Annotated in this window: 106 protein-coding genes, 4 pseudogenes and 2 riboswitches; of the genes and pseudogenes, 26 read left to right on the top strand and 84 right to left on the bottom strand. The window is 57.6% G+C overall.

All coding sequences use genetic code 11. From position 1 onward, the window contains the following. Window positions 1–166 precede the first annotated feature (166 nt). The 4 genes from MNODULE_RS23110 to MNODULE_RS23095 are packed head-to-tail and all read right to left on the bottom strand — an operon-like array spanning window position 167 to window position 2,184. Window positions 167–490: a YnfA family protein gene (locus tag MNODULE_RS23110; protein ID WP_168063567.1), complete on the bottom strand. Its 324-nt coding sequence runs from the start codon at window positions 488–490 to the stop codon at window positions 167–169. 35 nt (window positions 491–525) lie between these two features. After that, window positions 526–1,134: a cation diffusion facilitator family transporter gene (locus MNODULE_RS23105; RefSeq protein ID WP_168063560.1), complete on the bottom strand. Its 609-nt coding sequence runs from the start codon at window positions 1,132–1,134 to the stop codon at window positions 526–528. A gap of 4 nt (window positions 1,135–1,138) precedes the next feature. Continuing rightward, window positions 1,139–1,420, bottom strand: coding sequence for a YkvA family protein (locus MNODULE_RS23100; protein ID WP_168063559.1), 282 nt, complete (start codon window positions 1,418–1,420; stop codon window positions 1,139–1,141). Window positions 1,421–1,455: 35 nt separating this feature from the next. Then, entirely contained in the window at window positions 1,456–2,184 is a 729-nt protein-coding gene (locus tag MNODULE_RS23095; protein ID WP_168063558.1) for a ZIP family metal transporter, read from the bottom strand. Between the two features lie 389 nt (window positions 2,185–2,573). On the opposite strand from MNODULE_RS23095, the gene MNODULE_RS23090 reads away from it, so the two are divergent. Beyond that, on the top strand, window positions 2,574–3,191 hold the full coding sequence (locus MNODULE_RS23090; protein WP_202882329.1) for a hypothetical protein: 618 nt from the start codon (window positions 2,574–2,576) through the stop codon (window positions 3,189–3,191). A gap of 171 nt (window positions 3,192–3,362) precedes the next feature. On the opposite strand, the gene MNODULE_RS23085 is transcribed toward MNODULE_RS23090, so the two are convergent. From MNODULE_RS23085 to MNODULE_RS23050, 8 genes are all read right to left on the bottom strand, one after another. Then, on the bottom strand, window positions 3,363–4,259 hold the full coding sequence (locus MNODULE_RS23085) for a cation diffusion facilitator family transporter (protein ID WP_202882328.1): 897 nt from the start codon (window positions 4,257–4,259) through the stop codon (window positions 3,363–3,365). After that, on the bottom strand, window positions 4,231–4,764 hold the full coding sequence (locus tag MNODULE_RS23080) for a DUF2231 domain-containing protein (RefSeq protein ID WP_168063556.1): 534 nt from the start codon (window positions 4,762–4,764) through the stop codon (window positions 4,231–4,233). The genes MNODULE_RS23085 and MNODULE_RS23080 overlap by 29 nt, the downstream gene beginning before the upstream one ends. Window positions 4,765–4,834: 70 nt before the next feature. Continuing rightward, entirely contained in the window at window positions 4,835–5,056 is a 222-nt protein-coding gene (locus MNODULE_RS23075; protein WP_168063555.1) for a hypothetical protein, read from the bottom strand. Between the two features lie 49 nt (window positions 5,057–5,105). Next, the gene (locus MNODULE_RS23070; RefSeq protein ID WP_168063554.1) at window positions 5,106–8,321 is read right to left on the bottom strand and encodes an efflux RND transporter permease subunit; all 3,216 of its coding nucleotides are present in this window, start codon (window positions 8,319–8,321) and stop codon (window positions 5,106–5,108) included. Between the two features lie 11 nt (window positions 8,322–8,332). Further along, window positions 8,333–8,674 (bottom strand): P-II family nitrogen regulator, encoded by a 342-nt coding sequence (locus MNODULE_RS23065; protein WP_168063553.1) that lies wholly within the window; start codon window positions 8,672–8,674, stop codon window positions 8,333–8,335. Between the two features lie 59 nt (window positions 8,675–8,733). Further along, on the bottom strand, window positions 8,734–10,281 hold the full coding sequence (locus MNODULE_RS23060) for an efflux RND transporter periplasmic adaptor subunit (RefSeq protein WP_168063552.1): 1,548 nt from the start codon (window positions 10,279–10,281) through the stop codon (window positions 8,734–8,736). Window positions 10,282–10,370: 89 nt separating this feature from the next. Then, complete coding sequence (locus MNODULE_RS23055) at window positions 10,371–11,753, bottom strand: TolC family protein (RefSeq protein WP_168063551.1); 1,383 nt, start codon at window positions 11,751–11,753, stop codon at window positions 10,371–10,373. A gap of 77 nt (window positions 11,754–11,830) precedes the next feature. Further along, the gene (locus MNODULE_RS23050) at window positions 11,831–12,331 is read right to left on the bottom strand and encodes a hypothetical protein (RefSeq protein ID WP_168063550.1); all 501 of its coding nucleotides are present in this window, start codon (window positions 12,329–12,331) and stop codon (window positions 11,831–11,833) included. A gap of 481 nt (window positions 12,332–12,812) precedes the next feature. Between MNODULE_RS23050 and nikR the strand changes: the two genes are divergently transcribed. Beyond that, window positions 12,813–13,229, top strand: a complete 417-nt coding sequence (gene nikR, locus MNODULE_RS23045; RefSeq protein WP_168063549.1) for a nickel-responsive transcriptional regulator NikR — start codon at window positions 12,813–12,815, stop codon at window positions 13,227–13,229. An 86-nt stretch (window positions 13,230–13,315) separates the two neighbouring features. Here nikR and MNODULE_RS23040 read toward each other — a convergent pair whose 3' ends face one another. Next, on the bottom strand, window positions 13,316–13,567 hold the full coding sequence (locus tag MNODULE_RS23040) for a response regulator transcription factor (protein WP_181071185.1): 252 nt from the start codon (window positions 13,565–13,567) through the stop codon (window positions 13,316–13,318). 1 nt (window position 13,568) lies between these two features. Beyond that, window positions 13,569–13,868, bottom strand: coding sequence for an HU family DNA-binding protein (locus MNODULE_RS23035; RefSeq protein ID WP_168063548.1), 300 nt, complete (start codon window positions 13,866–13,868; stop codon window positions 13,569–13,571). A 442-nt stretch (window positions 13,869–14,310) separates the two neighbouring features. On the opposite strand from MNODULE_RS23035, the gene MNODULE_RS23030 reads away from it, so the two are divergent. Then, the gene (locus MNODULE_RS23030) at window positions 14,311–16,914 is read left to right on the top strand and encodes a bifunctional diguanylate cyclase/phosphodiesterase (protein WP_168063547.1); all 2,604 of its coding nucleotides are present in this window, start codon (window positions 14,311–14,313) and stop codon (window positions 16,912–16,914) included. A 132-nt stretch (window positions 16,915–17,046) separates the two neighbouring features. Here MNODULE_RS23030 and MNODULE_RS23025 read toward each other — a convergent pair whose 3' ends face one another. From MNODULE_RS23025 to MNODULE_RS22905, 24 genes and pseudogenes are all read right to left on the bottom strand, one after another. Next, window positions 17,047–18,621 carry a hybrid sensor histidine kinase/response regulator gene (locus tag MNODULE_RS23025; RefSeq protein ID WP_168063546.1) on the bottom strand — a complete coding sequence of 525 codons (1,575 nt, stop codon included), beginning with the start codon at window positions 18,619–18,621 and terminating at the stop codon, window positions 17,047–17,049. Between the two features lie 26 nt (window positions 18,622–18,647). Then, on the bottom strand, window positions 18,648–19,778 hold the full coding sequence (locus MNODULE_RS23020; protein WP_168063545.1) for a hybrid sensor histidine kinase/response regulator: 1,131 nt from the start codon (window positions 19,776–19,778) through the stop codon (window positions 18,648–18,650). Further along, window positions 19,775–20,222, bottom strand: a pseudogene (locus MNODULE_RS23015) (response regulator). The gene MNODULE_RS23020 and the pseudogene MNODULE_RS23015 overlap by 4 nt, the downstream one beginning before the upstream one ends. 124 nt (window positions 20,223–20,346) lie before the next feature. After that, window positions 20,347–20,625 (bottom strand): sensor histidine kinase, encoded by a 279-nt coding sequence (locus MNODULE_RS25345; RefSeq protein ID WP_323804948.1) that lies wholly within the window; start codon window positions 20,623–20,625, stop codon window positions 20,347–20,349. 236 nt (window positions 20,626–20,861) lie between these two features. Continuing rightward, window positions 20,862–23,033, bottom strand: a pseudogene (locus MNODULE_RS24395) (PAS domain S-box protein); the annotation flags it as partial. Window positions 23,034–24,220: 1,187 nt separating this feature from the next. Beyond that, entirely contained in the window at window positions 24,221–25,435 is a 1,215-nt protein-coding gene (locus MNODULE_RS22995) for a YVTN family beta-propeller repeat protein (protein ID WP_168063544.1), read from the bottom strand. A gap of 32 nt (window positions 25,436–25,467) precedes the next feature. Then, the gene (locus MNODULE_RS22990; protein WP_168063543.1) at window positions 25,468–26,799 is read right to left on the bottom strand and encodes a carbohydrate porin; all 1,332 of its coding nucleotides are present in this window, start codon (window positions 26,797–26,799) and stop codon (window positions 25,468–25,470) included. Window positions 26,800–26,833: 34 nt separating this feature from the next. Beyond that, a riboswitch (cobalamin riboswitch) is annotated at window positions 26,834–27,010 on the bottom strand. A 51-nt stretch (window positions 27,011–27,061) separates the two neighbouring features. Continuing rightward, entirely contained in the window at window positions 27,062–27,403 is a 342-nt protein-coding gene (locus MNODULE_RS22985; protein ID WP_168063542.1) for a (2Fe-2S) ferredoxin domain-containing protein, read from the bottom strand. A gap of 21 nt (window positions 27,404–27,424) precedes the next feature. Then, complete coding sequence (locus MNODULE_RS22980) at window positions 27,425–28,843, bottom strand: cobyrinic acid a,c-diamide synthase CobB (RefSeq protein WP_168063541.1); 1,419 nt, start codon at window positions 28,841–28,843, stop codon at window positions 27,425–27,427. 20 nt (window positions 28,844–28,863) lie between these two features. Then, entirely contained in the window at window positions 28,864–29,388 is a 525-nt protein-coding gene (gene cobO / locus MNODULE_RS22975; protein WP_168063540.1) for a cob(I)yrinic acid a,c-diamide adenosyltransferase, read from the bottom strand. A gap of 90 nt (window positions 29,389–29,478) precedes the next feature. Continuing rightward, on the bottom strand, window positions 29,479–30,243 hold the full coding sequence (cobM, locus tag MNODULE_RS22970) for a precorrin-4 C(11)-methyltransferase (RefSeq protein WP_168063539.1): 765 nt from the start codon (window positions 30,241–30,243) through the stop codon (window positions 29,479–29,481). A 13-nt stretch (window positions 30,244–30,256) separates the two neighbouring features. Next, window positions 30,257–31,096: a precorrin-3B C(17)-methyltransferase gene (gene cobJ / locus MNODULE_RS22965; RefSeq protein WP_168063538.1), complete on the bottom strand. Its 840-nt coding sequence runs from the start codon at window positions 31,094–31,096 to the stop codon at window positions 30,257–30,259. Between the two features lie 108 nt (window positions 31,097–31,204). Continuing rightward, on the bottom strand, window positions 31,205–32,335 hold the full coding sequence (locus MNODULE_RS22960) for a cobalt-precorrin 5A hydrolase (RefSeq protein WP_168063537.1): 1,131 nt from the start codon (window positions 32,333–32,335) through the stop codon (window positions 31,205–31,207). After that, window positions 32,326–33,042, bottom strand: a complete 717-nt coding sequence (gene cobI / locus MNODULE_RS22955) for a precorrin-2 C(20)-methyltransferase (RefSeq protein WP_168063536.1) — start codon at window positions 33,040–33,042, stop codon at window positions 32,326–32,328. Before cobI ends, MNODULE_RS22960 begins: the two co-directional genes overlap by 10 nt. After that, window positions 33,039–34,313, bottom strand: coding sequence for a precorrin-6y C5,15-methyltransferase (decarboxylating) subunit CbiE (gene cbiE, locus MNODULE_RS22950; RefSeq protein WP_202882327.1), 1,275 nt, complete (start codon window positions 34,311–34,313; stop codon window positions 33,039–33,041). Before cbiE ends, cobI begins: the two co-directional genes overlap by 4 nt. Continuing rightward, window positions 34,288–35,379, bottom strand: a complete 1,092-nt coding sequence (locus MNODULE_RS22945) for a cobalt-precorrin-5B (C(1))-methyltransferase (RefSeq protein WP_320412507.1) — start codon at window positions 35,377–35,379, stop codon at window positions 34,288–34,290. The genes cbiE and MNODULE_RS22945 overlap by 26 nt, the downstream gene beginning before the upstream one ends. Beyond that, on the bottom strand, window positions 35,376–35,996 hold the full coding sequence (locus MNODULE_RS22940; protein ID WP_168063534.1) for a precorrin-8X methylmutase: 621 nt from the start codon (window positions 35,994–35,996) through the stop codon (window positions 35,376–35,378). Before MNODULE_RS22940 ends, MNODULE_RS22945 begins: the two co-directional genes overlap by 4 nt. A 14-nt stretch (window positions 35,997–36,010) precedes the next feature. After that, window positions 36,011–36,865: a sirohydrochlorin chelatase gene (locus MNODULE_RS22935; RefSeq protein ID WP_168063533.1), complete on the bottom strand. Its 855-nt coding sequence runs from the start codon at window positions 36,863–36,865 to the stop codon at window positions 36,011–36,013. Further along, window positions 36,862–37,572, bottom strand: coding sequence for a 5,6-dimethylbenzimidazole synthase (gene bluB / locus MNODULE_RS22930; protein WP_202882326.1), 711 nt, complete (start codon window positions 37,570–37,572; stop codon window positions 36,862–36,864). Before bluB ends, MNODULE_RS22935 begins: the two co-directional genes overlap by 4 nt. After that, window positions 37,562–38,512, bottom strand: a complete 951-nt coding sequence (gene cbiB, locus MNODULE_RS22925) for an adenosylcobinamide-phosphate synthase CbiB (protein WP_168063532.1) — start codon at window positions 38,510–38,512, stop codon at window positions 37,562–37,564. Before cbiB ends, bluB begins: the two co-directional genes overlap by 11 nt. A gap of 2 nt (window positions 38,513–38,514) precedes the next feature. After that, complete coding sequence (locus MNODULE_RS22920) at window positions 38,515–40,095, bottom strand: cobyric acid synthase (RefSeq protein ID WP_168063531.1); 1,581 nt, start codon at window positions 40,093–40,095, stop codon at window positions 38,515–38,517. Then, window positions 40,092–40,964 carry a GHMP family kinase ATP-binding protein gene (locus MNODULE_RS22915; protein WP_168063530.1) on the bottom strand — a complete coding sequence of 291 codons (873 nt, stop codon included), beginning with the start codon at window positions 40,962–40,964 and terminating at the stop codon, window positions 40,092–40,094. Before MNODULE_RS22915 ends, MNODULE_RS22920 begins: the two co-directional genes overlap by 4 nt. Continuing rightward, complete coding sequence (gene cobD / locus MNODULE_RS22910) at window positions 40,961–42,025, bottom strand: threonine-phosphate decarboxylase CobD (RefSeq protein WP_168063529.1); 1,065 nt, start codon at window positions 42,023–42,025, stop codon at window positions 40,961–40,963. The genes MNODULE_RS22915 and cobD overlap by 4 nt, the downstream gene beginning before the upstream one ends. 201 nt (window positions 42,026–42,226) lie before the next feature. Next, a riboswitch (cobalamin riboswitch) is annotated at window positions 42,227–42,425 on the bottom strand. 323 nt (window positions 42,426–42,748) lie between these two features. Beyond that, window positions 42,749–43,093 (bottom strand): ArsR/SmtB family transcription factor, encoded by a 345-nt coding sequence (locus MNODULE_RS22905; RefSeq protein WP_168063528.1) that lies wholly within the window; start codon window positions 43,091–43,093, stop codon window positions 42,749–42,751. Between the two features lie 100 nt (window positions 43,094–43,193). On the opposite strand from MNODULE_RS22905, the gene MNODULE_RS22900 reads away from it, so the two are divergent. The 4 genes from MNODULE_RS22900 to MNODULE_RS22885 are packed head-to-tail and all read left to right on the top strand — an operon-like array spanning window position 43,194 to window position 46,393. Then, a complete protein-coding gene (locus MNODULE_RS22900) occupies window positions 43,194–43,757 on the top strand; it encodes a rhodanese-like domain-containing protein (protein ID WP_168063527.1) in 564 nt (187 codons plus the stop codon). Window positions 43,758–43,781: 24 nt separating this feature from the next. After that, complete coding sequence (locus tag MNODULE_RS22895; protein WP_168063526.1) at window positions 43,782–44,546, top strand: sulfite exporter TauE/SafE family protein; 765 nt, start codon at window positions 43,782–43,784, stop codon at window positions 44,544–44,546. An 18-nt stretch (window positions 44,547–44,564) separates the two neighbouring features. Continuing rightward, a complete protein-coding gene (locus MNODULE_RS22890) occupies window positions 44,565–45,947 on the top strand; it encodes an MBL fold metallo-hydrolase (RefSeq protein WP_168063525.1) in 1,383 nt (460 codons plus the stop codon). Window positions 45,948–45,994: 47 nt separating this feature from the next. Then, window positions 45,995–46,393 carry a DUF302 domain-containing protein gene (locus MNODULE_RS22885; protein WP_168063524.1) on the top strand — a complete coding sequence of 133 codons (399 nt, stop codon included), beginning with the start codon at window positions 45,995–45,997 and terminating at the stop codon, window positions 46,391–46,393. Between the two features lie 617 nt (window positions 46,394–47,010). Here MNODULE_RS22885 and MNODULE_RS22880 read toward each other — a convergent pair. Both MNODULE_RS22880 and MNODULE_RS25585 read right to left on the bottom strand, forming a co-directional pair. After that, window positions 47,011–47,151, bottom strand: coding sequence for a hypothetical protein (locus MNODULE_RS22880; RefSeq protein WP_168063523.1), 141 nt, complete (start codon window positions 47,149–47,151; stop codon window positions 47,011–47,013). 79 nt (window positions 47,152–47,230) lie between these two features. Next, window positions 47,231–47,407, bottom strand: coding sequence for a ferritin-like domain-containing protein (locus MNODULE_RS25585; protein ID WP_202882325.1), 177 nt, complete (start codon window positions 47,405–47,407; stop codon window positions 47,231–47,233). A gap of 72 nt (window positions 47,408–47,479) precedes the next feature. Here MNODULE_RS25585 and MNODULE_RS22870 point away from each other — a divergent pair. Further along, a pseudogene (locus tag MNODULE_RS22870) lies at window positions 47,480–47,792 on the top strand (transposase); the annotation flags it as partial. A 73-nt stretch (window positions 47,793–47,865) separates the two neighbouring features. Here the strand turns inward: MNODULE_RS22870 and MNODULE_RS22865 are convergent. The 12 genes from MNODULE_RS22865 to MNODULE_RS22810 form a co-directional block, all read right to left on the bottom strand. Further along, window positions 47,866–48,873 (bottom strand): PepSY-associated TM helix domain-containing protein, encoded by a 1,008-nt coding sequence (locus MNODULE_RS22865; protein WP_168063521.1) that lies wholly within the window; start codon window positions 48,871–48,873, stop codon window positions 47,866–47,868. Then, window positions 48,873–49,664, bottom strand: coding sequence for an aldolase/citrate lyase family protein (locus tag MNODULE_RS22860; RefSeq protein ID WP_168063520.1), 792 nt, complete (start codon window positions 49,662–49,664; stop codon window positions 48,873–48,875). Before MNODULE_RS22860 ends, MNODULE_RS22865 begins: the two co-directional genes overlap by 1 nt. Window positions 49,665–49,666: 2 nt before the next feature. Next, window positions 49,667–51,526 carry an IucA/IucC family protein gene (locus MNODULE_RS22855; protein ID WP_168063519.1) on the bottom strand — a complete coding sequence of 620 codons (1,860 nt, stop codon included), beginning with the start codon at window positions 51,524–51,526 and terminating at the stop codon, window positions 49,667–49,669. Next, the gene (locus tag MNODULE_RS22850; protein WP_168063518.1) at window positions 51,523–53,433 is read right to left on the bottom strand and encodes an IucA/IucC family protein; all 1,911 of its coding nucleotides are present in this window, start codon (window positions 53,431–53,433) and stop codon (window positions 51,523–51,525) included. Before MNODULE_RS22850 ends, MNODULE_RS22855 begins: the two co-directional genes overlap by 4 nt. A 14-nt stretch (window positions 53,434–53,447) precedes the next feature. Then, entirely contained in the window at window positions 53,448–54,701 is a 1,254-nt protein-coding gene (locus MNODULE_RS22845) for a type III PLP-dependent enzyme (protein ID WP_168063517.1), read from the bottom strand. Then, complete coding sequence (locus MNODULE_RS22840) at window positions 54,685–56,595, bottom strand: IucA/IucC family protein (RefSeq protein ID WP_168063516.1); 1,911 nt, start codon at window positions 56,593–56,595, stop codon at window positions 54,685–54,687. Before MNODULE_RS22840 ends, MNODULE_RS22845 begins: the two co-directional genes overlap by 17 nt. A gap of 5 nt (window positions 56,596–56,600) precedes the next feature. After that, window positions 56,601–57,833, bottom strand: coding sequence for an MFS transporter (locus MNODULE_RS22835; protein WP_168063515.1), 1,233 nt, complete (start codon window positions 57,831–57,833; stop codon window positions 56,601–56,603). A gap of 71 nt (window positions 57,834–57,904) precedes the next feature. Next, window positions 57,905–60,169: a TonB-dependent receptor gene (locus tag MNODULE_RS22830; RefSeq protein WP_168063514.1), complete on the bottom strand. Its 2,265-nt coding sequence runs from the start codon at window positions 60,167–60,169 to the stop codon at window positions 57,905–57,907. Further along, entirely contained in the window at window positions 60,166–61,275 is a 1,110-nt protein-coding gene (gene sbnB, locus MNODULE_RS22825; RefSeq protein WP_168063513.1) for a 2,3-diaminopropionate biosynthesis protein SbnB, read from the bottom strand. Before sbnB ends, MNODULE_RS22830 begins: the two co-directional genes overlap by 4 nt. Window positions 61,276–61,288: 13 nt before the next feature. Then, complete coding sequence (sbnA, locus tag MNODULE_RS22820; RefSeq protein ID WP_168063512.1) at window positions 61,289–62,329, bottom strand: 2,3-diaminopropionate biosynthesis protein SbnA; 1,041 nt, start codon at window positions 62,327–62,329, stop codon at window positions 61,289–61,291. Between the two features lie 805 nt (window positions 62,330–63,134). Next, window positions 63,135–64,289 carry a PepSY-associated TM helix domain-containing protein gene (locus tag MNODULE_RS22815; RefSeq protein ID WP_168063511.1) on the bottom strand — a complete coding sequence of 385 codons (1,155 nt, stop codon included), beginning with the start codon at window positions 64,287–64,289 and terminating at the stop codon, window positions 63,135–63,137. Between the two features lie 56 nt (window positions 64,290–64,345). After that, the gene (locus tag MNODULE_RS22810) at window positions 64,346–66,463 is read right to left on the bottom strand and encodes a TonB-dependent receptor (RefSeq protein ID WP_168063510.1); all 2,118 of its coding nucleotides are present in this window, start codon (window positions 66,461–66,463) and stop codon (window positions 64,346–64,348) included. Window positions 66,464–66,882: 419 nt separating this feature from the next. Between MNODULE_RS22810 and MNODULE_RS22805 the strand changes: the two genes are divergently transcribed. Beyond that, window positions 66,883–67,386 (top strand): hypothetical protein, encoded by a 504-nt coding sequence (locus tag MNODULE_RS22805; protein WP_168063509.1) that lies wholly within the window; start codon window positions 66,883–66,885, stop codon window positions 67,384–67,386. Between the two features lie 21 nt (window positions 67,387–67,407). Here the strand turns inward: MNODULE_RS22805 and MNODULE_RS22800 are convergent, their stop codons facing one another. The 7 genes from MNODULE_RS22800 to MNODULE_RS22770 all read right to left on the bottom strand — a co-directional run bounded on the left by MNODULE_RS22800 (window position 67,408) and on the right by MNODULE_RS22770 (window position 71,409). Then, window positions 67,408–67,605, bottom strand: coding sequence for a hypothetical protein (locus tag MNODULE_RS22800; protein ID WP_168063508.1), 198 nt, complete (start codon window positions 67,603–67,605; stop codon window positions 67,408–67,410). Window positions 67,606–67,865: 260 nt separating this feature from the next. Continuing rightward, window positions 67,866–68,060 carry a hypothetical protein gene (locus MNODULE_RS22795; protein ID WP_168063507.1) on the bottom strand — a complete coding sequence of 65 codons (195 nt, stop codon included), beginning with the start codon at window positions 68,058–68,060 and terminating at the stop codon, window positions 67,866–67,868. A gap of 29 nt (window positions 68,061–68,089) precedes the next feature. Beyond that, the gene (locus tag MNODULE_RS25325; RefSeq protein WP_168063506.1) at window positions 68,090–69,004 is read right to left on the bottom strand and encodes a TonB family protein; all 915 of its coding nucleotides are present in this window, start codon (window positions 69,002–69,004) and stop codon (window positions 68,090–68,092) included. Beyond that, window positions 69,001–69,426, bottom strand: a complete 426-nt coding sequence (locus MNODULE_RS22785) for an ExbD/TolR family protein (RefSeq protein WP_168063505.1) — start codon at window positions 69,424–69,426, stop codon at window positions 69,001–69,003. Before MNODULE_RS22785 ends, MNODULE_RS25325 begins: the two co-directional genes overlap by 4 nt. After that, a complete protein-coding gene (locus MNODULE_RS22780) occupies window positions 69,414–70,073 on the bottom strand; it encodes a MotA/TolQ/ExbB proton channel family protein (protein ID WP_168063504.1) in 660 nt (219 codons plus the stop codon). The genes MNODULE_RS22785 and MNODULE_RS22780 overlap by 13 nt, the downstream gene beginning before the upstream one ends. 206 nt (window positions 70,074–70,279) lie before the next feature. Beyond that, window positions 70,280–71,062: a sigma factor-like helix-turn-helix DNA-binding protein gene (locus tag MNODULE_RS22775; RefSeq protein WP_168063503.1), complete on the bottom strand. Its 783-nt coding sequence runs from the start codon at window positions 71,060–71,062 to the stop codon at window positions 70,280–70,282. Window positions 71,063–71,103: 41 nt separating this feature from the next. After that, the gene (locus MNODULE_RS22770) at window positions 71,104–71,409 is read right to left on the bottom strand and encodes an ABC transporter permease (RefSeq protein ID WP_168063502.1); all 306 of its coding nucleotides are present in this window, start codon (window positions 71,407–71,409) and stop codon (window positions 71,104–71,106) included. On the opposite strand from MNODULE_RS22770, the gene MNODULE_RS22765 reads away from it, so the two are divergent. After that, the gene (locus MNODULE_RS22765; RefSeq protein WP_168063501.1) at window positions 71,399–71,671 is read left to right on the top strand and encodes a hypothetical protein; all 273 of its coding nucleotides are present in this window, start codon (window positions 71,399–71,401) and stop codon (window positions 71,669–71,671) included. The two genes, MNODULE_RS22770 and MNODULE_RS22765, sit on opposite strands and share 11 nt — an antisense overlap. 13 nt (window positions 71,672–71,684) lie before the next feature. Here MNODULE_RS22765 and MNODULE_RS22760 read toward each other — a convergent pair whose 3' ends face one another. From MNODULE_RS22760 to MNODULE_RS22710, 12 genes are all read right to left on the bottom strand, one after another. After that, window positions 71,685–72,074, bottom strand: coding sequence for an ABC transporter permease (locus MNODULE_RS22760; protein ID WP_181071186.1), 390 nt, complete (start codon window positions 72,072–72,074; stop codon window positions 71,685–71,687). A gap of 129 nt (window positions 72,075–72,203) precedes the next feature. Continuing rightward, on the bottom strand, window positions 72,204–72,332 hold the full coding sequence (locus tag MNODULE_RS25175) for a hypothetical protein (protein WP_272953323.1): 129 nt from the start codon (window positions 72,330–72,332) through the stop codon (window positions 72,204–72,206). Next, complete coding sequence (locus MNODULE_RS22755; protein WP_168063500.1) at window positions 72,329–72,685, bottom strand: efflux RND transporter periplasmic adaptor subunit; 357 nt, start codon at window positions 72,683–72,685, stop codon at window positions 72,329–72,331. The genes MNODULE_RS25175 and MNODULE_RS22755 overlap by 4 nt, the downstream gene beginning before the upstream one ends. A 537-nt stretch (window positions 72,686–73,222) precedes the next feature. Beyond that, window positions 73,223–73,726 (bottom strand): hypothetical protein, encoded by a 504-nt coding sequence (locus MNODULE_RS22750; protein ID WP_168063499.1) that lies wholly within the window; start codon window positions 73,724–73,726, stop codon window positions 73,223–73,225. 86 nt (window positions 73,727–73,812) lie between these two features. After that, entirely contained in the window at window positions 73,813–73,983 is a 171-nt protein-coding gene (locus MNODULE_RS22745) for a hypothetical protein (RefSeq protein ID WP_168063498.1), read from the bottom strand. A gap of 23 nt (window positions 73,984–74,006) precedes the next feature. After that, the gene (locus MNODULE_RS22740; RefSeq protein ID WP_168063497.1) at window positions 74,007–74,453 is read right to left on the bottom strand and encodes a hypothetical protein; all 447 of its coding nucleotides are present in this window, start codon (window positions 74,451–74,453) and stop codon (window positions 74,007–74,009) included. 553 nt (window positions 74,454–75,006) lie between these two features. Further along, the gene (locus MNODULE_RS22735; protein WP_168063496.1) at window positions 75,007–75,510 is read right to left on the bottom strand and encodes a cupredoxin domain-containing protein; all 504 of its coding nucleotides are present in this window, start codon (window positions 75,508–75,510) and stop codon (window positions 75,007–75,009) included. Between the two features lie 89 nt (window positions 75,511–75,599). Further along, entirely contained in the window at window positions 75,600–75,797 is a 198-nt protein-coding gene (locus MNODULE_RS22730; RefSeq protein WP_168063495.1) for a hypothetical protein, read from the bottom strand. Further along, window positions 75,794–77,056, bottom strand: a complete 1,263-nt coding sequence (locus MNODULE_RS22725) for a TonB-dependent receptor plug domain-containing protein (protein WP_168063494.1) — start codon at window positions 77,054–77,056, stop codon at window positions 75,794–75,796. The genes MNODULE_RS22730 and MNODULE_RS22725 overlap by 4 nt, the downstream gene beginning before the upstream one ends. Continuing rightward, entirely contained in the window at window positions 77,044–77,097 is a 54-nt protein-coding gene (locus MNODULE_RS25580) for a hypothetical protein (RefSeq protein WP_422666772.1), read from the bottom strand. The genes MNODULE_RS22725 and MNODULE_RS25580 overlap by 13 nt, the downstream gene beginning before the upstream one ends. Before the next feature lie 10 nt (window positions 77,098–77,107). Further along, window positions 77,108–77,713: a TonB-dependent receptor plug domain-containing protein gene (locus MNODULE_RS22715; protein ID WP_168063493.1), complete on the bottom strand. Its 606-nt coding sequence runs from the start codon at window positions 77,711–77,713 to the stop codon at window positions 77,108–77,110. Next, on the bottom strand, window positions 77,710–77,979 hold the full coding sequence (locus tag MNODULE_RS22710) for a hypothetical protein (RefSeq protein WP_168063492.1): 270 nt from the start codon (window positions 77,977–77,979) through the stop codon (window positions 77,710–77,712). Before MNODULE_RS22710 ends, MNODULE_RS22715 begins: the two co-directional genes overlap by 4 nt. Before the next feature lie 118 nt (window positions 77,980–78,097). On the opposite strand from MNODULE_RS22710, the gene MNODULE_RS22705 reads away from it, so the two are divergent. After that, window positions 78,098–78,562 (top strand): ferritin-like domain-containing protein, encoded by a 465-nt coding sequence (locus MNODULE_RS22705; RefSeq protein WP_168063491.1) that lies wholly within the window; start codon window positions 78,098–78,100, stop codon window positions 78,560–78,562. Here the strand turns inward: MNODULE_RS22705 and MNODULE_RS22700 are convergent. The 5 genes from MNODULE_RS22700 to MNODULE_RS22680 all read right to left on the bottom strand — a co-directional run bounded on the left by MNODULE_RS22700 (window position 78,540) and on the right by MNODULE_RS22680 (window position 80,918). Continuing rightward, window positions 78,540–78,875: a hypothetical protein gene (locus MNODULE_RS22700; RefSeq protein ID WP_168063490.1), complete on the bottom strand. Its 336-nt coding sequence runs from the start codon at window positions 78,873–78,875 to the stop codon at window positions 78,540–78,542. The two genes, MNODULE_RS22705 and MNODULE_RS22700, sit on opposite strands and share 23 nt — an antisense overlap. Then, a complete protein-coding gene (locus tag MNODULE_RS22695; RefSeq protein WP_168063489.1) occupies window positions 78,832–79,188 on the bottom strand; it encodes a helix-turn-helix domain-containing protein in 357 nt (118 codons plus the stop codon). The genes MNODULE_RS22700 and MNODULE_RS22695 overlap by 44 nt, the downstream gene beginning before the upstream one ends. A gap of 53 nt (window positions 79,189–79,241) precedes the next feature. Next, window positions 79,242–79,718 carry a hypothetical protein gene (locus tag MNODULE_RS22690; RefSeq protein ID WP_168063488.1) on the bottom strand — a complete coding sequence of 159 codons (477 nt, stop codon included), beginning with the start codon at window positions 79,716–79,718 and terminating at the stop codon, window positions 79,242–79,244. Next, window positions 79,648–79,986 (bottom strand): hypothetical protein, encoded by a 339-nt coding sequence (locus MNODULE_RS22685; protein ID WP_168063487.1) that lies wholly within the window; start codon window positions 79,984–79,986, stop codon window positions 79,648–79,650. The genes MNODULE_RS22690 and MNODULE_RS22685 overlap by 71 nt, the downstream gene beginning before the upstream one ends. Before the next feature lie 386 nt (window positions 79,987–80,372). After that, window positions 80,373–80,918: a sirohydrochlorin chelatase family protein gene (locus MNODULE_RS22680; protein WP_168063486.1), complete on the bottom strand. Its 546-nt coding sequence runs from the start codon at window positions 80,916–80,918 to the stop codon at window positions 80,373–80,375. A gap of 1,000 nt (window positions 80,919–81,918) precedes the next feature. Here MNODULE_RS22680 and MNODULE_RS22675 point away from each other — a divergent pair. The 13 genes and pseudogenes from MNODULE_RS22675 to MNODULE_RS22620 all read left to right on the top strand — a co-directional run bounded on the left by MNODULE_RS22675 (window position 81,919) and on the right by MNODULE_RS22620 (window position 94,505). Then, window positions 81,919–82,260, top strand: coding sequence for a hypothetical protein (locus MNODULE_RS22675; RefSeq protein ID WP_168063485.1), 342 nt, complete (start codon window positions 81,919–81,921; stop codon window positions 82,258–82,260). Window positions 82,261–82,384: 124 nt separating this feature from the next. Further along, window positions 82,385–83,002 (top strand): methyltransferase family protein, encoded by a 618-nt coding sequence (locus MNODULE_RS22670; protein WP_168063484.1) that lies wholly within the window; start codon window positions 82,385–82,387, stop codon window positions 83,000–83,002. Between the two features lie 103 nt (window positions 83,003–83,105). Continuing rightward, on the top strand, window positions 83,106–84,344 hold the full coding sequence (locus MNODULE_RS22665; RefSeq protein WP_168063483.1) for a TolC family protein: 1,239 nt from the start codon (window positions 83,106–83,108) through the stop codon (window positions 84,342–84,344). Between the two features lie 125 nt (window positions 84,345–84,469). Next, window positions 84,470–85,540 carry an efflux RND transporter periplasmic adaptor subunit gene (locus tag MNODULE_RS22660; RefSeq protein ID WP_238339717.1) on the top strand — a complete coding sequence of 357 codons (1,071 nt, stop codon included), beginning with the start codon at window positions 84,470–84,472 and terminating at the stop codon, window positions 85,538–85,540. A 1-nt stretch (window position 85,541) separates the two neighbouring features. Continuing rightward, window positions 85,542–88,679: an efflux RND transporter permease subunit gene (locus MNODULE_RS22655; protein WP_168063481.1), complete on the top strand. Its 3,138-nt coding sequence runs from the start codon at window positions 85,542–85,544 to the stop codon at window positions 88,677–88,679. Window positions 88,680–88,772: 93 nt separating this feature from the next. After that, the gene (locus MNODULE_RS22650; RefSeq protein WP_168063480.1) at window positions 88,773–89,861 is read left to right on the top strand and encodes an HAD-IC family P-type ATPase; all 1,089 of its coding nucleotides are present in this window, start codon (window positions 88,773–88,775) and stop codon (window positions 89,859–89,861) included. Continuing rightward, on the top strand, window positions 89,812–91,368 hold the full coding sequence (locus MNODULE_RS22645) for a cation-translocating P-type ATPase (protein ID WP_168063479.1): 1,557 nt from the start codon (window positions 89,812–89,814) through the stop codon (window positions 91,366–91,368). Before MNODULE_RS22650 ends, MNODULE_RS22645 begins: the two co-directional genes overlap by 50 nt. Further along, window positions 91,349–91,777 (top strand): annotated as a pseudogene (locus MNODULE_RS25575) (DedA family protein); the annotation flags it as partial. The gene MNODULE_RS22645 and the pseudogene MNODULE_RS25575, both read left to right, overlap by 20 nt. A gap of 198 nt (window positions 91,778–91,975) precedes the next feature. After that, complete coding sequence (locus MNODULE_RS24905; RefSeq protein ID WP_238339715.1) at window positions 91,976–92,680, top strand: phosphatase PAP2 family protein; 705 nt, start codon at window positions 91,976–91,978, stop codon at window positions 92,678–92,680. 235 nt (window positions 92,681–92,915) lie between these two features. Beyond that, window positions 92,916–93,194: a type II toxin-antitoxin system Phd/YefM family antitoxin gene (locus MNODULE_RS22635; protein WP_168063477.1), complete on the top strand. Its 279-nt coding sequence runs from the start codon at window positions 92,916–92,918 to the stop codon at window positions 93,192–93,194. Further along, the gene (locus MNODULE_RS25570) at window positions 93,187–93,534 is read left to right on the top strand and encodes a type II toxin-antitoxin system RelE/ParE family toxin (protein ID WP_168063476.1); all 348 of its coding nucleotides are present in this window, start codon (window positions 93,187–93,189) and stop codon (window positions 93,532–93,534) included. Before MNODULE_RS22635 ends, MNODULE_RS25570 begins: the two co-directional genes overlap by 8 nt. Window positions 93,535–93,875: 341 nt before the next feature. Then, window positions 93,876–94,208 carry a hypothetical protein gene (locus tag MNODULE_RS22625; protein WP_168063475.1) on the top strand — a complete coding sequence of 111 codons (333 nt, stop codon included), beginning with the start codon at window positions 93,876–93,878 and terminating at the stop codon, window positions 94,206–94,208. A gap of 18 nt (window positions 94,209–94,226) precedes the next feature. Next, window positions 94,227–94,505 carry a hypothetical protein gene (locus tag MNODULE_RS22620; protein WP_168063474.1) on the top strand — a complete coding sequence of 93 codons (279 nt, stop codon included), beginning with the start codon at window positions 94,227–94,229 and terminating at the stop codon, window positions 94,503–94,505. Between the two features lie 578 nt (window positions 94,506–95,083). Here the strand turns inward: MNODULE_RS22620 and MNODULE_RS22615 are convergent. From MNODULE_RS22615 to MNODULE_RS22585, 7 genes are all read right to left on the bottom strand, one after another. Continuing rightward, on the bottom strand, window positions 95,084–95,773 hold the full coding sequence (locus MNODULE_RS22615; protein WP_202882324.1) for a cation diffusion facilitator family transporter: 690 nt from the start codon (window positions 95,771–95,773) through the stop codon (window positions 95,084–95,086). A gap of 193 nt (window positions 95,774–95,966) precedes the next feature. Then, entirely contained in the window at window positions 95,967–96,500 is a 534-nt protein-coding gene (locus MNODULE_RS22610) for a hypothetical protein (RefSeq protein ID WP_168063473.1), read from the bottom strand. Window positions 96,501–96,517: 17 nt separating this feature from the next. Then, window positions 96,518–97,204 (bottom strand): hypothetical protein, encoded by a 687-nt coding sequence (locus tag MNODULE_RS22605; RefSeq protein WP_168063472.1) that lies wholly within the window; start codon window positions 97,202–97,204, stop codon window positions 96,518–96,520. 15 nt (window positions 97,205–97,219) lie between these two features. Further along, complete coding sequence (locus MNODULE_RS22600) at window positions 97,220–98,005, bottom strand: hypothetical protein (RefSeq protein WP_168063471.1); 786 nt, start codon at window positions 98,003–98,005, stop codon at window positions 97,220–97,222. An 82-nt stretch (window positions 98,006–98,087) separates the two neighbouring features. Next, window positions 98,088–98,411: a hypothetical protein gene (locus tag MNODULE_RS22595; RefSeq protein ID WP_168063470.1), complete on the bottom strand. Its 324-nt coding sequence runs from the start codon at window positions 98,409–98,411 to the stop codon at window positions 98,088–98,090. Between the two features lie 68 nt (window positions 98,412–98,479). Continuing rightward, entirely contained in the window at window positions 98,480–98,782 is a 303-nt protein-coding gene (locus MNODULE_RS22590; RefSeq protein WP_168063469.1) for a hypothetical protein, read from the bottom strand. A 355-nt stretch (window positions 98,783–99,137) separates the two neighbouring features. Next, a complete protein-coding gene (locus MNODULE_RS22585) occupies window positions 99,138–99,461 on the bottom strand; it encodes a hypothetical protein (protein ID WP_168063468.1) in 324 nt (107 codons plus the stop codon). 874 nt (window positions 99,462–100,335) lie between these two features. Between MNODULE_RS22585 and MNODULE_RS22580 the strand changes: the two genes are divergently transcribed. Together MNODULE_RS22580 and MNODULE_RS22575 are read left to right on the top strand one after the other, a co-directional pair. After that, window positions 100,336–100,854 carry an IS110 family transposase gene (locus MNODULE_RS22580; protein WP_168063467.1) on the top strand — a complete coding sequence of 173 codons (519 nt, stop codon included), beginning with the start codon at window positions 100,336–100,338 and terminating at the stop codon, window positions 100,852–100,854. Next, entirely contained in the window at window positions 100,829–101,212 is a 384-nt protein-coding gene (locus MNODULE_RS22575; RefSeq protein ID WP_320412506.1) for a transposase, read from the top strand. Before MNODULE_RS22580 ends, MNODULE_RS22575 begins: the two co-directional genes overlap by 26 nt. A 391-nt stretch (window positions 101,213–101,603) precedes the next feature. Here the strand turns inward: MNODULE_RS22575 and MNODULE_RS25565 are convergent, their stop codons facing one another. Continuing rightward, complete coding sequence (locus MNODULE_RS25565) at window positions 101,604–101,861, bottom strand: hypothetical protein (protein ID WP_168063465.1); 258 nt, start codon at window positions 101,859–101,861, stop codon at window positions 101,604–101,606. Between the last annotated feature and the right edge of the window lie 192 nt (window positions 101,862–102,053).

Genomic DNA, 102,053 nt, shown 5'->3' with positions numbered 1-102,053 from the left:
CTCTTTGGTACTCATCACCTCCTTGTCCTCTCCGACCATCCTGCCCTCCTAATTCGGGCAGACAGTCTATCAGTAAAGAGGACATTTCTACTTTGGCAGAATAGGACATTATCTCTTTGGGATTACAGATACGGCTTTGGCGTGTCAAGGCAAAGCTGCATTAAAATCAGCTTCTCGGCCAATACATGATAACGGAGACGCCAATCAGCGCGATCAGGCCGCCGATCAGGTCGAATCTGTCCGGGGAGATCTCGTCCACCCGCCATCCCCAGAGGAGGGAGAGAACGATGAAAATGCCTCCGTAGGCGGCATAGACCCGCCCGAAATGCGCCGGTTGCAGCGTGGGAATCACTCCATAGAGGACTAATACGACCGCTCCCGTCAAGGCGAACCCGATCGGCTTCCCCTCCCGCAGCCAGAGCCAGACGAGATACCCCCCTCCGATTTCACACAACCCGGCCAGAACGAAATAGAACAACGAAGCGCCCATCTCCACCAATGATCTCCCTCCCGATCCGATCGATTTCAGCAGCATAGTTTTTCCTCTCTCAAGGCTTCATAACCCTCCCTCACCACGAAGAGCACAATGACCAAACCGGCGACCGGATCGGCCCACCAGAGTCCGTAGAGATAGTTGAGCCCCAGCCCGATCAGCAACGCGACGGATAAGAAAACGCAGGCGAGCGTCTGTTTGGAGTCGGCGACCGCGCTACGGCTGGCGAGTGCCTTTCCGGTTTTGTACTTGAGATAAAAGAGGGTCGGCATAATGATGATCGACAAGAGGGCGATGATGACGCCTGGGAGACTGGGATCAGGCGCCTCACGGCGGAGCAATTTTTCGATCGATTCATACGTCACATAAGCGCCGAGGATCAGGAAGGCACCTCCGACGAGCCGAACGGCCCTCGCCTCGCGCCGCTCCTCTTCCTCCGGGCTGATCGATGGATGGCTGCTGAACCGCCAAATCATGACCGTCCCGGATAAAGACTCTACAAAGCTGTCGAGGCCAAACCCCACCAGGGCGACGCTACCCGCAAGAAGCCCTGCTGCGATTGAGACGATTCCTTCGATCAGGTTATATCCCACTGTAAAATAGGACAACCGCAACGCTCTCCGCTGAAGTGTTGAATCCATCCGATCAGCTTCCCTCCTTCTCTGCAGTCATCCTGCATTCCTCGATGACCTCTTTGGGAATCATTTTCAGCGCCACAAAGAGCAGGGCCGGCACAATGATCACGTCATCGATCTGGCCGATCAGAGGAATAAAATCGGGAATGAGATCGAACGGCAAAAGGGCATAGCCGACGGCGAGCGCGAGAAGAAGCTTGGCCGTCCGCGGCGTGCGGCGATGCCGGAGCATCCGCTGATAGACCTTCAATTCACGTTTCAAATTCATTCCGATTAACTTCAACCGGTTCATTTTATTTCGGCTCCGTCACAAAAGAGGGCGGCCGGTCAAAAATAGACCGACAGCCATGTAAAAAGCGCAAAGCCGGCAATAAAGATAGTCGTTGCGAGGCGGGCCTCTTTACCGCGATGTGCTTGAGGGACAATCTCCTCGATCGCCACCGTGGTCAGCATCCCCGCCGTAAAAGCAAGTAGCGCCAGTTTGAAAATCTCCGGACGGCCGCGTACCCCCCAGTAGCCGATCGTCGTCCCGAGAAAGAGGGGAATGACGAACGCCACATTTGCCAGAATGCGCATCCGGCGAGCAACCCCTTTGGCTTTGAAAGCGGCTATGGTGGCAAATCCTTCCGGAAAATCGGCCGGGGTTTGGCCTAAAGCCAGCAGCAGGCCCAAACTGAACTCAATGGTTGACCCGGCACCGATCATAATGCCATCGCTGAAGAGATCGAACGCCACGCCAAGAAAGATCATCCCAGGACCGGCCTCTTCTCCTGCTTGTTGGCCACGGGTGTTGATGATGTGGGTTATCTTATCAATGGCGATAAAGAGGCCGCCACCTGCGATGAAGCTTAAAATGATGATCCAAGGAGCGTCGGTTCGAAGGGCCTGCGGCATCAACTCCACTGCCACCACTGCCAGGATGATGCCGGCCGCGCCGTGCAGCGCCAGACTCAAGGTTCGCTCCGAGATGCGGAACATCTCGGCAACCATGCCCCCCGCGAAATTGCCGAGCGCCGGCAGAACGGCAAAAGCAAGCGCGGTGAAATATTGTTCCATAGATTCTATGCCTTGACAGGAATAAAACAAAAGGGGCTTTAATGGAATCTAACATCTTTTAGCATAACATAGCCGCCTCAACGCATAAAAGGCGAGGTGCTGCTGAAGAGTCGGATCACCCTATCCATTCTCCCTTCGGTAGACCAGGACTCCCTTGGAAAGGATTTCCCCCCGGTGCTCGTGGCCAGGCTCGCGCGTCATCTGAAGAGAATACGTATTAGGAACGGATCTTGCTGCCAAATTGGACACTACTGAATTGAGTTAGTAAAATGGTTGTTCTTACTTCATTGTTCATGATAATCGGCCTGGCATCCGTCCACCTCTTCTCCCAAAACCTACGCGTTCTGGACGGGGTTCCCCGGAGCCGCTTCCTTTCGCTGGCGGGCGGCATGGCCGTTTCCTTTGTCCTCCTCAGGCTTCTTCCTGCTTTAAGCGAAGGGCAGGAAGCCATTGAGGAGACAACGGACCGAGGTTCCTTCTACTTTTTAAAAGATCACGTCTATATTGTGGCTCTCCTCAGCCTGGTGATTTTTTACGGGCTGGAGCGGCTTGCGAAAGGGTCGCGTAAGCGGCGCCGGGAGGCAGGCAAAGAGGATACGACCAGCCTGAAAATATTCTGGCTCCATATCTCCACCTTCGCCGTCATGAACGGATTGATCGGTTATCTGCTTCTTCATAATCAGGAACGGGGCCTTAAGACCCTCCTCCTCTTTTTCATTGCGATGGCGTTGAAGTTTATCGTAAATGACCATGGCCTGCATGCGGACCACAAAGAGAAGTATGACCGGATCGGCCGGTGGATTCTGGCTGCGGCGGTCCTGCTCGGCTGGGGAATTCGATATCTGCATCGGTTTCCCCAATTGGCGCCTGTCCTCCTTCAGGCGTTCCTGGCCGGCGGGGTTCTTCTCAATGTCCTCAAAGAGGAGCTGCCCGAGCAGCGCGAGAGCCGCTACTGGGTTTTCGCACTCGGCGCAATCGGTTATGCTCTGCTTCTGCTCGCATTCTAAATTGCAGGTTCATTTTGCGATCACGGCGATCAGTTGCGCGGGGCTAAATAGGGGATGAGATCTTGTTCAGCACACCGCCGATTTAAAATCCATGAAACCTAAAGTTGAGGATGACGGGGAAAATGTGCCGCTTTAGTTCTCTACTCCCTCTCTCGTGGAAGTTTAATTTCTTCAATCCGATGCCCGGGAGTCACAACGACCCTGAAGGGTCGTATGGCTGATCTGGAAACGGTCGGCCAGAAGCGATTCCAGCGCTTTTTGTATGGAGGGCCAGTCCTGAAGCTTGGAGATCGTCACATGAGCGCTCAAAGCATGTTTGCCGGAGGTCAACGTCCAAACGTGCAGGTCGTGCACCTCGTAGACTCCTTCAACGGAGGCCATCGCCTTTCCAACTTCTCCTAAATCGATATGTTCAGGAGCCGCCTCCATGAGAATATTGACCGCCTGTTTGAGCAGGCTCCAGGTACGGGGGAGGATGAAGAGACCGATCCCGACGCTGATGATCGGATCGGCCAGGTACCAGCCGGTGGTGAGCATCACGAATGCGGCAATAATCACGCCGATGGAGCTGAGCATGTCGCTTAAGACCTCCAAGTAGGCCCCTTTCAGATTCAGGCTCTCTTTGGAGCCGGCGTGCAGCAGCCGCATGCCGATGAGATTGACCGCCAAGCCGACTGTCGCGACGGCCATCATCGGACCGGCCAAAACCTTAGGAGGCTCGATGAAACGTCGATAGGCCTCATAGAGGATATAAAATGAAACGAAGATGAAGATGACGGCATTGACCAACGCGGCCAAGATCTCGACCCGGTAATAGCCGTAGCTTTTCTGCAATGTCGGCGGCCGTTCGGCAAACCACATGGCAAAGAGAGCGATCCCCAACCCTCCTATATCGGTCAGCATATGCCCTGCGTCGGCCAGAAGGGCCAAGCTCCGGGTGAGAAGCCCCCCGATCACTTCTACAATCAGGTAGCCGAGGGTCAGGATAAAAACAGAGAGGAGCCGTTTCCGGTATTCCGGGCGTTCGCCGATACTAACCTCAGTGGTGGTTCCCATTGTCGTCTCCATGGTCGGCCCCTTCTGCAGCCGTTTTGAGAACTGCAGGATTTATCCCCGTGCCGAATTCGAAGACCAATCGGCCGCCCCGGTCGGCCCCCAGGGCAACCAGCGTCGACAAGACCGCCAGCCCCAGCAGGAGCCTCCAGCGATGGGAGGCCCAATTCTTTTTCTGGTTGATCCAGAAAAGGTACCCCGTGAGAAGGATTCCTACGGCGGTGGAAGCGATCATCCAGTTCCGGTGAATGTGGATGAAATCATGTCCGGGAGCGTCGTGGCCGCGCGGGTCGGTCGCCGCAACAATGTTGGCGGCGATGAATCCGGTCGGAAGGGCGACCAGCGCCGAAAGGGTTCCTAAGTAGAGCATCCAGGTCGCGGCGAAATGAAATTTTTCATCATGCAGGACCGCCATTCCCTCCATCACAAGCGCACCCAGAAAGAAGGCGATCGGAAAGTGGATCAGCAAGGGATGGATGTTATTTCGAAGCGCGGCCATCCCGGGAAGCAGTGTTTCCATTTTATCTCCTCCTTTTCTCTGTTTGGGGTAGAAGTGATCAACCCTGCAACGGGGTTACTCTGAACCGGTCTTAAACATTTCTGATCGATTCGATGAGGTATTTATTCAAGGAGAGATGCTCGATCTTCTCCGGGCCGTCGTTCATCCGGACGTCGGTCAGATTGATAAACACCGCGCCGGGATCGTTGATGACATCCGAGAAACGTTTCCGTTTTTCCGGGACGAACAGATCTCCCGAATAGACGGCATGCACAGTCCGCACCTTCACCCTGACGTGTTGTCCTTCGTTCATAAAGGGTTGCCTCCGTGTTGAGGGTTGTATGGGGGGCGGGGCGCATTCTTCATGCCCGCTCCGGCAGTTCGACCGCATCGGTCCTTTTTTCTTCTTCCGCTCCCTCCGCTTCTTCGTTTATATTCTCTTTTGCGTGGAAAATGCGATAGAGTACCGGCAGCACCAGGAGCGTCAGCGCCGTGGAGGAGAGAATGCCGCCGATGACAACGGTCGCCAGCGGGCGCTGGACCTCCGCCCCCCGTCCGACCGCCAGGGCCATCGGAAGGAACCCAAGCGACGCAACCAGAGCCGTCATGAGCACCGGCCGCAGCCGCGTGATCGCGCCGTGAAAGATCGCTTCGTCCAAAGCTTGGCCTTCTTCGCGAAGCTTATTGATGAAGGTAATCATCACCAGCCCATTGAGCACGGCCACGCCGGAGAGGGCGATAAACCCCACCCCCGCCGAGATCGACAGCGGGATCCCTCTGAGCCAGATCCCCGCGATCCCGCCGGTCAGCGCCAGCGGCACGCCGGTGAAGACCAGGAGGGAGTCTTTGACATTCCCGAAGGTCACAAAGAGGAGGAGAAAAACCAGGAGCAGCGAGACCGGAACAACGATCTTCAGCCGATTTGTGGCCGAGATCAGCTGCTCGAACTGCCCGCCCCAGGTCGTCCAGTAACCCGCCGGAATTTTGACCCGTTCCTTGATCATCGCCTCCGCCTCCTGCACGAACGATCCGATGTCGCGCCCCCGGACGTTGGCCGTCACCACCACACGCCGCTTGCCGTTTTCCCGACTGATCTGATTGGGTCCGGGGGCGATATTGAATTCGGCGACGGCGCCGAGAGGAAGATAGCTCGGCCGCGACTCGGCCCGGACGGCTCGGGTATCCGGTTCTGTCCGGGGAAGAGGAATCGGAAGACGCTTCATCGCCTCAAGGTTGCTCCGCGTCTCCTCCGGCAGGCGAACAATCAATTCAAACCGCCGGTCTCCCTCAAAGATCTGGCCCGCGCTCTTTCCGCCAACGGCGATCTCGATCGCCTCCTGAACATCGGAGAGATTCAGCCCATATCGGGCCATCTCTTTCCGGTTCATTTGAATGGTCAGGACCGGAAGACCGGTGACCTGCTCGACCTTCACGTCCGAGGCGCCGGGGACCTTTTCCAGAACTTCGGCGATCTCTTCGCCGGTTTCAAAAAGAACGTCCATATCGTCTCCGAAGACCTTGACCGCCACGTCGCTCCGTACGCCGGCGATCAGTTCGTTGAAGCGCATCTGGATCGGCTGCGTGAACTCATAGTTGTTGCCCGGGATTTTCTTGACCGCTTCTTCGATCTCATGAACCAGATCGGCCTTGGGCCTTTTCGGATCGGGCCATTGGGATCGTGGTTTGAGCATGATAAAATTGTCGGCCACACTGGGGGGCATCGGGTCGGTGGCGATCTCCGCTGTTCCGAGCTTGGCAAAGACGGTCTCCACCTCCGGGAATTCTTTGATTCGGATTTCCAGGAGGTGCTGCATTTCAATCGCCTGGGAGAGGCTGGTTCCCGGAATTCGCAGCGCGTGCATGGCGATGTCCCCTTCATCGAGACTTGGGATGAACTCGCTTCCCATCCGGGTCGCCAGCAATCCGCTTAAGACCACCAGAACCGTTGCCGCCGTGACCACCAACGCCCTGTTCGCCAAGGAGAGATTCAGTAAAGGGGTATACACCTTCTTGGCCCACCGCACCAGAAAATTCTCTTTCTCGGAAATCCGTCCGGAAAGGAGCAGCGCCACGGCGGCGGGGATAAATGTCACGGAGAGGATCATGGCCCCCAGCAGCGCCGCGATGACGGTGAAGGCCATCGGGATGAACATCTTGCCCTCCACCCCGCTGAGGGTGAGGATCGGGAGGTAAACGATCATGATGATCAGCTCCCCGAACATCGTTGCTTTCCGGACCTCTTTGGAAGCATCGAAGACAATCTCGAATCGCTCAGCGCGGGTGAGAAGCCTCCCCAATCGATGCTGCTCCTCGGCCAGCCTGCGGATGCAGTTCTCGACGATGATCACGGCGCCGTCGACGATCAATCCGAAATCGAGCGCGCCCAGACTCATCAGGTTGGCGCTCACCTTGTTGCCGACCATGCCGGTGATCGTGAAGAGCATCGACAGCGGAATGACTAGAGCAGTGATGATCGCTGCTTTGATGTTTCCAAGAAAGAGAAAGAGAATCGCAATCACGAGAAGCGCCCCTTCCTCCAGATTTTTCTTCACCGTCTCGATGGTCGCATCGACCAGCGTCGTCCGGTCGTAGACGGTTTTGGCGACCACCCCTTCCGGAAGCGTCCGGTTGGTCTCGACGAGCTTATCGGCGACTTTTTGAGAGACCGTTCGGCTGTTCTCCCCCATCAACATGAAGACGGTGCCGAGGACGACCTCTTTTCCGTTTTCGGTGGCCGCCCCGGTCCGAAGCTCTTTTCCGTTCAACACCTCGGCCACATCTTTGATGTGAACCGGCACCCCTTGGTGGTTGCCGATGACGATTTGCCGGATTTCTTCCAGGTCCGCCGCCTGACCGGGAGCCCGGATGAGATATTGCTCTCCTCGATGCTCGATGTATCCCGCGCCGATATTGGCGTTGTTTTTTTCAAGGGCTTCCAAGACATTCTGGAACGTCAGACCATAGGAGATCAGCTTTTCCGGATAAGGGGTAACATGAAACTGCTTCTCATAACCGCCGATGGTGTTGACCTCGGTGACCCCTTTCACGTTCCGCAGCTGCGGTTTGATCACCCAATCCTGAATCGTCCGAAGATCGGTGGGTGTATAGGCCGAGCCGTCGGGTTTCTTCGCTCCTTCTTCCGCTTCGACCGTCCACATGAAGATTTCGCCCAAGCCGGTGGCGATCGGTCCCATCGTCGGCTCGATCCCCGGCGGAAGTTTGCCTTTCGCTTCCTGGATCCGCTCGTTGACCAACTGCCGCGCAAAGTAGATGTCGGTTCCGTCTTCAAAAATAACGGTCACCTGGGAGAGCCCATACCGGGAGAGCGACCGGGCCTCTTTCAGATGAGGCAATCCCGCCATCACCGTTTCGACCGGGAAAGTGATTCGCTGCTCGGCCTCCAGCGGGGAGAAGCCCGGAGCCTCGGTATTGACCTGAACCTGGACATTGGTAATGTCCGGGACGGCGTCGATCGGAAGGCGCCGGTAATTGTAGACACCGAGCGCAGCAATCGCCACGGTCGCCATCAGTACCATCCATCGCTGGCGAATGGAAAATTTTAAGATTTGCTCAAGCATACCCTTTCCTCCTATACGGCGATGTCGCCTCTCTCTCCGGTTCGGACTCGAATCACCTCCTCCAGATTCCTCACCGTGATGATGCCGTCTCCTCTTTGTCCCGTGTGCGCCGTTTCCCGGATCGTGTCGGCGATCGTCGCGGCCATCTCGTCAGAGCAGACGACCACCATCACCGTCTTGCGATGATAGTCGATGTCGTCTTCCGTGACGACAAAGGCGCCGCCGGCGCCGCGACCTCTCCCCTGCCCACGCGCATCGAGCAGAGTAAAACCGGGGAAGTGTTCGAGCTCACGAAGGGCATGAACCACTTTATGGACCATATGCGGGTGAATGATCGCTTTGATCTCTTTCATCGGTGATATCCCTTTATTTTTGTGTAGAGACGCCCCGGCCGAGCGTCTCTACCGGTTTTTTAATGATCATGCGAAGCCCCGCTCTTTCCCAGATCGGCTTTGAGCACAAAGCTGTTCTTCGCGGCATATTTCTCTCCCGGCGAGAGGCCCGAGACCACTTCCACCCATTTTCCGTCGCTTCGCCCCAACTCCAGAGGCCGCGCCTCAAATTGACCTTCGTATTGGACGAAGACGACGTTCCAGTCCCGAAAGGTCTGTATGGCCTCAGAGGAAACGGCAACCTGCGTGGGTATTTCTTCCTGCGCCAGCTCTACGGTCACAAAGAGACCGGGCCGCCAGAGTCCCTTCGGATTCGGTATATCGACATGGGCGGAAGCGGCCCGACTCTGCTCGCCGACCAGGGGGCCGATAAAAGAGATCTTTCCGGTTGCTTCCTCCCCCAGCTCTTTCGATCGCACAGTGACCGTCTGTCCCAACTGAACCGCGCGCAGATCTTTGGCGTAGACCGTGATATCTCCCCAAACGGTAGAGAGATCGGCAATAACGAAGATATCGGCGTCCTCTTTAATTGCCTCCCCGGTTGAAATTCGTTTTTCGATAATCATCCCATCGAGTGGGGATTTCAATTCATAGCGGGTCAGCGCTTTCGAAACAAAGGGGGCCCGGACCTCCCGTTCCACCACAGCGCCTTCCGGCTCAATGGCCAGTAATGCGAGATCCGCGTACGAAAGTCCCAGCGCCAGCAGTTTCTGCTCGGAGGCTTGCCTGGCAATTTCGGCCTCTTCCAGCGCGTGCCGGCTGGCCAGATAATCCTGTTCGGGCGAGATCTTTTTCTTCCAAAGATTTTCCTCCCGAACGAAAGAAGCCTGAGCGAACTCAAGACGGTGGACCGATTCGATGTACTCCGTTTTTGCTTCCGCCAGTTCCCGGCTTTCGAGGATGGCAATGACCTCTCCCTTCCTGACGCTCTCGCCCAGGTTTTTACGAACCTCCGTGACAACCCCTGAAAGCCGCGGCACAACGTGAGCGACTTTATTTCTGTTGAGCCCAATTTCGCCTGGAAGATCGAGGATTGTTTTCATCCGGACCGGGCCGGCGGTCTCGATTTCGATTCCGGCGGCTTTCACGGCTTCGGGCGCCATCGCCACACGCCCTTCGACCTGCGAATATTCCCATCGATGGGTTTGGCTCTTCCGCTCCGCTGATATCTTTACATCGAACGAATGCGGCTCTTCGACTGTTTTGTCTCCCCGCAGATAGTCCGCTTCTTTTTGAAACCGGATCTCGTCCACCCGTCCTCCAAGCCGGTGAAGCGAAACCCCCAATCGGACCTCGCTCGGATCGACCGGCTTTCCTCTCTCGTAGGCGTAGGCCCGAAATTGCGGTGGAACCCCCCGCTCATAGATGGTTAGCTCAATCTGAAAATCGCCGTCCGACAGCAACCTTCCTCCATGAGGCCCCTTCGCGGTCACCTCATCGTCATGCCCTTTCTCCTCTTCGTGGGATTCGCTCCCCTTGGATGTTTTCTCCGTTCGCAGAATCGTCAATGCCAGGACGATCCCCACAAGGAGGACGGTGGCGACAGCCATGAACTTTTTACTATTCATCTGATGACTCCCTTATTTTGATCGACCTCATTTTGTCCCGGCGCGTTTCGGATAGCCTAGAAAATGTAGCCCAGAGAATGGAACGGCCACTAGGGGCGGCCACCAGTAACGTCCAAAGGCTCCCCGATCAGCCGTTCGACCTCTGCTACGGCCTGGTGATAGTCGGCCAGGGCGCGCAGATGCTGCGCCCGCGAACCGAACAGCGTCCGCTGCGCGTCTAACACATCCAATAAGCCGAACTTTCCGAGGCGGTATCCTTCGTTCACCGCCTCGAAGGCCTGCGCCGCGCCGGGGAGAACTTTCTCCTTAAGAGAGGTCGCCTCGATATGCGCGGTCGAGAGGGCCCGGTAGGCCTCGGAGAGCGCGGTCGCGACCCGCATCTCCGCGGCCCGCCGCTCTTCTTCCCCCTTTTCCAGCCGGTCGCGCGCCTCCTGGATCCCACCCTGATTCCGGTTGAAGAGCGGCAGGGGGAGAGAGAGGCCGATGATGAAGACGTTATCTCCCGTCGATTCGTACCGCCGGACTCCGCCCATCAGGGTCAGATCGGGAACGGCCCGCGATTGCTCCAGATCGACGGCGGCCCGGCGCTGGGCGATTTCGGTCGCCCAGCGGGCGAGATCCGAATTCTGAGAAAGGCGTTCGGCCAGTTGCGTAAGAGAGGGAATCGGAGAGATGGCGTCTAGTATTCCTTCCGCTTTTTCAAATTGGGGGATCGCACTTCCCCAGGTGGCCGCCAATTGTTTTCGGGCGGCCTCCAATTCCTTCCCGGCCCGATCGCGTTCGATCCCCGCCGAGGCCAGCGCGACGTTCGCCCGGATCTCCTCGATCGGCGACACCTCTCCCGCCCGGACCCGTTCGGAGACGACGCGGGCCGTCTCTTCGGCAAGCCGGACCGTTTCTTCCGTCAACTCCTGCTGCTGCTGTCCTCGCAACAGATCGACAAACGCCTGGGTGACCTGTGTGAAGAGCTCGATCCGTTTGGTTTCGTAGTCCCACCAGGCAAGGTCGCGCGAAAGCGCCACGGCCTCGCGCCGCTTCGTCCGCTTTCCTCCCAGCTCGATGATCTGGCTAAGTTGTAAAGTACCCTGGGGTTGAGGGACACTGTCGGGGGAAGCTGAAACCCCAAGATCCTGCAGGTCGGCGCCGATCGTCGGGTTGTGGAGAAGCCCTGCCTGGAGGGTCGCCGCTTCTCGCGCGCGGACTTCCCAGGAGAAGGCCCGAAGCTCCGGGTTTTGCATCAGCGCCAACGCGAGCGCCTGCCGTAAAGTGACGGTTCCGGTCGACTCTCTGGTGGCCGCCGCATCCCCCAGGCTATCGGGCGTTTCCTGGCGGGGCGCGCGGGCGAGGAAAGCCGGGAGGTCGCTCCCTAGAGGACGCGGCTTCGGGGGCGATTCCTCAGCACGGGTCGCGCCTGCGTGCGGTCCGAGGAAGAAGAGGATAAAGATTAAGATGATGAGTAATTTTAAACGCATGAATCCTCCAAAAGGTCTGTTGAGGGGAGAACAGGCCACTCCCTTCCCCTTGAATCAGGAGAGAGGGGTCGGAGGATTTAAATCAGAAGGACGGTGGCGCGAAGAGAGAGAAGTGTGGTGCTTATTTTAAATGGAGGCGGCGGAGAGGGACGATTCAAAACCGGTGGAACGAACGTCAGCACCTCTTGTGCGATCGTTGATGGAAAAAGGATTTTAAAAACCGGTGCGGGTTTTGCCGTGGATGCGGGAGTGATTTGCTGTTCATGGTCGGAGAGATAAAACTCATGATCGGGAACGGAGCTCTCTCCCATCCCGCCCGCCAATACCCGGTCCAGCAGGCCGGCATGATCTTTAGCAGGATGTCCGGGAAAAGATTCATGTTCATCCTGATAGCCGGAATGATGAAAGATCAGGCGGACCTGATCACTTTTTCCGGAAAGGAAGGTTTGATGGGAACTGTCCATCAGCATGGAAACGAGCGTTAGGCCTTGAGCGCTTCCGACCCAGAGCAGCAGGTAAACCGCTAGACAAGCGAGGGCCATTCGAAATCGGGGTTGGTTTTTTTTACGATAGAACATTCGCTCTGATCCAAAGGTACTTGTTATGCTTTTTTACAACATAGCTTACATATATATCAGATTTAATTTCGGATGGCAACAAGGGCTTTCGCGATAATGGGATATGGTAAATATCATACCAGCGGAGCGCACCGACCCGGCAACCCCTCTGTCCAACTAAACAGGTCGATCGACCTTCACGTGGATCTTCCACTGACAGCCGGTCGGATCCTGGCGCAGTGATCGCTCCTTAAATATCTAAAGGAAATCGGCGATTCATTCTTTAAAATTAATTAGCAGAAAAACTAAGAACGTTGCCTGATCGCGTGGTGCTTAGCACCGGCTCACTTCCGATCCTATTTCCCATAGACATGCCCATGAGTGTTTTCAGAATCGATATGCGCTGTGGTTGTCCAGAGCCCCACATTGCCTTGACAACGAAATGGGTTTAATACATTATCTTTTTGGAGTAAAACTCCTTTTGAGAGATAAAGGGTGATCGATGTCAAATGTCGTTCGGTTTGGTGTTTCTATCCACGAGAGTCTTCTCAAACAGTTCGATCAGTATATAGAAGAAAAAAGATATACCAATCGCTCTGAAGCTTTGCGCGATCTGATACGGGACCATCTGGTCGAACAGGAGTGGGATGAAAATAAAGAAACCGTCGGAACGATTACGATTGTCTATGATCACGGAGTCCATGAGCTGATGGAGAAGCTGACCGACCTGCAGCACCATTATTCCTCACTGATCCGCTCCACCCTCCATATTCATCTGGACCAGCATCGCTGCCTGGAGGTATTGGTCGTACGCGGCCGGAGCGGTGAGATCAAGAGAATTGCCGATTCGCTCATCGCAACAAAAGGGGTAAAGCATGGAAAACTGACTGCGACCACGACCGGTAAAGACTTAAAATAAAGTGATTTCGTGAATCGCCTTCGGAAGTGCCGGGCTCTCCTCCTCTGACCCGCGCTCGCGCAGGAGGCGGATAAAAGTGAGGCGGTTTAGTCGATCTCGATCTGGACAAGTCCCTTTTGGATCGCGTAGCGAACCAGTTGAGCGATGTTGCGAAAGGCCAGTTTGTTCATGATATTGGCGCGGTGGGTCTCCACCGTTTTGACGGCGATGCCCAGCTCCTCGGCAACTTCTTTGTTCTTATAACCCTCTGTAACCAGTTTGACGACCTCGCGCTCGCGCTTGGTAAGCTCCCGGGGCCGGATTGCCTTGGAGATGATTTCCCTGTGTTGGTTTTTCAACTCAGATAAACTCCTTTCCTGACGATAGATCTTTCTTTAGAGCCGGGCCAGTCTTGGATTTAACCGCTCTACTCGCCTTGATCATGATCGTTTCATCGGTCTGCGGATTACTTCCTTTACGCGCCGCACGGCTCTTCATCGTAAACGTTCCGAAGCCGGGGAAGGAGAATCGCCCGATTTTCTCGACCCATTTGGCGACGGCCGCAAGTGTTTCGCCGATAATGCCGGTCATTGCTTTCTTGCTGATCCCATTACCCGCACGGTTTTTTGCAATCGCCTTAAGAAGCGATTTCTTGTTCATCAACTTCTCCCGAAACAGATTGAGCAAAATAGTGCGGGATTATATCGATTCGACTAGCAAATGTCAAAAAACTCTTGCGGAATACTTGGGAGAAAGTATCGGACTCTGCCACCGGTCGGTAAGGAGTCCTCCCTTTGACTCATTTGAGATCATTCCTCCTCGATAAAAGTTCGGCCACTCCCTAGATGCTTGCCTGGAGATGGTATATCTTTTCCTTTCTACCACTTGTGGTATATTTTCAGGTAATGGCATTTACCGCCGTCCAATAGGGGGTCGAGTTGGAGGGACAGAAGAACCCCTTTTCCGTCTCTCGTTTGATAAACACCGCTGGTGTGCGCTGTTTTGAACATCACCAAGGAAGATAAGTACTCAAGTAACTGAGTCCCTCGTTTCCCTGATAAAGCCTGCAAAAATATCGGTTTCCTTTTGAGGATAACGCAGAATGCGTTCTTTTTTTCTTCCATCACTCCGGGCCCGGCTCTTATTGCTGGTATGTCTGGCCGTCGTCCCTGCCTTGGCATTGGCCCTTTCCACCGCCTCGGAGCAGCGGCGGCTTGCCACGATCGAAGTTCAGGACAATGCGTTGCGGCTGGCGCGGCTCGCCGCGAGCAGTCAGGAAGGTCTGTTTGAAGGGGCGCATCAACTCCTCGTGACCCTCTCCCATCTTTCTGAAGTCCGCCGCGGAGACGCGGCTAGTTGTAGCCGACTCTTTGCCGATCTTGTGAAAGCTTACCCGCTGTATGTCGGCTTCGGGGTTATCCAGGCAGACGGAAACATATTCTGCAGTTCCACTCCCTTTCCACGTCCCCTCACTGTTGCCGACCGAGAGTACTTCCAACGCGCGATTCAAACACGCAGCCTTGCCGTCGGCGAATACCAGATCGGCCGCGTCAGCGGAAAACCCTCAGTCAATTTCGGCTATCCCATTTTCGACGATGCTGGAGAGATCCGGGGGGTGGCCGTCGCCGCGCTCGATCTCTCCCGGCTCAGTGAAATGGTAAAAAAGGCAAAGTTGCCTTCCGGAGCAATGCTAACGATGACCGACCGCAATGGGATCGTCCTGGTCCGCTACCCCGACTCGGATAAGTGGATCGGCCAGCCGGCACCGGAGTCGCAGAACATTCAGGTCATCCTCTCTCAGGGAGGCCGGGGTGAAGCGTCCGGACCGGCTGGTGTCCCGCACCTCTTCGGGGTCACCCGCCTGACCGGAACGGGAGGAGAATTCTATATCAGCGTCGCGGTCCCGAAGGAGGAGGCCTTCGCCGACGCTGATCAGATCCTGACCCGGAATCTCCTTTGGATCGGATTTGCCGGTTTGATGGCGCTGGCGGCGGTACGGATCGGCGGAGATCGCCTCATCCTTCGCGAATTTGATGCTCTTGAGGCGCGCTACCGCGCCTTGGTCGAACATATCCCGGCCGGAACGTTTTTAACCACGCTTGATGAAAGGACCCTTTACGTGAGTCCCCAAATTGAGCGGATGTTCAACATCCCGGCATCGGTTTGGATGTCGGAGCCGAGATACTGGATCAAGCAGGTCGATCCAGTCGATCAGGAGCAGGTTGTCGCCGAGCTGCATCGCTTCCTGACAGACGGCGAGCCTTTTAACTCGGACTATCGAATGCGGACGGCCGACGGGAGACTGATCTGGGTGCATGCGGAGGCGGTGTTGGTTAGGGACGAATCCGGCCGGCCTCAGTGTATCCAGGGAATTGTTCTAGACATCACCGCTCACAAGAGGGAAGCCGACCTCCGGGAACATCAGGCGCTGCACGACGCATTAACCAATCTTCCCAACCGGGTTTTGCTGCGAGACCGGCTGGAGCAGGCAATCCTAACCAGGCAGCGCGGGGAAAAGCCGCTCGCCCTGCTGATCATGGACCTCAACCGCTTTCGCGAGGTGAACGATACGCTGGGGCATCATCACGGCGATCTTTTGTTGAAGCAAGTCGGATCCCGTTTAAAGGAGATCGTGAGGATGACCGACACGGTGGCGCGGCTTGGCGGTGATGAATTTGCCATTCTCCTTCCCGGTGAGTCGGCTGAGGGGGCGGTCATGGCGTCAGAAAAAATTTTAAAGACCCTCGAGCGCCCTTTTTCTCTGGAGGGCCAGACCGTCGATGTCGGCGCGAGTATTGGCATTGCGCTCTGCCCCGACCACGGCAGCGAGGCCGATCTGCTCATCCAGCGCGCCGATGTTGCAATGTACGCCGCCAAAGAATCCGGGAACAGCCATGCCGTTTACGCCTCAGAGCGGGATCCCCATACGACACGGCGGCTGGCGCTCTTGTCCGGTTTGCGCCAGGCAATCCAAAAGAATCAGCTCTTTCTTCTCTACCAACCGAAGATAGATCTTAGAACCAGTCGCCCCATCGGTGTGGAGGCGCTGGTGCGCTGGCAACATCCGGACCTTGGACCTGTGGCGCCCGATCAGTTCATCCCCCTCGCGGAGCAAACCGGGTTGATCAAGCCGCTGACCCTCTGGGTGCTGGAGGAGGCGCTGCGGCAATGCCGGACTTGGCGGGATGAGGGGCTGGAAGTTCGTGTGGCAGTTAATCTCTCCGCCCGTAACCTGCAAGACCCCCATCTTTGCGAGGAGGTTACCTGGTTGCTGGAGGCCTACGATCTGCCAGCGGACCTTCTGGAATTGGAGATCACTGAAAGCTTCTTGATGGCCGATCCGGTGCGCGCGATGGAGATTCTCTCAGAGTTGAACGGAAAAGGAATTCACCTCGCGATCGACGATTTCGGCATCGGCTACTCTTCCCTCGGCTACCTGAAACGGCTACCAGCCGCCGTCATCAAGATCGACAAGTCCTTTGTCAAAGGCTTGGCCGAGGATAAGGACGACGCCATGATCGTCCGCTCTACGATCGACCTGGCGCACAATTTGGGGCGGAAGGTGGTGGCCGAGGGGGTGGAGAGCAAGGAAATTTGCGAAGTACTCGCCTCTCTCGGCTGCGATGCCGCACAAGGATATTATTTCAGCCGACCGATTCCGCCAAAGGACCTGTCCAACTGGTTCAAAAACTTACCAAATGGATAAGAATTTCACGTTTCCCGCGGGACATCTGTCCTTTCGACAGGGTTTTAGATCCTTTATACCTCTCCACCTCTACTGTTTTCCGAAATCGTACTCATAATGAATGCGCTCTCGGAGGTGAAAGGAAAATAGACTTCAATTTAAATCGGGACGGTCGGAAGGGTTAAATTCATTTTTCCTTAGAATCGCGTCGACCTTCGCCGCCAGCTCCGACGGGCTAAAAGGCTTTTCGAGTAGATGGAAGTTGTTTCTCAAGAGGAAGTCCGGATCTTCGAAGTGGTTAAAGTGGCCACTGATGAATAGGAACGGCACGTTTTGTTTCAACTCCTGTATTTTCCTGAAGAGGTCCATTCCGCTTGCCTCCGGCATGACCATGTCCGAGAGAATAAGCGTAATTGAATTAGAATGCGCTTGGAATATTTTTAACCCCTCTTTCACGCTGTCGGCGGCGAGGACGGCGTAGCCGAAGTTGTCTAAAACCAGTTTAATAAGATTCCGGACGGCGGGATCATCTTCTACCACCAGAATCGTTCCCGATCCTCTCGGTGGAAGGGAGGGAGGGGACGGTTTGGGAATGGCGGGTTTTTCGACGGATGGAAAATAAACTTTGAAGGCGGTCCCTTTACCAGGGGCGCTTTGAACCTGAATGGTTCCATGGTGTTGACGGACAATGCCGTAAACCAGTGAGAGGCCGAGCCCTGTTCCCTTCCCCGGACTCTTTGTCGTGAAAAAAGGTTCAAAGATCTTCTCCCGGACTTTTTCTTCCATTCCGGTTCCGGTATCGATCACTTCGAGGAGAACGTACGATCCGGGACGGGCATTCGGAAGAGCGAGGCAGTCCGCTTTTTCCAAGTGAATATTCTTCGTCTCAATCGTTAACGCTCCCCCTTGCGGCATCGCATCTCTAGCGTTTATGCAAAGGTTCATCAAGACCTGCTCGATCTGAGCAATGTCCGCATGAACCGTCTTGAGCGCAGCGTCGGGAGTGAATTTGATTCGGATATCCTCTCCCAGGGTCGTGGCGATCAGTTTAAGGAGGTCCGAAATGATCGCATTCAGATTCAGGTCGATCGCCTCGATCGTCTGCCGGCGCGCGAAAGCAAGGAGCTGTCGGGTAATCCCTGCGGCCCGCTCCGCCAGCTTTCGGATGGTGATAAAGTTGGGATAGAGAGGATGTCCCAAATTAATTTTGGCTAAGCCCAAATCGGAATAGCCGAGGATACCAGTCAGGACATTGTTGAAATCGTGAGAGATCCCGCTGGCGAGCTGGCCGAGACTCTCCATCTTTTGCGCCTGAAGGAGCTGCTTTTCAAGCGACTTTCGCTCGGCGCGATTTTCGGCCTCGCGCAGCTCCCGTTGAATGGCGGCGGGCAGGCGCGTGAGGTTGTCTTTCATTAAATAGTCGTGCGCCCCGGCTTTCATCGCGGCCACGGCGGTCTCTTCTCCAATGCTTCCCGAAATGATGAGGAGCGGGATGTCGCGCCCCGTTTTTTTTAGGAGTGCCAGCGCCTCCGGCGCGCTGAATTTCGGCAAGGTGTAGTCGGCCAGTATAACGTCCCAGGTTTGGCGCCGGAGGGCGTCCGTCATTTCATAGGCGGTCTCGACGCGCTCATACGTCGGTTCAAAACCGCCCTGCCGCAATTCCAGCAGGATCAATTCTGCATCACTTTGGGAATCCTCGATGATCAACGCTCGCAGGGGGGTCGTCATCGCTGTCTCCTAATTGTTTTATATCTTCAGATACTCGGTTTCCTGGCCTTTCTGTCGGCTCCTCGCTTTTTCAGCGGAATCCGAAGACCGACCTTTGTTCCTTTGCCGGAAATGCCGCTGATGCTGATCTCTCCGTTGAAGAGAAGGGCGCGCTCCCGCATCCCCAGCAACCCCAGAGAGGTGGGATTGGAGATCTCTTGATTGGAAATTCCCAGGCCGTTGTCCTCTACGTCTAGAAAGAGTTGGCGGTTCTCTTCCTCTACCAGGATGTCCACCCGTGTCGCTTTCGCGTGGCGGGCGACATTTGTCAATATCTCTTGGAAGATTCGGAAGACGGCCGTCGCGCGATCACGGTCGAGGTCAACAGTCTGAAGGTTGGTGTTGATCCGGCACGAGATACCGGTTCGAGTTTGGAACGCCTTTGTTTGCCATTCAATCGCCGCAACCAACCCCAAGTCGTCGAGCACTCCCGGTCTCAGCTGCGTTCCAATCTTCTGCACCGTTCGAATGGCGGCGTCTACTAAGTGCGACATCGACGCAATCTTCTCGTGAAGAAGGGCCAGTGTCTTTTCACCTGAGCGATCGGATCGGGCGAGCGCTTTTTGCATCAGCGAGAGGTCGATCTTGATGCTGGTGAAGACTTGGCCGAGCTGGTCGTGAACCTCGCGGGCGATCCAGGTCCGCTCCTTCTCCCGGAGAGAGTCCATCCGGGCAGCAAGGTTCCGCAACTGTTCACGAGATTCTTTCAGGGCCTCCTCGGCCCGCTTGCGCTCCCGGCGGCTCTCGGCCTCTTTCAACTCCCGCTCGATGGCCGGACAGAGCCGGGCCAGATTGTCTTTCATCAAGTAGTCGTGCGCCCCCGCCTTCATCGCGGCCACGGCGATATCCTCTCCCACGCTTCCGGTGATAATAATAAAGGGGATTTCCAGTCCGGCCTTCTTAACGAGTTTAAGGGCCTCCGGAGCACTAAATCGGGGCATGAAGTAATCGGAGACGATTAGGTCCCAACCGGCTTGGCATAGAGCGTCATCCATCGCTTTGGGCGTCTCGACCCGCTTGTAGGAGAGATCATATCCAATCTGTTGTAATTCATTGACGATCAACAGGGTGTCATCTTCGGAGTCTTCCACGACCAATACGTGAAGAGATTTTCTCATCTGTTGTCTCCGGGAAGAGGCACGTTTAAAAGAAGCCAGTAAAGACCGAGCTGCTTCACGGCCTCGGTGAATTGGTGAAAATCGACCGGTTTTAGAACATAGCTGTTGACTCCCAGGTTGTACCCGGCGAGGAGATCGGTCTCTTCATTCGAGGAAAGTCAGGATGACGACGGGAAGGAGCCTCGTTCGAACGTCGGCGCGGATAGCGCGAAGGACATCGAGACCGTTAAGCTTAGGGAGCTTCAAATCGAGGAGGACCACCTGCGGCAGGTCTGTGAGCTCCCGGCCGGCGTACTTTCCCCCGCCGAACAAGTAATCAAGGGCCTCGACGCCGTCATGGGTGACCACAATCTCGTTCATCAGATGATTCTCTTCAAGCGCCATGCGGGTGAGCATTTCGTCATCCGGATCGTCCTCCACCAACAACATCGTTTTTTTAGCCATCGGTTTCCTTAAGGTGGTGGATGACGCAGGGGCAACCCGGCGGGTCCCCAGACGGGACAGGAGCGTCCCTAGGTGAGAAACCGCCTCGCCACGATATAACGATCCTCATCGACCGATGAACCTCTCAAAGCGTGAAGTAGAATGTTGCCCCTTTTTCCACCTCTGCTTCGGCCCAAACCTCTCCGCCGTGTCGATGGATGATCCGTTGAACAGTGGCCAAGCCGATTCCCGTTCCTTCAAATTCGCTCATACTGTGGAGGCGCTGGAATGCCCCGAATAGCTTGTCGGCGTAGGCCATGTCAAATCCCGCCCCATTGTCCCGAACAAAGTAGGTCGGTTTTCCCTCTTGTTCAACCGTCCGAACTCGATGATCGCCTTCGGACGCTTCGAGGTAAACTTCCAGGCATTCCCGAGCAGATTTTCCAGAGCGATCCTCAGGAGGCCTCGGTCCCCTTCGGCTTTCATACGATCCTGGATTAGGAAGGTGACCCTCCGTTTTGGGTCCGCTGCCTGGAGTTCTTCCGCGATCGACCGGGCAAGGGCCGTCAGGTCCAACGGCGCTTTCCGCATAACGCTCCGGGTGATGCGGGAGAGGTTGAGGAGATCCTCAATCAGCGCCGCCATCCGCTGGCTTGCTGCATCGACCCGTTGGAGAAAATCCCTCCCCTGAGGGTCGAGCCGGTCGGAATATCTTGCGAGGAGGACGCGGCTGAAGCCGCCCATCGCCCGAAGCGGCGCCCGCAGATCGTGGGAGACAGAGTAGCTGAATGATTCAATCTCTTTGTTGACCGCTTCCAGCTGAGCGGTCCGCTCCGCGACCCGCCGCTCCAGGTCTTGGTTGAGCCGCCGGATCGCCTCCTCCGCCTCCTTGCGCTCGGTCACATCGAGGATAGTGCCGGCCAGCCGTACGACATGTCCGGCGGCGTCGGTGATACCGTCCACCGTCGCGCGAAAATGTTTCGCCGCTCCGCGGTCGGGGTTGGTGCGAAAATCGAATATCGCCGTTTCATTGTTCTCGATGATGCGCGCATGGGTCGCTAAAAGAATTTGCCGGTCTTCGGGGTGGACGAATTCGATGAACTCTTCGAATGTAGGCGGACCGAGCGCCGGCTCGCGGTCGAACAGACGGAACATCTCCCTCGACCAGAAACCGCGCTGCGCGCTGACATCGATCTCCCAACTCCCCAACCGCGCCCGCTCTTGAGCAGCTTCCAAGCTGGCCTGGCTTTCCCTCAGCGCTTCCTCCGCCCGCTTGCGCTCGGTGATGTCCTGAACCACACCGATCATCCGAACCGGCTGGTCGGCGGAGTCGAAGAGGGGCTCCCCTTGACCGGCCATCCAATGAAAACTACCGTCAGGCCAGATGACGCGAAACTCGTGGCAATAGGTCCGGCGCTGCGCGAGGGCCTCCTCTACAGCAGTCTGAAGCCCATGGCGGTCTTCCGGATGCAATCGGGCGTCGAATTCCGCATAGGTTCCCTTGAAAGCACCTGGGGCCATGCCCCACAATTCCTCATGACCCTGGGACCAGATGATTTGTCCGGTTGCCATGTTCCAGTCCCACGTTCCAATCCGGCCTGCCTGAAGCGCAAGCCGGAGCCGTGCTTCCGCTTGAACCAACGCCTCCTCCGCCCGCTTGCGCTCGGTAATATCTCGAGTAATCCCAATCACAGCCACTACCCTACCAGAAGCTTCTCGTAGCAAAGTCTCATGTGTTTCAAGCGTGCGGCGCGCGCCTTTGAGAGTGATAATATCGAAAACCAACGAGCCGGATTCCCCCTGCAGCACTCGTTTGTGCAGCTGCTCGAAGGCTTCGCGATGCTCCACCACAGCAAGCCGGAAAATACATTGTCCTTCCACCTGTTCCAGAGAATCAGCTTCGATCATCCGAAGACCAGCGGGGTTCATATCAAGAAGGTTGCCGGCACGGTCGACAAGTTTAATGCATTCAGGCTCATTCTCAATGATGGCACGCAGCCGCTCCTCTCGCTCTTGCAGCGATTCTTCCGCCAGCTTTCGCTCGGTGATATCCGTCACGAAGCCTTCCAGGAAGAGGAGTTCACCCGCAGGGGAGAAAATTCCCTGCCCCTTTTCCCATACCCATTTCTCTTCCTCCAAGGGGGTGCGGATTCGATAGGTCAGTTGATAGGGTCGCTTCCCTTGTAGAGCGGTTTGGACATCGTTCCAGACCGCTTTCTGGTCATTCGGATGGATGAGTTGCCCGAACGAGATCTTCCCCTCCGTAAAATCGGAAGGGAAATAACCGGTTAGGGAGTGGCTTCCTTCGCTAATGAATTCCAAAGTCCAGTTTTTGTCATTTCGGCAGCGGTAAGCGGCCCCCGGGAGACTACTCATAAGGGTAGCAAGGGTCCGCTGGCTTTCTCTCAGCGCTTCCCCTGTGCGCTTGCGCTCGGTAATATCGCGGACGACTCCGAGCAGCCGTCCATCCGAAAGCCCTTTCATGCTGATCTCGGCAGAAAAGGTTGTCCCATCTTTTCTTTCGAGCATCCATTCGTCGATCCATTCTCTGCCATCTTTGATATGCAAAATAGCCTGAGGCACATGAGAACGGTCTTTAACTGCAACGATGCTTCGTATATTTAACCGGAGGATTTCATTGCGCGTGTAACCAAGCATCCTACAAGCGCTGTCGTTTGCATCAAGATAGTTTCCAGATGGGTCGGCAATAAGGATGCCATCGCTTGCCTGCTCCACCAAGGTCCGATATTTTTCTTCGCTCTGCTTGAACGACTCCTCAGATCGCTTTATGGAGGAAAAAAGACGGCTTATTGCCCCAATACCGACCAACATCAGAACCGAGATAATCAAAGCGACCCATTCGGTCAACGGATCTGGAGCCGGCATTCCGTTCCCAAATAAGAAGCCGAACAAGGTAATGCATCGCCGGAGGGCCATCAGAAAAACAGCGGCAGCGATCATTGTCCAACCGGTCCGTCTTCCGGTGATTCGGATCAATCTCAGGGCAAGATACGCCGCAGCGAGTTGAAGCACTATCGATGTCGTCAGAATCAGTATAGCCAACATGGGTAGACTTCCTGAGTAGGCGGTTTTCTGAGACGTGTCCTCAACGGAAATTCGAGATTTATGGGAGGCAATCTCTGGCCGGGCGACTCATTGCGAAATATTCCCAGAGGACCGCACCTGAATACAATCTAGTACAGATTAAATGATAAAACAAGAGGGAAATTTCCAAGTATCAAGTTCCGAATAGGAATATTCCGATTTTCATTGATGAGAACGAAATTCCTTTTCCCCTTCTGGCCAAAATCAAAGTCCCTCCACCAACTATCCGCCGGTCCGCCCAAAACCTGCTCTTCTTGGCGGGACGTGGGCCAAAGGTCCGGGTAAACGGTCGACCTTTGTGGCACAACTGCAAGATTTCTGCTTTGTAAGGATATCGTCTGGCTTCTGAAGACCTACGATCTGCCGGCAGACATCTTAAATCGGAGATCATTAAAAGTTCTCAGGGGCCGATCCGATGCGCACGATGGAAACTTCAGCTTTACCTTTAAGATAAGCGGTTAGCCACGCAATCGACAACTTCGACATTGGTCACTCTTCCTCCCGCCTACTTGAAAAAACTGTCATTAAGATTGACAAGTTATTTGTCAAGAATTTGACAGAGAAGGCCGATGCCATGATCGTTCGCTCATCGATCAACATGGTTCACAATTTGGTGCAAGGATGGAAAACAAGGAAATCTCAGAAGGACTCGCCTCCCTTGGCTGCGATGCTGTGCGGGGATACTGTTTCAACCGGCCGGTTCTGGGTAATAATGTGAACCGCCGGTTTAAAAGCTCCCCGAAGGGATAAGAACTTCAGGCCTCAAGCCGAAACCTGTCTATTCAGCAGGCATTCAGGTTCCTTATGCCTCCATGGATTAGGGGCTCATGAGGAATTCTTATGTGCCCTATCGTTCTCCAGAACTATCTGAGAAAGCCCAGATCCTTGTGTGTATCCAGCCCCAGAATAATTTTTTAATGGCAGTAGTTCGGGCTCGCCGCCCCCAGAATGATGACCCCCCATGGAAAACGTCCGACATTGGGAATGCGTTTTACCTGATCCGTGTTTGAATCGATGACATACACCGAGTCGTCGGTTGAAGAGGCGACATACACCTTCAATCCGTCGACCGTGGTCGCGCCCGTCTCAAGAGCCAGGTTCGCACCCAGCTTTAACCGGTTGACCCTCTTGAAGGTCGCCATATCGTAGACGAAGACGGCACCTTCCGCCCCGCTGATGACATAGGCCTTTTTCCCTCCTTGCGTGAAATTGACGCCGGTCATGCCCGCTCCTCCTTGGAGCGTCGTCACGACTTCTTGTGACTTCACATCAATGACGGAGATCGTTTGATCTCCATTGTTCGGGACCATCATGAAGCGTCCGTCCGGAGAGGAATACGCCCGCCAGGGGGCCTCGCCGACCTTCAGTGTTTTGATGACCCGATCGGTTTCGGTATCGATAATCCCAACCACGCCGGCATCCCCGTCGGCCGCATAGATAAAACGGCCATCGATCGTCGGCGTGGGATTAGCGATTCCTTTCAACTCGCTTTGATACCGCTCCGGGTCCCGAATCGCGGCGCGGTGGACATTACCGATCGCAAGCCTTTTCGCCAGCTGCTGCGACGGAATCTCAACGCTTCTCACCTCGTGCGCGCCGAAATTGGAGACATAGACCTTATTGTCTCCGGGCAGCACGCTGAAGCCGTGCGGCTCAAAAAAATCTTTCAACCGCCGGACCTCTTTTCCCTCTTTCAGATCGATCACCGAAACGGTCGAATCTTCCATATTTCCGACATAAGCGAATCGATCATCCATTGTAATCGCAAAATGTTCCGGCGCCTGGCCGGTCTCGATCGTTCGCTCAATCGCCTCTGTCGCCAGATCGACAACAAGGAAACGGTCCCTGCCGGTCGCGGAGACCAGGAGCTTCTTTCCGTTGTGGCTCAGCATCGCCATATGAGGATTGGCATATTTGCCCAGGGCAATCCGGCGGACGACCTGGTCGGTCTGTGTGTCGATGACGGCAATATCGCTGGAATCGCGGTTGGCCACGAAGACGAGCGTCTTCGGATCGTACGAGGCGAGATCGAGTGGTGCATTTTTTTGCTCATCGGCCCAGGCTCGGGAAAAACCGGAAAAGAGAATAAGAATAGAACCGATCAGGATCCAAAAACATTTTTTCAACATGAGCTTTCCTCCCATTTTATGAATGAGCCACGTTAGAAGTTGACGGTCGTCCGGACGCCGGGAATAAAGATGTTTTCGTTTTCATCGCCGGTCATGCCGTTTGTTCCGGAAATAAGCCACTGCAAATCGAGCGAGACCCAGAGCCGGTCTGTGAGAATGTGATGATAGTACCCCTCGGCGATATTTTCAGACTGGTCTGCCTCGACTTCCCGGCTGAAGGCGACACCCACTTGGTCTCTCGTCGATGCCTTGAAAGGGGAAGGGGTCTGAAACCCGGCCGACCAGGCGTATGCTTTTTGATTCTCACCTTCGGTTCGGCCGATCCCCGCCCGGGCAAAGAGGGTGAGGCGCACGGTGATTTGTTGATCGAGGCTGAATCCCACACCCCACGTCTTCTTCTCAAGCGCCTCCGAGACTCTTCCAACGCGTCCCCACAACCGGTAATTCCCTTCCCTAGCAAAAAGAAGGTGACTATGGTAGTCGATCTCGACCACGGCATAGACCTTCTCTGTGATGGTAGAGGCCGTGTCATTGGGTGACTGAATACCGAGCGCCACCCCCATCTCTCCTCCGGTGTCGTACTGAATGGCCAAACCGGGACCATTCGGCGGCTGCCGGAGCAGGGGGTTGTTCACCAGCGCCGTATTCAGAAACTGGCTGGTCTCATCGTTGGCGACCGCGTTCCGGTCGAAGTAGTTGGTCAGATCGATCTTTCCGCCGACGATCCTCAACCGGTCATCCAGGAGTTTAAAATGAAGCCACACCTCCCGTACCTTTACATCGTCGGTCACCCCGAGTGTCTCCGCATCGGCATTCAATCGAGAGAGGCTTCCAAGGACCTCATCGGGGCCAGCCCCGCCGATCGATTCCAGATCGACAAAGAAGGTCGAAAAAACCGTCGGCCTTGAGAGGAAGAAAAGATCAACCGCGCCTGTGGAGAAAAGCTTGTCGTTCTCTTTGCTGTTTAAAACTTGTTGCAGGATCCCTCGGGCCGATCCGCCGACGGCCACCCGTTTGGCCTCGGCTTCTTCGAGCGCAGCCGCAATCCTCTCATCCAAAGATTCTCTCCTCGAGAAGGGAAGCTTTCTGAAGGTCATCCTCCCTTCGGGAATCGTGCCGTCAGGACAACGCCCCCCCGGAGGCGGGGTATCGTGGATCTCTCCATCCGGGCATAAATACTCTTCGACCTTTTTAATCGTTTCGACCCGGTCGAGTCTGTCGAGCCGCTCTTCAAGTGCTTTGACCCGTTCGCTTAATGAAGCGTTTGACACTTCTTCATCCTCCTGCCGGTCCGGATCTTCTGCCCAGGAAACCCCAACATTTATTGCCACAAATAAAACAAGCGTACCGATCCATCTCTTCATTTTTCCTCTCTCCTCTCCCCTCGGAGAGTTCCGAGCATAAAATGACCTTTCCATCGGTCTCCTGACTCTCGGATCGTCCTACTCTCTGCGCCTTCCCATCCTTCGGCATGCTCAGGACAGTGGCATCGATGCAGATTTCGTCCCCGATTACAGTTGCGGGGCAGTGGCGGAGTTGCACCGCCTTCCCAAAATGGATGGGTCTAAAATATAATTCAGATCACGGTTTTCATCTCTCACCTCAATTGATTCGGCAGTCCTAACTTCACAATGAAGCCTGATAAAAAACATGCTCCTTCACCGGGTTTCCCTCTTTGACGTGCTCTTTTAGAATTCGATCCAATACCTCCGGGGTAACACCGTAATACCAGGTGCCGTCGGGATGAACCACCACGATCGGCCCCCCTTTGCAGACGGCAAAACAGCTGCAGCGGGTCCGCTTCACTCGAAATTCCCCCCCTTCCAGCCCATTCGCCGCCAGCTTCTCCCCAATCATCTTAAAGAGGCTCTCCGCTTCTCCCGAGGTGCAGCGGGGACCGGTGCAGACAAGCAGGTGTTTGTTGTAAGACTTGATCGACGGCTTCTCCGTTTTCAAAACGGGTTCCATGGGACCCTCCTTTTAATCGCGCTATTTTTTTGCTCCACTCGAACCGATCCGGCGTCGAAACGCCTCGCACAAAGAGATCCACCGCTCCGGGATGTTCGGATTCGAAGCGAAATGCAGATGAACATAACTGGCCAAGAGGTGATCACAATAAAACCCTTCCTCTCTCCCCTCGGAAGATTCTCCCCCCCGGAAAAGACGATAGGGTCTCTTCAATCCATTCACCGAATCAGGAGAGGGGCTTTCTATCCACTCCGAATAGTGGAACTCATGCCCCCTCGCCTTCCCTCCCTTTTCTAAAAGAAGGGACGGCTCCTGCGCTTCGATTGCGCGATATCCCAACGCCTTTAATTTCTTTCCCATCCGGACCTGCCCCGGCAGAAGCCCGACCATCGGGAAGGCGCCTCCCTCGGCCGTTTCGATCCGGTTTGCCAAATACATTAGGCCGCCGCATTCGGCATAGATCGGGCCGCCCCCGATTGCAAATCTCCGGATCGACGCGAGCATCGACTCATTCTTCGACAACCGCTCTGCATACACCTCCGGGTATCCTCCGCCGAAATAAAGTCCGTCCAGATCGGCCGGAATCTCCACCTCATTGAGCGGAGAGAAGAAGAGTAGCTCGGCACCGGCCCCCTCCAGCAAATCGAAGTTATCCTGATAATAAAAATGAAAAGCCGCATCCAGGGCGGTCCCGATTCTGCACCGCGCCGGTTTATTTTCCCCTCGAACGGAGCGGAAAGGGACCGCCGCTTCTACCGAATATTCCATTTTTACGATCTGATTGAGATCCAAAAATGTCTCGGCCATCTCCGCCAGACGCTCGCGGATGGAAGGACTAAGGCTCTCCGCCGCGCGGACGAGGCCGAGGTGACGCTCGGGGAGAGCGATCCCCTCCTCTTTTGGAAATCCGCCCAAGACCGGAACCGCGCAGGCCGACTCGACCGCCTCCCTTAAAATATCAAGATGATTCTTGCTTCCGATCCGATTGAAGATGACGCCTGAAATCTTCAATTCCGGATCGAGGGCCTGGCAGCCGCGCACGAGCGCCGCCGCCGTTCGGGCCAGCCCCCCCGCATCGATCACCAGGATCACCGGCATGGAGAGCCACTTCGCAATCTGAGCGGAGCTCCCCTCCTCCGATCGGCCTCGGAGCCCATCAAATAATCCCATCACCCCTTCGATGACCGAGAGATCGGCGTCGTCCGATGCGCGCGCGAAACTTTTCAGAACCTCCGAACGCCCCATCATCCAGCCGTCCAGATTCCTGGAGGGGCGCCCCGTCGCCACCCGATGAAAGGTCGGGTCGAGGTAGTCCGGCCCGACTTTAAATGCCTGCACCTTCATGCCTCTCCGGATCAGCGCTTCCAGAAGGGCGAGGGTCACCGTTGTTTTTCCAACGCCGCTATGGGTTCCGGCGATCAGGAATCCGCTTCTTTTCATCAAAACATTTCAAGGTTCCCTTAAAACTCAATCCCCTTCTGGGCCTTGATTCCTTTCTTGAATGGATGTTTGATCTCCCGCATCTCCGTGACCAGATCGGCGATCTCGATCAATTGCTCATCGGCGTCCCGGCCGGTCAGGAAAACATGGAGCGCCGGCGGTTTCGTCGTGAGAAACGCAACGACCTTTGCGACTTCGAGATAGTTGTAGCGGATGACGTAATTGATTTCGTCGAAAATGATCATCTGATAGTTTCCGGTGAGCGCCTCTTTCACCCCGAACTCCCACGCTTCTTGCGCTTTCTGTCGGTCCCGTTCTGGATTTTTGGTGTCCCAGGTGAAGCCCTCTCCCATCGGGAGAATCTGAAATTGATCGCCGAATTTCTTCGCAGAATCGAGCTCCCCGTAATGCCAACTCCCCTTGATAAACTGAACCACCAGGATCTTCCAGCCGTAGCCGAGCGCTCGGAAAGCGGTCCCGAGGGCGGCCGTGGTTTTCCCCTTGCCTGCGCCGGTATGGATCATGATCAGTCCCTTGGTCGGCATGTGTGCTCCATCCTTGACTACATGTGGGGCCGGCGCTAAAACCTGCCTTTGATTTTAGATATTCTCCTTCGGTACGCCATCCCCCACACCCTACTCCGACGCTTTCCGGTACCCATGGCTGAACGTCGCATCGTAAAGCCGGGAGCGGGTCCCTTCCGAGGCGAGGAATTCACCGACATAGATCAGGGCGGTCTTGGTGATCTGATTCTCTTTGATCAAGTCGTGAAGATCGCTCAACCGGCCCCGGACAATCTTCTCATCCTCCCAACTTGCCCGGTAGACAATCGCCACCGGCGTCTCGGCCGGATAAACCGACAAGAGCTCTCTCTCGATCTTGCCGGCGAGATGGACGCTTAAAAAGATCACCATCGTCGATCGATGCCGGGCCAGCTCGACCAGCTTCTCCAGATCGGGCATCGGGGTTCGTCCCTCGCAGCGAGTCAAAATCACTGTCTGGCTCACCTCCGGCACCGTCAGCTCTCTTTTAAGGGAAGCCGCGCCGGCCAGAAACGAGCTCACCCCTGGGACAACTTCGAATTCTAAGCCTGCCTTGAGAACCGGCTCAGTCATCTCCCCCATTGCTCCGAAGAGGGAGGGATCGCCGCTCGCCAGCCGGACCACCTTCTTCCCTGTCCGGGCCGCCTCAATGAGGATTCGGACGATCTCTTCCAGGATCATTCCGGCGCTGTCGTAAAGGACCGCATTGGGACGGGCGAATTGAAGAACGACCGGGTTCACCAGAGATCCCGCATAAAGAATCAGGTCGGCCTCCTGCAGCAGCCGCATCCCCTTCACCGTCAACAGTTCAGGATCACCCGGCCCCGCGCCGACGAGATAGATTTTGCCTGGAGTCATCACCGCTTTTCCTTCATGCTTTGAAATCGGGCGGCCGGTTCAACGACCTCCCCGGCCGGTCAATCCCTTTGTGGAGAATCTCTCCCGACTCCAGATCGTATTTTCCGGAATAGCCTCGCGGCGTCACGAGAAAATCGAGATATCGGAACGTTGATGCGTTCCCGATCAGAATCGTCGTCAGCATTCCCACCTCTGCCTCCGCCATGCGGTCCAGCGTCGTCAGAACGATCCGCTCTCCCTCGCGATAGGCGCTCTTGACGACCGCCACCGGGGTGTCGGGAACCTTATACTGAAGCAAAATTTCCTGAGCCCTTTTGAGCTGCCAGTCCCGCCGCTTGCTCTGCGGATTGTAGAGGGCGATCACAAAATCTCCCTCCCCGGCCGCATGGAGCCGCTTCTCGATGACGGCCCAGGGAGTGAGCAAATCGCTTAAGCTCACCGCGGCGAAGTCGTGCGTCAGCGGCGCGCCGACGAGGGAGGCGACGGCGGAGAGGGCCGTGATGCCGGGAATCACCTCGACCGAGAAATCGCCCCCCGGCTTCCAGCCGATCTCGGAGAGGATCTCGAAGATCAGCCCTGCCATCCCATAGATCCCGACGTCCCCGCTGGAGACGATCGCGACCCGCTCTCCTTTCTGCGCCCGATCGACGGCGACACGGGCCCGGTCGATCTCCTCTGTCATCCCGGTTGCGACGATCTCTTTTCCTTCCAGAAGATCGGCGACCAGGTCGATATACGTTCGATATCCGACCACCACGTCGGCCCGGCCAATCACTTCCCGCGCCCGAAACGTCAGATGGTTGAAGTGTCCCGGTCCGAACCCCACCAGGTAGAGCTCCCCTTTTTTATCCATCGACCCACTCCCTTTGTATGTAGGGGCCTGTGCGGCAAAGGCGAAGCGACGTCCTCCAATGCCCCCACACCCCGCGTTCGCAGGGGCCAAGCCCAATGCTCGCTTTTCTCATGAAAAGACGACACGGGCCACGGCGAGTGTGGCCCGCTTCGCTTTGACCTTCGGGATCAACAACGCCGATGCGCCGCTCGATCTGAGCGCCGCGGCCTCCGAGACACTCGGCGTGCCGACCCACTTCTCGACCACGGCGGAGGGGGTCAGAATCCCCTCGACCTGCTGCAATTCCTCCTTGGAAAAGGCTACCAACTTCCAGCCGTTTTTCTCGCAGAGCTGAAGGAAGGCCGGCTCGTCCGATTTCTGATCGAGCGTGGCAAGCGCCCGGACCGACGCCATCGAGAGACCATTCTTCTCCAGCGTCGTCCCGATCAATTCTTCGATCTCTTCAATCGGCGTCCCCCGGTCGCACCCCATCCCAAGATCGAGGCTCTTGGGACGGTAGAGGACGGTCCGGTCCTGCATTTGTCCCGGAAAGGAACTCCGGCTTCGGTCGGTTACGATCAGATAGGCCCCATACCGCTTGCCAAATCCCTCCTTCGCCACGGGTGGCCGCCCTATTTCCTGGGCCATCAGCGCCTCCAAAGAGGTGAAACATTCGATATTGGGGGGAAGCGGGGTCGGCCGGGTCCACCAGCTCTTCTCTCCCGTCTCTTGAAGAAAGGCGACCGGCTCCTCGTTCACCACGCTGGCCGAAACCCGGGTGACATGCTCCTCCCCTTCCAGGATCCATCCCAGTTCCCAGCCGAGGATATCGACCGGGATCGTCTTCCCCACGTCCGACGCCGTCGTGATCACCGGCGCGGCCCCCAGCGCCTTGGCTACCGTTTCGGTAAAGGCATTCGCTCCGCCGACATGACCCGAGAGGACGGAGATCACAAACTGCGCCCGATCATCGACGACCAGAACCGCCGGATCGACATGTTTGTCCTTCAGATGCGGCGCGATCAGCCGGACCACCGCCCCCAGAGAGACGAGGAAGACGATTTTGTCGTAGGCATGAAAGAACTCGCCGACATTCTTGCTCAGAGGTCCTTTCAGTGGGATGACCCCTTCTCCCGCCGCAGCGGCGAACTTCTCCGAAATGAGGAAGTCCGCCTCGGAGAAATGGTCTCGAAGCCGACGGGCGATCTCCATCCCCCCTTTGGTGATGGCGACGATCGCCAGATCTTTGCTCATCTGCATTCTCCCTTCCTCACGATCACCAGTGAAAGATAATTCAACCGCGTTTCGCGTAAAGTGCTCAGGTCGTAGACCAGCCGCTCCTCGGCGCTTCCGCAGCGCTCGACCATCACCGCCCGGTCGATCAGCTTCATCCGTTCAAGCAGCGCGATCAGTTTCGGAAGGACGCTGCTGACCTTGATGAAGACCACCGTGTCGAATCGATCAAGCGCCTCCTCGAGATAGTCATCTTCATAGGTCGCCGGGAGGACCGCCATCCGCTCATCGGCCATCGCCAGCGGAACCCCCGCCCGGACCGAGGCGGCCATGACCGAAGAGATCCCCGGAATCACCTCGATCGCCACCTCGGGATGAAGCTGCCGCATCAGATCGTAGAGGTAGACGAAGGTGCTGTAGAAGAAAGGATCTCCCTCGGTGATGAAGGCGACCTCCCGCCCGGCGGAGAGGTCGCCGTAAATCGCGGCGACCGATTCTTTCCAGATCGGAACCAATCGTTCCATCTCCCGCTCCATCGGGAAGAGAAGCCCCTTGAGTTCGGCCCGCTCTCCAACAAGTCCCTGCACGATCCGGAGCGCATAGCTTCCCGCCCCCGGCCGGCAAGCGGGGTAACAGATCACATCGACCGACCGGAGCCGATTGAGCGCTTTGATCGTCAGCAGCTCCGGATCGCCCGGCCCAACCCCGATGCCGTAGAATCTTCCCAGCTTCATCCTTCTCCTTTTCTTTTCGCGACGGCGATGGTAATCGGATTGAGCGCCTCGTACCGCACCATCTCCAGGATCGGTTTGGATCGGGAAACCTGGACCAGGGTATAGGTGACCTCCCACGGAACCTCTTTAAAGAAGTGACTGAAGTGGTGGAGATTTTCCATCGTGATCAGGTTCGCTACGATTCGCCCTCGGGGCTTAAGCCGCGCGGTACAGAGGGAGAGGATCTCCGCCATCTCTCCGCCCGATCCTCCAATGAAAACCGCATCGGGATCTGGAAAGTGCTCCAACCCCGCCGGCGCCTGCTCGCAGACCGCGGTGATATTTTTAATTCCAAACCGGCGCATGTTCCGATCGATCAGCTCGAAATCCTCCCGGTTCTTCTCGATGGCAAAGACCGCTCCCTCCGGGCAGAGACGGGCCAGCTCGATCGAAACCGATCCGGAACCGGCGCCGATGTCCCACGTGATGCCGTTGCGCCGAAGCCCCATCTCGGCGAGACTCATCACGCGGATCTCTTTCTTCGTGATCAGCCCCGCTTTGGGCCTTCGGTAGACGAAGAGATCGTCGGGAATACCAAAGGCCCCCTCCCACCGGACCGGCCGGTCGGCCCCTGCAGCATCGGTCGGCTTCTCCCGCTTCAAGATCACCACATTGAGGAGAGCGAACCTCCCTCGGGCCATCTCTTCGAGCGTCATCGCGCCGACCCGCTCTTCTATCCCGCCCAAATTTTCGCAGACCCACCCGGCCCAACCGGCCTCGCCCCGCTCCAGGAGAAAACGGGCGATCGCATCGGGGGTGTTGGTCTCGTCGGTGAAGAGCCCGATCAGCCCTTTCTCCTCCAGGGCGGGAAGGAGATTTTCGATCGGCTTCGCATGAAGACTGACCAGCGCCGCCTCCTGCCACGGCTCCTTCACCCGCGCGAAGGCGAGCTGCATGGCGCTGACCGCGGGAATCACCTCCACCCGCTCTTTTCCAATCCGCTTGATTAAAAACGCGCCGATCCCGTAGAAGAGGGGATCGCCCGAAGCGAGGACCACCACCCGCTTCCCCTCTTTCAGCCCCGATAAGGCCCGCTCGGCGATCTCCTTCAGATTCGATCCGATGACGATCCGCTCCGCCGAAGAACCGGGCAACCGGGCGAGATGCCGCTCCCCTCCCATCAGCAGATCGGCGGCGGCGATCCGTCGTTGACTCTCCAGAGTCAGATGGTCGAGACCCTCCCCCTCCATCCCGATCACGGCGACTTTATCTTCCGGTGCTTCCTTTTCCAATGACATTCCCCTCAAAATCGGTGAGAAGACATTCAATCACCAATGCTCCCTTTACATGGCGGCCACCCGCGTCGCAGACCTTTTGGGCCAGCCGATCGAAGAAAGAGGCAATCCCCTCTGCCTGGACGATTTCCGCCACCTGCCGCGCCGTGTTGGCGCCTTTGACTGCTGCAAGGACCTCGGCCTGCGCGCCGCACTCCCCGGCAATGTGCGAGAGAAATAGCGTATCGACATCGGAGCCGGCGGCATGCGTCATCATCTTCCCCTTCGCCATTTTCGAAAGCTTCCCGATCATCCCGGAAATCGTGACCCGCTCAATCTGCCGCTTCGCGCATTGATCGAGGGCATAGCCGACGAAGTCGCCCATCTGGATAAAGGCCCCTTCCGGAAGATCGATCGTGCGGCGGGCGAATTTCTCGCTCATCCCACCGGTCGTGATAACAAGATGCCGATATCCTCTGGCTGCTGCAGAGGCGACCGCCACCCCAATCCCGGCCCGGAAAGCGGCGGTCGAATAAGGCCGGACGATTCCGGTGGTCCCCAAGATCCCGATTCCGCCGACGACGCCGAGCCGGATCAGCTCCGTCTTCTTCACCATCTCCTCCCCGCCGGGGACGGAGAGGACGACCTTCACCCCGCTCACTTTTAACTGCGCCGCCGCAAGTTCCTCCACCACTTCCGTCATCATCTTTCGGGGAACACGGGTGATATCAGGCGCTCCGACCGGGAGTCCGAGACCTGGCTGGGTCACCCGCCCGACCCCTTCACCCGCCTCCAGCAGGACTGCTCCCGGCGTCTCGATGAAGGAGACGGTCGCGCGGATCGTCGCTCCGTCGGTTACATCCGGGTCATCTCCCGCATCTTTGATCACGCCGCAGGTCGCCTCTATCGGTCCGATCTCGCATTGAACGATGGAGAAGCGCGCCGGCTGTCCCAATGGGAGCGTGATCTCAACCTCGCCGACCGGCTGCCGATGAAGCAGCGCAAGCAGCGCCCCCTTCGTTGCCGCCGTCGCGCAGGCCCCGGTGGAATAGCCGGTCCGGCTCCCTTTTTTTTCTTCCTTCACCGAGCTAATCGCAGCAGGGCGTTGACGATGGCCACGGCCACCGGTGTTCCCCCCTTTCTTCCCAAGGCCGTCATGAAGGGTGTTTTAAGCCCAAGCAGCGCCTCCTTCGATTCGACGGCAGAAACGAACCCGACCGGAACCCCGACGATCAGTGCAGGGGAGATTACTCCCTCCTGCACAAGACGGATCAGCTCAAAAAGCGCGGTGGGGGCATTTCCGACGGCGTAAATGGCGGCATCGGTTTTCGCCGCCTTCCTCATCGAACAGATCGCCCGCGTGATCCCAAGCGATTTGGCCGAAGCGATAACGTCCTCATCGGAAATATAGCAATGCACGGCCCCTCCGAACGGTTTGAGCCCGACTTTGCTGATTCCCGATTGGATCATCTCCACATCGGCGACAATCGACGCGCCGCTTCGCAACGCATCCATCCCGCTGGTGATCGCATCCGGATGGAAACGGAGCGTCTTTATAAACTCAAAGTCGGCTGTCGCATGGACAACCCTTCGAGCGATTTGGAATTCCAGATCGGAGAATGCGTGCGGTCCGACCTCCGCCTCGATGATTCGGAAACTCTCCTCCTCGATTTTTTCCGGGTCGATGATTTTCGGAAACATCAGTGATTCCTCCCCTAAGAATCGGTTTGCGTGACCAGATCATGGACTCGATATTTGCAAAGATCGCAATTCATCAAGACCGGTCCTTTCCGAATCGCCTCGAAGCGCTCCTCAATCAGGGTCAGCAGGGCAGGGTGCCGGCCCAAGTAATCGCCGGCAACCATCTCCACCTCGGGACGACTCGCTTGCTCTTCTGAAATGATCCAGTGAATCCGCTTGATCAAAACGCCCGTGAAGATAAAATAAGGAATAGCGATGATCCGCTTCGCTCCCAACCGGATGCAGCGTTTCAAGCCGGTGGGAAGATCGGGATGCGTCACCCCGATGAAGCAGCTCTCCACCCAACCATAGGGATACCGCTCCCAATAAAGCCGCGCGATCTTGTGCAGGTCGCCGTTGGCGTCGGGGTCGGAGCTGCCCCGGCCGATCAGCAGGATAGCCGTCTCCTCTCGGGTGGCCGCTCCTGATCCGAGGCCATTAGGGAAGAGGGAAGCCGTCCGCTCCGCGGCAACGACCCGCTCGTGGACGATATCGAGCAGGATCGGATGAATTCCGAGCGGGGCGCCATAGTGAAACGTGACATGAGGAAGCCGGCGCCGGGCTTCATTGACGATCTCGGGGATCTCGACCTTGGAATGCCCGGCGGCAAAAAACAGGATCGGCATGATCCAGACCGTTTTCGGTGCGGGATCAGCGTAGCGGTCGAGCGCCGTTTTGATGCCGGGCTCGGCGAGTTCCACAAAAGCGGCATCGATCCGTTGTCGAGGATTCTTCTCCTTGAGCTGCCGGACCATCTCCAGGAACTCTTCGTTCCCTTCCACGTCCCGGCTTCCATGTCCGATCAGAAGCAAAATCTCCTGCGTCATCATTCCCCTTGCGAGCCTCCCCAATAGTTCCAGTAAAGGACCTTCTCCAACGGAAACCGCTTCTCCCATCCGATCTTTTCCAGCACCGGGATTTCGGGAAACGACTCGACATACCCCAAACAGAGATAGGCGACCAGAACGATCGGATCGGGAATCGAAAGAGCGGCTTTCACCTCTTTCGGGTCGAGAATGCTGACCCACCCCATCCCGATTCCCTCGGCCCGCGCGGCGAGCCAGAGGTTCTGGATCGCGCAGACGGTCGAATAAAGCGCCGTCTCCGGCATCGTGCGGCGGCCGAGCACCGCCGGCCCCTTCCGGATCGGATCGCACGTCACGCAGAGATTGATCGGCGCCTCCGCAAGCCCCTCCAGCTTCAGACCGTCGTACATCGCCCGCCGCTCCCCTGCATAGACTTCCGCCGCCGCCCGGTTGCACTCCAAAAAAATCGACTTGATCTTCGCCTTGATCGACCGGTCCTGAATCACGACAAAGTTCCACGGCTGCATCAGCCCGACCGAACCGGCCTGATGGCCCGCGTTCAGAATACGGAGAAGGATTTCCTCCGGAATCGGATCGGGCAAAAACCGCCGGATATCCCTCCGCCGGTAAATCGCCTCGTAGACCCCCTGCTTCAGCGGGTCGGGGAAGGCATGGTTTCCGTTGCTACCTCCAACCATTCCCCCGAGGTCATGGTCGGTTTTATCCGGCAACAGTCCACCTCATCCATGAAAAGAGAAGGAACAGAATCAACGTCGTTATCGCCATCACCCCGATCGCTTTGACGATATCCCCCGGAGCGATCGGGCGGCGATCGAAACCGATCCAAGGAGAGGGGTAATGCCTTTCCCGGTACCAGTGCGGCCCCCCCAGCCGGACCCCGAGCAGCCCCGCCATCGCCGCCTCCGGAAGACCGGAGTTGGGGCTGTCATGTTTTCTCCCGTCCCGGAGGAGCGCGCGGTAGCCTCCGGGAATCGACCCTCCGAGAAAAATTCCGGCCAGCGGCATCATCCAGGCGGTGAGGCGCGCCGGCAGCAGGTTAAGAAGATCGTCGAACCGGGCCGAGGCCCATCCGATCTCGGTATAAGGGGCATGGCGGTAGCCGACCATCGAGTCGAGGGTGTTGGCCGCCCGGTAGGCGATCGCCGCCGACCCTCCGCCGAGAAAGGCGAAGAAGAGCGGCGCGGTCACCCCGTCGACCGTGTTCTCGGCGACACTTTCCACCGTCGCGCGGATCACCCCCTTTTCATCAAGCTGCGCCACATCCCGCCCCACCATCATCGACACCTTTGTCTTCGCCCCCTCCAGATTTCCCCCCCTCAGTTCCCGCCGCACCCGGAGCGCATGCACGGCGAGATCCCGCGGCGCCAGAGAAAAATAGATCAAGAGCGCCTGCACGACGACCCCCAGCGCCGGATCGATCTGCTCCGATGCGGAAGACAATCCCCGGCCGAGCGCATACACCCCAAGGACCATCGACGCGGCAAGAAAGACCCCGGCGAGCCTTTCATGACCCGGGAAGCGCCTTCTCAGAGTCTGTTCCCCCGCCTCGATCAGTCTCCCCATCCCCCGGACCGGATGCGGCATCCAACGCGGATCGCCCAGCAGGAGATCGAGAAGCAGCGCCAACGCGACTGCGCCGATGACCTCCACCGTCAGAGACCCGCCATTCGATGGTTTCCGTTGCCACCTCCAACCATTCCCAGAAGGTCATAGACAGCCGGCATATCGAGCTCCTTCCGGACGACCTCCGCAAGTCGCTGAATCATCGCTTCGATGTCATAGGTCGCCTGGATCTCCTTCAGCGGCGGCAGTCCCTTCCGCTCCCTCACCCGGTCGATGAACCATCGGCGGAAGGGATCGTCGTCGAAGAGACCGTGAAGATAGGTCCCCCAAACATGGCCCGTTTCATTCATCCAACCGAGCTGCATCGGCCCCCGAGGGGTGCTTCTTCCGATGCCGCCGGAGATCTGCACGAACGACGGATGGCAGGCGGCTGCTTCCGTCCTGCCATGATGGATCTCGTATCCGCGCAATTCCAAACCGCTGATCAGGTGGCGGGCCGCCACGAGCCGCAAGACTTTCTCCCGTTCCAAGACGGTTCTGATCGGAAGAAGGCCGAGCCCAAGGACCGGCGTCCGGTTCCCCTCAATCTGATGCGGGTCTTCAATTCGCTCTCCCAACATCTGGAGTCCCCCGCAAAGGCCGACCACCTCCCCCCCTCCGGAGACAAACTCCCGGAGCGCCCGATCGAAGTGATGTTGCCGCAGCAGATGCAGGTCCTCGGCGACATTCTTCGATCCGGGAAGAATCACGACATCAGGGGGCCGTCCCTCCTTCTCCAGCGCCTCACCCGGACGGAGGATCATCATCTCGACATCGGGTTCCACACAAAACGGATCGAGGTCGGTGAAGTTGCTCACCTTCGGAAGATCGATCACGGCGATCCGGCATAAGACCTCCGCCGCCCCCTTTTTTTTGAATCGGGGCATCCGGCCGCTCTTGAAGTCAACCGAATCTTCTTCCGGAAGGAGAAGCCGCTCCAGATAAGGAACCACCCCCACCACCGGCCTGCCGGTGATCGCTCGAATCTGATCTAAGCCGGGGGCCAGGATCGCGCGATCTCCGCGAAACTTGTTGAGGACAAATCCCTTGATCCGCGCCGCCTGATGGGGAGGCAGAAGCGCCACGGTTCCGACGAGGGAAGCGAAGACCCCGCCGGCATCGATGTCGCCGACCAAGAGGACGGAGGCGTCGGCCATCTCCGCCGCGGCCATGTTGACGATGTCGTGCGCCATCAGGTTAATCTCCGCCGGACTTCCCGCCCCTTCCAGAACGATGAGATCGACCCCCTCCGCGAGCGAGCGGTACGCCTCCTGAACCACCGGCCGGAGCGTCGGCTTCAATTCGTTATACTCGCTCCAGGTCATCAGCGGCATCGCCTTTCCCATCACCACCAACTGCGATTGGCGCTCGGTCGTCGGCTTAATCAGAATTGGGTTCATTCGGACATCCGGGTCGAGCCGGCAGGCCGCCGCCTGCAGCGCCTGGGCGCGGCTCATCTCCAGGCCGTCACGCGTCGCATAGGCGTTGAGCGCCATGTTCTGCGCCTTAAACGGCGCCACCCGGAAACCATCTTCCAGAAAAATCCGGCAGAGCGCCGTCGTCAGAATGCTCTTCCCGACATTCGACCCGGTCCCCTGAACCATCAGCGCGCGGGGTTGCCTCTTGCTCATTCGATCTCTCCTCCCCCCCGCCCCATTTCAATCCCTCCGCCCCGAAGCCGCAACGGATGGATCGGAAGCGGACGGCGAAGCAGGTCCCGGATTCGCCGCCGGACCGTTCCGAGCCGATAGGTTCCCCGTCGAAAGAGCATCCCGATCATCGATCCGCTGTGGGCGATGTTGACGCCGACCCCGCCGAGATCGAGGGTCATTTTGAGAATCGGCTCCAGATCGGGCTTTCGCAGCAGGTTCTGATGGGCCAAGGCACTTAACGTGGCCCCCTCTCCGATCTTCCGAACGCATCCCTCCCGCAGTCCCTCCTCGATCAGGCCAAACGCCGCCAGGACCGACCGCGTCTGCTCGCGCGCGATTCGCCGATGATCCCGCTGGTTGAAAGAAACGGTATCGACCGTCCCCTCAAATTCAATCGCGAGAATATCGACCGGAGGCGGCTCCCCGAGCGCCCGTCGAACCGTTCCGCGGTAATGATCAAACAAGGTGATTCCTTCAAAAAGGACCCCGTCGGTCGGCTCCACGGCGAGCGACAGGCGCGCTGTCTGATCGGGATCGATAAACGATCCCGTCGTCAGCTGGTATGCCGCGAGGGCCGCCGCGATATCGGCCGTGCTGCTGGCCATTCCCTTCCCGACCGGCAAGTCGGAGTAGAGAGAAAAAGCGTCTATCGTCTTCTTTCCAAACGAGGCTTGCGCAAGATGGAGCGCCTTCCGGACCTTCGGACCGAGTCGCCTCCGCTCCGATTCATTTTCCGGAGCGGCCCAGCTATAGCGGTTCACCGGACAGGAGACATGAAGGCGGACGCCGTCGATCGATCCTTGGGCCAACTCTCCGCAGCTTCCCGGAACGCGAACGAAAAAACTCACGGCATCCGCTCCTTCAAAAGCGCGATCAGTTTCCGGTTCTCGAATTCTCTCTTCACCGCCACCCTGAAGTACGACCGGCCGAGTCCGCGGAAGTTGCCGCAGCTCCGAATCAACACTTTTTCCCGGACCAACGACCGCCTCAGCGGCTCGACGCTTCGGCGGTCGGTCCGCCGGATCAGGAGGAAATTTGTTTCCGAAGGAATCGGCTCCAGGCCCCTGATCCGGCTTAACTCCTCAAAGAGCGATTTCTTCTCCCTCCGAAGACGCGTCCGGCTCTGTTCGACAAAGGCCTTCTCCCCGAGCAGCGACTCTCCCACGCGTAAGGCGCTCCCGTTCACGCTCCACGGCTCCTGAAAGCGGCGGAGTTTCTCAATGATCTTTTCAGAACCGACTGCGAATCCGAGTCTTAAGCCGGGGATGCTGAAGATTTTGGTAAAGGAACGAAGGACAATGACGTTTTTCGGAAGCGGCCGGCTTAGAAGGGAAGCATTCTCTTCATCGACGAAGTCGGCGTAGGCCTCATCGATGACAAAAAGAATCGAAGGATGCCGCTTGACCAGCCATGTCACGGCATCCGCGGAGAGACCGCTTCCAGTGGGATTGTTCGGGTTGCATAAGAAAACGAGGTCGATTTTGGATTGAACATGCGAGAGCGCTGAATTGAAATGATCGACCGTCGGGGATGGGGGCAGATGCGCAAATTGCATCCGGCAGCGTGCGGCTTGCGCCGCCGCTTCGTAATCCTGATAGGTCGGAGAGAAAATAAAGATAAAGCGAGGCGAGAGTGCTCTTGGAATTAAAAAGAGGAGCTCGGTCGAGCCGTTCCCGATCAAGATCCGATCTGTCGGCACCGAGAGAAGCGCACCGATCCGACGGCGCAGCCTTCTGCACTCCGGATCAGGATAGGTGGTGATCTGACGAAACGATTCTCGAAAAGTGCTCCAGACCTTCTTCGGAGGTCCGAAGGGATTGATGCTGGCGCTGAAATCGAGAATTTCCTCGGGCCGCCATCCGTACAAATCGCAGACCGAGGCGAGGTTGCCGCCATGACCGGTGTCCATGCGTCTTCTACTCCACGAGAGCGCGATGATGTCCGAAAGAGCGCGGAATTAAATTCCGCCTCCTCCGATGGACCCGTACCTGTCTGATCGATTGGCGTTGAGAATAAAGAGGGATGTCTTAAAAAGAAAATCCCCAGCTTCGGGATGGTAAAAGGCTGGGGATGAAAAGACCCACTCCTCCGTCTTGACCATCGAAGACAGATACGAGATAACATCCAGGCAGGTCTTCTGGCTTAGGGATCGTCCTACTCCTCACCCCTTCCCATCCTTCAAAATTCAGGACAGTGGTTTTTGGTGAGTTTCGTCCCCCATCACAGCGGCGGGTCCGCTCCCGATTCTCACGGGATTCTCTTTTCAATCCCGACATGACGTCGAGATCACCTGAACGGTTTTATTTCAACAACGGTCCGTTTATACCAGACCTGTTTGAGAAAAAGCAACAGAAAAATATATGGATGATCTTTCTTCCTGTTTAATAGAACTTGGGACTTCCTGTTTAATAGAACTTGGGACAATAGAGCCTACTCTCGCTCCTTTACACCGTTTTAAATAATACCTGATCGGATTGTCATAAGTTTTAACAAGCCTACTGCTGAACTCCTATCGCTGGAAAGTCGGCTTCAGCGCAATTTTGAATGATCAAAATCTCCGAACCGAACGACAGGGGTCCAAGGAGGGTCTTCATCAGAAAGTTTGTTCTGGCCTTCCAAATGAACACCCCGCTTAAAAACGCGAAGAAGAAAAAGCTTTGGCCTGTTGCTCAAATTGCTCGCGAAGCCGACCGCAAACCATTTGACACAGTTCGAATATGCTCACATCTGCAATGGAATAATAGACATGCAGCCCTTCCTTTCGCCGGCCCAACAGGCCCGCCTGGGTCAGCAGGTTAAGATGTTTGGAGACATTGGCCTGGGTCCCTTTTGTTAATTCGATCAGTTCAGTCACGGTTCTCTCTCTCTCTAGAAGCGCCCTCAGCAGCTTGAGCCGCATCGGCTCCCCCAAAATCCGAAACCGGGCTGCCACCAATTCCAACGCCTCATTCGAGAGGATGACCTGTTTCTGCTTCATTCTTTTCCTCCCATGATCGTACTTGACAAAAAATAGTATATAACTATATAATTATTTAGTCAACTCATCTTTTTAATCAAGCAAGAGGAGATGAAAACCGATGAATCGATCCTCTGAAATATCTGTCGGCCAACTTCACGACAAGATGGCGTCGAAGGAGCCTTTGAATCTGATCGACGTCCGGGAGTTTCCCGAATTCGCGGCGGGACGCCTTCCCGGGGCGCGGCTGATCCCGCTGAGGGAGATCGACCGGAGGGGGGCTGAAATCGACCCGACCCTCCCGACCTACGTCTTCTGCCGGACGGGGCGGAGATCGGCCGAGGCGCGGGAGAAGCTCCTATCGCTTGGATTCGGAGAGGTCCGAAACGTGGCGGGGGGGATCGTCGCGTGGCAGAAGGCCGGATATCTTTTAGAGAAAGAAGCGCGGGCGCCGTGGTCGCTGGAGCGGCAGGTCCGGGTGGCGGCGGGATCGCTTGTTCTGCTGGGGGCGCTCCTTGCCGTACTTGTTGAAGGCCGGTTGGTCTGGCTTTCCGCGTTTGTCGGAGCCGGTCTGGTTTTTGCCGGAGTGACCGATTTCTGCGGGATGTCGCTTCTTCTGGCGAGACTTCCCTGGAACCGTCCGTCCAATCGAGCCGACGGAAGGCTGGAATGTGTTCGCCATTGAGTCAGTTCTCAAAAGAGGAGTAGGATGGACGTCTATCTTCTGAGCGCCTTCGTTTTCAGCGGGCTGATCGGCCTCTCGCTCGGAATGATCGGCGGCGGGGGATCGATCATCATCCTGCCGGTGCTGGTTTATCTTGCCGGCATCGATCCTCTTTCGGCGGTCGGGATGTCGCTCGCCATCGTCGGCGCGACCAGCCTCGCGGGGGTGGTCTTTCATTATCTGAGGGGGAACGTTGATCTGAGGAAAGGGACGCTCTTCGGAGGGTTCGGGGCGGGCGGGGCCTATTTCGGCTCCGGGCTGACCCCCCTGGTGTCGGGGGAAAACTTGCTGCTGATCTTCGCTCTCTTGTTGGCGGCGGTCGCACTGGTCATGATGTTCAGAAAAAGTCCTCCCCGAATGGAGGGCTCCGGCGCGACCGATCTGAAAAAGACGGCCGCGGCCGGACTGCTGGTCGGCGTGCTGACCGGATTTCTCGGGGTCGGGGGGGGCTTCTTGATCGTCCCGGCGCTCGCTTTGTTCGGCGGGGTCGAGATCGGCGCGGCCATCGGCACATCGCTCCTGGTCATCGCGATCAACAGCGCCGCCGGCCTGATCGGACAGTTCCAGCACCACCCGCTCGATCTGAAGGTGACGGCGGTCTACGGCGTCATCGCCTGCACCGGGACCTGGATAGGGGCCCGCCTCGGAGAGGGGGCGTCTCCGGAGAGGCTGCAGAAGGGGTTTGCATGGTTCGCCATGGCGGTCGCCCTTTTTTTAATCTTCAAAAGTCAGGGGGCAATCATCAGATAACCAATTGGAGGAAGACCGATGTTGATGGAGCAGCTTTTTGTAGAGGGGATCGGACATTATTCTTACCTTTTAGGCTCCGATGAAACAGACGAAGCGATTGTGATCGATCCCGACCGCGATGTCGACCGGTACCTCGAAATCGCCCGGAGAAATCAGCTTCGGATCGCCCATATCTTCGAGACCCATCTTCACAACGACTACGTGTCGGGCGCGCGGGCGCTGGCCGAGCGGACGGGGGCAAGGGTCTACGCCCCGGCGGGGGCCCGGCTTGGGTTCGATCATCTCCCATTAAAAGACCGAGACTCGATCGACGTCGGGGAGCTTCGCTTCATCGCCCTGGAGACCCCGGGCCACACGCCGGAGCATGTCGCTTATCTGCTGGCCGACCGGTCCCGGAGCGACGCCCCGATGACCCTCTTCAGCGGCGGAGACCTTCTGGTCGGCGCGGTCGGCCGGCCCGACCTTCTCGGTCCTGATCTGGCCAAAACGCTCGCCCCCCAGCTCTACCGCAGCCTCAAGGAGAAAATCCTCAAAGAAGAAGATTACCTCGAGGTCTTCCCGACCCACGGCGCAGGCTCCTTCTGCGGGAGGAATATCAGCAGCAAGCGCTGCACCACCCTCGGCTTCGAGCGGCGCTTCAACGCCGCCCTCCAGCAGCCGACCGAGGCGGCCTTCGTCGATTATGTCTTGAAGGGAAATCCCGGCATCCCCGACTACTTCCGGCGGCTGCGGGAGACCAACCGGGCCGGCGAGGAGGAGATCCCCCTTTCTGCCATCGGACGGCCCCTCACCGTCGACGAGGCGGCCTCGTCGATCGACCGCGGAGCGGCGATGATCGATGCCCGCTCTTATTCCGCCTTCGGCGGGGGGCATCTCCCCGGCGCGGTCAACATCGGCCTCTCCGACAACTTCGTCACCTGGCTCGGCTGGCTGATTCCGCACGACCGTCCGATCCTCTTCGTTCTCGAAAAAGACTCGGACTATCCTGAAGTGGTCCGGCGGCTCTACCGGATCGGCCATGAACGGATTGAAGGCTACCTGCAGGGGGGGATGAAATCATGGCAGGATGCCGGGAGACCGATTTCGGCGATCCCGCAGCTTTCGATTGAGACATTGAAAGAGAAATGGGAAAAGAGAGAGATCGAAACCCTCATCGACGTCCGATTGGAGCAGGAATGGGAAGCCGGGCATATCGAGGGGGCAGTCCACCTCTTCTTGGGGGATCTCGAAAAGCGGATCAAAGAACTGCCCCCGTCGAAGTCGACGGCGGTGATCTGCGGCAGCGGGTACCGATCCAGCATTGCGGCGAGCTTTCTGAAGCGAAATGGCTTCGCCACGGTCTACAACATCGCGGGGGGGATGACCGCCTGGAAGAAGGCCGGCTACCCGACGGCGGCATGAAAGGAAGACTATCGAAACGAAAGCACTTTGGTATAAAGGAGGCTGCCATGAATCGACACGATTACGGAATACGAACGACCCTGAACGCCTCTTACGAAGAGGCGATCCCGAAGGTCACCGACGCCCTGAAGAAAGAGGGGTTCGGCGTCCTCACTGAAATCAATGTGAAGGAGACGATGAAGAAGAAGCTCGATAAGGAGTTCCCGAAGTACATCATCCTGGGAGCTTGCAATCCGCAGCTCGCCTATCAGGCGCTGACTTCGGAGACCGAGATCGGCCTCCTTCTGCCGTGCAACGTCATCGTCTATGAAAAAGAGGGAAAGACGGTCGTCTCGGCGCAGGATCCGGAGGCGGCGCTGTCGATCGTCGGAAACGACAACATCGCGCCGGTCGCCAAAGAGGCCAAAGAGCGGCTGGAACGGGTGATACGGTCGCTCGCGGCGTGAGAGGGGCTTCAGCCGCCTCGCAATATTCAAGGAAACCATGTCCATTCGACTAAGAACGCCGATCAAGCCAATTAAAACGATTCAGGGTTGATTCAATTGGGGTCCGGTGGAGATCACAACTCCGGGACCCCGGCCACCCTGCTTCATTTCTGGGGCCCTAAGCTGCCCAGCTTGCAAAGCGCAGATGTCGACCGTCAGGAAATGGACCGAGCAGTTTGAACCAAGGTGGCTTCGGATGGTCGGTATTCAACTGCCCCCTCACGCCGGAAGATAAAGAGAATCCGGCGGTCGAGCAGGCGGTGCGCACGCTTGACCTTCTACACCTGCGGCGCTTGACCAGGAGGGAAGGGTCGCTGCCGCCTACGAGAGGCCCTTTATTCCTTCGTGTTTTGTCTACGATCGCATCTCCATTTAAAACATCGCCACGCCGGATATCATGCGGAAGGGCCCACGAAGCGGGCATTCTATTGATTTACGGAAATTCCATCTGTTTATACGCTTTTTATCACAAACTCCTGGGGTGAACCCCTCTGTTGAGACAGTTTGGAATTAGCATCAACGCCCCATTGTTCAAGCTTATGAAATCCTTCTGCGCGATCTATTTATTTACACCACTTCTAAGAGTTCATCGTAGCGCCGGTAAACCCGTTTCCGGACCAGACGAGTTGGTTGAATTCTTTCGGCTGCAAACGGGTGGCGAAGGTTGCACGATCCTGATCTTCACCAAACCAACGACCGGTGATTCGAGGTTCTGGCATTCGATATCCGTCAGAACCTCGAATCCATAATCGGCGGTCTGGACAAGAAAGCCCTTTGTATCCTGATCCCAAAAAGCGTTTATCGCTGGCCGTGTAAAAAAACCCGCAGCATCCAGGCCATTTTCTCATGCTGCTCCATCAACCCGGTCAAAAAATCACTCGTCCCCATATCGTTATGCTTCTCGGCGCAAGTGGTGAGGTCATCCCTCAGAAACCGGATAACCGCTTCATGATCTCCCAGAAGATTGGAGATCATCTCGGAGGCTTCCGGATTTCCCGACTGCTCTTTGAGCCGGGTCTGGCTCATAAACTCGGCGAGCGTCCCGTGATCGCCCAGTTATACAAGTGTCGCTGGCAGGTCGAGTTGTTCTTCAAGTGGATCAAGCAGCACATGCGGATCAAAGCTTTTTATGGCACCACCGAGAACACCGTCAAGACTCAAATCTGGATTGCGATCTGTGTATATGTTCTGGTGGCCATTATCAAAAAAGCGTCTGAAGCTCGACCGCAGCCTCTACACAATTCTACAAATTCTGAGTGTGCCGCTGTTCGAGAAAACGCCCATATTACAAGTGCTTTTTTCAACTGACTATGAAGATGAAACCATCGATACCGATAACCAGTTAAATTTATTTGTATAACGTCGGGACAGTAGTGATCTGAATTGTAGAATAATGCCACCTTTTATCGGTGTGAATCGTCGTCAACCGCCTTTTATTTCGGCCGCAAGCCTTGCCAGAAGATCAGACCAGTTACAAGAAGAATTATTAGGAAGAGGCCGAGGCCGGCAACCAGCCAGGGACCCCGGCCGCCCAAGATCCGTCCGCTGTGAAGCGGATAGAGAAGGCGGGTCCAATGAGAGGTAGGAGATTTGATCGCCAATATTCGGTAATCGTCCGGATGAAGAAAAACCCATCCGCCGTCCTGAAACCGGAGTTTCAATGGATCCTTCGGCACTTTGGGAAAGGCGATCCGCTCCAGGGGAGCCTGTGGGTAGGCGCGCGCTGCCGCGCCGAGCCCGGCCGCCAAATCGGGCTTCAGCCCCTCTTTTTCTTCCGGCGCCGATTCGATCCGGGGGGGCGGATCCAGCCGGGCGATCAGAGGCCCGGCGAAGTTCAGGAGGGCTCCCAGGGAGGTCAGGATCGCCAGCAGGCCGCCTCCCCAGAAGCCGAGAAAACGGTGCACGCCGGCCGGACGAAAACGGCCGGGGAGGGCCGGCCCCCCCCACCTCCCCTTGCGGCGGGACCGCCACAACATAAGACCGGCCCCCCATAGAACCAGCACCCCTCCCCCGCTGACGCTGGCGACGACCTTGCCGGCTAAACCGAACGGCTCCCCCTCATGAAGGGCATACAAGAGGCCGATCCAATCCTGGTGATCGCCCTTCTGGACCGCCAGCTCCTTCCCGTTTCCGGGGTGAAGAAAGGCCGTGATCCGATCCGGACCGGAGAGCGCCGCCCGGACCGCCCGTTCCGGCGCCGTGGAGAGCCTCAGCAGGTCGAGATGATAGTCCGGATAGCGGACACGCAGGCGCGCCGCTAAAGAGGCGGCGGAGAGAGGGGTCTCGACAGGAGAATCGAGACGGTAGGGAGGGGCGGCATAACGGATCTGATCATAGAAGCCCAAGACGATGCCGGTCAGCGTGATAATTATGAGCGGGAAGGCCAGTATCAGCCCCGCCGTGATGTGGATCTTCGACAGAAGGCGGCTGACCGGGCGCATCAGGGACCCTCCTTCCGCTCTTTCAGCTCCGTCTTAAACCGCTGTAGATGGGCGGCAAGGGCCCGGTAGGCGATCCCTCGCTCTTCCCCCAAGATGTGCGCCCGCACCCCCCGTCCCCACCAAAAGCCGAAATCCTCTGCGACCCGGGGGACGGCGCAGAAGGGAACCCCCTGCCGTTGCGCCGCCGTCTGGAGATCGCAGAGCGCCTCCCGGACTGCGGGATGGCGGGTCTGCCAGGGGAGGCCGAGCGATTGGGAAAGATCGGCCGCCCCCTCCAGCACCATGTCGATGCCGGGGACGGAGAGGATCTTCCCCGCCTCCAGAATTCCCTGCCGGTCTTCAATCATGACGACGACCATGACCTCGGCATTTGCCTGCTGAAGATAGGAAAAGAGATCGATCTTCCCGTACCCGGCGGCCCGACCGGCATTCAGCCCCCGCTCTCCTTCCGGATGATAGCGGCTCGCTCGGACCGCCGTCTCCGCCTCGGCGGCGGAGCAAACCCGCGGCACCACCACGCCGAGCGCTCCCGCATCGAGCGCACGCAGCACCGCCCCCGGCGCGTGCTGCGGCACCCGGACCAGGGCGATCAGCCCCGCCGCCTCGGCCGCCCGGAGCATCTCCTCCAGCGTCTCCGGGTTGACCAGCGTATGCTCAGTGTCGAGAATGACAAAATCGAACCCGGCGCAGCCGATCCGCTCGACCACCTGGGGAGCCGGCGTGGAGCAGAAGAGCCCGAAGGCCGGTCGCCCCTCCCGAAGCGCCTGCTTCAGCGTATTGATTCGTAGCACCTTCACTCCCCCTTCACGAAGGCGAGCGGATTTCGGACCCGATGCAGACGAGGCTCCGTCTCCGGAAAGAGCCGCCGCTTCGTCAGCTGCTCGACCTGAACGGTCGGGGAAAAGAGATCAAAAAGGGCGATGCGCCCCTGAAGCGCTGGAAAGCGGCGTAGATACCGTTCGATGACCCCGCGGGCGAGCGTCCAGAAACGTCGCTCCGGAAGCGCGAAGGCTTCGTCAAGGAAAAGGGCCAGCTCCGATAAATTGACGAAGAAGAAGGCATCGTGCACAAAATCGCGCACCTCTTCTTCCTTTTCCGCCTCGATGTAGGAGTTCCGGTTGACCCGGGCGTGAAGCTCGGGGGTGGGACAAAGGTCCGGCCGCAGGTCGGGCGCGGCCAGAAGCGCCGGAGCGAACCGAATCCCGTCGTGGAAATCTTTAAAGGCGACCCGCTGCGGCATTCCGTCTGTATGAATCAGGATCATATTTTGGGCGTGGGCCTCGAGGGCGATCCCGTGCGCATAGAGAAAATGGATCACCGGCAGGATACTGACCGAAAGCAAGCGCCGGACCCACGGAACCAACCCGACCTGCTCCACCCACGGAGTGATAAACGGCCGGCCATCCCGGTCGAGACAGGCAAGGGAATTGAACGGAACCGCTTTCTCCGCTTCGGAAAGGAAGGGGTGAACGCTCTCCCGCCAGATGCACGAGAGGGCGCCGTAGCCGGCCGGCTGAAGAAGGTCCGGCCGGGGCGGATCATAGGCCACCCCGACGACCTCCCCCAGCAAGATCGGGCGGAGTTCCTCCCGAAGAAAGGAGTCCTCTTGCGCAATCCGTTGCAGCCAGTCGGTGATCGGCGCGGCATTCCGAACCGTATGCGGGGCCAGGATCCGGGAGGTGGAGGTATTGACGATCCCTAATGAGAGCTTCAAAGAGGCCTTGTGAGGAGCGGTCAGGTTGGCCACCGTTCGGATCGATTGCTGCGGGGAGTAGAAATCCTTCGCCGTTCCGACCTGGATCAGGCGATCCTCCCGCAGATCGTTGTAGAAGAGCGGGAGCACCCGCTCCCGCCATTGCCAGGGGTGGACCGGGATGAGAACGTACGCCTCGGGCACTTTTCCCCTGCGGCGGACTTCCCGAAGAAAGCGGCCATACACCTCTTCTCCCAATTCCTGTTTGAGAAAACGTTCCGGGCGAAGCCGGCCGGAAGCGGCGATGCGGCTTGCGTCGCGGCGGGCGGCAAGCCAGATCGGCCGGAGCATCGGAGCGAATTCCGGACCGAAGGCGAGATGGTCGGCGTAATCGAAGCCGATCCGGGATTTATAACAGGGATGATAGGGATGACCCTCCATCAATCCGCTTTCGAGATCATCGTAGGCGCGGCCGCGCAGCAGCCCTCTCTCCCTCCGGCCGCGGTGTTGCGCCAGGGTGTCCTTCAGGAGTGTCTGCTCTAACTCTTCCGTGAACCGGACCAACCGGTCCGGATCGGTACCGAGGGACGCCTGAATCTCCAGGAGGAAACAGGAGAGCGACTGCGCCTCCATGCTCCTTCCGCCGCGGACTCGCACAACCGGTTTGGGATCAAGCCGAACCCGGTCGAAGCTGAATCTCCGCCTCGCCCGGCAGCGGTAAGTCACGGGGGTGCCCCCCTGCTCCCGGCCATGCAGGCGGAGGAGGTCTCCCCCTTTTTCCTTCTCTACCTCCGGGACCAAGACCCCTTCATAGATGAGCGATTCGATCAACTGGCGGAAAATCCGCCTTCGGACCGTGATGAATTCCCTGGAATGGAGCGCCGCGTCGAGCGCATGAAGCTGATCTACATCGATCGGCGCCAGCGATGGGAAGCCGGCTTCCTGAAGCGGTATCTTCATGAGGGGACCTCGCAGGGGTGGATCGGATTTACAAGCGGCCGGAGTGCGCGGAGCGGGTTGGCCATCTCCCCCCGCCCGCCCGGCATTCCCGGACCGGCCGGACCGCTGCGGGCGAGAAGGGGGGTGAGCACCTGTTTGGTCGGCCATCGTTCGCTCTGGAGCAGGCCGCGCGTCAGAACCGACCGGACCGGAAGAGGAAAATCGAAGGCGGAGAGGGTCTTCTCGATGCAGGCATGGATCACCCGCCAGAACAGATCCTCTTTGATACCGTAGCGATGGGAAAGGGCGGCGGCAATCGCGTAGAGATTGACCTGGATGCAGAGGGTCTGAAAATAGGCGAGGAGATCTTCAGGGGTCTGATTGATCAGGGTGCTGTTCGGCTTGACAATGTAGTCGGGACCGGGCAGACCGACCTCGGCCATCCAGGAAGGGTAAATGCGGAGCGTGTCGTAGTCCCTCAGCAGCAGACCGACCACCCGCCCTTTGCGCACGATGAGCAGCACATTTTGTCCATGCATCTCCGGCATCATCCCGTAGCGGAAGCAGAGTAATGCCGGCTCGGTGATCCGTTCGCATACCTCCTGAAACAACGCCAGCGCCTGATCGGGCGCCGCGCCGTCTTCTTCAAACCGTTCGCGAAAGAGATAGTCGACAGCAGGGATCCGCCCGTCAGGGGCCACGACCGAAAGCGCCGACATCGGAATCAAGGCCGTCGAGGGGTCTTTTACAAGGTCCGCCGGAATGAAACGCAAGAGAGCGGCGAGGTGGCACGACTTATCGACAAATGAATCCCCTCCCTCCGCGGAGAAGGCCCACCAGCGCTCCTCGACACATAAGCGAAGCTGCCGGGCAAGCACCGGCTCGACCGCAAGGAGCCGCTCGAGCAACTGGTAGGCCCGCTCGCCGTTGTACAGGAAGTGCGGCGGAAGGAGGCGGAGGGCGCCGAGCGAGGCGATGCCGAGCGGCAATTTGAGATGAACACCCCCGCCTCCCGCCGGCGAGAGGGTCCGGACCGAGGATGTGGCGACGAAGCGGCCCAGGCCGCGGGCCAGCGGCAGACAGATGCCGCGCCGAAATTCATCGGCGTACTCTTTCGGCAAGAGTCGGCTTCCCTGCCAGGGATGAACCGGCAGGGCCAGATAGTCGGAACCGTCGCGTCGGGCCTCGGCCAGCGAGGCGGCCAATCTTTCCTGCTCCTTGCCGTTCAGAACAAGGGGAGCGATCTCGGTCTCTGCCGCGGCGGCGCTGCATTGAAGATGGTCCCGCCGGACCGCGATCCAATCGAGACCAAAGGAAGCGTTGAACTCGGGAGCGAACCGTCTGTACTCTTCCTCATTCCATCCCACTTTGGCCCGCGAGACCGGGTGGAAGGGGCGATCCCGCAGCGCGGCCACGCTCTCCCACAGGAGGAGAGAAGGCCTCCGTGAGGATGAGAGCGCATCGAGGAGCGGCCCGGCCGCTTCAAAGGAGAGGGCGGTTTGCGCCACGGCCCGTTCCAGATCTCGAATCACCTCTTGCACGTTCGGCATCCGATCCCGCTCCTCTCTGTCCAAAAGATGCGTGGCCAGAAACCGTAGCACCTCGGCGGGATCAAAAACGGCCTGGGGCGCGCCGGGGGGAGGAGGGATCACGATCACAGGAGGACGGCTTAAACGGTATGGCTGAAGAAAGAGGCAGGGACGAACGCGGAAGAACAGGGCGCAGCCGCTCTGTTTTGAGGGGAAGCGGAAATACTGTTCGTCGCCCTCCAGGGTGAAATCTGAAACAGCACCCGCCGGTTCAATATCGGTTGTGACGGCGCCGCGATCGACTATTCCCGCCAGATTTTCATGGAACAGTACATCGATCAGCTCCCGCAGAACCGCTCCCCACGCTTTTTCATGTCGATCCGGACCTTTGGATTGCATGCTCCCTCCTCTTTTTAGTCTCTCCGACTCCTTCTTGCCGCAGCCTGCCGCGGATCGGTCTTATCGGCGGCAGGCCCTGTTTCACTTAAATAAATATGATCCGGATGGGGATGGCTTAGAAAATCGTGGCAGGAGATCGACCATCCATAGGCCCCCGCATAGGGAAATAGAAGCAGATCGCCGATCCGCAAACGCGAGATCCGGACATCCCTCGCAAGGATATCCTTCGGAGTGCAGAGCTGTCCCGCCACCGTCACTTCGCTGTCGAGAAGCTCCGGGCGGGAAAAGGGATAATCCCACCGCGCGACGGGGACGATACTGAAGGGATGACTATGCTGCCAAGCGGCCGGAAGCCGGAAATGATGGGAGCCGCCGTTGATAATGGCGTAGTGCTTGCCGTGGTTTTGTTTGATATCGAGCACCTCGGTCACATAATATCCACAGGCCGCCGTGAGATAGCGGCCACACTCAAAAAGAACGCCCGCGCCGGGAGGACATTCAACCTGAAGCATCCCAGCCAATCGTTCAGAAAAACAATTCCAATCGAATTGCCGTGTCAAATCGGCATAGTTCACGCCGACGCCTCCGCCGGCATTGATGTAATCGATCTTCAAACCGAAGGTCTCGATCCATCGACGGACCCTTGCACAGTACAATGCGATCAATCGAACGTGCTGTTCGGGATCGAGCTGGTTCGACAGAGAATGAAGATGAAAGCCGGCCAACTTCACATTTTTAAGAGCGACGGCGAGCCGTATCAGATCAGGCAGGGCCGCTTCATCGATGCCGAACTGGGTCGGCCGCCCTGCCATGGCCAACGTTGCCTGGGGCAGCGCGCCGTGTAAATTCACGCGCAGCAGAATCGGAACCTCTACACCGCGCCGATGGGCAATCCGGCCGATCCGCTGCAGTTCGTGGCGGCTTTCTACATGGAGCAGGTAGAGACCGAGGTCGATCGCCCCTTCGATCTCCTCATCCGTCTTGCCGGGCCCTCCGAAAATAATCGGCGCCTCGGGGGAGATCGCTCTCACCTTCCGAACCTCGCCCAGAGAGGCGACTTCGAAGCCGTGGACAAGCGGGGCCAGCGCTTTGAGAATCGGCGCTTCCGAGTTGGCCTTCATGGCGTAAAAAAGACGGCAGCGCGACGGCAGCGTCTTCATCAGCCCGGAAACATGGGTCTGCAATGCATCCAGGTCATAGACAAAGGCGCAAACCGGTTTTGGATTTGCTTTTTTCCGTCGATGGAGGTAATCAATCACCTGCTGCATTTCGGATCTCCCTTGTTGCTGATTCGGATGGGGCCTCGTCCCCTTGAGCCAATGCATTCGGGATGGAAACATAAAGGGGCCGCTCCCCTCGCCCCAGAAAACAGCTGACCAGATTCGCTTTGGCCAGCAACGTCCTGCTCCCGAAAAGATCCCGGAAGTAAATCGGATGGGTCGAACGGAGGCTGGAGCCCTCCAGCGCCTCAGCGACGACACGCCAGAGAAGACGCTCGTCGCAACCGCCATAGTCGGCGAGGATATCGATAAGATGGCCGAGATGATTGACGAAGAGATAATATTTAAATCGGTTCCAGGCCTCCTCATCGGCGTAGAGCGCCGGGCTCTCTTCATCAATGCGGCCCCGGAAAAAACCTTTTTCCGCCGCCCGCTCCCTGCTGAGGCTCACCCCCTCCAGATCGCGGAGATAAAACCGGTCCGGCCAACCCCGATTAAGCCGAACGAGGGAATTCTGGACATGTCCCTCGAAGCTCACTCCCTCTTCGAGAAAGAGCCATAGAAGGGGGATCAGCGAAATGTCGAGGTAGCGCTGCAGCCATTCGCGCAGAAAGGAGAGATCGGCGGAGCGCCCCCGCGCCGCCGCGGCCCGCCGGATCACCTGAAGGAGCGGTGGCGGCTCGGCGTCGAAAGGGGGCTCCAACAGCGCCGCCACGACCACTGGGGGCTCTTCATCCGCCGGGAGCGTCACCGGATTCTCCCGAAAGAGGACCGCGAAACTCTCTGCAAAGCGCTCTGCAGGATCGGCCGGGTCGTCCGGCGGAACGACTGTCCGATAGCCGACCTCCAGCAGAATCGCGAAATCGCTGAAAGGGATGCGATGCCGCAGACCGGCAAGGATCCGCGCGGCATCGAAGGCCCGCGCGACATGCTCTGGCGGATTGACCCGGATGAAGTTTGTGATGCGGACATTCAGCGGCAGCTTGAAGAGATAGCGATGATGCGGGTCCCAGACGGTCCGGACCGAAGAGGTCGGATGAACAACCCCTCCCAGAGGTCCCAGGTCGACCAGTTCCCTTCGGTCCAGCATCGCTTGAACTCCCCGCCACCGCTTCAGGTAGCCCGCCTGCCAGGGATGGCAGGGAAGGAGACGATGGTCCTTCCGGCGGGGCCCCAGCCGCGCTTCCGCGGCCGCGACCACTTCCGCCGGAAACAGCCCCTCCTGCTCGGTCCCTTCCAGAAACGACTCTGCCGCCCGCTCGGGCGCGATCGCGAAATAATGGAGGGGGAAGGCGGCCCCCATCTCCGGGGCGTACCGCGCCAGATCCTCAGCGGAAAAGCCCTCCGAGCTCTTCGGGGTCGGATGGAAGGGATGGCCGGAGACCAGCGACTGCTCGGCCTCCTGAAACCGTGGCGCTCCTTGCCGTTCAAGCCAAGACCGGCAGACGGAGCGGCGGCGGGCATAGGCGGCCGTTTTTTCGATAGAGTTCTCAAGACGCGCCAGCAGCGATCGGACCCCCTCCCGCCGAGAGGAGAGATCGGGCTGACCGAGTGCCAGCTCCTCCAGCAGAGCGCAGGCAAGCCCTCTCCATCCTTCCAATGGGACCGCCCCTCCGCCGGGATCCTCCCGCAGCCAGAAGCACGGACCGAAGTGATGCCGCCCCGAGGGAGACCAGCGGATGATCGTGCCGAAGAGCCCCTTTCCGGTTTTCGGAAGGGGAATGTGCATCGGCATCCCCTGTGGGCTCTTCAGCGCCGGCGCGCCGGGGCCGAGTCCCTTCCCCTGCGGGCCGTCCGGCGTTAACCTCGGATCGAAAAGACCGCTCTCCCGCAGATAGGTATTCAGCAGCCGTTCGATCGCCTGCGTTTTGCTCCAGGCGCCGCTTCGATCGATTGCCTCTTGAACCGCCGCTTGCTCGGCCAACTTCGATGGATCGATCATGATCTTTATCCTCCTTTTCGTCTGCCTGCATACAGCGGGGCACCGATCGGCTCCCTGAGTTTAAATCGGACCCACCCCCCGCCGATAATGTGCGCCCCTCCCAGCAAGATAAAAATCCACTCGGTCGCCCCTCCGCCGAGCAACGCGCCGAACAAAGCGCCGAGAATTTGGCCGATGAACAGGAAAGAGCTGGCCGCGCCGATCCACATTCCCCGGTTTTGGTCCGACGATTCTTGCGTCACCACCAGTAGAATGGAAGGGAGAATGGCGCCGAAGCAAAACCCCTGCACGATCCGCAGCGGAATCAACCAGGCCGGATTTTGCGGGATCGCCTGCAGAAAGATGCTAAGCCCGCCTGCAACGGCCGACCAGAAAAAATTTTTCTCGACTTCTGTCTGATCATTGCGTCGCCCCCACCAGGGGGCGCCGACCATGGCGGCGCCCCATAAAATCGCCTGCAGTCCTCCGACCCAGGTCGCTGCAAGGCCCGCGGAGCCGGTCAATCTCTCCACATGCGGCGCAAAGATCGTCACCAGCCCGAAGACACCGACCTGAATCCAGATACCAGCGATAAGGAACGTCCGCAGCCTTCGGTTTCCCAGCAGGTCGAAGAAGCCAGGTCGCGGCGGCGCGGAGGGGCCCTTCCCTTCTTTGATCTGCGCTTTGGGGGGCGGCCGAACCTCTCTTAAGATCAGGGCCGACAGCAATCCGTTCACCCCTGTCAGAAAACCGAGCGCCAGCAGCAGGGGACGGAATCCGGTGAAGTAGGCCGCCGGGCCTCCGATCAGCGGCCCGATCAGTGATCCCGCAGCCACCGCGCTTTGCAAGCTTCCTAACGCCCGTCCGCGCTCCTCCTCCCGCCCCTGAGAGCCGACAAACGCGGCGGCGGGATTGTCTCCTCCGACAAGCCCCTGCAACAGACGACAAAGGAAAAACTGAAACGGCGTTCGGGCCAGGGACATCAGCGCCAGGCTGATCGCGATGCCGAAGACCCCTCGCACCACCATCCACTTGCGCCCCCACCGGTCGCCGCACCGTCCCCAAAGAGGGGCCGCCCAGATGAACATGATCGCCGGAGCCGCCAGCGACAGTCCCGTCCAGAGCCGGTTTTCTTTGATCCCGGTCGCCCCCAACTCGTCCAGATAGAACGGAAGAAACGGCACCACCATCGCCAACCCGGCCGTCGCCAGAAAGCGTCCGACCCAGATCACCAAGAAAGCCTTCCGGTCCCTTTTCATCGAGCGAACTCCACCCTCTTCATCAAGGCTGCTGATGAGAGCCTGCTGTGAACCTGACCCCTTGCAGGCCTTCAGTATGTCATGGTATAGGCGAGGTGGAGGGTCGCCCCCCGCGCCGCCGTGAAGCTGTCGTTGCGTCCCGTCCGAAGGAGTTGAGAGACGGTCGTGAAGTACTGCCGGTTGAAGAGGTTCTCAATCCCGAAGCGGAGATCCCCCGGCCCGACCGCCATGCTGCTGGTCCAATCGGCTGTGGCGTAATTATTTACCGCTCGGCCGCCGAATGCCCTCTCTCCCAAGCCGGGGTCGCGGCTCCCGACATAGAGTATCTGCAGGCGGTTGCGCCAACGCAAGCGCGGCAGCGTGTCGTGCTCGACATAAGCGGTCAGCTTCAGCGGCGGGATGCGAAACCCGTTCATATCGGTGAAATTGCCGTCCCGGTCGGGATCGTTCTCTCCCGCGATCCAGGAGGCGGTCCCGCCCAGAGACCACCGTTCGAACGGCTGGAGGTCGATCACCCCCTCGACCCCCCAGATCTCCTCCGGGGTGCGGACGGTGGTAATGTTAAACAAGGTCGGCCCTCCCGTGGTGGTGATCCCGAGATCCGATTTGCTTAGAAATGCGGAGACGGAGGACTGTATCCGGGGCCATGTCCCGCGCGCACCCACTTCGTACTGATCGACTTTGATCGGCTCCAGCAGAGAGGATTCGAGAGAGAAGCCGGGAGGGGCGCTCCTGAGGATCAGGCCGACGTCGGGCACCGAGAACCCCTGGGAGAAGCTGACGAAGAGGCTGACCGGATCGGTCGCGTAGAAGACCGCGCCGGTGTTGAAGACGGTGGCGCTGAAATCAATGTCGCCCCCCGGAATAGTGTTGCCTTCGAGGGTGGTGAATTCATCGACGCGGATCCCGATCCATTCGTGGCGCAGCCCGGCCCGCAGAAGCCACCGCTCCGTGGCGGCCCACTCCATCTGTCCGAAAAGAGCGAGATTGCGCCGTGTCATCGGCGGGACCCACATCCGCTCGCCCGTCTTGATGAAAACCAACCCGCCGCTGTTGTCAAAAGCGGCCGGATCCATGATGGCCACCGGCTGGAACGCCTCCTCATCTGTGTAGTCCACCCCCCACAACAGCGTCGGCGCCGTCACCCGGGGCAGGGGAAGAGGGGTCTCAATATCCAAGCGCCCTCCGATCTTTTCGGATTCCACCCAGGATTGAATGATGCTGTTCCCCAGGCGGGCAGAAGCGCGGGCATCGGATGGAAAAAACCGGGTCAGGTAATCGCGGAAGAAGAGCTGGCTGTGCAGGCGGCTGCCGAAGAGATCGGCCCGGTCGTAGTCGAGGGAGACGACCGTGTTCTCCGTCTCGGGCTGATCCGCCAACACCAGCCCCTCGCGGGCCCGCGCCTTGACGGTGCGCGGCGGGAAGGCGTTCACCGCCGGATCGGTGGCATCGTCGGTATCCTGGCGGGCGTGATAGCGGTTCACGGTCAGTTGAAGCCGCTGCGGGCCGAGGTCAAGACCGAACTTTCCAAAAAGGTCGTACGTGTTGAGATCGGAGAGCCCCCCCTGGGCGCTCAGCAGTTCAGGAGGAATGCGGTCCCCTTCCGCGTCGAAGAAGCCGCTGGTCCGCTCAAACGATCCGCTGAGTGTGTAGTCGAACCGTCCCCGTCCGCCCGACACCTCCTGGCGGATGCGGCCGCCGAGGCTGTCTTTCAGATGGAGGTGGCTTAAAGAGGTATTGACGCCGAGTTCCGTCGTGAAGCGGGTTTTTCCTTCGCCCGGTCTGCGGGTAATGATATTGACGATCCCGCCGCTGGCCCCTTCGCCGTAAATGGCGGTGGCGCCTCGGATCACCTCGATCCGCTCCACGGCGGAGAGGTCGATGGCGGTCAGATCCCGGAACGCATTCCGGAGCGAGATCTGGGGGACGCCGTCGATTAAGACCAGAACGTTGCGGCCGCGTAGTGTCTGCCCGAAACTGCTCAGCGACTGATTGCCGGGAGCCAGGCCCGGGACCAACTTGCCGAGCGCCTCCGCCGGATCCCTCGAGAGGGTGGCCTGCTCTTCGATCTGCTTCCGGGTGATCACGGTCACCGCCCCCGGGATGGCGGCGATCGACTCTTCGCTGCGCGTCGCCGTCACGGCGACCTCCTCCATTCTGATCGGCTCCTCCCCCGCCACGCCGGAGGTTCCGTTCTGCTCTTCCAGAGGCCGGGCCTCCGGTTCGGGCTGCTGGCTGAAACCCGGCGTTGCCGCGAAAGCGAGACAAACCGCGATGACGATTCCTTGACTGACTGATCCACTCCACCTCTTCCTGTTATAAGAATATCCTTTCATTGCACCTCCGTTTTTAAAGAAACCTGCTCGCCGGCCTTCTGTTTTTCTTCACCGCGGAGCGGCTCCAACTCAGACCCATACAGGCTCAACCGGGCCCCGACCCGCTCCGCCAACGCCCGCTGATAGATCTCCTGCGCGCAGGCGATATCTTCGATAGCGATCCCCATCGGATTGAGCAGGATGATCTCATCGTCCGATTCCCGTCCGGGTTTCTGTCCGGCGAGAATCCCTCCCAACTCGGCATGAAGCCGCTCGCGGGAGAAGCGCCCTTCCAGGACCAGTTGGTTGATGATCTTTTTCTCGCGATTGGACTGATCCCAGTCATCGACCACAACCTTGTCGGCCCGGACAAAAACCTCTTTGTGAAGATCCATGATGGAGACATTGCTGATAAAAGCCCCCTTCTGCAGCCAGTCGTAGTGAAGATAGGGCTGGTCGGCGACAGTGCAGGTGATCACCACCTCCCCTGCGCGCACCGCTGCTTCGGCGGAGGGATCGACCTGATACTTCACCCTTGAAGATTCCGGACGCAGCGCCGCGACGAGCCGCCAGGCGGCTTCAGGGACGAGATCGAATAGATGAATCTCTTCGATTCCGGAAAACTGCTCCAGAAGGGTTTTCAGTTGCATCTGGGCGATCGGGCCGCAGCCGAGGCAGGCCACCCGACGAAATGCTTTTTTGGCAAGATGTCGCGCCGCCAGCGCGGTGACCGCCGCCGTCCGCATTCCGCTGATGAGGCTCCCTTCCAGGATCGCGATCGGATAATGGGTCTCCGGATCGTTCAGAAGGGTCAGGGCACTCGCCCGCGAAAGGCCGAAGCGAGCGGGGTTGTCATGTTTGCTTCCGATCCACTTTATCCCCGCCATCGGCCGCCCCCCACCCAGATAGGCCGGCATGGCGATGATCCGGTCGGCGATGTGGCCCTGCTCCCGCCAGCGGAGATAGGGCTTGAGCGGCTGAACGACCTCGCCCCGGGCGTGCAGGATCAGGGCATGACGAACCGCTTCCATATAAAGATGCGACGAGCATCCGCCGAGTCGAATGATATCGCTTTGATTCAGGTACAGGATAGAAGGCGCTTTTAAAACCGTGGGTTGCTTTTCCATCTCTTCCTCCCTTTTACAGTGAAAGTAGCTTGATTTCTCTATCGGGCTCGTTCTGTTCAGGGCGGGCGGACCCGCCGCCGGGCAAGGACAAAACCGGTTTGGCCTCGCAAGCGGGAAGCTTTCGAATCCAACCATTGTCGTAGACCAGATCGAGGTAACGCTCGCCCCGATCCGGCAGCAGGGTCAGCACTCGAGACGCGGGCGGGAGAGACGGAAGGAGCTTCCCGATGGCGGCGATCACCGACCCGGACGAGCCGCCGGCCAAAATGCCCTCGTGGGCAGCGAGACTCTGGCAGCCCTGCGTCGACTCCCGATCACTGACATAGACCACCTCATCAATCTCATCCGGACGGAGCAATTCAGGCACCCGGCTTGCCCCGATGCCGGGGAGCTCGCGCGGTCCAGGAGACGCCCCGAAGATAACAGACCCGACCGCATCGACCGCGACGACTCTGAGGCGCGGAAAGACCTGACGCAGCCGGCGTGAGATCCCCATGATTGTCCCTGTCGTGCTTACGGCCGCGACCAGGAGGTCGATCGGCCGGTCCAAATCGGAGAGGATTTCAGTCCCGGTTCCGTAGTAATGTGCCTGCCAGTTGCGCGGATTGGCATATTGATTGATCCAGAGGCTGCCGGGGATCGCTTCAAGCAGTTCGTGGACGCGCCGGATCCGGCTTTGAAGGTATCCTCCCTGGTTGTCCGGTTCCGAAACCATCTCGATCCGGGCCCCCAGGCTTTGGAGGATTCTCAAGTTAGAAGAGGTGATCTTCGGATCGACCACGCAGGTGAAAGTTAAACCATACACGCGGGAGATCATCGCCAGGGCGATGCCCAGATTGCCGGAGCTGCTCTCTACCAGGTGTGTGCCGGATCCGATGGTCCCATCCCGCAGCCCCTGTTCGATGATGAACCTCGCCGGACGATCCTTCATACTGCCGCCCGGATTGAAGAATTCGAGCTTGGCGATGACCTCCACCCCGGGCCGGGGGAAGAGCCGCCGGAGAGAGATCAGCGGCGTGCGACCGACGCAATTGACAATCGATTCATAGACCATAGGGTTCTGCCTCCTCGAGTGGTAGATTAAAACAAAAAAGCCCGGAGGGAAATTTGAAGATTCCTCCGGGCTTCTGGGTTCTGGTACTGCCGACCGCCAGCCGTTAAAACTATTCTTAATAGAGAGTGAATTTGAGAATCATTATCATTAATACATGAAGCCATTATGGCTTGTCAACTCCTATTTTATTTCTTTATATTTTTATTCCGGTCGCCTGGTGAACAGGAGAGATTACCGGAGGTTTGATGAAAGACCGGCCGTTCCACCTTCTCTATACCTGCCGGCAAATCCGATGCCTTTCTTCTTCGCCTCTCCAGATAGTCCGCATTACTGAACGTTGGAATCAAGGGGTACGGTGTAATCCCTCGCATAGTTCCACTCTAAAATGCGGAAAGCATTTCTTCTTGGTAAGGGCTTCGATCTCGCTGCCTTCCAGTTGCACTAGATTGCAGAAAAGGACGTAGTCGCCCGGAGGCAAATCGACCGCCCCCCCCTTTCGGCACAGGGAGCCAGTCTCTCAATTTCTCCGACGACTGTCCCGGCTTCCTCTTCTCTCACCTTTCCGTCCTCGTCTACCGGGAGGCGACCAGCAGGAAGGTTGCTTCTGAGGACGGACTACAGCCTCATGTGTCTTTTCACCACGTTTTTGCTGTAAAGGTGGCCAGCACGGAAGAGATGGTATCCCGGTTCACTTGTACTCGCCATTCTCCCCAGTGCCATGTTTACTGCTGCCAACACCTGACCTTGACCAGTATGGTAAAACCACAGCTGCCCAAAGGGAATAGGCACGAGGCATGAACCGTATTTATTGAAATTTCCTCCGCTCCCGGCTGATCTTCTTCGACCGCCGACGCTTGAACCAGAGCTTGAGGCCTGTTACATAAAGGATCAGCGGCACGAAACCGCTGATGAAAACCAGAATGCGGCTGGGTAAACCCAAGGCCTCTCCGCTGTGAAGAGGAAAGAGCCAATTGAGAAAAGTATCCCCCGCGCTGAATTGCTTCGGATTTCGGACGGCCAGGATTTCGCCGCTGTATGCATCGATCCATACCCGGCTCTCACCCCAGGCCTGTCTGACCTCCCCCGGCTGGCGCTTCACCACGATATACACCCCTTCCGGATCCTCGGGCGGCGCGATTCCCTTCAACTCCGCATCGCGGAAGAGACGGTCGGCGATAGTAACCGCCTGTTCGACGGAAATCGGCGCCATACCGGGGAGTGGGGTCGATTTCACCTCCGGAAATCCGGTCAGGGGGGAGAAAACATCGACCAGAGGCTTAATGTACTCTGGAAAGACGAGATAAATTCCGGAGAAGGCGATCACGACAATGATGACGGCGCTGTAGATCCCGCTGGTCTTGTGCAGATCGAAGTAGAATCGTACCGGACGGGCCCCTCGCCTGATTGTGAAGGCCTGGCCGATCTTCCGCCTCCTCGGCGGCCAGAAAAGGGGCCACCAGAGATAAATCCCGGTTCCCACAGAAACCAGGAGCAGCAGGCCCAGAATGCCGACTGTGACCTCTCCTGGCGTCTCCAGCAACAGGTTGGAGTGCAGTTTATAAATTGCAGACATCAGGTAGCCCCCCCATTGCCGCTCGCCTAAGATCTCGGCGGTGTATGGGTCGACCGCCACCTCCTGGCGCCCGTACTCCCCTCCAGACGCTTCCTCGAAAAAGGCGAGGAAAACGCCATTTTGGACGCGCGGGAAGACCAGCAGGCTTGGTCCAGGCGAATCCGGGTGGCCGGCTCGGGCGGCGGCGATAATCTCATCAAAAGACCGATAGCCCCCTTCTCCCTCCACCGTCAGCAATGCCGGGTTGAGGAGCTCATCGATGGCATGATCGAAAACCAGAACGCTGCCGGTCAGACCGATCAGGACCAGCACCGCTCCGGCGAGGAGGCCGATATAGAGATGGACCTTCAGCCAGAGTTTTCGAAGCCGGACATTTTTTAGTCCCATCTTCATCCCCTCAGTGATCCGCATTTTGCTCAAATGCGGATCACTGAGGCCCACAGTTACCAGAAGATCTCATAACCGAGACTCGCCGTCATTCCCTGGCCGGCGGTGAAGGAGTCATCAAAGTTGGCCGCCTGGTTGGGCGGCGGGACATAGAAGGCGTTGAGAAGATTCTCGATGCCGACCTTCAATGTTCCCCTCCACACTTTGATCTCGCTTAAGAGGTCGAAGAGGAGGAAATCATCAACTTTTCCCTCCGCAAAGGCGGTGCTCCCGGGAAACTCGTCCCGGTTGCCGGAGTAGAGCATCTGCAAGCGATTGCGCCACCGGGGGAGGAGCGCATACTCCACATAGGCGGTCGCCTTGGGAGGGGCAATCCGATTTCCGGGAAGCGGGGTCCAGTCTCCGTCGATCTCCCGCTTGCCCTTCTGCCAACTGAAGGTGCCGCCGAATCCCCACTGGGCAAAGGGCTGGGTGTCGAGGATGACCTCCACCCCATAGACCTTCTCCGGGGCGCGCTGCACGGTGAGCACCTCATTGACGAGCACAAAGGTGGTCCCCAGATCGGAGGTGCTGTAGAACGTCGAGAGGCTCGCTTTCACCTTCGACCAGGCGCCGCGGGCGCCGATCTCGTAGTTATCGACCTCTTTCGGCTCGGGTTTGGCAGCCTCGACCGAAGGGAGGGTCGTGCGAATCAGCGAGCGGCCCACCTCGGTTATGCTGAAGCCCTGAGAGAAGCCGGCAAACAGCTCGACGGTATCGGTGACAAAGAAAACGCCGCCGAGGTTGAAGGTCGTGGTATCATAATCGAGGGTGCCGCCCTCCACGGCATTTCCGCCGGAGGTAGGGTGGGTAGTAAAATCGGGGATATTGAGACGGAAGAGCTCATACCGGAGGCCGCCGCGCAGCAGGACCCTTTGGGCGAGAGGGACTTCGAGCTGGGCGAAACCGGCGATGTTGTCTTGATCCATCAAAGGGGTAAAGCTCCCCGTTGCCGTGAATCGCTCATGATATTTCTGGTTCCCGAGGTCGGCCCCCCAGGTGAGGGTCCCTTTCAGTGGGACGGTAAACGGCGTATCGATATTGAGGCGCGCCGCTTTGCGCTCCTGTTCGGTTAAATTCTGCCCTCCGAAGAAGCCGATGAAGGGGCCGCGGTTGAAGAACTCGCTGAAGAAGAGTTGGACATTCACGGCGCTGCCGAAGAGTCGGTCATTGAAGTAATCGAGCGTGTAGACCTCCTGCTCGCGCAGCAACGGGTTGGCAGGCGCGCCGGCGTCGGCGACATCGAAGATGCCCGGCGGCACCTCGACCGCCTCCGCCGCCTCGTGGCCGACCAAACCGCCGACCGCGGCGAACGCCCGCTCCTGCTTGGCGCGATAGTAGTTGGCCGAGAATTGAAGCCGCTGGGAATCGGTCAGTTTATAGCCGAGCTTTCCAAACAGATCCGCATAGTCCGAATCGCTGAAGAGAAAGTCGCGGGGGATCCGGTCGCCGTTTGCGTCGAATCGGGAGTCGGCGTCCTCGAACGAGCCGCCCAGCAAATAATTAAATCGCCCGGCCCCGCCGGTGACGCTCTGCTCGATCCGCTTGGAGAAACTCTCGTCAGGATGGACAACCGAAAACCGGGTCCGCAGCTCGGTTCTGAGCTGAGGCCGCCCCTCCTTCCCTTGCCTGGTAATGATGTTGACGATGCCGCCGGCGCCGCCGCTTCCGTAGACCGCGCTCGCCCCCCGGATCACCTCGATCCGCTCGATGGCGGAGGGATCGATCCGCTGCAGATTCGCCCCCACCTCCCGCAGATCGGTGTTCATCGGAACGCCGTCGATCAGATAGAGCACGTCCCGGCCGCGCAGGGTCTGCCCGGCGCTAAAAGAGCTCTCCGGGCTGACCGCCATGCCGGGAACGAGATTGCCGAGGAGATCGCCGAGATCTCCTGAAATGGCGATCTGCTCTTCGATCTCCTTCCGCGGAATCACCGTGACCGAGCCGGGGATGCTGGAGACCGGCCGCTCGGCCCGCGTCGCCGTGACGGTGACCTCTTCCATCTCCACGGCCTCACCAGCCAGCCGCTCCGTCTCCGGAGTATTCTCCTCCGGCTCCTGACCAAACGCCGGAGCGGACAATAAAGCCAAACAGACTACCAGGACCCATGCCCTCAGGGGGGAAAAATATTGCATCAGGGAAGACCTCCATTTGTTAGGTTGCATGTTCTCTCCTCGATCCACTCAGATCCCAAACAATAAAAAGCCCAAAGCGGGAGCGAATCCCACTCTGGGCTTTGGGGTTTTGGATCAACCGCGAGCCGCCACAAGACTGAAAATGATTCTCAATTTCAGAGAAGGTCTTTTTACATAATTCCAGGGCGGTCTGTCAAGGGGGTTTTTATGTTTCATGAAAGGGAGGGAGGTTCATGCTTAACGAAGGTGCGAACCCCCCTCTCCGGATCGGTCGGCGCAGCTCGGTCGCCGTGGATGATGCTCTTACATGAGGCAAATATAGGTCGGTACGGGCGCCCCGGAAATAATCGGCCTGCCGGTCCGATCGAGAAGAAGCCCGCCTGAAGACAACCTGTCCGCGCTTACTCCGAGAAGGAAAGGTGAAGAGCGACCTTCTGTTTCTCATTGAGGATCTTCAGGCTGTTCAGTCCGGCGCGAAGGCGGTCGCTTTCGATTTTCGCAAACCGTTCTGCGATGCCCTCAATCCGGGCTTCGATCTTCTGATCCGAGGCCTCGCGCCGGATTATCTCCTCCAGATCGAGATGCACCCCCCTGAAGCGCAGGCCCGGTCTAGGCGCGCCTGCCGTCTTGCGGCGATCTCCAGCGCCGCCAGTAACTCCACCTGCGGACGGCTGAGCCCCAGCTCCTCGGCACGATCAAGGGGCGAGGAAGATTCCTCGCTTTCGGAAAACAGCGCAACCGCCGTTTCCCCTTCCCCCCGCGGGACTCTTTTTTGTATCTCCGCCAGCTTCGCCCGCTGCGGCGGTCAACACCCCTCCAGTTTCCGGGAGAACTCAGAAAGTTTCGGGAAAAAGATCCCTTCCAATTGCGCGGTCCGCTCCATCACTTCCTTCGTTTTCTCTGTAGCCCCAGTCGAGTGTTGAAGTCTTCCGGCATCTGAAGGGTCAATTGCCGCCGCCGATGCCCCCGGAAGATCTCTTCTGCTCCGGGGTCAGGGTCGCCTGCAACGCCGCGGCCGCCTCGATCATCCGCCCGAGTTCATCGGCTTCGATCCCGCCGGTGACCTGGTTTGCCGTCCGGTACTCCTCGTGCAACAGCAGGCCGTGGCGACGCTTGATCAAGATCTCCTCGAATAATCCCAATTAAGATCGCCTCCTTTTTCCAAAGGTCCTTCTTGAAAGAGGCGACCTCTTGACGGATCGCCTCCTCCTGCTCCTGCGAGAGCCGGAGCGCCTCTTTTGCGCCCAGGTGTCGTTTGCCAGCGCTTCCACCGCCCGGATCATCCGCAGCCCGGGGTCATTTCGATCTCTTTCCTGCGATCACCGCTCCGCACCGGAAACCATCCAGAAAAGGATCCCGAAGACAACGGATCCGATGAAATGAACCGACCTTCTATGTTTCTTCATGGCCTCTCCTCCCCTTGTGTCAGGTTAAAATCCCACACCCCTCGGGTGATCTCGTCATCAAGACGCGCAACCATCTCCCGGCCCAGGGCCAATAGAAGTCCGATCAGAAAAAACGAGAGCAGGGTCAGCAAAAATGCCGTCACCCAGATCCCAAAGAGGGTCTCTTTTTCTTCCGCTTCATCCCGTTTCATAAGTCCTTCCCGGTCTCCCTAAATAGCACTTACCTCCTTGCGGACCGATCCAGATGATAGGCGATCGGCACCGTCACCTCCAGACGGCCTCCCAGTTCGGGGGGAAGCGGCGGGAGGGGGGAGAGGGAGCGGATGGTTTGTATCGCCGCCCGGTTGAGAAGGGAAGAAGAAGAGGCCTCGGCAATCTCCACCTCTAAGAGCTTTCCGTCGGCCCCGACAACTAGACGGACCGTCACCCTTCCCTCCTGGCCCATCCGGCGCGCCCGCTCCGGATAGGCGCGGGCCGCCTCGATCCGCTCCCGCAGGCCGGCCAGATAGCCTTCCCACTCTGCCCCTCCTTGGGAGGCCAAAGGGCCGTCTCCCGCCCCGGCGGCTTTGGGTTGCCCGCCGGTGGAGGAGGCCATCTCCGATCTCCCTCCGGTCTCTTCCGCCCCTTCGACAGAAAAAGGATGCTCCTCTTTTTCTGTCGAAGGCTGATTGGAAGAGAGGCTCGCTTCTCTTTCCGGCGCCTCTATCTCTGCAAAGGGGGGCGGAGTTGTCCCGGAGTCCTCCTTGTCGGGAGGGATGAGGCGCTCCGGCGCGGCTTCCTCCGGGCGGGGCGGAACAGTCGCCTCCAAAAGAGAGGAGATCTCCGGCTCAACGTCCAGGGGCGCAGGGGCTGCTTCCGGCCTAGGAGGGGTTGGCGGCCGATGCGAAGCGCGCTTTTTTTGCGCCGGAGCCGGTTTCTGTGCAGGCGGAGAGAGCGCTGGTTCAGTAACCTTCCCGGCTGCCGGAGGGGTGGGTGGCCCCGCAGGCGACGCCGCCGGCCCTTCTGCGGGAAGGAGAAGCAGCGGAATTTTTTTGACCTCTTTACCCGGCGCGACAGGCGGCCTCTCCGGCGAGGGGAGGCCGAAGAGCAGGGCATGGAGAATCAGCGAGAGCGCCCAGCTTCCGACCCTTCTCACGGCGACTCGCCTTTCGGCCGGGTCAGAACCGTCAGGTTTGAGTGGTTATGGTGCCGAACGACATCGAGGACATCGACAAAGCGCTGAAACGGGGCCTCGCGGTCTGCAGAGAGGAGAATCGGCCTCTTTCGGTCTGCTTCGACCTTCGCCTGCAAGGCCGCGCCGAGCCCCTCCAGGGAAATCTCTTCTTCGTCGATAAAGATCGTCCCCTCTTTTTGGATGAAAAGATGAACGCTCTCTTCCCGAGCCTCCTCCTTCGCATGCTCGGCGGAGGGAAGGGTGAGGTCGAGCGCCGGCTGCGCCGCGAAAATCGAGGTGAGAAGGAAGAAGATCAGAAGCTGAAAGACCATGTCGATCATGGGGGTCATGTCGATGAAAGGGGTGGAGCCGGCATCGGTCCGGGACGACTTCAGTCGGAGCATTGCGACTCCCCCATCGCCCACTCGGCCGCCGGGGCGCGCCGCGCCTCTCTCTTCATCAACAGCAGCAGCTCGCTTCCGTAATGTTCGATCTGGAAGGCGAGGTGAGAAACTTTCCTCTGAAAGTAATGATGAACGATGAAGGTGGGGATCGCGACGAAGAGCCCCCCCACCGTCGTGATCAGGGCAGCCCAGATGCCCGAAGCCAATAGCGCCGGCGAGACCCGCGCTTCCATCTCGGCCACCCGCTGAAAGGCTTCGACCAGGCCGACGACCGTCCCCAAAAGCCCGAGCATCGTGGAAATGGAAGCAATCAGAGCCAGGAGCGGGATTCCCCGCCGGATGGTTTGGAGGAGCGCCTCTCCCCGGATCGCCATCGCCTCCTGGACAACTTCCGCCCCCTCGTCCCGGTGCTTTAAACCCTCTTTCAGAACGAGGCCGACCGGCCCGACGATCTTCTCCGCCATCCGCATCGCCCCCTCCCGGTCCTGGGACCGCAACCGCTCAGAAAGCGCCTCGAAGGCCCCCTGTGCTTCTCCCCGGATCTGCCAGAAGAACCACCCCCGCTCGATTGCAGTGGCCAGGGCCACCACCGAGGCCAGCAGGATCGGGTGCATGAGCGCTCCCCCTTTCAGGTATAGATCGACCATTCCTCTCTCCCCCCTTTCAAACCTCTAAAACAAAAAACGCCCGGACCAATTCTCTATCCGGGCGTGGGGTTTGGAACCTCTAGCCGCTGCGCAAAACGTCTCTATTCGAGACGCCCCCGCCGGATCGCGATCACGCCGGGGGCGCATAATATTGAGAATGACTCTCAGTATCTTTCTGCGAGATTACCTGTTTTGCCTGCGGCCTGTCAAGCCTTTTTCCAGCGCGTTCTCATCTCCTGTTTTCTCCTGCGCGGGAGCGGTGGCGTAATTCCCAGCGCCTTTCGAAAATTCCGAAGAGAGCCCCATCCCTTTCGGATCTGCCACTGGAGGGAGCGCCCCGCTTTCAGACGCAAGAGCTCCGTTGCTGTAGGATGATGGCCCACTTCCTGAGCCAGGAGAATATAAAGATCGACACACGCCATCTGCTGCCGGTCGCTCCGGATCTTGGCAAGTTCCTCCCGTGTGATCCGGTATGAGCGGCACAGCCGACGCAGAGATTCCAAGGAGAGTCGGTTCACTTCCGCCGCGGCATCCAACCTTAGACATTTTTTGTAGTCGTCGAGGATCTTCCTCCTGGACGGAACAGAAGGGCGAGGGAATGGATACTCAAACAATCCGATCTTCGCCCCCCTGACCAACAATTGCCGGACCCGCTCCCGACTCAGCCCCATCGTCCGACCGACGGCCGCCAGCGACTTCTTCTCTCGATAGATTCGGTGGAGCTCACGCAATCGCTCCACCGTGGAAGGGCGGTTGGAAATCTCCGCCTGGGAAAGCGCCGTCAACCCTAAAGCGGTCCGGATCTTCTTCTCAGTATAATGAGAAACCGGGCGCGCCTCCAAGATCTTTCGCAGCGTCGTCGGGTTCACCCGGCAGCGCGAGGAGACCTCCAGCAGGTCGATCTCGTCCCGCACCATTTTGGCGACCTCGGAAAAGAGCGAGGCACCGGTTTCATCCAGGACAAATCCTCCAGATACTCGATCGAACATCGTTTCCTCCCCTCCATATCATCAGAATGCTTTGAGAACCATTACCCCTTTCTTAATGCCTCCGCCGGGTCGAGCCGCGCCGCCTTCAGGGTCGGATAGAGACCGAAGATCAGCCCCACCCCTACCGAAAAGAAAAAGGGACAACGAAGGCGAGCAGGAAGAAGAGTGCCCGGAAGGAAACCAGCCGCGCCATCCCCCGCCGGCCCCCAGAAGAATCCCCAGCGTCCCTCCCGCCAGGCTGAGATTCTGTCAGAAACTGGTGAAGAATATCCTTTCGGGTCGCCCCCACCGCCCGGCAGGCCAATCTCGGCGGTCCGCTCGGCCACAGAGACCAGCATGATATTCATGATCCCGATCCCTCCGACCAGGAAGGGAGATTGCCACCACACTCCCCAGGAGGAGGCTGAAGGTCCGGCTGACCATCCCCATCGTCTCCAGGACTTCGGTCTGGCGGGCGATGTGAAAATCGTCCTCCACTTCCTGCGGAATCCGATGGCGTTGCCGCCGCCGCCGAGTCACCTCCGTGGCGGTTTGGTCCAGGACCGACGTCTCCGTCGCCTGAACCAGAATGCTCCGGACCAGCTCCCCCCGAAGAGATGCTTCTGGTAGGTGGTCACCGGGATCATGATCCGATCACCTGCCTCCAGCAGCTCCACCCGCTTGCCCCGCGCTTCCAGGATCCCCAGGACCAGAAAGTTCTTCCCCTGACTTTGATGAATTTTCCCATCGGATTTTCTCCCCGGAAGAGGGCTTCGGCTGCCTTCGCCCCCAGCAGCGCTACCATCCGCCGGGCTTTGAGATTGCCCTCGATAAAACGGCTCCCTGCGGCCATCCGGTAACGCAGCAGATCAAGATATGCCGGCGTTACCCCGAAGACCCGGCTGTCGCTGTTCCGATTCCGGTATTTGATCTGGACGCGGGAGAAAACTTCCGGAACGGCGGCGGCCACCCCCGGATCTTCCCCACGGACTCTGCATCTTCGAGCGTGAGGGTCTCGACATTCCCCAGCCAGGCATATCCGACGCGGGCCTTTCCCGGTCGGACGAAGAGGAGGTTTGCCCCCAACTCACGGATTCCCTCTGTGGCGCTCTCCCGGGTGCCAGCCCCAATCGCCAGGGTCGCCACAGGGAGGCGACCCTGATCACCACTCCCAGGATCGAGAGGGGGTCCGGAGCGGGTGGGCGCGAAGTCCCTCCCAGGCGAAGTGGACGACCCATAAGGCGGCGGGGATCAGACCGACCGCCCAGGAGATGGAGCGGCCAACAATCATCGGAACTGTCCCCTTCGATCACCACCTCGGTCCCCTCGGGGGATCTCGACCATCTTCCCATCGGTCGCGCCGACGGCCACCTCCCGGAACGAGACCGTCTCCCCCTGGCGAATCGAGAGCCCCCATCGCTCTCCCTCTTTCCGAACCCCCTCCTGTGGAAGGAGGAGGATGTCCGATCGCCGTTGGGTGATGATCTCGGCGTTGGTGGTCAGCCCCGGCCGGGTTCCTTCCGGGATTCTTCCAGACCGAGAAAGAGGGGAACCACCGGCGAGATCGTTGCGGATCCGGGCCGCCGGGGCAATCTGGGCCACCTGGGCGCGCAAGATCCGATCGGGAAAGACATCCAGCCGCACGGTCGCCTCCTGCCCGGGGACAACCCGCCCGGCACGGTCTCATCGATTTCGGCGTCGATCTGGAGCCGGGAGGGATCTCCTACGACGGCAAGCAGCGTCCCCTGAGAGAAGGAGGAGATTTCCCGAAGAGATGATCAGCCCCCGCTCTATATAGAGGGAGAGCAGGACTCCGGAGAGGGGGAGATCACCCGCGTCTGGCAGAGGCGCTGGGCCTGCGCCAGGGCCAAGTCGGCCTCCCGCAGCCCTGCTTCCTGATGGGCCGTCTCTTTCTCCTGATCGGAGAGAAAACCCTTCTCATGGAGCGAATCGCTCCTTGAGCCCGTTAGGCGCGCCTTTTTGAAGGAGGATCTCCCCCTTCTTCACCCCTGCCTCCGCAGCCAACAGATCGGCCCTCGCTCTCTGGCTAGCGATCTCTTCGATCTCGGATCGATCTAGATGAGAATCTCTCCTTTCTCTACCCGCGCTCCCTCCATGCGATGAATTTTCAGGATCTCCCCGCTCGCCTTTGACTTGATCTCCACCCCGAGAAGGCCGACATCACACACCGATCGCGGGGACCGTGAGCACCAGCTCCCCCCGCACAAGCCGCACCGTCCGGAGTGGGGGCGGGGAAGAGCCCGACGGCCGCACGGCGGTCAGCCAAAAGACCCCAGGACGACCAGGAGCAACACCCCGCCCCCAAGGAAGACCGATTGCGACTTTGATAATGCGCTTCATAAGACCACCCCTTCCGATTCTCTTTCCTTTTCCAATCCCGCCCAGTAATTGGCCTGCGTCCTGAGCAGTTCTATTAAGTGCGGATCTTCCCTCACCCACCTCGGAGTCATCCCCCATCACCTCATAGTGTTGCGCGATCAGAGAAGGGAGGGCCTCCTCCCGATACCGCTTCTCCAGCCAGAGGGCTGCCTTCCAGAGGGTGGAAAGCGGCGGCGTCCTCCATCGCTCCAGGAGCTCGATCAGCGTATAACGGGCCATCTCTTCCTGTTTGATTTGTCCATCCCGCGTCAACAGATGCCCTTCTTCAGGGAACAGTCTTCTCATACCGGATCGTATACCAGCCGCTCTCCGTTGTCTGCGGATGGTAGTAGCTGAGGATCTGGAGTTTGAAGCATCGGTTCCGGACTTGATCAAGTAAAAATCCGGTAGTTCGGCCAGAGCTTATGGTCGTTGCCGGTGATATTGCAGGCGTTCCACGACGAGTCGACGAAAATTCCGCCCGTTTTATCATCAAAATAGTGGGCCACCTGTCCCCGGTCGACGCCGTTGATAACCGTATCGGGGTTATTCCCCAATCCCATTACTCCCCCTTTGCTAGAACCGTTCACCCGCCGTTGACCCGGATCCAGTATTCTCGCGCGGCGCTGTCATACGCTACCTTCAGATCCCATCCGTCGGCTGAAGGGTCGACAACCATATCCATTGCATCGAAGTCGAGGGCCGCCGACCCGCCGCCGATCGGGATGGAAAGAATGTGGGAGTGCAGATCACCGAAGGCGGTGATACCCACCGACTGGACCTTCATCTCGAGGGTAATCCGCCGGATCCCGGCGCCGCTGTCCCGCACGATCTCAGTCATATGGAACTTTGCACAGCTGTTCCCATCGGCCGACCTGAGCACCCACCAATTTTCAGGGACGGCATTGACGGCATGGGTCGGAGGACCTTCATAGAACCACCACCCGTCTTTCGTCTCATCCCCTTTGATCGCCAGGACCAGCTTGTCGGTCTTGAACTCAGAGTCGGCCGGAATCTGAGCCGCTGTCACCATCTCAAAATCGAGGCGTTCGGTCTCGGCGGTCGCGGCCTCAAACCAGGCGCCGATTGATCAAGGTCGCTGTCGTTGTCCGGGCCATAGACCTCGGCGTTTTTCCCGGTGAAGAAGCCGACCACTCCCTTTTTGTCAGAGTCCCCGCCGTTCCGTTTGATGCTGCTCCGTTTGAACGCGATATCCTAATCGGTAGAATCTGGCGCATCGGCATCGGAGAGATCAACCACTAGTTCGTCGGTCGGAGGCGCCCCGAACCCGCCCGCCGTGGCATCGATCAGGATGCTTTTGCAGCGGATTCGGAGCCGGCAGGGGCCCCTGCAGAAACAGCATTGTCTGAGCCCCGCCGCACCCAGTCAGCATTCCTATGGAAAGTAAACATGTCAAGCCAACGCCCGGCAGAAGCAAACCATGCTTTAGAAACTTCATCTCCCGACTCCTTTCTTTTGGCCTCCTGGGGCGCTGGATTGAGGTTAACTGTTTTGTTCGAACCACCCGAGCGCCACTGAATAAATAAAACCGGGGGCGAAGGTTATAGATCTTAGGGCCTTCCGGTTCACCGCTTGGAGACCGGCCCCACCATGAAGGCGGCCCGCATCCCCTTCTGGTAGTGGCCCTCGGCCTGGCCACCCTCCAGAACATTGCAGAAGAGAACATAGGCGCCGGCCGAAAGATCAAGGGTCATCTCCTTCTCCAGGCCCGGGGCAAACTCCTCGACCTCCCCGACCACTTTCCCCGCCGCCTCTTCTCTTACCATTCCTTCCTTCACCGTGAGGGCGTTGGCGGGGCGGTCGGTCTTGAGGATCACCAGCTCATGGGCGACCGTGCCGGTATTCTTCGCCTTGAATAGGACCCTGCCGCCGGCGGCGAGGGTCGCCCTGTCCGGCATCACGCTCCATTCTTTCAGTGCCACAGAAACCTTCTCGGCCGGACTGCTGGCAGAGGTCGTATTGTCCTGACGGCGGCAACCGGCCCACGCCAGGGCGAAGCAAAAAAGGGCCGCCGCGATCGGTACCGGCGGGAGAGAGGGTGAAATCAGAAAACGCCTCAGAAAATTCATTTTCGTCGCTCCTTTCTTTTGGTCCCTCCAGGGGGCCCGGTTGCGTTTTTATATACTCACCCTCACCCCCGCGTACACAAACTGCGGGATCACCGGCCGGAGGTCGCCGAAATCGGACCGGTTCGGGTCCGGTGGAGATCGGTCACATTGTCGATCCCGGCAAAGAGGGTCGTATGCTTTCCGACCTCCTGGTTAACTTTGACATCGAGCGTGGTCCAACCGAGAGAGGTCGCCTCGTTCTGAACATCGACAAAGGACTTGCTCTCATGCACCGCACGGAGGGTCATGACGCGGCTTCGCGATATCGAGGCCCCCCTTGATCTGGTGCCGGGGACGCTGGGGGAGCCATTTGTCGAGGTCGGTGTCTTTCGCCCAGAGGTAGGTATAGCCGGCTTTGAAGGTATATAGGCGCAGGAAGGAGAGAGAGGCCGACACCTCCGCCACCCTGGGTGACCGCCAGGTTGACATTCCGGAACTCAAAGATCTGAAGGCCGGTCGCCACGTTCTCATGTCTCAATCCCGGCCTGGAAGCTGCCGGAAGACTCCGGCGTGAGATCGGGATTTCCGAGCACCTGATAACCGAGGGCGCTGTGGTCAAAGAAGAAAAACGCTCTCTTAAATTGGGAACACGGTATCTCTTTCCATATCCCAAACGGAGATTAACACTGGAAGCGGCCTTGGCCATCAGGTTGATCCTAGGGGCGACGAAGAGGCCGAAGTCGCTGTCAACCTGATAGCGGATTCCGGGGAGAAGTTCAAGCCGGGAAGCCAGGAAGATGTCGTCTTGAAGATACGCTTCGTAGTTCCGCCGCCCAGCGCCGGGGGTCATCTCCTGAACCTTAATAACCCCGGAGGCTTCGTTGCTGACCTGCTCCTGCGTCAAGGTCTCCCGGCCCGCGACCGCCCCTGCCATGAAGAGATGGCGCTCCCTCATTGGAATGTGCCACTGGACCTCCCCCTTTGAGAGTTCAATCACCGCAGTCCTCTTCTGATCGAGTTGGGGGAGGCAAGGGATATCCTGGGAGCTGGAGCTGATATCCAAAAGCTGCTCATAGGCAACGGTTCCGGAGAGACGCGATCCCTCCTCTAACGGCATTTTCCCGCCGAGGGTGATGTGCCATTTGCCGACCTCTTCGGCAAACTTCCCGGGGCTTTGCCCCAGGCCGGGGACGTTGGTGGAGAAGAGGTGCTCTTTGTCCTCTTTGTAGTAGCGGGGGGAGAGGAGAATCTTCCCCCCGCCGGGCGGCGTCAGGGCGAATAGGGGGTCGAGATTCCACCGCAGGCCCTCATCCCCGTCGGTCTGGATCGACCTCCTGTTTAACTTGTCTAAGTCGAAGCCTTCGGACCGCCTCAGGTCGGAGGTCAGCTTGGGATTCCAGCGTGGACGCTTCAGTGAAAGATCGGCCAGGGTATGGGCCGCCCCCAGTCGCCCGCCCAGCTCCGCGTCACCAAGGTTTTTACTCCCGTAGTTTCCGGCATCCATCTCCAAGGTGAAGGAAAAAGACTCTTTCGGCTCCCGCGTGATGACGTTAATCACCCCTCCCATGCCTCGCTCCCGTAGAGGGCGGAGGTCGCCTCTTTGACGATTTCGATCCGCTCAATGTCGGCGGCGCCGATCTGGGGTGAGGTCGACGGACGATCCAGTGGTGGCGGTCAGCCGCTCGTCATTGAGCAGGATAAGGACCCGGTCGGCGTCGAACCCCTGCATCCAGACCGCCTGCCCCTGCTTGCCGTGGATCTCGCGCAGGATCAGCCCCGGGACATCTCCAGCGCCTCCTTGAGATCCCAGGCATTGGGTCCGCTCGATCTCTTCCCGGGTGACGACCTCCGTCTTCACCGGCGCCTCCAGCAGCTTTTTCTCCGTCCGGGTCTCGGTGACGACCACCTCTTCCATTTCCAGCCTGGGACCGAGCCGCCGGTATCTCTCCCCTCTGATTGCTCCCGGGCCGCCGCAACGGAGACTCCCACGACGATGACCTAGACAACCACCAGCAGACCACACCGCATCAGCGCTCCTTCTCCTTCTGGAAGGGAAAGAGGTTTCCTCCCGGAAAAGATCGGCCAGGGAAACATACTCCTCCCTGTTGAAATGGAGCATGATCTTCCTAAGACTGACATGATAGCCTTCGCACCTGCAGCGCTCGATCACACTGAATTCCGATTTGGCCAGGGTTACCGTCTGATGACCCGATCCGTTTTTCATGAAAACCTCCCTTCCGATTCGATCCGTTTGCTTCTTCCCAATCCTTCCCAGTGACGGAAATGTCCCATCAAAAGTTCGACGAAATGTGGATCCTCCCTGGCCTCCGGATGGGCCGCCATCAGCCCGTAGTGCTGCGCGATCAGGAGGGGGAGCGTCGGCCTCGCCTCCTGCCGGTACTGCCCCTCCAGCCAGAGGGTCGCCTTCCAGAGAAGAGAGAGTGGAAGCAGCTTCCTGTTTTCCAACGCCCCGATCGTCTCCTGTTCCATATCCCCTCCGTCGTTCCCACACCCACCTCAAAGTGGGTTGCCGCCCTGATGCCAAATCTGTTAAACAACTCTATGGATTCCGTAAAACAATCATTCCCCAAAAAGGAGGAAAACGACCATGAACAGACAAGCCGTCATCGATCTTCTCAACAGAGCCGTCAGTTTGGAATATGCCTCCGCGATCATGTATCAACAGCATTCCCTGCTGGTCCAAGGTGTCCACCGGGAAGTGCATTCAAGCCTCTTCAGAAAGATGAGCGAATCCTCCTTCCGGCATGCCCGGGAGATCGGGGAGTATATCGTCGCGCTCGGTGCCGTCCCCACGGTGGAGCCGGCGACGATCCGGCAGTCGGCCGACCTCAACGAGATGCTCCGCCTCGGCCTGGAGGTGGAGACGACCGCCCTTGAGACCTACAAAGAGGGCGTTTCTCTCGTCTCTGACGACATTCCCCTGCGCGTCATGCTGGAACATTTGGCCCAGGACGAATACCTTCATCTGACTGAGATCGAGAAGATGCTCGGCATGAAGGCCCTCCAGATCCCCGCCTCCGCCCGAGAGGTCAGATCAAAACAGGCGGGGTAGTCGCGCTCTCCCCCTCCCGGTGCCGTTCCCTCTCGAATCGGACCAGAGGAAAAGGAAGGACCTTCCCTCTGGTCTGCTTCTTCGCTATCCTTTTGGGCTCAAGCAGCTTCTCTGCCCTCTTCAAGACGATCCGAAGGGTATGGAGCTGTCGGGAATCGAGTCGAATCGTCTTCTGAGGATACCAGCCGATCCCTTCCCCCCAGGAGAGGAAGCGAAGGTAAAACTTCCCCTCATTTTCCTCCCCCCGGCTCAGCAAGATCTCCACTCTTTCAGTTCCCTCCCTCCCCTTCAGAATCCCGACGACGTCCTTCATCTTTATTTCCTCCTGCATCCTTTTTTCTCTTCAGTTTCTGCCGGCTGCAAAAACCGAAGAATTCAAACCCCAGCGCCGTCATGACCCGCACCAGCGTCTTGACCGTGATGTTCGCCTTCCCGGCCTCGATCCGCTGGTAATACTTATAGCTGACTCCGATCTCCTCCATCTCCGACTGGGTCAGCCCCCGCCGCGAGCGCAGCCGCCGGAGCTGCTCACTCACCAGCTTCAGAGCCTTCTCTTCCGCAGACTGATCAAACCGCCCTTCCTTCGATCTCCCCCGCGTCTCTGCTTCCCGCATTCGATTCCGCAATCATCTTCCTCCCGAACTCCGTGACCGATCGAGAGAATTTTCTTTTCCACCGGCTACTCTTTCTCAGAAGCCTCTCTATCGGCAACCATTGATGATATTTGATTGCTCATTGCCCGGATTTTCCGCTCGATTCCCCTCTGAAGCCACCGGGTGAGGACCGGATGGGGGGCGAAGGCCGCGCGGTTCATCTGATAATCTTCCCCTTCCTTAAGCCCGGCCTTCTCCAGAAGCCCCCGGTAAGGACCGGCGCCGCGAAGGCGATGGGAGATCAGCACGACCCGCCCGCTCTGCTTCCATTCTTCGATCTTCTCCTTCAGCTGCGCCACCGCTTTCTCCCGCTTCTCCGGCCAGTCCTCGCGGACGGTCGCCGCCAGAAGGGCCCGGAGCTTCTTGCAATGCGGATCGGATTGAAGCTGCCCGATCTGGCGGTTCATCGCCACAAGCCACCGCGCATCGGTTTCATCGTCCCCCGCGCCGTGGGCCACCAGAATGACCGTCTCTCCGGCGGCTGATCTCCATGATCCATTCATGCAGGATCTCGGTGAGCGCTAAGTCTTCTTCATAGCCGCCGAAGGTGGAAAAGCGCGCCGCGCTCCGGATTTGAGGAGGCGGTGGGGCATCGTGATCCTCCCCGTGGGTCGGTGGGCGCTCGGAGAGGCCGAGGATGTAGTCGGTGATCTCCGTTATCTGATCGGAGAGACCATACATCCGGACAAAGACAATCTGCCGGACCCCCTGATCCTCCAACCGCGAGATCGCCTGCTGAATGGTGAGAGGATCCCCCATCCCATAGGCCATCTCGATCCGGTAGCGCCTCTTTAAGGAGCGATTGCCGCTTCCACCGCATAGTTCCAGGGCTGGGTCGCCCCATGCGGCATGATGACCACGCCGGTAGGGAGGCGGGAAGGTAGGCGTTGGCGGTTTTTTTCAGCCATAGAAGCACATTCGGATGAGGGAGGATCTCCTCCCCGTCGTATGCGACGTCCAGCTCTTTGACTTTCTCGCCGAGCCATCGGGTGAGCGACATGTGGCTGTCGAATTTCGGGCCGATCAAAAAGGGGACCACAATCGTCTTCCCTTTCTTGGCCGCCGTCCGGATGATCAGGTCATCGACCTCTTTGTTCTTCTTCTCCCGCAATCCCGCTTCCGCATCCCGGTCGTAGTAGACCCCGACCTGGGTTTCTTTAAAGGACCGGTACCGCTTTACATAGTCGACCAGACGCACCAGATCGGCGCGGAGGGAGTGCTCGCTTTTCTCGTCCATCCCCCCGATCCCAACGACCCACCAGACGTTCCTCTTCCGGATTCCGGCTCAGGCGCTCGATCCGGTCAAGGAGGATCTGCGCCGTCAGAGGGCTCTCCCGCATCGGGGCGGCCCAGCGGATCGCCCTGCCTGAGGCATAGGCCGGAAGGTGCGGCACCACCTTTTGGAAGATCGGGTCGGCGGGGGAAAAGAAGAGGGGGATAGCGACGATCTTAGTCACTCCGACCTCTTTCAGTTCATCGACCGCCCGCTTCAGATAAGCCGAATACCCGCTTTCGATCCCGTTGTAATCCCGGCCTGCCAAGGCGAGGGCTGATGGATAGCTCTTCTTGAACGCTCCAAAGAGCGCCTCAATCTCGCGGTTTCCCAAGAAGCCCCGGTCGGGGGCCACCAGAAGAAAACCGGTCTTCTCCCCGGACTTCCCCTCCGCGAAGGTCCACGGAAGCGCGACGAATAAAAACGCCATGAATAGAGAAAAAAGGTCTTCATTTTCTCCTCCTGTTTCCGATCCCGATTCGGAATACTTTCCACCACCCAGAAAGGACATGCGACAGGCCGGACGCGAGTCCCTCTTACCTTCCTTCCCCGGCACAAGGGCCATCTGCGGCGCCGGGGCGGTGAGATACAGCGTCACGGCATCGATTCGAATGTGATAGGCCCCGCAGCGGCATTGTCCTATGACGCAGTGGCGCGTCGAGGTCAGGACTTCTTCTCGATAGGGTGTCTGTCCTCCGGTCCTCTCTCCCTCTACCCGGGCCGATTGAGGAGGCCGGGAGGAGATCGGACATCAAAAGCGTCTCCCGCCTATCTCCCATCGCCAAAAAAAACGCCCGGACCGACGATGCATCCGGGCGTGGGATTTAAAATCTCGAGCCTCCGTGCGAAATCTGCAATACCGACTGATAAAATTGAGAATGATTCTCAATATCTAAAATATACTACGCCTGTCCTTCTGTTTTTGTCAAGCCCTTTTTTCGTTAAAAAGCTGGCGGGAGCACCGGGAAACCGGATAAACCGGGGAGATAAGGTACAATTTCTATATTGCAAATATTAGGGAATCTCCATCGAACCAAACGATCTCTTGATGTGAATGAAGCAGTGTCTGATTAAAAATCTTAACCATGAATATTTTTTGAAATGAAGATTTCAATGGCTGTCTTGATGACTCATGCTTATCCGGTTGTTTAAGCAAGCTGCGATAGACGGTATCTGCCGAAACCTCCCAACTACCATTGACCACAAGATATTGTGGTCGGCTGAAACAACTGGATAAGCATATGATGACTAAACGCTGGACTCCATTCAGTCTATAATACGATCACAGGTATATGCTAAGGATGGCGCAGACCCCGATCAATGCTGGCTCCCAATTCTATTGCTTTCTGCTGTTTCAGTAAACGGCTGGAGCTTCCTGATTTGACAGAACGCAATATTTAAGCTATAAACGCATTGTTTGAGGATTGACGATGCCTGACCGATTAAAAAAACGTATTGCACTGCTGATGGTAACCTTCCTGGTTTTACTCTCCGGAATCGGTTTTTTTGATGAGTTCAGGTTTCTCGGCGATATTTCCGGAAAGGCCGATCAAGTAGTTGAGCAGTCGATCTCCTCGCCTGCAGATCAGGCCATCTATCTCTCAGATGACCTACCGGGATCGCTTACTCTCTCCGGCTTTATGATTGTGATGGAGATATCCCCTTTACCCCCGTTGCAACTCACTTCCTTTTTATTCTGCAAAGAATCGAAGCGCAATAGCCATCCGAGTACAATTAAGCTTTTTCAGCTTCTTTCCACCTACCGAATTTAGTCTTCCAATTTCAATAATCACTCCCTGATCCGTCACACCACTTTATTCTCTTTTTAAAAAACGCCTACGACTATATGGCAATTTCCCGATCGCCCATTGGTTTAACCATTTCTTAAGGAGCAAAATGGATAGAGTAACTGATTCTTTGGCTTTCAACCGTAGAGGGATCATCGGTCTCCTATTGTTATTGCCCATCAGCGCAGTGCTCTCTTTTAGCAAGCCGTTGATCGTAGAAGACAGCTTCCTCGATCTTGCTATGGACGGCCTTGCATGGATTTTATTTTATATCTATGTCACCTTTCGTTTATGGGCAACCCTCTATGTAGGCGGGAGAAAAAATATAGAACTCCAGACCGAAGGGCCGTATTCCATCACCCGAAATCCCCTATATCTTGGGAGTCTTTGTTTTGCACTCTCGATGGCATGTTTTTTAAAGAGCGTCTCTTTATTACTGACGATCTTACTTATCTGGATCTTCTATTCCAAAGGGGTGATCAACGCGGAGGAGGAATATCTCGCCAGGAAATTCCCGGAGATTTTTAACCGATATCGTCAAGAGACACCGCGTCTACTTCCAATCCCCTCTCGCTATCGTAATGGGTCTTCAATCAAGGTGGACTTGAACGCACTCAAGTTCGAGGCAAAACGGTTGTGGGCTGCGGGATTGCTCCCTATAAGCGCGGAGTTGCTCATGCATTTGAGAATGGCCCCATGGTGGCCGCACTGGTTTTGGCTTCCTTAGGAGAGGTGAGGATGGAATTGATAATGAATCGGATCGCCGGAGTGTGCTTTCTCCGACGGCCAACTGGGTTCCCTTTTTTTCTCCGTTTATTTAGGAGGTGCTCATGAGCCGATCGGCGATTCTCTGTGTGCTGATTCTGTCCTTTGCCCGACCCGAATTTCTGTCAGCCCAGATGAGTGACAGGTCTTATACCCTGGAGGAAGTTCTCACAATCGCCGAAGCGAGGAACCCCTCGGTCGCCCTCTTTCAGGCTAACTTCGAATCCGCCCGGGGGGGGCTGCGCTCGGCGCAATCCTATCCAAATCCAGAATGGGAAACCTCCCTTGGAAAGGGGAAAGCTTTGGAAGCAGACGCTCGTTATGAGAGCGAGTACAGCCTGGGCATCAGCCAAATCTTGGAGTGGCCGGGCAAGCGGCTCTATCGGAAAAAAGCTGCGGAAGCCGAACTCGCCGTAGCGGGAGAGGATCTGCAAGATTTTCGGCTGGAACTCATCTCCCAGGTGAAAGAGGCCTTTTTCGGCGTGCTATTCTCCGAGCGCATCGCGCAGGTCTTGGCAGAAAACGAGCGGACGGCTGAGGAGATGGTCCGATCGACCCAGATGCGGGTTGAATCGGGGGAGGCTTCGGCGCTTGAACTAATTAAGGCACAAGTCGAATTCCTAAGGATTACCAAGGATCGCAGGAGGTCTGAGAGTCACGTCATCTTGGCCAAGGCCACGCTCAATGCTGTTTTAGGAGGGGCTTTGAAAGAAGGCTACAGGGTCAAAGGGGAGTTCGCGAGGTCGGACAAGCGATATGACCTAGCGGCGCTCATTGAAAGTGCGCAGGGCCGGCACCCTCTCATTCAGCGGCAGCGCAAAGCTGTGGAGGCGGCAGATGATGCGCTCTCGCGAGAGAGACAAGCTCGCGTTCCGGACCTGATCCTGAGGGGCTCTGTCACGGAGGAGATTGATAAGCGATCTTTTGCGATCGGTCTGGCAATCCCCTTTCCGCTGTTCTACCAGCGCCAGGGCGAAATCTCGCAAGCACAGGGCCGGAGAGCACAAGCGGTCGCCGAACTGGAGCGAGCTCGCCTGAATCTGACGAAGCGCATCACCGAGGCGTATCAAGAGTACCGGATGGCTCAGGCCCAGCTCGAGCTTTTGGAACAGGGGCTGCTCAGAGCGGCCGACGAAGCGCTGAAGATTGCCCGGCTCAGTTATGCGGAGGGAGAATCGGACCTGCTCAATCTGCTCGACAGCCAGCGGGCACAGCGATCGGTAGTCGTGGAATACCAGCAAGCGCAGTTCGAGCTTCAGGTAGCGCTCGCCCGGCTAGAGCGAGCGGCGGGAGGGCTGCCGTGACATTCAGGGAGTGGGTCGGGATTGTTCTGCTGGCGGCGATAGGGATGGGGTTGCCCTCGGGGTGTTCGAGAAGAGCGGAGTCGGAGAAAGGTATTGAGAAAAGGTCCGAGCGTCCGGGGAATGCATTGGCGAAAGAAGAAAGTGGGCTGATTCTCTTAAGCCCGGAATCCCAAGCCCTGGCAGAGATCAAAACCGAAGAAGTCATGCCCCGTCATCTGAGTATTGAGCTGGAGGCCTCCGGAACGATCCAGGTCAATGAAAACAGGTTGACTCGCGTCGGATCGCGCATCCCCGGCCGGGTGATCGAGGTGGCGGCCGGACTGGGCGATTATGTGAGGAGCGGAGACAGCCTGGCTACCGTTGACAGCCCGGAATTGGGACAGGCTCAATCCGAATATCTCACCGTCCGGGCAAAGCTGCTCGTCGCCAAGAATGCCTATGAGCGCGCCAGACGCCTCGTGGAGGGAAAGGTCATCAGCACCGGCGAATTCCAGCGGCGCGAGGGGGAGTATCGGGCCATCCAGGCGGAGGGCCAAGCCTCACAAGCTCGGCTCCAGCTGCTGGGAATGACTCATGAAGAGATGAGAGCGCTAGAAAGTCAGAACACGATTCGCTCTCAGGTCGTCATCCCTTCTCCCCTCTCCGGGACCGTCATCGGACGGGATGTGACCCGCGGAGAGATGGTGGAGCCGGCCAGAACCCTCTTTACCATTGCCGATCTTTCGACCCTTTGGGGGATCGCCGGTATTCCGGAAAAAGATCTCTCAACAATCAAAAAGGGCCTCCTGACGGAGGTCTCGGTGCCGGCTTATCCTCAAGAGCGATTCAAAGGAAAGATCACCTATCTCTCCGATATCATCGATCCCTCCACCCGGACGCTGAAAGTAAGAATCGAAGTGGAGAATCTGAGAGGGAAACTGAAGCCGGAGATGTTCGCTTCCTTCCTCATCCTAACGGAGAAGACGGAAGAGAAACTAGTGATACAGGAATCGGCGGTCCAGAGGGAAGGCGCCCGAACGATTGTTTTTGTAGCACACGAGGGAGGGAGCTTTGAGAAGCGCGTGGTTGGATTGGGGCGGAGGAGTCAAGACTACTATGAAGTCGCCTCCGGTTTATACCCTGGAGAAAAAGTTGTGATAAAGGGAGCCTTTGCCCTCAAGTCGGAAACCTTCAAGGACCAGATGGAGGCCGATTGAGATGATCGACCGCTTGATTGAATCTGCGCTGCGCCAACGGATCGTGATTCTGGTTGGCGCGTTGCTCCTGGTCGTCTTGGGCCTCTATGCTTTCCGTGTCCTCCCGATCGACGCCTTTCCGGACGTGACCAATATTCAGGTTCAGGTAATCACGGAGGCGCCGGGCCGCTCTCCCATTGAGGTGGAGCAACTCTTCACCTATCCGATTGAAGTTCAGATGACGGGCCTTCCGAAGCTTTCTGAACTTCGGTCGCTCTCGAAGTTCGGCCTCTCGGTGGTGACCGTGGTCTTTGAGGATAATGTCGATCTTTACTTCGCCAGACAGCTTGTGTTGGAGAGACTCATTGAAGCGAAGGAGAAGCTTCCGGCCGGCGCGGAGCCGACAATGGGGCCGATTTCCACCGGTTTGGGGGAGATCTATCAGTACACATTGGAAAGGCCTTCCGGAGGGGAGCACCCTTCCGACCCCGAAGCGGATCTGATGGAGCTCAGAACGATCGAGGATTGGATCGTCCGGCCGATTCTCAAGACGGTCCCCGGTGTTACCGATGTCAACGCCTTCGGCGGGTTTGTCAAAGAGTACCAGGTCTTGGTCGATCCCGACCGGCTCAGAAAATATGACCTCACCCTGCGAGAGGTGTTCGAGAGCGTGGCGCGGAACAATACCAATGCCGGAGGCAACGTTATGGAACGCTCCTCTGAGCGTTTTCTGATCCGGGGGGTCGGCCTGATCAAAGAGCTACAGGATATCCGCGACATTGTCGTTAAGGCCGAGAAGGGCACGCCGACCTTCGTGAAAGACGTGGCCGAAGTCAGGGTCGGACCGGCGGTCAGGGAAGGCGCTCTGGTCAAAGACGGAAAAGGGGAGGGAGTTGCCGGGATCGTGATGATGATCCGCGGCGGCAGTGGAATGGAGGTTGTCGCCGGAGTCAAAAAGAAGGTGGAGGAAATCAATCGGAACAAAATCCTCCCGGGCGGGGTGACGATCAAGCCCTTCTACGACCGGACCGATCTGGTTGAGAAAAGCGTTCACACCGTCACGCGCGCACTGGAGGAAGGGGCGATTTTGTTGGCCATCGTGCTTTATCTGTTTTTGCGGAATCTCCGAGGGGCGCTGGTGGTGGCGCTGACCCTGCCGCTGGCGGTCCTCTCCACATTCATCGTGATGTGGAAGACAGGCCTCTCCGCAAATCTGATGTCGCTCGGAGGCTTGGCGATCTCGCTCGGGATGATCGTCGATGCCGCGATCATTCAGGTTGAAAATGTTCAGAGGCATCTTTCGGAGCATCCGGAAGGGAAACCAAACAAATTACAGATAGTTCTGCGGGCGATCTTGGAGGTTCGAAAGCCGAGCCTCTTCGGAGAATTGATCATCGCGATCACCTTCATTCCGATTATAACCTTGCAGGGAATGGAGGGAAAGATGTTCGCCCCCTTGGCGTTCACCGTGGTGATCGCGCTTCTCTCCTCCCTTCTGCTCTCGATGTCGGTGATCCCGGTTTTTTGTTTCTTATTCCTGAAAAAGGGAGAAGAGACGGAGAGCTTCCTCGTCCGGGGGGCAAATAGAATCTATCTGCCGCTCTTGAGCTGGTCGCTGCGGCATCGAATTGGGATTCTCTCCGGTGCGATCTTTTTGTTGGCCGGAAGCGTGGCGCTGGTTCCATTCCTCGGAACCGAATTTATCCCCTCTTTGGATGAGGGCTCGTTGAGTCCCGCGGTGATCCGTCTTCCCAGCGTCTCTTTGCCGGAATCGATTGAGATGGAAAAGAAGGTCCAGCAGGTGCTGCTGAAATTTCCGGAGGCCGAGACGATCGTCTCGAAGCTCGGAGCGGCGGAAATCGCCACCGATCCGCAGGGGCCGAATCTCAGCGATCCGATTCTGATTCTCAAACCGAGAAACCAGTGGAAGAGCGCTCGGACCAAAAAGGAGCTGGTTGAGAAGATGCGGGAGGCGCTTGATCAAATTCCCGGGATCTCCTACAGCATCTCTCAACCGATTGCGATGCGGGTCGATGAATTGATTTCGGGGATCAAATCCCAGGTTGCAATTAAGGTCTTCGGCGATGATCTGGACCTTCTAGAAGCGAAGGCCGAAGAGATCGCCCGGGTAATCTCCAAGGTTCGCGGAGTCGCCGATCTGCGGGTGGAGCAGACCGCCGGCCAGCCCTACATGACAATCGAGATTGACCGGAGGAAGATCGCGCGATACGGCATCAATGTCGCCGACATTCAGGAAATCATCGAGACCGCCATCGGCGGAAAGAAGGCGACGGAAGTTTTTGAAGGGGAGCGACGGTTTGGTCTGGTCGTGCGATTCCCGGAGGATAAGCGAAACAGCCTGGAGGCGATCAGCGCGATCCTCGTCAGCAGTCCGAGCGGCGCTCGGATTCCGCTGGCGGAGTTGACCAAACTCTCTATCGTGGACGGCCCGGCGCAGATCAGCCGCGAGAATAGCAAGCGGAGGATCGTCGTGGAATTCAATGTGGAGGGGAGAGATATCGGAAGCCTGGTTTCGGAAAGTCAGAGACTCATTCGCGAGAAGGTTAACCTGCCGGAGGGATATTACCTCGCCTGGGGCGGGGCGTTTGAGAATCAACAGCGGGCGATGAAACGGCTGATGATCATTGTCCCTCTTGTCATGGGTCTGATCTTTTTTCTGCTTTTTATGACCTTTAACTCTCTTCATCACGCCGCGCTCATTATCCTGAATCTTCCGTTCGCGTTGATCGGTGGAATTTTGGGGCTCCTCCTCTCCGGGTTTTATCTGTCGGTGCCGGCTTCCGTCGGATTTATTTCACTCTTCGGAGTCGCGGTCTTAAACGGGGTCGTCTTGGTCACCTATATGAATCAGCTTGCGGAAGAGGGGCTTCCGCTCCGGGAGGCGATCTTAAAAGGATGCGAGCGGCGGCTTCGCCCGGTGCTGATGACTGCCTCGGTCGCCATCCTGGGGCTGATTCCGATGCTCTTTGCAACAGGACCGGGTTCGGAGATTCAGAAGCCGCTGGCCACGGTCGTCATCGGCGGCCTGATCTCTTCGACCCTTTTAACTTTATTGGTCCTCCCAACCCTCTATGATTGGCTGGAAGGGCATCACGGGAGAAAAGAGGTGTCAAGCATTGAGGAGGAATCCCATCTCTGAGTTGTTCCGTATCGGATTGATTGAATAGGGATTTTTAAAATGCCGAAGAAAAACCCTCCTGCGGGCGGGTCTTTAGAGCGTGAGAAGAATCCGATGCCATGGCATGCCCTCGCTTCGGAGGAGGTGGCGGGGCACTTCGAAGTCGATCCTCATCTGGGGCTTAGTGAATCGGAGGCGTGCGAGCGCCTTGCCCGGTATGGACCCAATCGTCTCCTCGAAGAGCGGCGAGAGCCTCTCTGGGAGGTCCTTTTGGAAGAGATCCGCGAGCCGATGATCCTTCTTCTTCTCGCTACAGGCGTCCTCTACGCTCTCTGGGGCGGATTGACCGACGCGCTCACGATCTTTTTCGTAATCCTGGCCCTTGTCGGGGTAGAAATCTTCAACGAGCGGCGCGCGGAGAAGGCGATCGCCGCGTTGGGCAAACTGGCCGAACCGACGGCTTCCGTTTGCCGAGGGAGGAATCCCCTTGAAATTTCTTCTGAAGAGATCGTACCGGGGGATCTGATTCTCCTTCGGGCCGGGCAGCGGGTCCCGGCCGGTGCGCGCATCATCAGGGCCTTTGGCTTGGCGGCGGATGAATCGGCGCTGACGGGGGAGTCGGCTCCTGTGGAAAAAGAAGCCGATCTCCTCCTACCAGAAGCCACCCCCCTCGCAGAGCGTCGCAACCTTGTCTTTGCGGGGACGATGATCACACGCGGTCGGGGGACCGCCATCGCGGTGGCGACCGGGATAGCGGCCGAGCTGGGCCGCGTCGCCCGCATGACCCGAGCGGTAAAGCCTCTCCGCACCCCGCTTCAGCAGGCGATGAATGAGATGACCCGCTGGATGGTCTGGCTCGCCTTCGGGTTCAGCCTGGCCGTGCCGCTATTCGGATGGCTGCTGGCGGGACAATCTCTGAGACAGATGCTCTTGACCGGCCTCTCCCTGGTCTTCGCGACGATTCCGGAAGAGATGCCGATTATCATTTCGATGGTTCTGGCCCTCGGCGCTTATCGTCTCTCCAAACGGCGGGCCATCGTCCGGAAGCTGCGCGCGGTTGAAACGCTGGGGGCCGTCACCGTCATCGCCGCCGACAAGACCGGCACCCTGACGGAGAACCGGATGAAAGGTCAGCCGATTCCATCCGGAATCGATGCGCCGGAAAATATTGGAAGTGGGCGCGCTTTGCAACGATGTAATTGAAAAGGATAGGGCGCTGACCGGAGATCCCCTGGAGGTCGCCTTGGTCCAGGCGGCGCGCGAGGAGGAACTCGACTTGGGGGTCTTGCGCAGGACCCATGCCTTGCGAAACGAATTTACTTTCGATAACCACCGGAAGAGAATGTCGGTGGTCTGCGGTGAAAACGATGCCTTCTGGATCGGCGTCAAGGGAGCGCCGGAGGCGATCCTGGAGCGCTCCATTCATCAGGCGACGGAAGGAAGCGAGCGCCCTTTGACCGAGGCCGATCGGCAGGCCTTCCTGAACGCGGCGGCGAGGATGGCGGCCGCGGGACTGCGCGTCATCGGCTTCGCCGAGAAGAGGGAGGAGAGGATTCCGCTTTCCCAGGACGAAGCGGAATCCGGTCTTATCTTCATCGGCCTGGCGGGGCTGGCCGATCCTCCGCGGCTCGAGGCAAAGGGGGCGATCGAAGCCTGCCGGAGAGCCGGCATTCGCCTTGTGATGATGACCGGGGACCATCCCTTGACCGCGCGTGCCATCGCCGGTCAGGTCGGATTCGATGCCGATGCCCAACTCCTGACCGGACCGGAAATCGATTTACTTTCCGCCGACGAACTACGAGAGAAGATCGGCGAGGTCTCCCTCTACACGGGCATCAGCCCAGAGCACAAGCTTCGGATCGTGGAGGCCTTCCGCGAGCGAGGGGAGCGGGTGGCCGTCACCGGAGATGGAATCAACGATGCGCCGGCGCTCGCCGCCGCCAACATTGGAGTCGCCATGGGAGAGACCGGAACCGACGTCGCCCGAGAGGCGGCCGATGTTGTTTTGTCGGATGACAACTTCGCCACGATCGTTCATGCGATCGAGGAGGGGCGCACTCTCTTCGCCAACCTCAAGAAAGGGGTCCGCTATTATCTCGCCTGCAAAGTGGCCCTTATCTCGATCACCCTCGTCCCTGTCCTTCTGCGCGTTCCGGCCCCCTTCGCTCCGATCCAGATCATTCTGATGGAGCTCTTCATGGATCTGGCCGCGTCGGCAACCTTCGTGACGGAGCTGGCCGAGGCGAATCTGATGACGCTTCCACCCCGCGACCCCAAAGCCCCCTTTATGGATCGGGCGATGATTGGAAGTATCCTCATCCCGGCCGCGGGACTCTTCGCCGCCGTCTCCATCTGTTACCTCGCCTCCTGGTATGGAGGCGCTGAGACGGTTCGAGCCCAGACTGTTGCCTTCGTGACCTGGCTTCTAGGGCATCTCTTCCTGGCGCTCAACCTTCGGACCGAGCGGGAGCCGCTCCTGCGTTTGGGCCTCTTTACCAACCGGTCGATGAACGGATGGGTCGCTGCGACAGCCGCCTTCATCCTGATCACAACACTGGTCCCGGCAGCCCGCTTGGTCTTCAGGACGGCACCGCTCAGCGCAAGCGATTGGCTGCTGGCCATCGGCACGGCAGCAATAGGCACCTTTTGGATTGAGCTCTTTAAGTGGTTTGCAATGGGAAGGGATCGGGATGGAAAACAGAATCATTGAACTCCTCCAACCCCACCTCCAGCATTGGGGATATTATCTTATTCTGCTGATGACCTTTCTGGAGACCTCGGTCTTTCTCGGCTTGCTGGTACCCGGGGAGAGCGTGGTTGTGATCGCGGGACTTCTTGCGTCCCGCGGTCTCCTCGACCTGAAGGGGGTCATCGCCGCGGCCTCTCTCGGCGCCGTCCTGGGAGACAGCGTCGGATACCTCATCGGCGATCGGCTTGGAGAGAGATTCCTCCTCAAATACGGAAAATATTTTCTTATAAAAAAGGACGCGCAGGAGGAGGCGAAACAGTTCTTCCAACGCCATGGTGGCAAGGTTGTCTTCCTGGGGAGGTTCATGGCATGGCTGAGGGCTTTCGCCCCAGCCCTTGCAGGGATCTCCAAAATGTCCTATCCGTGGTTTCTGCTCTTTAACCTCTCCGGTGGAATCGCTTGGGCAGCTACCTTCTCTCTGATTGGGTACTTCGTCGGAAGCAGTTGGGAGGTAATCCGAAGATACTTCGGTCTTCTGGGTCTGCTGATCTTTATCCTCGGAGTCATGGCCTTTTATTTCTACTCTCTTCTCACCAAAGAGAAACGGCTTCTTCAAGAGAAGATCCGCTTGATTGATCGTGCCTTCTCCTCCCAAATGCCAAGGACATCAGATTTCATTAAAGGCCGTTTCCGGACCGGGCCGTGGTACGGATTGAATCTCACAATCGGATTGGTCTCCCTGCTCCTTGCGATCCTCTCTTTCGGGGAAATTGTCGATGCCCTAACCGATCAGGAAACACTTTTTTACCTCGACTTCCGGATACAAAGGATCGTGGAGAGGATCACAACCCCCTCTCTCACCAGATGGATGGTGGATATCACCAATTATGGAGGAATCTATCTGACCGCAGGTGTCGCCCTCTTTCTTTTCATCTTTCTTCTAAAAAGAAGGAATGGATGGGATCTGCTTTCTTTGTTTCTCGCAGCCGGAGTCGGTGGTGTGATTCTGGGCCTTATGAAATTGCTTTTCCATAGATCACGTCCCATCCCGCAGGAAATCAATACGAAAGGATTTGGTTTCCCGAGTGGACACGCCTTTATGGCGATAACGGTATACGGATTTCTCGTTTATATCACCTGGAAGGAAGCGAAAAACACCGCCATCAGACTGACCGTGACCGCTTTCGCCTTTCTCGTGATACTCCTGGTTGGATTCAGCCGGATTTATCTCAATGTGCATTGGCTCACCGATGTGCTCGGGGGCTATGCGGCAGGGGCCACAATGCTGATTATCGCTATCCTGATAATCAATACGTTGAAATCTGCTATATGATCGAGACGACCGCCACTTTAAACCGAAAGCACAGTGGCGGCCCGGCATAACCTGGGAAGAGCTGATCACGTAGTCCGTTATCCGGCATTGCTATCCCATCCCTCATCGCATTCAATTCCAGACCGAAGATCGATTTTCCCTGTGCAGGGTTTATATTGACTTTACCGAAATATTGAGGTATTTTTAAGGATGTTCAGAAGTACTATGGAAAGACTTCTAAAAGGTAAATACTTGAATGAAAGCAAAACTGACCGAGGACATCATTCCCGTAACCGATTTTCGCACCAATGCAGCCGAGCTGCTCGAGAAGATCAAAAAAACCCGTCGCCCGTTGATCCTTACTCAGCGGGGCCGGTCCGCCGCAGTCGTCGAGGATATGAGGGAGTATGAGGATCGACTCGAGCGCTTGGAACTGCTGGAAGCGATCGTCCGTGGGCTTCAAGCGGCCGAGCGAGGCGAAGTGGTCTCGCACGAGGATGCGATGCGGCGACTGGATTCGCTGCTAAATGGCTAAGCGGCCTCACGCCATTGCCTGGACGAATCCTGCACTTCAGAACTTATTGGAAATTGCGCAATATATCCAAGCCGACAATCCTGCCGCTGCCAGAAAGCTCGTCAAGCAGATCAAAACAAAGGTGTCCCGCCTGGCTCGGTTTCCGAACTCAGGCCGCTTCGTGCCGGAATTTCCGTCCTCGGGTCTCCGCGAGTTGATCGTAGAGAACTACCGTATCATTTACAGGATCCTACCCGGAAAATCAACGGTCCAGATCCTTACCGTACGGCACGGTGCAAGGTCCTTTACTCTCCCGAAGCCCTTACCCGTTGAAAGAGCGCGTCCTGACGATGATAAATAAAGCATCGGATTTATCCCGACACCTGATTTCGTCGCTTCCGCTTAACACTCACGGATTTATTTAGAAAAATCCGATCCCCCTAAATTGGGATTTCAAAGGCACCCCAAGGATATTTTCTCTGGGAGCAGAACTCTCGTCAAAGCTGAAAGATCCCTCCTATGGCGCTCTGTCCGGGAGATGGATCGCGATGTCTTCAATATTTCGGCAAGGGTTCCGCACATTTTTTATTGCATATCCTTATATGGAATTGTAGAATAACCCCACTTAGATTCCTTCACAGATTGCTTATCCCAAGCATCAGCGGCTTAATCGATGCCTTCTCTGAATCCAGGGAGAAATGTGTGCTCCAACAGCATCTGCACAAACCGGTTCGGAATGAGATGGACCATCCTCTAAACGCGGATGAGACGCTTCTTCATTATTTCGGCCAGCGGGCCTATCAAATCGTGATAACAGCAATCAGGCAGACCAAAGGAGGCACATGCGGGTCGATCGGCCGCTACTATTTGCAGGCCCTCCCCTATTTAGAGGGCATCGATTGGATGATCCGCTACGGCGAAATTGATCCCAGGACGAGGGAACAGGCGAAGGTAGGAATGAGCGGGTTTATCAAAATCCTGGAGCAATTCGACCGGGATCACGGCTTTGAAGATCGGATCGTTCATCTTCAATAGAACAAAATGAGAGGACATATGGGTCTAACGAAAGAGCGAATGCTGATGGGATTCGTGGTCGTTCAAGCAGTTGTCATTCTATTTCTTATTCATAAGACGATCTCGCTTCGGAATGAAAACCCCTCTCTCCGGACAGCGGGTGAATATTTCAAGAAAGCGTATGAAGAAATTTCCGATGAGGGGGATGCCTCCATTCGGTCCCTTCTCGATGAAAGGGAGAGTCTACTCCGCGAACTCTCCGTCACGAAGGAGGTTGCAAGGGAATACGGAATCAAATTGGCTGGTTCTCGACCTTGATCCAGGCAGGAAATCGCTCGTATGTTGTACCGGAGTCTCGATGTATTCCGATGAAACAGAAGGCCCACTCGCGCGATTGGAATTGACCAAGGCGCACCTTATTTCACTTGTCCAATCAGGCTTCAGAAACGATTCCTCAGGAGAGAGTAGGATCTTCGATGAGGATTATCAGTCGATCCTCACCTGCATTTCAGAGATCGAGGGTTTGCTTGAGACTGCACCGATCGATTCAGAAAAGAGAGAATTGGGCCGGACTGCTCTCAGGAGCGTCAAAGAGATTCTTCTAAATGCTAGACCTGTTCATGGACAATCTACTGGATGAACCCTGGCTGGGTATGGCTTTCGTTAAAATTCCCCTCTGTTAAATCCATTTTTATTCGCCTTCCATAATGATCCCCACCGGAATTATCTTCAGTCTTATCTTACCCCCTACATAACGCTTCATTCTTCCCCTCCTCCGCTCACCCGTGCACTCTGAAACGTTTAGAAATTCCCGATGACTCCACAAAGGGGAGCACCAAGATGAAGTGGCGGCTAAAAAGGTCCGAGTCGCTGAAGAGGAAGCCGATGCTTCCAGACTAGATGCGGCAGCAATCATCATGCACTATCTTCCTCCAGCCACCCTGAGTTTGCCTACGGTCGGCGAGGAGTGCTTCGAGCGAATGCTGTATGGCGGGCCAGTCCTGAAGCTTGGAGATCGTCACATGAGCGCTCAAAGCATATTTGCCCGAAGTAAGTGTCCAGACGTGCAGGTTGTGCACCTCGTCGACTCCTTCAACGGAGACCATCGCCTTTCCAACTTCTCCTAAATCGATATGTTCAGGAGCCGCCTCCATGAGAATATTGACCGCCTGTTTGAGCAGGCTCCAGGTACGGGGGAGGATGAACAGACCGATCCCGACACTGATGATCGGATCGGCCAGGTACCAGCCGGTGGTGAGCATCACGATCGCAGCGATGATGACTCCGATTGAGCTGAGCATGTCGCTGAGGACCTCCAGGTAAGCCCCTTTCAGATTCAGGCTCTCTTTGGAGCCGGCGTGCAGGAGGCGCATGCCGATGAGATTGACAATCAGCCCCACGACCGCCACCGCCATCATCGGAAGCGCCAAAATGGGAGGAGGGGCGATCAAGCGCTGGTAGGCTTCATACAGAATATAAAATGAAATGAAGATCAGGATGACGGCGTTGACCAGCGCGGACAAGATCTCGATACGATAATAGCCGTAGCTCTTCTGAGGTGTCGGAGGGCATTCGGCGAACCACATGGCAAACAGCGCGATCGCCAGCCCCCCACGTCGGTCAGCAGATGGCCCGCATCGGCTAACAAGGCGAGGCTGAGGGTCCAAGGGCCGCCGATGACTTCTACCGCCAAATAACCGAAGGTCATGAAAAAGACGATAAGCATCCGCCTTCGATAGGCGGGTCGCCCGCTGATGCCGGTCTCAGCTCTTGTTGACATCACTCTCTCCTTATTTTCCCCTTTCCCCCGATCCATCGGAAGAGATAGAGGAGAATGAGGCCCCAGACAATGAAGAGAAACGCTCCTCCGAACGGAATGAAAAAAAATCTCTCGACCAGGCGGAACGCCTCGCTTCTGCCGTAGAAAGGGAGAGCAAAGACCATCGTCAGCCACCCGAACGGGTAGAGGAGGCCAAGGCAGATCAGGCCAAGCAGCATCCTTTCGGCCTTGGGGGAAAGGGCCATGTTGGTGACGATCAGACCGAGGACGAAGACGACCAGCGCCAGCCCGTGGGCATGAAGGTGGAAGGTGTGAACCCTCGCCAGCGCCTCTGTTTCGACATTCTCCAGAACGGTCCGGTCGATGTCGCCGACGCCGGTGAGACCATGGACCTGGAGACGCTCCCGCGCGGCCCCGCCGATCGCCTTTTTAATCGGTTGCGGGTAGCCTCCCAGCAGCGCCCCCGCCAGCTCCCCGAAACCGAAGAGGAGGAGGCAGAAAAATACAACCCAAGCGGGGGGCAGCCTGACCATTTTTCCCTCCGTTCTCATTATCGCACAAACTGCCCTGATCCGTCCCTCGCTGGCGTCATCGAGGGAAGATCGAGGTGAAATGCGGTTTGCACTCCTGTGACCAACTCTTTCTGAAGCGCCGCGAATTCATCGAACTTTCCATCTTCCAGGCGGTAGAGCATCCGGTCGAGCAGACGGTCCAGCCGCTGCTCCTCGACTGGATTTTTTGAGGCGAGGGCCGGTTCCAAAAGGTAGGAGAAATAATTTCTCCCCAGCCAGAAGATCGTCTCCTGGGCCTCCTGGTTGGCGGTCTTTTTGTCGAAGGTCGATCGAAGGGCCTCGAACTTCTCCAGCATCAGAAGAAAGGCAATCTCCTGAATCGCCTTTTGAAGAGCTGGGGCATCCTCTTTCTTCAGGGCTTCTTCCAGAGAAACCTTCAGCCGGGTTCCGAACCGCAGGTCGATCTGATCGGCCGTGTTCTTGAGCCCCGTCCCCTGCATCGACATCCCCATCCCCATGTCATGCGAGAAGTCCTCATAGACCGCGCGGATCTCCCGGATCGATTCCTTCTCCTTTCCGTTCTCTATCAGGAGAAGCACCCGCTTCATGTGGATCATTAAGGGGGTGACCTCCCCCACCACCTCGTGGGCCGAGAGATCTGTCGAGAGGAGACCGGCCAGGATCGCCGCCAATAACAGGATTTTCACTTTATGAATCTGAATCATGTCGAATTCCTCCGTTCAATTAAAAAGTTTGGAGACGCCGAACCGGACCCCGATGTCGGGGGAGCGATCGGTGAGCCCGATGGGAACCGCCAGCTTGAAGGCGAGGTTCTGGAGCGCAAAGAAGGTCTCGGTCTGAATCACCCCTATCACCTCCGGCGCCAGGGTCAGCTGCGTCCCACCCGAAGAACGGGTGAGGCCGTTTAATTCGGCCAAAACAATCAGCCGGTCCGGAATCACGCGGTACATCGGAGCGATATTGTAAGACCAGGTCGCCCAGTTGACGACCTCCTCCCCCTCGTTTTCGGTTTCAAGCTCGTAGCCCCCATTGAGATGGACCACCCATCGAGGATGGAGGTTTTTTGAGAGGATAAGAACCCCCTTGAGGGCATGCGCATTCCCTGCCAGCCCGACCGAGGGGGAGAACTCCGCCTCGAACGCGGCATCCGGCAGCTGCCCCGTCTCATCCAGAAACCGGTGCTTGACCCCGACTCCGATCTCCTCGATTCCGTTTTCTCTCGGAGCGCCTGTGGCTTCCTGACGAAGCACGATCTCCCCCTCCAGATTGAGCTGCGTTCTCTCCCCTAGGCCGATCTCGAACTCGATGGGCAAAAGCGCTGTGCTGCTCGTGCCGCCGTCCGCTTTCCTTGCATACTCATAATTGAGCTGCCCGAACATCCTCCCGCGGGGGGGCGTCGCCGCAATCTCTGTCCCGAGCGGCTCCAGAATATGTGCCGCCAACGCTTCCCTGGCCAGTGCAATCGATAACGTCAGAAGATAAAGAACAATCGCCGTCCTCTTCATCAAGATTCCTCCGGTTGTGATCGTTATGTCCGTTGGACGCAGCGATGCAGAAGCTTCCTACACGCAATGCCGACGGAACGGTTCAATCGCTATCAACCGAGGAAGAGGGAGGAGGACGGATATGAAAGGAAAAAACGGGAGGCCGGCTGAAGAAATGCCGGGTTAAAACAACCAGCGTTTCAGGAGAAGGATAGAAACGCTCGGTCGGATCTTTCTCCACTGAATCGACAAAAGTGGAGGCGCTGCACATCCAGGCACAGATGGAGCTGGCATGCCGGGCGGCATGATCGGCGCTCTCCTCATGGTTCAGGGAATGCCCTTCCGCCCGGATCGTCATCAATCCGATAGAGAGAAGAAAAAGGAGGGCAAGGCAGAGGGCCGTTTGTTTGAATTCCCTTCGTCTCATCGCGACTATCCCCTCAGCCATCCCGGAGGCGCACCGGCCTTGCGCGCCTCTTCCGGCAGGACTTTCATTCAACATCCGCTCCCTTCCCGGACCTGCCCCTTGTAGGTTTCCATCTCCCGCAGAATTTCCCGCTTCTCCCGCTCCCGCGCCCGGAGCGAGGGGTTCATCGGGATCGTGTTCAACCGCTCCCCCGCGCGGGCGAGCTGTTGCGCTGCCTTATTTTTCCTCTCTCTCCACTTTCCCGCTCGTTTCCGCCACCATTCCCGGGTGCGGCCTCGGAAATCGACTTCCTCCGGATGTTTGATCGGTCGCTCTAGTCGGTTTGTGAGGGAGGGGGCGTTGTTCCCCGGTCTCTCGTCCTCTTTGGGCAAGATGATCTCCTTGGCGCGGTCGCGGTATTTCTCTGGAACATTTTTCAGGTCATTGTCATGTTGACGGCCCCTTCTTCATCTTCCCACTGATAAAATCGGGCCAGCGCAGGCGATCCCCTGTTGAGTGCCGGTGACGAGGAAACAACTCGCCGATCCGAATCTCGCGGGAGCGACCTTCGCGGTAAGCATCACAATCAGACCGACGAGCAGAATAACGTTCCATAGAACTATCCGACGCATGAGGACTCCTTTTCAGTAATTCCAGATCGCGTCGAGTAAGACACAGCCGAGCATGATCGCACAGCCGGTCTTTACATAATCGGCGTTCCGGAATGGATGTGGTTTGAGGAAATAATTAGGCGTGCAAAAACGGAGGAGGTCGGATGACGTCCGCGCAAAGCAGTTGTATTCCGGAAAAGACCGCCATTCGGGTAATCGGCTGCTCACAAGAAAGAGTTGATTTCCGGTCGAACGCCTGCTCCGGCGTATGGCTGAAGCTCGAAGCCGCGCACATCCAGGTGCAGATGAAGGAGGCATGCTGCTTGGCATGGTTTTCATGCGCCTCATGGTCGAGGGCATGTCCCTCGGCCCGGACCATGATGAAGCCGGTCGAGAAAAGATAAACCAGCGTGAAGAGAACGGTAGTACGTTTAATCCACGCGTTAGAAAAGGTGATCAAGTTTATACCCTTGTCTCAGAGCAAAACCGAAGCGATTCCAGAAACATCATTAAAATACTTCACTTCACTCAGCATGACATAATGGGAAAAAAGATCATTCAGATCTTAAGACAGTGGTGTCCCAACGTTTTGACCATCGGGGCTTTAAAACCCTTGATTAGCAATGGTGCTATAGTTTCCAGATTTGGTCTCGATTTCAACTTGATTCAGAAAATCGCTTCCATAGAAAACAATGACTTACGTTCGAAAAACGTCGAATTTTAGAAACGTTGGGACACTACTGATCTTAAGACTAAAAATACTTAGAGAGGAGGCGCTCGGCTGTGGAGTCTGAGCAGGGCGGGTTGCAGGACAAACGGCTTCCTAAGGGAAACGAGCATCCCAATAAGGAGCAAGAAGAAGATCAAGGGAAGGGTTTTGGGCTGATTGGCGACGTTGCTCGTGCAGGCGAGGAGACAGAAGGGAGTATGTAAAACCGTTCTGCCATGATGGTGGTGATGGGTCTGACCTGTTGGCGGATCAAAGGAGCAAAGGGTTCCAAGGATCAAGGCCGTTAAATAACATACCACGAGGAAGAGGAAGACCATCTTTTTAGAAATAAGATGAAACATGCTCCCATTAATACTGCTATTGTACTTTGTTGTCAAGGTAAAATGAAAAAGGGGGTCGACCTTGGTAGGATGTGGCCATCACAAACTCATCCAACCGTACGAGAAGGACTCCCATGCATTACGTTGGTATAGATTACCATAAGAAGTACAGCCACATCACAATCGTGAATCCAGAGGGTAAGGTAATGCGATCGCGACGCTTGGCGAATGATCCAAAAGCCTTTGAGGCCGCCTTTTAGGAAATCGGTGGACCCCACCATGCGGTGCTGGAAGCCCAGGTAGCCTCGGTGACCCTGGCCCATCCGCTGAAGGTGCGTGCGATTGCGGAGGCAAAGGTGAAGACCGATCGAATCGATTCCGAAATCCTGGCCCAACTTCTGCGTGCAGACCTGATTCCGGCCGCTTATATCCCGGGAAAAGAAACCCGCGCCTCTAAAGAGATGATCCGGCAGAGGGTCTTTCTGGTACGCACGCGCACCCGCCTCAAAAATCGTATTCACGTGCTTCTGGATCGGCTGCATGTTCCGCTCCCCGTGGTCAGCGACCTCTTCGGGAAAAAGGGTGTCAGCTACCTCAAGCAGCTGAAGCTTGCTGGGGTGGATCAGGAGTTGTTGCGGGAGGACTTGGAGCTTCTGGAGGCGCTTAATCAATTGATCAAGGAGGCAGAAGGGGAAATCAACCGTCTGCTCTCTTCGGATGCGCGGGTGCAGCTGCTTGCAACGGTTCCAGGTCTGGGGGCCCATCCTGGCCGCGGTGGTGGCCCTCGAGATCGACGATATTGAGCGCTTTCCTCATTCGGCGAAGCTTGCGGCCTACGCCGGTTTGGTTCCCTCGACCTATTCTTCGGGAGGCAAAACCTATCATGGGCATTTGTTGCGGATGACCAATAAGTGGTTGAAATGGGCCCTGGTGGAAGCCGTCTGGACGTCGATCCGACACTCGGCCTACTGCCGTCTTTTCTTTGACGATCGCAAACGTCGTAAGGGCCCGAACACGGCCATTGTTGCCCTGGCCCGGCGCTTGAGTGAGATCGTCTGGCATGTGTTGAAGGAAAAACGGGTTTATGAGGAAAGACCTTGTCGACCCCAAATGGGTCTTCCTCACAAAAAGGTTGCCCCCGCTACTCTCACAAAAAACTAGCCTTCGGGGCTCTTGTCCAGGATAGAGAGCGGGGGATCGGACAGTTACAGTGTGTGACGGAAGGTCACGAAGAAAAGGACAGTTTATAGGACGATTTGACTTCATTGTCAAGACTTTTTTGTACGTTCTGTCAAGCCAAAGTAGAAATGTCCTAATCCTACCAAGATAGAAATGTCCGGTTTTAGGATAACGAAGCGCAGGGCTCTTTTTTTCTTTCGCAGCCAGGGATGTTTTTTCCAAGGATGCTGCGGTGATGGTTTGGTCCTGGGCCTCTGCGAGGGTGATTTCGGTGTTTCGTGGGCCCTCAGCGGCCGGGTGGTAATCTGCCGATACCGAAGCCGCCGCTCCTGATGGGTGATCCGCATCGATCCGTCCAGCCGCTCTTCGACGGTCACCCGTTGCGCCCGAAGGTTATCTTCAATCTGATAGAGCTTTCGGTCATGGCCACGGTAAAGTCACGGCGCAATGTATGCTCTGTCTTGATGCATAAGATTTGATCTAGAACCCGAAGATCCGGACGGGGCCGGTGCAGATTGGCCTCTTGAGCCGGTTTGACCGAAAACCGCCGGTTGTAGATCGGCAGATACTCCAAAAGAAATCGGTTCGCCGCCTCGATGCTTGAGATCCCGGCCAGGCGCATCTCTTTCACTAGACGGTCTTGGAAGGTCTTAAAGTGCAAGTACTACGATTTAATCTGACAATATGGTAAGGTCTTTGGATCTCATCCCGAGAGTGGGAGAAAGGAGTCAAGGACATGAGTAAGGATCAAAAGATCATCAAGACGAAGGTGGGATTACTGGAGCTGGCCAAGCAGTTAGGGAATGTCTCACAGGCCTGTAAG

Origin of the sequence: Candidatus Manganitrophus noduliformans (assembly GCF_012184425.1) — a bacterium.
GTDB classification, from domain to species: domain Bacteria; phylum Nitrospirota; class Nitrospiria; order SBBL01; family Manganitrophaceae; genus Manganitrophus; species Manganitrophus noduliformans.
The sequence above is the reverse complement of the archived record's forward strand: the minus strand, read 5'-3'. Positions and strand labels throughout refer to the sequence as shown.

Coding starts and splice junctions, on each gene's coding strand:
- MNODULE_RS23110 (WP_168063567.1), bottom strand. CDS start 490: ATGGGCGCTTCGTTGTTCTATTTCGTTCTGGCCGGGTTGTGTGAAATC.
- MNODULE_RS23105 (WP_168063560.1), bottom strand. CDS start 1,134: ATGGATTCAACACTTCAGCGGAGAGCGTTGCGGTTGTCCTATTTTACA.
- MNODULE_RS23100 (WP_168063559.1), bottom strand. CDS start 1,420: ATGAACCGGTTGAAGTTAATCGGAATGAATTTGAAACGTGAATTGAAG.
- MNODULE_RS23095 (WP_168063558.1), bottom strand. CDS start 2,184: ATGGAACAATATTTCACCGCGCTTGCTTTTGCCGTTCTGCCGGCGCTC.
- MNODULE_RS23090 (WP_202882329.1), top strand. CDS start 2,574: ATGGCCGTTTCCTTTGTCCTCCTCAGGCTTCTTCCTGCTTTAAGCGAA.
- MNODULE_RS23085 (WP_202882328.1), bottom strand. CDS start 4,259: ATGGAGACGACAATGGGAACCACCACTGAGGTTAGTATCGGCGAACGC.
- MNODULE_RS23080 (WP_168063556.1), bottom strand. CDS start 4,764: ATGGAAACACTGCTTCCCGGGATGGCCGCGCTTCGAAATAACATCCAT.
- MNODULE_RS23075 (WP_168063555.1), bottom strand. CDS start 5,056: ATGAACGAAGGACAACACGTCAGGGTGAAGGTGCGGACTGTGCATGCC.
- MNODULE_RS23070 (WP_168063554.1), bottom strand. CDS start 8,321: ATGCTTGAGCAAATCTTAAAATTTTCCATTCGCCAGCGATGGATGGTA.
- MNODULE_RS23065 (WP_168063553.1), bottom strand. CDS start 8,674: ATGAAAGAGATCAAAGCGATCATTCACCCGCATATGGTCCATAAAGTG.
- MNODULE_RS23060 (WP_168063552.1), bottom strand. CDS start 10,281: ATGAATAGTAAAAAGTTCATGGCTGTCGCCACCGTCCTCCTTGTGGGG.
- MNODULE_RS23055 (WP_168063551.1), bottom strand. CDS start 11,753: ATGCGTTTAAAATTACTCATCATCTTAATCTTTATCCTCTTCTTCCTC.
- MNODULE_RS23050 (WP_168063550.1), bottom strand. CDS start 12,331: ATGTTCTATCGTAAAAAAAACCAACCCCGATTTCGAATGGCCCTCGCT.
- nikR (WP_168063549.1), top strand. CDS start 12,813: ATGTCAAATGTCGTTCGGTTTGGTGTTTCTATCCACGAGAGTCTTCTC.
- MNODULE_RS23035 (WP_168063548.1), bottom strand. CDS start 13,868: ATGAACAAGAAATCGCTTCTTAAGGCGATTGCAAAAAACCGTGCGGGT.
- MNODULE_RS23030 (WP_168063547.1), top strand. CDS start 14,311: ATGCGTTCTTTTTTTCTTCCATCACTCCGGGCCCGGCTCTTATTGCTG.
- MNODULE_RS23025 (WP_168063546.1), bottom strand. CDS start 18,621: ATGACGACCCCCCTGCGAGCGTTGATCATCGAGGATTCCCAAAGTGAT.
- MNODULE_RS23020 (WP_168063545.1), bottom strand. CDS start 19,778: ATGAGAAAATCTCTTCACGTATTGGTCGTGGAAGACTCCGAAGATGAC.
- MNODULE_RS22995 (WP_168063544.1), bottom strand. CDS start 25,435: ATGTTGAAAAAATGTTTTTGGATCCTGATCGGTTCTATTCTTATTCTC.
- MNODULE_RS22990 (WP_168063543.1), bottom strand. CDS start 26,799: ATGAAGAGATGGATCGGTACGCTTGTTTTATTTGTGGCAATAAATGTT.
- MNODULE_RS22985 (WP_168063542.1), bottom strand. CDS start 27,403: ATGGAACCCGTTTTGAAAACGGAGAAGCCGTCGATCAAGTCTTACAAC.
- MNODULE_RS22980 (WP_168063541.1), bottom strand. CDS start 28,843: ATGAAAAGAAGCGGATTCCTGATCGCCGGAACCCATAGCGGCGTTGGA.
- cobO (WP_168063540.1), bottom strand. CDS start 29,388: ATGCCGACCAAGGGACTGATCATGATCCATACCGGCGCAGGCAAGGGG.
- cobM (WP_168063539.1), bottom strand. CDS start 30,243: ATGACTCCAGGCAAAATCTATCTCGTCGGCGCGGGGCCGGGTGATCCT.
- cobJ (WP_168063538.1), bottom strand. CDS start 31,096: ATGGATAAAAAAGGGGAGCTCTACCTGGTGGGGTTCGGACCGGGACAC.
- MNODULE_RS22960 (WP_168063537.1), bottom strand. CDS start 32,335: ATGCAGATGAGCAAAGATCTGGCGATCGTCGCCATCACCAAAGGGGGG.
- cobI (WP_168063536.1), bottom strand. CDS start 33,042: ATGAAGCTGGGAAGATTCTACGGCATCGGGGTTGGGCCGGGCGATCCG.
- MNODULE_RS22940 (WP_168063534.1), bottom strand. CDS start 35,996: ATGTTTCCGAAAATCATCGACCCGGAAAAAATCGAGGAGGAGAGTTTC.
- MNODULE_RS22935 (WP_168063533.1), bottom strand. CDS start 36,865: ATGATGACGCAGGAGATTTTGCTTCTGATCGGACATGGAAGCCGGGAC.
- MNODULE_RS22920 (WP_168063531.1), bottom strand. CDS start 40,095: ATGAGCAAGAGGCAACCCCGCGCGCTGATGGTTCAGGGGACCGGGTCG.
- cobD (WP_168063529.1), bottom strand. CDS start 42,025: ATGGACACCGGTCATGGCGGCAACCTCGCCTCGGTCTGCGATTTGTAC.
- MNODULE_RS22905 (WP_168063528.1), bottom strand. CDS start 43,093: ATGAAGCAGAAACAGGTCATCCTCTCGAATGAGGCGTTGGAATTGGTG.
- MNODULE_RS22900 (WP_168063527.1), top strand. CDS start 43,194: ATGAATCGATCCTCTGAAATATCTGTCGGCCAACTTCACGACAAGATG.
- MNODULE_RS22895 (WP_168063526.1), top strand. CDS start 43,782: ATGGACGTCTATCTTCTGAGCGCCTTCGTTTTCAGCGGGCTGATCGGC.
- MNODULE_RS22890 (WP_168063525.1), top strand. CDS start 44,565: ATGTTGATGGAGCAGCTTTTTGTAGAGGGGATCGGACATTATTCTTAC.
- MNODULE_RS22885 (WP_168063524.1), top strand. CDS start 45,995: ATGAATCGACACGATTACGGAATACGAACGACCCTGAACGCCTCTTAC.
- MNODULE_RS22880 (WP_168063523.1), bottom strand. CDS start 47,151: ATGCCAGAACCTCGAATCACCGGTCGTTGGTTTGGTGAAGATCAGGAT.
- MNODULE_RS25585 (WP_202882325.1), bottom strand. CDS start 47,407: ATGATCTCCAATCTTCTGGGAGATCATGAAGCGGTTATCCGGTTTCTG.
- MNODULE_RS22865 (WP_168063521.1), bottom strand. CDS start 48,873: ATGCGCCCGGTCAGCCGCCTTCTGTCGAAGATCCACATCACGGCGGGG.
- MNODULE_RS22855 (WP_168063519.1), bottom strand. CDS start 51,526: ATGAAGATACCGCTTCAGGAAGCCGGCTTCCCATCGCTGGCGCCGATC.
- MNODULE_RS22850 (WP_168063518.1), bottom strand. CDS start 53,433: ATGCAATCCAAAGGTCCGGATCGACATGAAAAAGCGTGGGGAGCGGTT.
- MNODULE_RS22845 (WP_168063517.1), bottom strand. CDS start 54,701: ATGCAGCAGGTGATTGATTACCTCCATCGACGGAAAAAAGCAAATCCA.
- MNODULE_RS22840 (WP_168063516.1), bottom strand. CDS start 56,595: ATGATCGATCCATCGAAGTTGGCCGAGCAAGCGGCGGTTCAAGAGGCA.
- MNODULE_RS22835 (WP_168063515.1), bottom strand. CDS start 57,833: ATGAAAAGGGACCGGAAGGCTTTCTTGGTGATCTGGGTCGGACGCTTT.
- MNODULE_RS22830 (WP_168063514.1), bottom strand. CDS start 60,169: ATGAAAGGATATTCTTATAACAGGAAGAGGTGGAGTGGATCAGTCAGT.
- sbnB (WP_168063513.1), bottom strand. CDS start 61,275: ATGGAAAAGCAACCCACGGTTTTAAAAGCGCCTTCTATCCTGTACCTG.
- sbnA (WP_168063512.1), bottom strand. CDS start 62,329: ATGGTCTATGAATCGATTGTCAATTGCGTCGGTCGCACGCCGCTGATC.
- MNODULE_RS22815 (WP_168063511.1), bottom strand. CDS start 64,289: ATGGGACTAAAAAATGTCCGGCTTCGAAAACTCTGGCTGAAGGTCCAT.
- MNODULE_RS22810 (WP_168063510.1), bottom strand. CDS start 66,463: ATGCAATATTTTTCCCCCCTGAGGGCATGGGTCCTGGTAGTCTGTTTG.
- MNODULE_RS22795 (WP_168063507.1), bottom strand. CDS start 68,060: ATGAAACGGGATGAAGCGGAAGAAAAAGAGACCCTCTTTGGGATCTGG.
- MNODULE_RS22785 (WP_168063505.1), bottom strand. CDS start 69,426: ATGCTCCGACTGAAGTCGTCCCGGACCGATGCCGGCTCCACCCCTTTC.
- MNODULE_RS22780 (WP_168063504.1), bottom strand. CDS start 70,073: ATGGTCGATCTATACCTGAAAGGGGGAGCGCTCATGCACCCGATCCTG.
- MNODULE_RS22775 (WP_168063503.1), bottom strand. CDS start 71,062: ATGTTCGATCGAGTATCTGGAGGATTTGTCCTGGATGAAACCGGTGCC.
- MNODULE_RS22765 (WP_168063501.1), top strand. CDS start 71,399: ATGATATTCATGATCCCGATCCCTCCGACCAGGAAGGGAGATTGCCAC.
- MNODULE_RS22770 (WP_168063502.1), bottom strand. CDS start 71,409: ATGAATATCATGCTGGTCTCTGTGGCCGAGCGGACCGCCGAGATTGGC.
- MNODULE_RS25175 (WP_272953323.1), bottom strand. CDS start 72,332: ATGATTGTTGGCCGCTCCATCTCCTGGGCGGTCGGTCTGATCCCCGCC.
- MNODULE_RS22750 (WP_168063499.1), bottom strand. CDS start 73,726: ATGAGAAGACTGTTCCCTGAAGAAGGGCATCTGTTGACGCGGGATGGA.
- MNODULE_RS22745 (WP_168063498.1), bottom strand. CDS start 73,983: ATGGGATTGGGGAATAACCCCGATACGGTTATCAACGGCGTCGACCGG.
- MNODULE_RS22740 (WP_168063497.1), bottom strand. CDS start 74,453: ATGGTGACAGCGGCTCAGATTCCGGCCGACTCTGAGTTCAAGACCGAC.
- MNODULE_RS22735 (WP_168063496.1), bottom strand. CDS start 75,510: ATGAATTTTCTGAGGCGTTTTCTGATTTCACCCTCTCTCCCGCCGGTA.
- MNODULE_RS22730 (WP_168063495.1), bottom strand. CDS start 75,797: ATGACCCTCCGTGCGGTGCATGAGAGCAAGTCCTTTGTCGATGTTCAG.
- MNODULE_RS22725 (WP_168063494.1), bottom strand. CDS start 77,056: ATGGGAGGGGTGATTAACGTCATCACGCGGGAGCCGAAAGAGTCTTTT.
- MNODULE_RS22715 (WP_168063493.1), bottom strand. CDS start 77,713: ATGAAAAACGGATCGGGTCATCAGACGGTAACCCTGGCCAAATCGGAA.
- MNODULE_RS22710 (WP_168063492.1), bottom strand. CDS start 77,979: ATGGAACAGGAGACGATCGGGGCGTTGGAAAACAGGAAGCTGCTTCCA.
- MNODULE_RS22705 (WP_168063491.1), top strand. CDS start 78,098: ATGAACAGACAAGCCGTCATCGATCTTCTCAACAGAGCCGTCAGTTTG.
- MNODULE_RS22700 (WP_168063490.1), bottom strand. CDS start 78,875: ATGAAGGACGTCGTCGGGATTCTGAAGGGGAGGGAGGGAACTGAAAGA.
- MNODULE_RS22690 (WP_168063488.1), bottom strand. CDS start 79,718: ATGAATGGATCATGGAGATCAGCCGCCGGAGAGACGGTCATTCTGGTG.
- MNODULE_RS22685 (WP_168063487.1), bottom strand. CDS start 79,986: ATGGCCTATGGGATGGGGGATCCTCTCACCATTCAGCAGGCGATCTCG.
- MNODULE_RS22680 (WP_168063486.1), bottom strand. CDS start 80,918: ATGGCGTTTTTATTCGTCGCGCTTCCGTGGACCTTCGCGGAGGGGAAG.
- MNODULE_RS22675 (WP_168063485.1), top strand. CDS start 81,919: ATGCCTGACCGATTAAAAAAACGTATTGCACTGCTGATGGTAACCTTC.
- MNODULE_RS22670 (WP_168063484.1), top strand. CDS start 82,385: ATGGATAGAGTAACTGATTCTTTGGCTTTCAACCGTAGAGGGATCATC.
- MNODULE_RS22665 (WP_168063483.1), top strand. CDS start 83,106: ATGAGCCGATCGGCGATTCTCTGTGTGCTGATTCTGTCCTTTGCCCGA.
- MNODULE_RS22655 (WP_168063481.1), top strand. CDS start 85,542: ATGATCGACCGCTTGATTGAATCTGCGCTGCGCCAACGGATCGTGATT.
- MNODULE_RS22650 (WP_168063480.1), top strand. CDS start 88,773: ATGCCATGGCATGCCCTCGCTTCGGAGGAGGTGGCGGGGCACTTCGAA.
- MNODULE_RS22645 (WP_168063479.1), top strand. CDS start 89,812: ATGCGCCGGAAAATATTGGAAGTGGGCGCGCTTTGCAACGATGTAATT.
- MNODULE_RS22635 (WP_168063477.1), top strand. CDS start 92,916: ATGAAAGCAAAACTGACCGAGGACATCATTCCCGTAACCGATTTTCGC.
- MNODULE_RS25570 (WP_168063476.1), top strand. CDS start 93,187: ATGGCTAAGCGGCCTCACGCCATTGCCTGGACGAATCCTGCACTTCAG.
- MNODULE_RS22620 (WP_168063474.1), top strand. CDS start 94,227: ATGGGTCTAACGAAAGAGCGAATGCTGATGGGATTCGTGGTCGTTCAA.
- MNODULE_RS22615 (WP_202882324.1), bottom strand. CDS start 95,773: ATGTGGTTCGCCGAATGCCCTCCGACACCTCAGAAGAGCTACGGCTAT.
- MNODULE_RS22610 (WP_168063473.1), bottom strand. CDS start 96,500: ATGGTCAGGCTGCCCCCCGCTTGGGTTGTATTTTTCTGCCTCCTCCTC.
- MNODULE_RS22605 (WP_168063472.1), bottom strand. CDS start 97,204: ATGATTCAGATTCATAAAGTGAAAATCCTGTTATTGGCGGCGATCCTG.
- MNODULE_RS22600 (WP_168063471.1), bottom strand. CDS start 98,005: ATGAAGAGGACGGCGATTGTTCTTTATCTTCTGACGTTATCGATTGCA.
- MNODULE_RS22595 (WP_168063470.1), bottom strand. CDS start 98,411: ATGAGACGAAGGGAATTCAAACAAACGGCCCTCTGCCTTGCCCTCCTT.